Origin of the sequence: Pseudomonas baetica (assembly GCF_051216495.1) — a bacterium.
In the GTDB taxonomy this organism is placed as follows: domain Bacteria; phylum Pseudomonadota; class Gammaproteobacteria; order Pseudomonadales; family Pseudomonadaceae; genus Aquipseudomonas; species Aquipseudomonas baetica_B.
Genome location: NZ_JBPKAM010000007.1, coordinates 1 through 101,221, shown reverse-complemented (window position 1 = coordinate 101,221; position 101,221 = coordinate 1). Strand labels below are relative to the sequence as shown.

94 protein-coding genes and 1 pseudogene are annotated in these 101,221 nt (G+C 56.5%); 44 read left to right on the top strand and 51 right to left on the bottom strand.

All coding sequences use genetic code 11. From position 1 onward, the window contains the following. Window positions 1-156: 156 nt before the first annotated feature. From infA to trxB, 4 genes are all read right to left on the bottom strand, one after another. The gene (infA, locus tag ACSFE6_RS05140; protein WP_002553999.1) at window positions 157-375 is read right to left on the bottom strand and encodes a translation initiation factor IF-1; all 219 of its coding nucleotides are present in this window, start codon (window positions 373-375) and stop codon (window positions 157-159) included. Between the two features lie 111 nt (window positions 376-486). After that, window positions 487-1,194, bottom strand: coding sequence for an arginyltransferase (locus ACSFE6_RS05135; protein WP_435426578.1), 708 nt, complete (start codon window positions 1,192-1,194; stop codon window positions 487-489). A gap of 69 nt (window positions 1,195-1,263) precedes the next feature. After that, window positions 1,264-1,944, bottom strand: a complete 681-nt coding sequence (aat, locus tag ACSFE6_RS05130) for a leucyl/phenylalanyl-tRNA--protein transferase (RefSeq protein WP_435426577.1) — start codon at window positions 1,942-1,944, stop codon at window positions 1,264-1,266. Between the two features lie 63 nt (window positions 1,945-2,007). After that, window positions 2,008-2,967: a thioredoxin-disulfide reductase gene (gene trxB / locus ACSFE6_RS05125; RefSeq protein ID WP_435426576.1), complete on the bottom strand. Its 960-nt coding sequence runs from the start codon at window positions 2,965-2,967 to the stop codon at window positions 2,008-2,010. A gap of 320 nt (window positions 2,968-3,287) precedes the next feature. On the opposite strand from trxB, the gene ACSFE6_RS05120 reads away from it, so the two are divergent. Both ACSFE6_RS05120 and lolA read left to right on the top strand, forming a co-directional pair. Next, window positions 3,288-5,696, top strand: coding sequence for a DNA translocase FtsK (locus ACSFE6_RS05120; protein ID WP_435426575.1), 2,409 nt, complete (start codon window positions 3,288-3,290; stop codon window positions 5,694-5,696). A gap of 66 nt (window positions 5,697-5,762) precedes the next feature. Further along, on the top strand, window positions 5,763-6,386 hold the full coding sequence (gene lolA, locus ACSFE6_RS05115; protein ID WP_435426574.1) for an outer membrane lipoprotein chaperone LolA: 624 nt from the start codon (window positions 5,763-5,765) through the stop codon (window positions 6,384-6,386). A 68-nt stretch (window positions 6,387-6,454) separates the two neighbouring features. On the opposite strand, the gene lpxO is transcribed toward lolA, so the two are convergent. Then, window positions 6,455-7,354: a lipid A hydroxylase LpxO gene (gene lpxO, locus ACSFE6_RS05110; RefSeq protein WP_435426573.1), complete on the bottom strand. Its 900-nt coding sequence runs from the start codon at window positions 7,352-7,354 to the stop codon at window positions 6,455-6,457. Between the two features lie 377 nt (window positions 7,355-7,731). On the opposite strand from lpxO, the gene ACSFE6_RS05105 reads away from it, so the two are divergent. After that, a complete protein-coding gene (locus ACSFE6_RS05105; protein WP_435426572.1) occupies window positions 7,732-9,318 on the top strand; it encodes an ABC-F family ATPase in 1,587 nt (528 codons plus the stop codon). 256 nt (window positions 9,319-9,574) lie between these two features. Then, entirely contained in the window at window positions 9,575-10,762 is a 1,188-nt protein-coding gene (locus tag ACSFE6_RS05100; protein WP_435426571.1) for an MFS transporter, read from the top strand. A 31-nt stretch (window positions 10,763-10,793) separates the two neighbouring features. Here the strand turns inward: ACSFE6_RS05100 and ACSFE6_RS05095 are convergent, their stop codons facing one another. Beyond that, window positions 10,794-11,831, bottom strand: a complete 1,038-nt coding sequence (locus tag ACSFE6_RS05095) for an alpha/beta hydrolase family protein (protein ID WP_435426570.1) — start codon at window positions 11,829-11,831, stop codon at window positions 10,794-10,796. A gap of 179 nt (window positions 11,832-12,010) precedes the next feature. Beyond that, complete coding sequence (locus ACSFE6_RS05090) at window positions 12,011-12,622, bottom strand: FMN-dependent NADH-azoreductase (protein ID WP_435426569.1); 612 nt, start codon at window positions 12,620-12,622, stop codon at window positions 12,011-12,013. Window positions 12,623-12,753: 131 nt separating this feature from the next. On the opposite strand from ACSFE6_RS05090, the gene ACSFE6_RS05085 reads away from it, so the two are divergent. Together ACSFE6_RS05085 and ACSFE6_RS05080 are read left to right on the top strand one after the other, a co-directional pair. Continuing rightward, window positions 12,754-13,662, top strand: coding sequence for a LysR substrate-binding domain-containing protein (locus tag ACSFE6_RS05085; RefSeq protein WP_435426568.1), 909 nt, complete (start codon window positions 12,754-12,756; stop codon window positions 13,660-13,662). Next, window positions 13,659-14,018 carry an MmcQ/YjbR family DNA-binding protein gene (locus ACSFE6_RS05080; protein WP_435426567.1) on the top strand — a complete coding sequence of 120 codons (360 nt, stop codon included), beginning with the start codon at window positions 13,659-13,661 and terminating at the stop codon, window positions 14,016-14,018. The genes ACSFE6_RS05085 and ACSFE6_RS05080 overlap by 4 nt, the downstream gene beginning before the upstream one ends. 138 nt (window positions 14,019-14,156) lie before the next feature. Here ACSFE6_RS05080 and ACSFE6_RS05075 read toward each other — a convergent pair whose 3' ends face one another. Continuing rightward, the gene (locus ACSFE6_RS05075; protein ID WP_435426566.1) at window positions 14,157-14,585 is read right to left on the bottom strand and encodes a DUF1294 domain-containing protein; all 429 of its coding nucleotides are present in this window, start codon (window positions 14,583-14,585) and stop codon (window positions 14,157-14,159) included. Then, window positions 14,582-15,412 (bottom strand): undecaprenyl-diphosphate phosphatase, encoded by an 831-nt coding sequence (locus tag ACSFE6_RS05070; protein WP_435426565.1) that lies wholly within the window; start codon window positions 15,410-15,412, stop codon window positions 14,582-14,584. The genes ACSFE6_RS05075 and ACSFE6_RS05070 overlap by 4 nt, the downstream gene beginning before the upstream one ends. A gap of 259 nt (window positions 15,413-15,671) precedes the next feature. Between ACSFE6_RS05070 and ACSFE6_RS05065 the strand changes: the two genes are divergently transcribed. The 9 genes from ACSFE6_RS05065 (at window position 15,672) to ACSFE6_RS05025 (ending at window position 24,283) form a co-directional block, all read left to right on the top strand. Beyond that, a complete protein-coding gene (locus ACSFE6_RS05065; protein ID WP_435426564.1) occupies window positions 15,672-17,306 on the top strand; it encodes a methyl-accepting chemotaxis protein in 1,635 nt (544 codons plus the stop codon). Between the two features lie 173 nt (window positions 17,307-17,479). Next, window positions 17,480-18,043: a nicotinamide riboside transporter PnuC gene (pnuC, locus tag ACSFE6_RS05060; RefSeq protein WP_435426563.1), complete on the top strand. Its 564-nt coding sequence runs from the start codon at window positions 17,480-17,482 to the stop codon at window positions 18,041-18,043. Then, entirely contained in the window at window positions 18,040-18,564 is a 525-nt protein-coding gene (locus tag ACSFE6_RS05055; RefSeq protein WP_435426562.1) for an AAA family ATPase, read from the top strand. Before pnuC ends, ACSFE6_RS05055 begins: the two co-directional genes overlap by 4 nt. A gap of 329 nt (window positions 18,565-18,893) precedes the next feature. Then, a complete protein-coding gene (locus tag ACSFE6_RS05050) occupies window positions 18,894-19,334 on the top strand; it encodes a hypothetical protein (protein WP_435426561.1) in 441 nt (146 codons plus the stop codon). Window position 19,335: 1 nt separating this feature from the next. After that, on the top strand, window positions 19,336-19,908 hold the full coding sequence (locus tag ACSFE6_RS05045) for an adhesin (RefSeq protein ID WP_435426560.1): 573 nt from the start codon (window positions 19,336-19,338) through the stop codon (window positions 19,906-19,908). A 51-nt stretch (window positions 19,909-19,959) separates the two neighbouring features. Next, window positions 19,960-21,411, top strand: a complete 1,452-nt coding sequence (locus ACSFE6_RS05040) for a heme utilization protein (protein WP_435426559.1) — start codon at window positions 19,960-19,962, stop codon at window positions 21,409-21,411. A 61-nt stretch (window positions 21,412-21,472) separates the two neighbouring features. Continuing rightward, window positions 21,473-22,153: a C39 family peptidase gene (locus ACSFE6_RS05035; RefSeq protein ID WP_435426558.1), complete on the top strand. Its 681-nt coding sequence runs from the start codon at window positions 21,473-21,475 to the stop codon at window positions 22,151-22,153. A 50-nt stretch (window positions 22,154-22,203) separates the two neighbouring features. Further along, window positions 22,204-22,956 (top strand): hypothetical protein, encoded by a 753-nt coding sequence (locus ACSFE6_RS05030; protein WP_435426557.1) that lies wholly within the window; start codon window positions 22,204-22,206, stop codon window positions 22,954-22,956. 46 nt (window positions 22,957-23,002) lie between these two features. Next, the gene (locus tag ACSFE6_RS05025; protein WP_435426556.1) at window positions 23,003-24,283 is read left to right on the top strand and encodes a hypothetical protein; all 1,281 of its coding nucleotides are present in this window, start codon (window positions 23,003-23,005) and stop codon (window positions 24,281-24,283) included. A gap of 164 nt (window positions 24,284-24,447) precedes the next feature. Here ACSFE6_RS05025 and ACSFE6_RS05020 read toward each other — a convergent pair whose 3' ends face one another. Further along, window positions 24,448-25,773: a sigma 54-interacting transcriptional regulator gene (locus tag ACSFE6_RS05020; protein ID WP_435426555.1), complete on the bottom strand. Its 1,326-nt coding sequence runs from the start codon at window positions 25,771-25,773 to the stop codon at window positions 24,448-24,450. Window positions 25,774-26,116: 343 nt separating this feature from the next. On the opposite strand from ACSFE6_RS05020, the gene ACSFE6_RS05015 reads away from it, so the two are divergent. The 3 genes from ACSFE6_RS05015 to nhaB all read left to right on the top strand — a co-directional run bounded on the left by ACSFE6_RS05015 (window position 26,117) and on the right by nhaB (window position 29,541). Further along, window positions 26,117-26,383: a hypothetical protein gene (locus tag ACSFE6_RS05015; protein WP_435426554.1), complete on the top strand. Its 267-nt coding sequence runs from the start codon at window positions 26,117-26,119 to the stop codon at window positions 26,381-26,383. A gap of 287 nt (window positions 26,384-26,670) precedes the next feature. After that, on the top strand, window positions 26,671-27,960 hold the full coding sequence (locus ACSFE6_RS05010; protein ID WP_435426553.1) for a hypothetical protein: 1,290 nt from the start codon (window positions 26,671-26,673) through the stop codon (window positions 27,958-27,960). A gap of 78 nt (window positions 27,961-28,038) precedes the next feature. Beyond that, window positions 28,039-29,541 carry a sodium/proton antiporter NhaB gene (gene nhaB, locus ACSFE6_RS05005; RefSeq protein WP_435426552.1) on the top strand — a complete coding sequence of 501 codons (1,503 nt, stop codon included), beginning with the start codon at window positions 28,039-28,041 and terminating at the stop codon, window positions 29,539-29,541. 45 nt (window positions 29,542-29,586) lie between these two features. Here the strand turns inward: nhaB and ACSFE6_RS05000 are convergent, their stop codons facing one another. From ACSFE6_RS05000 to gnd, 3 genes are read right to left on the bottom strand one after another with little or no spacing between them, the layout of a single operon-like run. Further along, entirely contained in the window at window positions 29,587-30,456 is an 870-nt protein-coding gene (locus ACSFE6_RS05000) for an HAD family hydrolase (protein WP_435426551.1), read from the bottom strand. Then, a complete protein-coding gene (gene zwf, locus ACSFE6_RS04995; protein ID WP_435426550.1) occupies window positions 30,453-31,976 on the bottom strand; it encodes a glucose-6-phosphate dehydrogenase in 1,524 nt (507 codons plus the stop codon). The genes ACSFE6_RS05000 and zwf overlap by 4 nt, the downstream gene beginning before the upstream one ends. Then, window positions 31,973-32,977 carry a phosphogluconate dehydrogenase (NAD(+)-dependent, decarboxylating) gene (gnd, locus tag ACSFE6_RS04990; RefSeq protein ID WP_435426580.1) on the bottom strand — a complete coding sequence of 335 codons (1,005 nt, stop codon included), beginning with the start codon at window positions 32,975-32,977 and terminating at the stop codon, window positions 31,973-31,975. Before gnd ends, zwf begins: the two co-directional genes overlap by 4 nt. Before the next feature lie 247 nt (window positions 32,978-33,224). Here gnd and ACSFE6_RS04985 point away from each other — a divergent pair, with 247 nt between their 5' ends. From ACSFE6_RS04985 to ACSFE6_RS04975, 3 genes are all read left to right on the top strand, one after another. Beyond that, entirely contained in the window at window positions 33,225-33,401 is a 177-nt protein-coding gene (locus ACSFE6_RS04985; RefSeq protein WP_435426549.1) for a DUF6026 family protein, read from the top strand. A gap of 199 nt (window positions 33,402-33,600) precedes the next feature. Next, window positions 33,601-35,346 carry a phosphoethanolamine transferase CptA gene (locus ACSFE6_RS04980; RefSeq protein WP_435426548.1) on the top strand — a complete coding sequence of 582 codons (1,746 nt, stop codon included), beginning with the start codon at window positions 33,601-33,603 and terminating at the stop codon, window positions 35,344-35,346. A gap of 246 nt (window positions 35,347-35,592) precedes the next feature. Beyond that, complete coding sequence (locus ACSFE6_RS04975; RefSeq protein WP_435426547.1) at window positions 35,593-35,808, top strand: hypothetical protein; 216 nt, start codon at window positions 35,593-35,595, stop codon at window positions 35,806-35,808. A gap of 79 nt (window positions 35,809-35,887) precedes the next feature. Here ACSFE6_RS04975 and ACSFE6_RS04970 read toward each other — a convergent pair whose 3' ends face one another. From ACSFE6_RS04970 to zapE, 3 genes are all read right to left on the bottom strand, one after another. Beyond that, the gene (locus ACSFE6_RS04970; protein WP_435426546.1) at window positions 35,888-36,379 is read right to left on the bottom strand and encodes a GNAT family N-acetyltransferase; all 492 of its coding nucleotides are present in this window, start codon (window positions 36,377-36,379) and stop codon (window positions 35,888-35,890) included. A gap of 101 nt (window positions 36,380-36,480) precedes the next feature. Beyond that, window positions 36,481-37,062 carry a DinB family protein gene (locus ACSFE6_RS04965; protein WP_435426545.1) on the bottom strand — a complete coding sequence of 194 codons (582 nt, stop codon included), beginning with the start codon at window positions 37,060-37,062 and terminating at the stop codon, window positions 36,481-36,483. A gap of 18 nt (window positions 37,063-37,080) precedes the next feature. After that, window positions 37,081-38,199: a cell division protein ZapE gene (gene zapE / locus ACSFE6_RS04960; protein ID WP_435426544.1), complete on the bottom strand. Its 1,119-nt coding sequence runs from the start codon at window positions 38,197-38,199 to the stop codon at window positions 37,081-37,083. A gap of 169 nt (window positions 38,200-38,368) precedes the next feature. Here zapE and ACSFE6_RS04955 point away from each other — a divergent pair, with 169 nt between their 5' ends. Beyond that, on the top strand, window positions 38,369-39,421 hold the full coding sequence (locus ACSFE6_RS04955) for an aldo/keto reductase (RefSeq protein ID WP_435426543.1): 1,053 nt from the start codon (window positions 38,369-38,371) through the stop codon (window positions 39,419-39,421). Window positions 39,422-39,623: 202 nt separating this feature from the next. Here ACSFE6_RS04955 and speB read toward each other — a convergent pair whose 3' ends face one another. Continuing rightward, entirely contained in the window at window positions 39,624-40,583 is a 960-nt protein-coding gene (gene speB, locus ACSFE6_RS04950) for an agmatinase (RefSeq protein ID WP_435426542.1), read from the bottom strand. 10 nt (window positions 40,584-40,593) lie between these two features. Beyond that, a complete protein-coding gene (locus ACSFE6_RS04945; protein WP_435426541.1) occupies window positions 40,594-41,688 on the bottom strand; it encodes a polyamine ABC transporter substrate-binding protein in 1,095 nt (364 codons plus the stop codon). Window positions 41,689-41,789: 101 nt separating this feature from the next. Between ACSFE6_RS04945 and ACSFE6_RS04940 the strand changes: the two genes are divergently transcribed. Together ACSFE6_RS04940 and ACSFE6_RS04935 are read left to right on the top strand one after the other, a co-directional pair. Then, window positions 41,790-42,683, top strand: coding sequence for a LysR family transcriptional regulator (locus tag ACSFE6_RS04940; RefSeq protein ID WP_435426540.1), 894 nt, complete (start codon window positions 41,790-41,792; stop codon window positions 42,681-42,683). Between the two features lie 219 nt (window positions 42,684-42,902). Further along, complete coding sequence (locus ACSFE6_RS04935; protein ID WP_435426539.1) at window positions 42,903-44,336, top strand: nucleobase:cation symporter-2 family protein; 1,434 nt, start codon at window positions 42,903-42,905, stop codon at window positions 44,334-44,336. Window positions 44,337-44,454: 118 nt separating this feature from the next. On the opposite strand, the gene ACSFE6_RS04930 is transcribed toward ACSFE6_RS04935, so the two are convergent. Continuing rightward, window positions 44,455-45,378 carry a carbon-nitrogen hydrolase family protein gene (locus ACSFE6_RS04930; RefSeq protein WP_435426538.1) on the bottom strand — a complete coding sequence of 308 codons (924 nt, stop codon included), beginning with the start codon at window positions 45,376-45,378 and terminating at the stop codon, window positions 44,455-44,457. Between the two features lie 237 nt (window positions 45,379-45,615). On the opposite strand from ACSFE6_RS04930, the gene ACSFE6_RS04925 reads away from it, so the two are divergent. Further along, window positions 45,616-46,791, top strand: coding sequence for a GGDEF domain-containing protein (locus tag ACSFE6_RS04925; RefSeq protein ID WP_435426537.1), 1,176 nt, complete (start codon window positions 45,616-45,618; stop codon window positions 46,789-46,791). 1 nt (window position 46,792) lies between these two features. Further along, complete coding sequence (locus ACSFE6_RS04920) at window positions 46,793-47,701, top strand: LysR family transcriptional regulator (protein ID WP_435426536.1); 909 nt, start codon at window positions 46,793-46,795, stop codon at window positions 47,699-47,701. A gap of 3 nt (window positions 47,702-47,704) precedes the next feature. Here ACSFE6_RS04920 and ACSFE6_RS04915 read toward each other — a convergent pair whose 3' ends face one another. After that, on the bottom strand, window positions 47,705-47,959 hold the full coding sequence (locus tag ACSFE6_RS04915) for a hypothetical protein (protein WP_435426535.1): 255 nt from the start codon (window positions 47,957-47,959) through the stop codon (window positions 47,705-47,707). A 163-nt stretch (window positions 47,960-48,122) separates the two neighbouring features. On the opposite strand from ACSFE6_RS04915, the gene ACSFE6_RS04910 reads away from it, so the two are divergent. Next, complete coding sequence (locus ACSFE6_RS04910) at window positions 48,123-48,440, top strand: DUF883 family protein (RefSeq protein WP_435426534.1); 318 nt, start codon at window positions 48,123-48,125, stop codon at window positions 48,438-48,440. A gap of 131 nt (window positions 48,441-48,571) precedes the next feature. Here the strand turns inward: ACSFE6_RS04910 and ACSFE6_RS04905 are convergent, their stop codons facing one another. After that, window positions 48,572-49,615, bottom strand: coding sequence for an Ldh family oxidoreductase (locus tag ACSFE6_RS04905; RefSeq protein WP_435426533.1), 1,044 nt, complete (start codon window positions 49,613-49,615; stop codon window positions 48,572-48,574). A 379-nt stretch (window positions 49,616-49,994) separates the two neighbouring features. On the opposite strand from ACSFE6_RS04905, the gene ACSFE6_RS04900 reads away from it, so the two are divergent. The 3 genes from ACSFE6_RS04900 (at window position 49,995) to ACSFE6_RS04890 (ending at window position 60,669) form a co-directional block, all read left to right on the top strand. Continuing rightward, window positions 49,995-54,641, top strand: a complete 4,647-nt coding sequence (locus tag ACSFE6_RS04900) for a dermonecrotic toxin domain-containing protein (protein WP_435426532.1) — start codon at window positions 49,995-49,997, stop codon at window positions 54,639-54,641. A gap of 167 nt (window positions 54,642-54,808) precedes the next feature. After that, the gene (locus ACSFE6_RS04895) at window positions 54,809-59,569 is read left to right on the top strand and encodes a dermonecrotic toxin domain-containing protein (protein WP_435426531.1); all 4,761 of its coding nucleotides are present in this window, start codon (window positions 54,809-54,811) and stop codon (window positions 59,567-59,569) included. 95 nt (window positions 59,570-59,664) lie between these two features. Continuing rightward, on the top strand, window positions 59,665-60,669 hold the full coding sequence (locus ACSFE6_RS04890; protein WP_435426530.1) for a FecR family protein: 1,005 nt from the start codon (window positions 59,665-59,667) through the stop codon (window positions 60,667-60,669). Window positions 60,670-60,724: 55 nt separating this feature from the next. Here ACSFE6_RS04890 and pvdQ read toward each other — a convergent pair whose 3' ends face one another. Beyond that, a complete protein-coding gene (gene pvdQ, locus ACSFE6_RS04885; RefSeq protein ID WP_435426529.1) occupies window positions 60,725-63,070 on the bottom strand; it encodes a bifunctional acylase PvdQ in 2,346 nt (781 codons plus the stop codon). 248 nt (window positions 63,071-63,318) lie between these two features. Between pvdQ and ACSFE6_RS04880 the strand changes: the two genes are divergently transcribed. Continuing rightward, window positions 63,319-63,687 carry a fe2+ zn2+ uptake regulation protein gene (locus ACSFE6_RS04880; RefSeq protein WP_435426528.1) on the top strand — a complete coding sequence of 123 codons (369 nt, stop codon included), beginning with the start codon at window positions 63,319-63,321 and terminating at the stop codon, window positions 63,685-63,687. A 132-nt stretch (window positions 63,688-63,819) separates the two neighbouring features. On the opposite strand, the gene ACSFE6_RS04875 is transcribed toward ACSFE6_RS04880, so the two are convergent. Continuing rightward, complete coding sequence (locus tag ACSFE6_RS04875) at window positions 63,820-64,008, bottom strand: hypothetical protein (protein WP_435426527.1); 189 nt, start codon at window positions 64,006-64,008, stop codon at window positions 63,820-63,822. Window positions 64,009-64,165: 157 nt separating this feature from the next. On the opposite strand from ACSFE6_RS04875, the gene ACSFE6_RS04870 reads away from it, so the two are divergent. The 4 genes from ACSFE6_RS04870 to ACSFE6_RS04855 all read left to right on the top strand — a co-directional run bounded on the left by ACSFE6_RS04870 (window position 64,166) and on the right by ACSFE6_RS04855 (window position 66,402). After that, a complete protein-coding gene (locus tag ACSFE6_RS04870; RefSeq protein ID WP_435426526.1) occupies window positions 64,166-64,303 on the top strand; it encodes a hypothetical protein in 138 nt (45 codons plus the stop codon). 211 nt (window positions 64,304-64,514) lie between these two features. Beyond that, entirely contained in the window at window positions 64,515-64,961 is a 447-nt protein-coding gene (locus tag ACSFE6_RS04865; protein ID WP_435426525.1) for a DUF411 domain-containing protein, read from the top strand. Then, on the top strand, window positions 64,961-65,395 hold the full coding sequence (locus tag ACSFE6_RS04860; RefSeq protein ID WP_435426579.1) for a YqaA family protein: 435 nt from the start codon (window positions 64,961-64,963) through the stop codon (window positions 65,393-65,395). The genes ACSFE6_RS04865 and ACSFE6_RS04860 overlap by 1 nt, the downstream gene beginning before the upstream one ends. Window positions 65,396-65,478: 83 nt before the next feature. Further along, on the top strand, window positions 65,479-66,402 hold the full coding sequence (locus ACSFE6_RS04855) for an alpha/beta fold hydrolase (RefSeq protein ID WP_435426524.1): 924 nt from the start codon (window positions 65,479-65,481) through the stop codon (window positions 66,400-66,402). Between the two features lie 66 nt (window positions 66,403-66,468). Here ACSFE6_RS04855 and ACSFE6_RS04850 read toward each other — a convergent pair whose 3' ends face one another. After that, the gene (locus ACSFE6_RS04850) at window positions 66,469-67,122 is read right to left on the bottom strand and encodes a hypothetical protein (RefSeq protein WP_435426523.1); all 654 of its coding nucleotides are present in this window, start codon (window positions 67,120-67,122) and stop codon (window positions 66,469-66,471) included. A gap of 46 nt (window positions 67,123-67,168) precedes the next feature. On the opposite strand from ACSFE6_RS04850, the gene ACSFE6_RS04845 reads away from it, so the two are divergent. Continuing rightward, window positions 67,169-67,471 carry a hypothetical protein gene (locus ACSFE6_RS04845; protein WP_435426522.1) on the top strand — a complete coding sequence of 101 codons (303 nt, stop codon included), beginning with the start codon at window positions 67,169-67,171 and terminating at the stop codon, window positions 67,469-67,471. Between the two features lie 275 nt (window positions 67,472-67,746). Here the strand turns inward: ACSFE6_RS04845 and ACSFE6_RS04840 are convergent, their stop codons facing one another. The 18 genes from ACSFE6_RS04840 to ACSFE6_RS04755 form a co-directional block, all read right to left on the bottom strand. Continuing rightward, entirely contained in the window at window positions 67,747-68,193 is a 447-nt protein-coding gene (locus ACSFE6_RS04840) for a hypothetical protein (protein ID WP_435426521.1), read from the bottom strand. A 70-nt stretch (window positions 68,194-68,263) separates the two neighbouring features. Continuing rightward, window positions 68,264-68,974 (bottom strand): hypothetical protein, encoded by a 711-nt coding sequence (locus tag ACSFE6_RS04835; protein WP_435426520.1) that lies wholly within the window; start codon window positions 68,972-68,974, stop codon window positions 68,264-68,266. Between the two features lie 5 nt (window positions 68,975-68,979). Beyond that, window positions 68,980-69,204 carry a hypothetical protein gene (locus tag ACSFE6_RS04830; protein ID WP_435426519.1) on the bottom strand — a complete coding sequence of 75 codons (225 nt, stop codon included), beginning with the start codon at window positions 69,202-69,204 and terminating at the stop codon, window positions 68,980-68,982. A gap of 76 nt (window positions 69,205-69,280) precedes the next feature. Then, window positions 69,281-69,919 carry a hypothetical protein gene (locus tag ACSFE6_RS04825; RefSeq protein WP_435426518.1) on the bottom strand — a complete coding sequence of 213 codons (639 nt, stop codon included), beginning with the start codon at window positions 69,917-69,919 and terminating at the stop codon, window positions 69,281-69,283. 307 nt (window positions 69,920-70,226) lie between these two features. Then, window positions 70,227-70,925, bottom strand: coding sequence for a recombinase family protein (locus tag ACSFE6_RS04820; RefSeq protein WP_435426517.1), 699 nt, complete (start codon window positions 70,923-70,925; stop codon window positions 70,227-70,229). Window positions 70,926-71,899: 974 nt separating this feature from the next. Continuing rightward, window positions 71,900-72,130 (bottom strand): hypothetical protein, encoded by a 231-nt coding sequence (locus ACSFE6_RS04815; protein ID WP_435426516.1) that lies wholly within the window; start codon window positions 72,128-72,130, stop codon window positions 71,900-71,902. Between the two features lie 19 nt (window positions 72,131-72,149). After that, window positions 72,150-72,872: a Gp138 family membrane-puncturing spike protein gene (locus tag ACSFE6_RS04810; protein ID WP_435426515.1), complete on the bottom strand. Its 723-nt coding sequence runs from the start codon at window positions 72,870-72,872 to the stop codon at window positions 72,150-72,152. A 59-nt stretch (window positions 72,873-72,931) separates the two neighbouring features. Next, window positions 72,932-73,243: a hypothetical protein gene (locus ACSFE6_RS04805; protein WP_435426514.1), complete on the bottom strand. Its 312-nt coding sequence runs from the start codon at window positions 73,241-73,243 to the stop codon at window positions 72,932-72,934. Continuing rightward, window positions 73,240-73,587 (bottom strand): hypothetical protein, encoded by a 348-nt coding sequence (locus ACSFE6_RS04800; RefSeq protein WP_435426513.1) that lies wholly within the window; start codon window positions 73,585-73,587, stop codon window positions 73,240-73,242. Before ACSFE6_RS04800 ends, ACSFE6_RS04805 begins: the two co-directional genes overlap by 4 nt. After that, entirely contained in the window at window positions 73,584-75,884 is a 2,301-nt protein-coding gene (locus ACSFE6_RS04795; protein ID WP_435426512.1) for a hypothetical protein, read from the bottom strand. The genes ACSFE6_RS04800 and ACSFE6_RS04795 overlap by 4 nt, the downstream gene beginning before the upstream one ends. Before the next feature lie 29 nt (window positions 75,885-75,913). Then, window positions 75,914-76,390 carry a DUF7375 domain-containing protein gene (locus ACSFE6_RS04790; protein WP_435426511.1) on the bottom strand — a complete coding sequence of 159 codons (477 nt, stop codon included), beginning with the start codon at window positions 76,388-76,390 and terminating at the stop codon, window positions 75,914-75,916. Further along, the gene (locus ACSFE6_RS04785) at window positions 76,390-76,677 is read right to left on the bottom strand and encodes a hypothetical protein (RefSeq protein ID WP_435426510.1); all 288 of its coding nucleotides are present in this window, start codon (window positions 76,675-76,677) and stop codon (window positions 76,390-76,392) included. The genes ACSFE6_RS04790 and ACSFE6_RS04785 overlap by 1 nt, the downstream gene beginning before the upstream one ends. 24 nt (window positions 76,678-76,701) lie before the next feature. Then, window positions 76,702-77,172 (bottom strand): hypothetical protein, encoded by a 471-nt coding sequence (locus ACSFE6_RS04780; protein ID WP_435426509.1) that lies wholly within the window; start codon window positions 77,170-77,172, stop codon window positions 76,702-76,704. 94 nt (window positions 77,173-77,266) lie between these two features. Next, window positions 77,267-77,704, bottom strand: a complete 438-nt coding sequence (locus ACSFE6_RS04775; RefSeq protein ID WP_435426508.1) for a hypothetical protein — start codon at window positions 77,702-77,704, stop codon at window positions 77,267-77,269. A gap of 142 nt (window positions 77,705-77,846) precedes the next feature. Then, window positions 77,847-78,101, bottom strand: a complete 255-nt coding sequence (locus ACSFE6_RS04770) for a hypothetical protein (protein ID WP_435426507.1) — start codon at window positions 78,099-78,101, stop codon at window positions 77,847-77,849. Continuing rightward, window positions 78,098-78,595 (bottom strand): hypothetical protein, encoded by a 498-nt coding sequence (locus ACSFE6_RS04765; protein WP_435426506.1) that lies wholly within the window; start codon window positions 78,593-78,595, stop codon window positions 78,098-78,100. The genes ACSFE6_RS04770 and ACSFE6_RS04765 overlap by 4 nt, the downstream gene beginning before the upstream one ends. Window positions 78,596-78,634: 39 nt before the next feature. Further along, window positions 78,635-78,850 carry a hypothetical protein gene (locus tag ACSFE6_RS04760; protein ID WP_435426505.1) on the bottom strand — a complete coding sequence of 72 codons (216 nt, stop codon included), beginning with the start codon at window positions 78,848-78,850 and terminating at the stop codon, window positions 78,635-78,637. Next, window positions 78,851-79,030 (bottom strand): hypothetical protein, encoded by a 180-nt coding sequence (locus ACSFE6_RS04755; protein WP_435426504.1) that lies wholly within the window; start codon window positions 79,028-79,030, stop codon window positions 78,851-78,853. 1,496 nt (window positions 79,031-80,526) lie between these two features. On the opposite strand from ACSFE6_RS04755, the gene ACSFE6_RS04750 reads away from it, so the two are divergent. Continuing rightward, a complete protein-coding gene (locus ACSFE6_RS04750; RefSeq protein WP_435426503.1) occupies window positions 80,527-81,435 on the top strand; it encodes an abortive infection family protein in 909 nt (302 codons plus the stop codon). Between the two features lie 660 nt (window positions 81,436-82,095). Here the strand turns inward: ACSFE6_RS04750 and ACSFE6_RS04745 are convergent. From ACSFE6_RS04745 to ACSFE6_RS04705, 9 genes are all read right to left on the bottom strand, one after another. Continuing rightward, window positions 82,096-83,289: a hypothetical protein gene (locus ACSFE6_RS04745; RefSeq protein WP_435426502.1), complete on the bottom strand. Its 1,194-nt coding sequence runs from the start codon at window positions 83,287-83,289 to the stop codon at window positions 82,096-82,098. Between the two features lie 454 nt (window positions 83,290-83,743). Beyond that, on the bottom strand, window positions 83,744-84,484 hold the full coding sequence (locus tag ACSFE6_RS04740; RefSeq protein WP_435426501.1) for a phage baseplate protein: 741 nt from the start codon (window positions 84,482-84,484) through the stop codon (window positions 83,744-83,746). A 298-nt stretch (window positions 84,485-84,782) separates the two neighbouring features. Next, window positions 84,783-85,223, bottom strand: coding sequence for a hypothetical protein (locus tag ACSFE6_RS04735; RefSeq protein WP_435426500.1), 441 nt, complete (start codon window positions 85,221-85,223; stop codon window positions 84,783-84,785). Between the two features lie 205 nt (window positions 85,224-85,428). Further along, complete coding sequence (locus tag ACSFE6_RS04730) at window positions 85,429-85,815, bottom strand: hypothetical protein (protein ID WP_435426499.1); 387 nt, start codon at window positions 85,813-85,815, stop codon at window positions 85,429-85,431. Window positions 85,816-85,832: 17 nt separating this feature from the next. Then, window positions 85,833-86,240 (bottom strand): hypothetical protein, encoded by a 408-nt coding sequence (locus ACSFE6_RS04725; protein ID WP_435426498.1) that lies wholly within the window; start codon window positions 86,238-86,240, stop codon window positions 85,833-85,835. A gap of 14 nt (window positions 86,241-86,254) precedes the next feature. Then, window positions 86,255-86,956, bottom strand: a complete 702-nt coding sequence (locus ACSFE6_RS04720) for a hypothetical protein (RefSeq protein WP_435426497.1) — start codon at window positions 86,954-86,956, stop codon at window positions 86,255-86,257. Beyond that, window positions 86,957-87,211, bottom strand: a complete 255-nt coding sequence (locus ACSFE6_RS04715) for a hypothetical protein (protein ID WP_435426496.1) — start codon at window positions 87,209-87,211, stop codon at window positions 86,957-86,959. 12 nt (window positions 87,212-87,223) lie between these two features. Continuing rightward, window positions 87,224-88,117 (bottom strand): hypothetical protein, encoded by an 894-nt coding sequence (locus ACSFE6_RS04710; protein ID WP_435426495.1) that lies wholly within the window; start codon window positions 88,115-88,117, stop codon window positions 87,224-87,226. A 787-nt stretch (window positions 88,118-88,904) separates the two neighbouring features. Continuing rightward, complete coding sequence (locus ACSFE6_RS04705) at window positions 88,905-90,437, bottom strand: recombinase family protein (RefSeq protein ID WP_435426494.1); 1,533 nt, start codon at window positions 90,435-90,437, stop codon at window positions 88,905-88,907. A 70-nt stretch (window positions 90,438-90,507) separates the two neighbouring features. Between ACSFE6_RS04705 and ACSFE6_RS04700 the strand changes: the two are divergent. The 7 genes and pseudogenes from ACSFE6_RS04700 to ACSFE6_RS04670 all read left to right on the top strand — a co-directional run. Further along, window positions 90,508-90,789, top strand: a pseudogene (locus ACSFE6_RS04700) (alpha/beta fold hydrolase); the annotation flags it as partial. 13 nt (window positions 90,790-90,802) lie between these two features. Beyond that, a complete protein-coding gene (locus tag ACSFE6_RS04695) occupies window positions 90,803-91,756 on the top strand; it encodes a D-2-hydroxyacid dehydrogenase family protein (protein ID WP_435426493.1) in 954 nt (317 codons plus the stop codon). Window positions 91,757-92,355: 599 nt separating this feature from the next. Then, entirely contained in the window at window positions 92,356-93,942 is a 1,587-nt protein-coding gene (gene glgA / locus ACSFE6_RS04690; RefSeq protein WP_435426492.1) for a glycogen synthase GlgA, read from the top strand. Between the two features lie 141 nt (window positions 93,943-94,083). Then, complete coding sequence (treZ, locus tag ACSFE6_RS04685) at window positions 94,084-95,880, top strand: malto-oligosyltrehalose trehalohydrolase (RefSeq protein WP_435426491.1); 1,797 nt, start codon at window positions 94,084-94,086, stop codon at window positions 95,878-95,880. Next, the gene (gene malQ, locus ACSFE6_RS04680) at window positions 95,877-97,955 is read left to right on the top strand and encodes a 4-alpha-glucanotransferase (protein ID WP_435426490.1); all 2,079 of its coding nucleotides are present in this window, start codon (window positions 95,877-95,879) and stop codon (window positions 97,953-97,955) included. Before treZ ends, malQ begins: the two co-directional genes overlap by 4 nt. Then, complete coding sequence (locus ACSFE6_RS04675) at window positions 97,952-100,726, top strand: malto-oligosyltrehalose synthase (protein ID WP_435426489.1); 2,775 nt, start codon at window positions 97,952-97,954, stop codon at window positions 100,724-100,726. The genes malQ and ACSFE6_RS04675 overlap by 4 nt, the downstream gene beginning before the upstream one ends. 19 nt (window positions 100,727-100,745) lie before the next feature. After that, the gene (locus ACSFE6_RS04670) at window positions 100,746-101,060 is read left to right on the top strand and encodes a DUF2934 domain-containing protein (RefSeq protein ID WP_435426488.1); all 315 of its coding nucleotides are present in this window, start codon (window positions 100,746-100,748) and stop codon (window positions 101,058-101,060) included. Window positions 101,061-101,221 lie beyond the last annotated feature (161 nt).

Here is a 101,221-nt window from a genome sequence, read left to right as displayed (position 1 = left end):
AAAGCGCGGGGAGGGTGTGGATTGATGCGCAAAAGTAACCCATGCCCCCCCCCCCCCCCCCCCTCCCACAGGGTTATTTGTAGGATTTGAGTCGGGTGGCAAATCCCAGGCAAACAAAAACGCCCGGCATAAGCCGGGCGTTTTGTATTGACCTGATTAGCGAGCGCGGTAAGTGATGCGCCCTTTACTCAAGTCATAGGGCGTCAGCTCGACGCGCACTTTGTCGCCGGTAAGAATACGAATGTAGTTCTTGCGCATCTTGCCGGAGATGTGCGCGGTTACGACGTGCCCATTTTCCAACTCCACGCGAAACATGGTGTTGGGCAGGGTGTCGACGACAGTGCCTTCCATTTCGAAGCTGTCTTCTTTCGACATGCAGTAAAGCCCTCGGTGTCCAGTGAATGGCCCGGTGCAACTGCGCCAGGCAAAAGCGGCGTGCATTGTGCCCGAAAAGTGGGGTTCAAGCCAAGGGGTTTAGGGTGTGCTCTAGTTCAGAACGACCCAGCGCTGGTTGACCAGCAGTTCAATGGGGCGATATTGGGTCTTGTAGCTCATTTTTTTGCAGTTCTTGATCCAGTAGCCCAGGTAGACCGCATCCAGCCCCAGCCGGCGGGCCTCGGCGATTTGCCAGAGAATGGCGTAGCGCCCCAGGCTGCGGCGCTCTTCGTCGGGTTCGTAGAAGGTATAGACCGCCGATAGACCGTTCGGCAGAAGATCGGTGACGGCAATTGCCAGCAGCCGACCGTCGAGACGGAATTCGTAGAATCGTGAAAACGGCAGGTCGCGTACCAGGAACGTCGAAAACTGATCGCGACTGGGTGGATACATGTCGCCATCGGCGTGCCGCTCTTCGATATAGCGCTGATAAAGATCGAAGTACTCTTCGCTGAAACCTGGCTTGGCGGGGCGTACCTGCAGGTCGGCGTTGCGTTTGAAAATGCGTTTCTGTTGGCGATTGGGGGTGAATTGCGCCACAGGGATGCGTGCCGGCACGCAGGCATTGCAGTTCTGGCAGTGGGGGCGATACAGGTGGTCGCCACTGCGACGAAAACCCATTTCCGACAGGTCTGCATAGACATGCACATCCATGGGCTGGCTAGGGTCGAGGAACAGGGTCGTCGCCTGCTCATCAGGCAGATAGCTGCAGGAGTGGGGCTGAGTGGCATAAAACTTCAAACGCGCCAACTCGGTCATGATCAACCCTCGGATTAAGCTTTTGATTAGGGGGCGTCTCTAAGTGTAAGCCACGCGAGCAAAAGTCGCTCAGCAAACCCAGGTTGCCCGGCTGGGTTGATCCAGATACTGCGCCAGGTAGCCAGCAAACGCGCTGCGGGGAATAGACCGTGCGCCCAGGCTGTGCAGATGGTCGGTGGGCATCTGGCAGTCGATCAGCACAAAGCCTGAGTCTTTCAGATGTCGTACCAACGTGGCAAAGCCAAATTTTGAGGCATTATCGGCGCGACTGAACATGGATTCGCCGAAAAACAACCGGCCCATTGCCAAGCCATACAAGCCGCCGACGAGCGTGTCCTGGTCCCAGACTTCCACGGAGTGCGCGTAACCGCGTTTATGCAGTTCCAGATACGCGTCCTGCATCGCCTGGGTGATCCAGGTGCCGTCGGCGTATTCTCGTGGGGCGGCGCAGGCGCGGATGACCGCGGCAAAATCCCGGTCGAAAGTCACTTGATAGCGTTGTTGGCGCAGCAACTTGTTCAGGCTGCGGGAAACATGCAGTTCGTCGGGAAACAACACGGTGCGTGGATCCGGCGACCACCAGAGAATCGGTTGGCCTTCCGAGAACCAGGGAAAGCAGCCGTGGCGGTAGGCCTGAATCAACCGGTCGGCGGACAGGTCGCCGCCAGCGGCCAATAGGCCGTTGGGGTCGCGCATGGCTTTTTCCAGTGGCGGGAAAGTCAGGGAGTTGCGTTGTAACCAAGTCAGCATGGCGTCCGGGCTTGCAGAAGGGGAGGGCGGTGGCGGGCGCAAGGCCCGTCACCCAGTGTGCCGTTAAATGGCGGGAATGTCGTCGAGGTATTTTTCCGCATCCAGTGCGGCCATGCACCCGGCCCCGGCAGAGGTTACCGCCTGGCGATAAACGTGATCAGCCACGTCGCCGGCGGCAAATACGCCGTCGATGGCGGTTGCCGTGGCATTGCCTTCGCTGCCGCCCTTGACCAGCAGGTAACCATCGCGCATTTCCAGTTGGCCAATGAACAGATCGGTATTGGGTTTGTGGCCGATGGCGATGAACACGCCGGCCACCGCAAGCTCATTGATCTCGCCGGTATGGCTGTCGCGCAATCTCGCGCCGGTCACGCCGCTGGCATCACCCAGCACTTCATCCAGATTCTGGTTCCAGTGCAGGCGGATATTGGCATTGGCGGCTTTGTCGAAGAGTTTGTCTTGAAGGATTTTCTCCGAGCGCAGCTTGTCGCGACGGTGAATCAGGTGAACTTCCTTGGCGATATTCGACAGATACAGCGCTTCTTCAACCGCTGTATTGCCGCCTCCGACAACCGCAACGACTTGGTTGCGGTAAAAGAAGCCATCGCAGGTTGCGCAGGCTGAAACCCCTTTTCCGGCAAATGTCTCTTCCGAGGGCAGTCCCAAATATTGTGCCGAGGCGCCGGTGGCGATGATCAATGCATCACAAGTATAAGTGCCGCTATCGCCGGTCAACTCGAACGGGCGTTGCTGCAACTTGGCTGTATGGATGTGGTCGTAAACGATCTGTGTAGCAAAGCGCTCGGCGTGTTTTTGCATGCGTTCCATCAGGACCGGGCCAGTGAGTCCTTCCACGTCCCCTGGCCAGTTGTCGACTTCGACGGTGGTGGTGAGCTGGCCACCTGCCTGTATGCCGGTGATGACAACGGGTTTGAGGTTGGCGCGGGCGGCATACACGGCTGCGCTGTAACCGGCGGGGCCGGAACCCAGGATGATCAGGCGGTGATGCTGCACTTCGCTCATAAAAACACCTCATAAGCCTTTGTCACAAAAGAGAATGCATGCTCAAATTGAGTCGCATGTGATGTGCTTTTGACTATGCTACATCCAAGTGCTTCAAGCATGGCATCGGACGGACAAACCCGTACAATGCCCGGTTGTAACAGTGTTTGTAACAATGATTGTAAAAAGAGCAAGGTTGCGTCTCGGGTTTATAAAAACCTGGGCGCAGTGTTAAAAGTAGACCCGGTTACGCTTGTTAACTTTTTTACCTGCCTGGATTGGGCAGTTTTTTATAGTCAATCAACAGATGGACGCGCCCATGGCGCAGGAATAGAAGCGTTTTGAAGAAATCCACCGAAGCACCCAAGACAGTCGTTCCGCTCTGGCGCCAGCAATTGCACTACCGGCTCAAGGAAGGTGCATTGATCGCCATCGGCGCGTTGTGCCTGTTCCTGATGATGGCCTTGCTGACCTACGGCAAGGACGACCCGGGCTGGAGCCACAACAGCAAGATCGATGACGTACAGAATTTCGGTGGGCCGGCAGGTTCCTACAGCGCCGACATCCTGTTCATGGTGCTGGGCTATTTCGCCTATATCTTCCCGTTGTTGCTGGCGATCAAGGCTTACCAGATTTTCCGGCAACGCCACGAGCCGTGGCAATGGAGCGGCTGGCTGTTTTCCTGGCGCCTGATTGGCCTGGTGTTCCTGGTGCTTTCCGGCGCTGCGCTGGCGCACATTCATTTCCATGCTGCGACTGGCCTGCCGGCCGGCGCGGGTGGCGCGTTGGGCGAAAGCCTGGGCGATCTGGCGAAGAACGCGCTGAACATTCAAGGCAGCACGTTGCTGTTTATCGCCTTGTTCCTGTTTGGCCTGACGGTGTTCACCGACCTGTCGTGGTTCAAGGTGATGGATGTCACCGGCAAGATCACCCTCGACCTGTTCGAGTTGTTCCAGGGCGCAGCCAATCGCTGGTGGGCGGCCCGTACCGAGCGCAAGCAGCTGGTCGCGCAATTGCGTGAGGTTGACGATCGCGTACACGAAGTGGTCGCGCCGACCGTGACTGACAAGCGCGAGCAGGCCAAGGTCAAGGAACGCCTGATCGAACGTGAGCAAGCCTTGAGCAAGCACATGTCCGAGCGCGAGAAGCAGGTACCGCCGGTGATTGCCCCGGCTCCGGTCAAACCCGCAGTGCCGAGCAAGCGCGTGGAAAAAGAGAAACAGGCGCCGTTGTTTGTCGACAGCGCCGTGGAAGGCACCTTGCCGCCGATCTCGATTCTCGACCCGGCGGAAAAGAAACAACTCAATTACTCTCCGGAATCCCTGGCGGCGGTCGGCCATCTGTTGGAAATCAAGCTCAAGGAGTTCGGCGTCGAAGTCGCCGTGGATTCGATCCATCCGGGCCCGGTGATTACCCGTTACGAAATCCAGCCGGCGGCCGGGGTCAAGGTCAGCCGTATCGCCAACCTCGCCAAGGACCTGGCGCGCTCCCTGGCCGTGACCAGTGTGCGCGTCGTGGAAGTGATTCCTGGCAAGACCACGGTCGGTATCGAGATTCCCAACGAAGACCGGCAGATCGTGCGCTTCTCCGAAGTCTTGTCGACCCCCGAGTACGACAACTTCAAGTCGCCGGTCACCCTGGCCCTGGGGCACGACATCGGCGGCAAACCCGTCATTACGGACCTTGCGAAAATGCCTCACCTGCTGGTGGCCGGTACCACCGGTTCCGGTAAGTCGGTGGGTGTGAACGCGATGATCCTGTCGATCCTGTTCAAGTCCGGACCGGATGACGCCAAGCTGATCATGATTGACCCGAAAATGTTGGAACTGTCGATCTACGAAGGCATTCCGCACCTGCTGTGCCCTGTGGTTACCGACATGAAGGACGCCGCCAATGCCTTGCGCTGGAGCGTTGCCGAAATGGAGCGGCGCTACAAACTGATGGCGAAGATGGGCGTACGAAACCTGTCGGGCTTCAACGCCAAGGTCAAGGAAGCCATTGATGCTGGCGAGCCATTGAGCGATCCGCTGTACAAGCGCGAAAGCATCCACGACGAAGCACCGTTGCTGCAGAAACTGCCGACCATCGTCGTGGTCGTCGACGAATTCGCCGACATGATGATGATCGTCGGCAAGAAGGTTGAAGAACTGATCGCCCGTATCGCCCAGAAGGCGCGGGCGGCCGGTATCCACTTGATCCTGGCGACCCAGCGGCCGTCGGTGGATGTCATCACCGGTCTGATCAAGGCCAACATCCCGACCCGCATGGCGTTCCAGGTATCGAGCAAGATCGACTCCCGGACCATCATCGACCAGGGTGGCGCCGAACAATTGCTGGGCCATGGTGACATGCTGTACATGCCGCCGGGCACCAGCCTGCCGATTCGTGTCCACGGTGCCTTCGTCTCCGACGATGAGGTTCACCGGGTGGTGGAAGCCTGGAAACTGCGCGGTGCACCGGAGTATAACGACGACATTCTCAACGGCGTCGAAGAGGCCGGCAGTGGATTTGAAGGCAGCAGCGGTGGCGGCGACGGCGACGATGCCGAAACCGACGCGCTGTACGACGAGGCGGTGCAGTTCGTCCTGGAAAGCCGTCGCGCATCGATTTCCGCGGTTCAGCGCAAGCTGAAAATCGGCTACAACCGCGCCGCACGCATGATCGAAGCCATGGAAATGGCCGGGGTCGTGACGGCCATGAACACTAACGGCTCGCGTGAAGTCCTGGCCCCTGGTCCGGTGCGCGACTGACCTGAAATTGAACGGGCGGCGTCCTCGGGCGCCACCCGCACTCCCATGAATGTTAAGAGGACTCCCATGCGTCTTATCCGCATGTTGCTGCTGCCGGTACTGGCTTTGACCACGCTCTCGGCCCACGCCGATGACAAGGACGTGGCGCGCCTGACTCAACTGCTGGAAAAATCCCAGACCTTGAGTGCACGCTTCTCCCAACTGACCCTTGATGGCTCCGGCACCCAATTGCAGGAAACCGCCGGCCAGATGTCGCTGCAGCGTCCCGGCCTGTTTTACTGGCACACCGATGCACCCCAGGAGCAGTTGGTGGTGTCTGACGGCAGCAAGGTCACCCTGTGGGACCCGGACCTGGAGCAAGCGACCATCAAGAAGCTGGACGTGCGTCTGACCCAGACCCCGGCCCTGTTGTTGTCCGGTGACGTGTCCAAAATCAACCAGAGTTTCGACATCAGCGCCAAGGAAGCCGGTGGCGTGATCGACTTCACCCTCAAGCCGAAAACCAAGGACACCCTGTTCGACAGCCTGCGCCTGTCGTTCCGCAACGGCCTGGTCAATGACATGCAACTGATCGACAGCGTCGGTCAGCGCACCAATATCCTGTTCACCGGCGTGAAAGCCAACGAACCGATCCCTGCGTCCAAGTTCAAGTTCGACATCCCCAAGGGTGCCGATGTGATCCAGGAATAAACCGCAGGCACACAAGAACTGTGGGAGCGAGCCTGCTCGCGAAAACAATATCAGCCTTCCCGCTTGACTCAGATCAGAACGAAGAACGCCAGCAAGCCACCAAAAATTGCCCACTTTTCCAGGTAATAGAGCTTGCGATTGCGCTTCTTCAGCTCCTTGCCGTGCAGGCGGATCTTGTAGATCTTGCCGAACAGACGGTTGATCCCGCCGGTTTTGTCGCCTGCCTCGTTCGGCGCACCGGCAGCCGACATCACCGTGCGGCTGAACCAACCATTGAACGCCGCCGCCCAGCGATATTTCATCGGCCGCTCGACATCGCAGAACAGGATGATGCGGTTTTGCTGGGTGGTGTTTTCGGCGTAATGGATGAAGGTTTCATCGAACATCACCGCCTCGCCGTCGCGCCAGTGGTAGTTCTCACCATCGACGTTGATGTAGCAACCGGCATCGTTGGGCGTTTCCAGGCCCAAGTGATAACGGTAGGAGCCGGCATACGGATCACGGTGACGCACCAGTTTGGAGCCCGGTGGCAACTCGGCGAACATGGCGGCCTTGATCGAGCCGATGCTTTGTACCAGCTCGGTGGTACGCGGGCACAGTTTCATCGCCGACGGGTGGCTGTCGCCGTACCACTTGAGGTAGAAGCGCTTCCAGCCTGTCTTGAAAAACGAATTGAAACCGACATCGTCGTACTGGTTCGAGCGCTTGATCTCACCGGCACGCAACAGATTCTGGCCTTCGGCGCGGATTTCTTCCCAATGGGTCTGCAACGGGCTCAGATCGGGAAAGTCCGCCGGATCGAGGTACGGCTTGTTGGGGATCTTCGAGAACAGATAAAGGAAGCAATTGATCGGCGCGAGAAACGTCGAGTGATCGCTCAGTTGACGGCCCAGTTTATGGCGCACGCGACCGCGCAAGTGCACATACGCGATGGAGACAACGTAGACAGCGGCAATGATGAGTTTCACGGAAATCGTCACACGTCAGAAGTGAACATACTGCGCCCCCTGCCGGCCAGCGGCCTACGGGTCTTGTGCAGCGTCTGAAAACGAAATAGCGGTCCGGGGCCCATCCTTGAGCCGTGCCGTTTACCGGCAACAGATGAAAGATGGCATTTTAGCCACCGCTTGTAACCAATTGTTAGCCTTCAAGTGTGAAAATCTGTCCTTTGATACGGCCAAACCGCCGCTGCGGCCTGATGGCCCTATCGTTTAAAGAGCTAGACCAGTACAATCGCCGCCAAACTTTACGCGCCCCTTTGGTTGATGACGGGAATGTCCCGGCTTCAGCGCACTTCGACTCGGCCGCAACCCTTGCTTCTCTGAATGCTTCTCAGGAAAAACCCTTGATTTCTACAGCTAACATCACGATGCAGTTCGGCGCCAAGCCGCTTTTCGAAAACGTTTCGGTCAAGTTCAACAATGGCAACCGCTATGGTTTGATCGGCGCCAACGGTTGCGGCAAGTCGACCTTCATGAAGATTCTCGGCAGCGATCTCGAGCCATCCTCTGGCCAGGTCATGCTCGAGCCGAACGTGCGCCTGGGTAAATTGCGCCAGGATCAGTTCGCCTACGAAGAATTCACCGTGATCGACACCGTGATCATGGGTCACGAGGAGCTATGGAAGGTCAAGGCCGAGCGCGATCGCATCTATTCGTTGCCGGAAATGAGCGAAGAAGACGGCATGGCCGTGGCCGAGCTGGAAACCGAATTCGCTGAAATGGACGGCTACACCGCAGAATCCCGTGCCGGTGAGCTGCTGCTGGGTCTGGGCATTCCCCTGGAACAGCACTTCGGCCCGATGACCGAAGTTGCGCCAGGCTGGAAACTGCGTGTTCTGTTGGCTCAGGCACTGTTTTCCGATCCTGAAGTGCTGTTGCTCGACGAACCGACCAACCACCTGGACATTAACACCATCCGCTGGCTGGAAACGATTTTGACGGCGCGTAACAGCACCATGATCATCATTTCCCACGACCGTCACTTCCTCAACAGCGTCTGCACCCACATGGCCGACCTGGACTACGGTGAACTGCGTCTGTTCCCGGGCAACTACGACGAGTACATGACCGCGGCGACCCAGTCCCGCGAGCAACTGCTGTCGGACAACGCCAAGAAGAAAGCCCAGATCGCCGAACTGCAGACATTCGTCAGCCGCTTCTCGGCCAACGCCTCGAAAGCCAAGCAGGCCACTTCCCGCGCCAAGCAGATCGACAAGATCCAGTTGGCCGAAGTCAAGCCATCGAGCCGCGTGAGCCCGTTCATCCGCTTCGAGCAAACCAAGAAGCTGCACCGCCAGGCCGTGACCATCGAACAGATGTCCAAGGGCTTCGACGGCAAGACCCTGTTCAAGAACTTCAGCTTCACCGTCGAAGCCGGCGAGCGCGTGGCGATCATCGGCCCGAACGGTATCGGCAAGACCACCCTGCTGCGCACCTTGATGGGTGAACTGACGCCGGACGCCGGTTCCGTGAAATGGACCGAAAGCGCGGAACTGGGCTACTACGCCCAGGACCATGCCCATGACTTCGAAGACGACGTCAGCCTGTTCGACTGGATGGGCCAGTGGACCCAGGGCGAGCAGGTCATTCGCGGCACCCTGGGCCGCATGCTGTTCTCCAACGACGAGATCCTCAAGTCGGTCAAGGTCATTTCCGGGGGTGAGCAAGGTCGCATGCTGTTCGGCAAGCTGATCCTGCAAAAGCCGAACGTGCTGGTGATGGACGAACCGACCAACCACTTGGACATGGAATCCATCGAGGCGCTGAACCTGGCGCTGGAGAACTATCCGGGCACGTTGATCTTCGTCAGCCACGACCGTGAATTCGTATCGTCCCTGGCCACTCGCATCATCGAGTTGAGCCCCAATGGCGTGACCGACTTCAGCGGCACCTATGACGATTACCTGCGTAGCCAGGGTGTGGTGTTCTAAAAGCCTCTCCAATCCTGTAGGAGCGAGCTTGCTCGCGATGGAGTCGAGACCACCGCGTTTTCCAGTGGAAACGCGTTATCGTTGACGACCCTTCGCGAACAGGCTCGCTCCCACAATTGGAATGCCTTCGCCCTGTGGGAGCGAGCCTGCTCGCGAAGACGTCCTCAACGACAACGAATATAGTTAGCCTGCTTCCTTTTATCCCGCCGCCGCGCCATCATGCAGTTCTCCCACCGCCGCCCGCGAATGAGCCCTCATGTCTGCGCAGCAACAGCCACCGCAAAGCTCCATGGCGATCACCCTGCAGATCGTCTCCATCGTCTTCTATACCTTCATTGCCTTCCTCTGCATCGGTCTGCCGATTGCGGTGTTGCCGGGTTACGTTCACGAACAACTCGGGTTCAGTGCGGTCATCGCCGGGCTGACCATCGGCTCACAATACCTCGCCACCCTGCTCAGCCGTCCGATGGCCGGACGCATGTCCGACACCATCGGCACCAAGCGTGCGATCGTTTACGGGCTGTCAGGCATTGTGTTGAGCGGTGTGCTGACGTTGTTTTCGACCTTGCTGCAGGACCTGCCGTTGTTGAGTTTGCTGATCCTGATCGCCGGCCGCTTGTTGCTCGGAATCGCCCAGGGCTTGATCGGGGTGGGCACTATCAGCTGGTGCATGGGCCAGGTGGGCGCCGAACACACGGCGCGTTCGATTTCCTGGAATGGCATCGCGTCCTACGGCGCCATTGCCATCGGTGCGCCACTGGGGGTGGTGATGGTCGATGGACTGGGGTTCGCCAGCCTGGGCATCGCGCTGTCACTGCTGGCCGCGCTGGCGCTGCTGCTGATTCGCAACAAACCCTCGGTACCGGTGGTACGCGGCGAGCGGCTGCCGTTTTGGAACGTGTTCGGGCGAATTGCGCCATTCGGTGCGAGTTTGAGCCTGGCGTCCATTGGCTACGGCACCCTGACTACCTTTATCACCCTGTATTACGTCAACCGTGGCTGGAGCGGCGCGGCGTATTGCCTGACGGTGTTTGGCGTGTGCTTCATTCTGGCGCGCCTGCTGTTCATTTCCAGCATCAGTCGCTTCGGCGGATTCACCTCGGCCATTGCCTGCATGACCATCGAAACCGTGGGCCTGGCATTGCTCTGGCTCGCGCCTTCGACGGGCTATGCCTTGATCGGCGCAGGCCTGACCGGGTTCGGCCTGTCGCTGGTGTACCCGGCACTTGGCGTCGAGGCGATCAAGCAAGTGCCCAACTCCAGCCGCGGCGCGGGGTTGAGCGCTTATGCGGTGTTTTTCGATCTGGCGCTGGCGATTGCCGGGCCATTGATGGGCGCCGTGGCATTGAACCTGGGGTATTCGTGGATCTTCTTTGGTGCGGCGCTGTTGTCGGTGAGCGCGCTGGGGTTGACCTTGCTGCTCAAGCACCGCGCGATGGCATGACGCCCATTCCTTCGGCAGCTCCTACAGGGGGCTATTGATCAGCAGTTTGCATCCCGGCCCGGGTCGCCTTGCCCAAGGTACGAGAGAAAAACCGCCCGGCCTCGGTTATCAGATTACGGTGAATGTCCTCACGATCGACACCATCGGCGTCCGTACACAGTGCCGGCATGATGACGATCTGTTCGTCGTTGCAGGGCGCCATGAACACGAAGTGCCCTGCCCCGGCCAGCAACTTGAAGTCCGGCGCCACCGGCAGTTTGCGAGCCAGTGCGGCGGCGTTCTTGTCGATGGGCACCAGTTTGTCGCCATCGCCGCTATATAACAGCACCGGTACATGCACGTCGGCCAGGGTATGACGACCGAACTTCAGGCTTAGTGGCGCCATTAGCATCAATGCATGGACGCGCGGGTCGGCCACCGGTTGCAAGTCATCACGATCGACGATCAGTTCACCCTGGGTGTTACAGGCATCGCGATCGTCTGGACGTTCCTGGCAGTAACGGCGCAGGCGATCCAGGTCCGGCGTCGCGCCGGACAGTATCAACGCCGTCTCCCCGCCTGCCGAGTAACCAATGACCCCGACCTGATCGGCATTGACGAATGGCGCCAGCATACGATCGCCCAGGGTCGCGGTAATGGCTTCGGAAATCTGGATCGGTCGCCCGTACAGGTTGCTCAGGGTGCCAAGACGGCTGTGGTCCTTGGAGTTATCCCCCGGATGAATCACGGCCACCACCACAAAACCCTTGCGCGCCAGCGACGTGGCCAGGTCATGCAGGGCCAGCGGGGTTCCGGTGTTGCCGTGCGACAGCATCAGCATCGGGAAGCGACCCATGGCGACTTTAGTGTCTTCGCCGGCCTCGACTGTGTAGCCCTCAAGCTTGCTGACGTGCTCTTTTTCGCTGGAGGGGTAGAACGCGATGGCGCGCATCGGTTGCAGATCGAGCGGATCGAGAAAACTCATCTCGTGGTAGCCGACGCTCCAGTGAGGATGCGGCGCAGGGGCGGCGTGCACTGAACTCAGGCTGCTGAACAAGCACATCAGTAAGATTGCACAAAGACGCATCATGGGATGCCCCACCCTGTTACCGGACCGCGGCTGTTTACCCTTGACTGCATATCTCGGGCCACAACTCATTGAAATCATGAAACAGTCGGAAACAAAAAACTCCGCACCTGCCACTTGCGTGATCAGAATACAGAGTTTTTGGGGGATTGCCTGCGCCGTTTGACGCCTTTACGCAAGCCTTACGCGGCGGCGAACAGTTGCTCGCTGATGTGCGTCTGGGCGTCGCTCATGGCTTTGGTGCGCACTTCGTCACCGTAAGCCAGGCCATGGGCGCGGACGAATTCGATGTCGGTGATGCCGATGAAGCCGAACAGCACTTTCAAGTAATCTTCGTGGGCAACGCCAGTTGCCTGACCGGCATGCAGACCACCGGAAGTCGAAACGATCACCACTTTCTTGCCACCGCACAGGCCTTCGGGGCCGGCCTCGGTGTAACGGAAGGTCTGACCGGCAACCGCGATGCGGTCGATCCAGGCCTTCAGTTGAGTCGGGATGGTGAAGTTGTACATCGGCGCTGCAATCACCACGGCATCGGCGGCGAGGAATTCGGCCAGGGTCGACGCACTCAGCTCGGCTTCGTGCTTTTGCGCGGCGTCGCGCAGTTCGGCGGTGGTGCCCGCGGCTACCAGCGTGGTCGAAGAGAAGTGGCTGATGGCGTCGGCGGCGAGGTCACGGTAGGTCACCACGGCGGTTGGCTCGGCGGCTTGCCAGGCTTTGACAACTTCACTGCTCAGCTGACGGGAAGCCGAGTTGTCACCAAGAATGCTCGAATCGATATGCAGCAGTTTCATGTGGGATCTCCAAGTGAGGATCGCCGCCAGGGCGATCTGATGGAAACAATCCTACAGACGAAACCAATAGATGATTAGCGTGCAACAATGCGATAGTTTGTCCCACTGATAGAACGATAGAGACAGCTCCCATGCAAGACCTGAATGACCTCTATTACTTTGCCAAAGTCGTGGAGGCCGGAGGTTTCGCGGCGGCCGGGCGATTACTGGGAATCCCAAAGTCGCGACTGTCCCGTCGCATTGCCGAACTTGAAGAGCGGCTGGGCGCGCGACTGCTGCAACGCACCACTCGCCAGCTCAAGCTGACGGCCGTGGGCGAACGTTACCTGCGCCACTGTCAGGCCATGCTCCTGGAGGCCGAAATGGCTGACGAGGCCGTGGCCAGCATGTCGAGCGAACCTCGGGGGCGGCTGCGTGTGTCCTCCCCCGTCGGCCTGGCCCACGAAATGCTCCCCGGTGTGATCAGCAGCTTCCTGGAAAAATTCCCGCAGGTGCAGCTTGAGGTCATGTTGGTCAATCGCCGCGTCGATCTGGTGACCGAGGGCGTCGACGTCGCTTTGCGCGTGCGCGAACCGGGTGATGAAGACCCGCTGCTGGTAACCCGCCGCCTGCGCCAGGCACAGATGCTGGTGGTGGCCAGCCCGGGCTTTATCCAGGGACATGAGATCAATCATCCGGACGATTTGAAAAACCTGCCGGTACTTGGCGCCCTTGAACCCGATCGCTTGGTGCACATTCGCCTGGTTGATCACCTGGGCAAACCTTATGACCTGGCCCGTGAAGCGCGGTTGGGCGTTGACGATTTCATCGTGCGCAAGACCTGCGCCCTCGCCGGCCAAGGGTTTACCACGCTGCCCATGATGTATTGCGAGCAGGAACTGGCAAACGGCTCGCTGGTGCAGTTGCTCCCGGAGTGGTCGATGCCCGGTGGCTGGTTGCAAGCGGTCTACCCACACCGGCGCGGAGTGATGCCCGCCGTACGTGCGTGGCTCGACCATTTGATTGAAACCTTCAATGCCTGTGGGGACCGATTGATATGAACAGCGCACGCATGAGTGAAGCCGACGTTGCCGCCTTTTGCCTGGCGCTGCCCGGTGCACGGGAAGATTACAAGTGGGGTGGCGTACGGGTATTTTCAGTGGCCGGAAACAAAATGTTCGCCCTGCAGGGCCTGCGCGGTGACTCCCTGGCGTTCAAGGTCGACAAGGATCTGTTTCTCGGTCATTGCGACCGACCGGGCATTCACCCCGCCCCTTATCTGGCGCGGGCCCAGTGGATCATCATGGCTACGCCCTACCCGCTGGGCGCCGACGAATTGCGAGGCTTGCTGCAACGCTCTCATCAACTGGTGGTCAGCAAGCTGCCCAAGCGTGTTCAGGTTGGGTTGCTGATTTAAATCCCGGCCAGCCAGAAAGACAAAAAACTGTGGCGAGGGAGCTTGCTCCCGCTGAGCAGCGAAGCGGCCCTAAAAAGGGGTCTGCTGCGCGGTCCAGCGGGAGCAAGCTCCCTCGCCACAAGGTTCATCGCCCCACTATCAAAACAGTGCAAACAGATGAGCGCCAAGAAACAACACGTCGATCCAGAACACCTGATGCAACAGCACAATGAGCCAGAACACCAGTTGAAAGGAAATCTTGCGCGTCTTGTGCCGAAACACTTGTTGCGCCAGCAAGGCGCCCGGCCAGCCACCGGCGAACTCCAGTGCATGCAGCGCGTTTTCCGGGGTGCGCCAGTGGTCGGCGCGGGCCTTGCGCTTATCGCTCCAGTACAACAGGAACGCCAGCACGCTAACGATGCCGTAGGCCGCCAAAGGAATCAGCGAACCCCCTCGCAGCCACATCGACAGCGAACCGAACAGCGGCAGCGCGCACAGGATCGCGAACACCAGGAGTTTCAGCCGCAGATTGCGGATCTCACCTCCGGACTGACGCCCGGAGTGGTTGCGCGCGCTGGAGTCGTTCATGGCTTGGCCGCGGTCCAGTCGACCCAGCCGAACTGCCAGGTGGCCAGAATGACCAGGCCGAAGGCAATGCGGTACCAGGCAAAGGCGGCATAACTGTGGCTGGCGATGAACTTGAGCAGGCCTCTGACGGCAATCATCGCGAAGATGAACGCGGTGACGAAGCCGATGGCGAAAACCGGGAAGTCGGCCGGTACAAACAGCTTGTGGTACTTGTAGCCCGAGTACACCGCCGCGCCCACCATGGTCGGCATGGCCAGGAAAAACGAGAACTCGGTGGCGGTCTTGCGCGACAGGCCGAACAACAACCCGCCAATGATCGTCGAGCCGGAACGCGATGTGCCCGGAATCATCGCCAGACATTGGGCAAAACCGACTTTCAGTGCATCTTTCCAGGTGATGTCGTCCACGGTTTCGGCATGCACCTCATGTTGGCGTTGTTCAGCCCACAACATGACGATGCCGCCCACGACCAGCGCGGTGGCCACCGTGATCGGGTTGAACAGATAGTGGTGAATCAGATCCGCGAAAATCACCCCCAGCACCACCGCCGGCAGAAAGGCAATCAGCAGGTTGGCGGTAAAGCGACGTGCACCGGGTTGCGTCGGCAGGCCAATGACCACGTCGAAAATCTTGCGGCGAAACTCCCACACCACCGCCAGGATCGCCCCGAGCTGGATAATGATGTTGAAGGCCATGGCCCGTTCGCCACCGAAATCGAGCAAGTCGGCCACAATGATCTGGTGACCGGTACTGGAAATCGGCAAAAACTCTGTCAGCCCTTCTACAACCCCAAGAATCAACGCCTGAAAGGCAGTCCAAAGATCCATCAATCCCCCAAAGGCCATGCGTCAACGCATGCCCCGTCATTATTTTTCAAAGCGTTCAGCGTAGTTGAAAACCCGCGCGCACAAGATACCCGCAGGCCACGGAAAATTCCGTGAAATATCAATTTGCATTCAGGTTTTTCCGCTCAAAGCCGAAATGCTGTCAGGCAAGCCTGATTTTCGTCGGCGCGTTTCGGGCCCGTGATGCCGGGCCACCACAAAAACAAGAACCCCCAAGAATAAGAAACGGGAGCACAGCGTTATGATCAGCTTGCGTAATATGTCTATAAGCCGGCGTTTGTGGCTCATCTTGATCGTGGCCGTCATGATGCTATTGGCCCTGGGCGTCATGATGCTCAAGCAGATTCACGATGATCTTTACCAGGCCAAGGCGCAGAAAACCCAGCATGTGGTGCAAACCGCCAGCGGCATCCTCACCTACTACCACGACCTGGAAACCGCCGGGACCCTCACCCGCGAGGCCGCGCAGAAACAGGCGCTGACAGCCGTGCGCGGGCTGCGCTACGACCAAAACGATTACTTCTGGATCAATGACTTGTCACCGGTAATGGTCATGCACCCGGCCAACCCGAAACTCGATGGCCAGAACCTCTCGGCCATTCGCGACCCGGACGGCTTCGCGGTGTTCAACGAAATGGTGGCCATTGCCAAAGCCAAGGGTGCCGGCATCGTCAATTATCGCTGGCCTAAACCGGGCGCCAGTGCCCCGGTGGAGAAAACCTCCTACGTCAAACTGTTCGAGCCTTGGGGCTGGGTGATCGGCTCTGGCGTGTACATCGATGACATGCAAGCCGAATTCTACGGACAAGTCAGGGACGCCTCGGTGATCGGCCTGGCCATCGCATTGATCATGGCGGCACTGGTGATCGTGATCGCCCGCAGCATAGTCCGCCCGCTTCAAGTCGCCGTGAACGCGATGGCCAACATCGCCAGCGGAGAAAGCGACTTGACCCGCAGCCTCGACACCCACGGCCAGGACGAGGTCACGCAACTGGCGCGACACTTCAATGCGTTCACCAGCAAATTGCGCGGGGTCATCAGTGAGTTGCAGGTGTCCGCAAGCGCTCTGGGCCAATCCTCCAGCGAACTGGGCAACGACGCCACCCAGGCCCAGCAGCGCAGTCAGCAACAGTCGCAACAGATGGAGCTGGTGGCCACGGCTATCAATGAAGTGACTTATGGCGTGCAGGATGTGGCGAAAAACGCCGAACATGCCGCCAGCGAAATGCGCGATGCCCAGGCTCAGGCACAACAGGGCCAGGTCAATATCGATAGCAGCCTGCAGCAGATCGATACCCTGTCTTCCACCATCGATCAGGCGGTGGAAGTGATTCGCACCTTGGCCGCCGAAAGCACTCAAATCGGCAGCGTTCTGGAGGTGATTCGCTCCATCGCCGAGCAAACCAACCTGCTGGCCCTCAACGCCGCCATCGAGGCTGCCCGCGCTGGCGAGCAAGGACGTGGCTTTGCCGTAGTGGCCGACGAAGTACGCCTGTTGGCCCAACGTACGCAGAAGTCCACGGCAGAAATCCAGTCGATGATCGAACGCCTGCAAAACCACTCCGAAGCGGCTGTCAAGGTGATCGGCGACAGCAGCCGGGCATCGCAACTCACCATCGAACAGGCTGGTTTAGCGGGTGCCAGCCTCAACGCCATCGGCCAGGCACTGCGCAGTCTCAATGGCCTGAACGCTTCCATTGCCAGCGCGACATTGCAACAGGCGCATGTGGTCGAGGACATCAACCAGAACGTCACGCAAGCCGCCGGGCTTTCCCACAGCACCGCATTGGCGGCTGAACAATCGAGCGCTGCGAGCGTACGGCTCAAGGGGTTGAGCGAGCAGTTGAACGGGTTGCTTCGGCAGTTTCGCGTCTGATCCTTTGTGGGAGCGAGCTCTGCTCGCGATGGACGTCAACGATTACGCGGGCAGCCTGACGAAACGCGGCGCCCTGACTTTCATCGCGAGCAGGCTCGCTCCTACAGGGTATGGCGTACAGGGTGCCGGAGGGTACAATCCGCCCCCTCTTCGACTTCCCTCAAGGAACCCCCATGTCCGGGCTTGAACTGTTTGCTGCCACCCTCGGCGTCATCGCCGTCTGGTTGACGGTCAGGCAGAACCCCTGGTGCTGGCCGATCGGCCTGGTCATGGTGCTGATCTATAGCTGGATCTTTTTCGAAGTGAAGCTGTATTCGGACATGTTGCTGCAAGTGATCTATGCCGCCTTGCAGATCTACGGTTGGTGGCAATGGACCCGTGCAGGCACTGCCCGACGGGGACGCGAGGTCAGCTGGCTCGATGGCCGATCCGTGGTGCTCGGCCTGGTCATCGGTGGAGTTGGCAGTCTGTTGCTCGGTGCCGCCATGGCGCACTGGACCGACGCCGCCCAACCCTGGCTCGATGCGGCACTCACGGGCTTCAGCCTGGTGGCTCAGCTGTGGATGGCACAGAAGCGCGTTCAATGCTGGCCGTTGTGGATTGTCGTGGATGTGATCTTCGTCGGCTTGTTCGTCTACAAAGCGCTGTACCTGACGGCGGCCTTGTATGCATTGTTCCTGCTGCTGGCTGTGCAGGGCTGGCGCGAATGGCGCGCGGCCCCGGTGTTGCGCACATGAAAGTCCTGGTGCTGGCAGGGCCGGAATCCAGCGGAAAAAGCTGGCTATCCAAGGAGATTTTCGCCAATTTTGGCGGCATATTGGTCAATGAATACGTTCGGCATTTTATCGAAAGCGAAGCACGGGAAACCCGCTATGATGACATTTCATCCATAGCACATGGCCAGTTGGCCTGGGAGGATGAAGGGCGCGTCAGACAACCTTCCCTATTGATTCTTGATACGCACCTCTTGAGCAATATCCTTTGGAGTCGCACCTTGTTTGGCGATTGTCCGGCATGGATCGAGCAAGCGTTGCTGGCGCGGCACTACGACCTTCATTTGCTGTTGAGCCCTGAAGGCGTGGCCTGGCATGACGATGGACAGCGTTGCCAACCACAAATGGCAGAACGCCAGGCGTTTTTCCAGGCCAGCCGCCAATGGCTTGACCTGCATCGCCGTCCCTACCGGGTACTGCAAGGCGATTGGAAACAGCGAAAAGAAGAAGCATTCGAGGCAGTGACTCGCTTGCTGAAGCCCTGACAGGTTCCCCCGTCCTGTCGAAAATGTTCCACTCCTGAAACACCACAAACTCGAAAACCCGCGAGCTAAAGCGCTTTTAGCGATTAGACGTGAAAATGTAAAGCCACTGATACACTCATCCTTCAGAGCCCTTGATGAGCAACGACGCCAGCAAAGACGGGACTTTGGGGCTGCTCTGTCTCAGCGGCGTTACAAAAATTATTGACTACCTCGACAATTAAAACCAACCCACTGTTTTCAATAGGAAAACCAAAAGCGGCACACCTTCTGCTCTGTCCCTCGTAGCGCTGATAAGGGCCAGCGTACGTCTAACAGAAGGAATTGCCGCCGTGGGGAAATTCGATAAGAGCATTTACAGTCTCCTGCTGATCGGATGCGCATTGGGCTCAGGCATCAGCCTGCCTGTACAGGCCGACAACGGCATCATTATTATCACTCGCGATGTCCAGCCGCGAATGGCAACCCGCCCCCCGGTGATCCCTGATCCCAACCCCACCACCGTCAATGCCAATCCATCCCAACAGATCCTGCGGCAAACGAACGAGTTGAGTGACGGCGACTTTGCCGGCGTCACCAGTGGCACGGGCATCTCCGGTCTGGTCAGTCAAGGCGGTACCGGCAACCTGGCCGGCAACATCACCAGCCAGACCCAGCTGACCAACCTCCCCGGTGGACGTTCGGGAAATGGGGGCAGCGGCATCGCCAACATGGTCAATTCAAGCGTCCAGCGCGGCCTGGGTGCTCTGAATATCATGACCGGAGACCGTTGAGATGAATCGTACGCTGCTGATGATCGCCATGTTTTGCAGTGCATCGACCTTCGCCCAGTCCCCCGTCATCAATAACGCCGAAATCGACAATTCCGGCATGCAGTACAACGGTAACCTGACCGTCAACCAGGCAGCGGGCGACCTGCAACAACAGGCCAATGCCCGGGCTCTCGCCACTGGCGCCAATGCCAGTGCCTCCACGCAGATTCGCCAACGGCTGCGTACGATAGTCGACCCCAACATGGAAGCCAGGTCCAGCATTCAAGGCAACTCCTTCAGCCATGGCAGCGGCGCGCTGGGTGTCAACCAGAGCGCGGGCGCCAGCAACCAACAGGCCAATGCACTGAGTATCAGCATCAGTGCCCAGCCGCAAAGTCTCGATGACAGCGTTCTCATGCAACAGAACGTGGCGCTGCTCAACAACTCCGATCCAACTGACTCGTCACCCGGCTATCGCCAGGTCACTACCAGCGACCAGGCTTTCACTGGTAGCCGCGGGGTCATTCAGTTGAATCAGAGCGCCGGGGTGGGAAACCGAATGGCCAACACCCTGAGCGTACGGGTCGTGGATTGACCCATACAGGTAATAACAACACTTAACCTAAAATAAGTACGGAGAATCACCATGAAACCTTCGATGGCATTAAAGCCTCTGGTTTTCGCAATTGCTGCGGTCATGGCTGTTGCTGTACAAGCTGGAAACGATCGTCACCATGGCCATCATAACAATGGCCACAACCACACTCCTCCTCCAACCAAGATCCCTGTGTATGCGACTGCCAATGCTTACGATAGGCAAAGCAACACCAACAATCGCATCTACAACGAAGGGACCCAAAACTCGGCTGAAATGAGCAGCTCGGCCACCGGCACCAGCGGCAACGTCGGCGTCAACGTGGCAGGCGGCAACGGCAACCAGCAAGACAACGCAGCCGCGATTGCCAACGCTGGCGCCGACTCCAGCCTGGATAACAGCTTCGTGTTCGGCAGTGCGTCCGCCACCGCTGACGTCCGGCAATACAGCAACAACAACCGGGTAGACAACTACTCGACCACCAACACCGCCACGATGAGCGCTTCGGGTAATAACGGCAGCGGCAATATGGGGATCAACATTGCCGCCGGCGACCTGAACCAGCAGAAAAACACCATGGCAATTGCCAACTCCAATGCACCGTTGGGCAACGCAACCGCTACCGCGTCCGCCAATCAAAACGGGCCTGGCCTGGTTGTGAACAATGGCGCAGATCGGACCTATCGCCTCGATACGATTACGCTGACCAAGACCGTAAGTGGTAGTTCTTCTTTCGATAAGTCTTTCGAAGCGAGCGGCAGTCAAAGCAACTCTTCGAGTTGGGCCGCAGCCGGATCGAAGAGCTCCGAGTCCAGCGGATCGCTTAGCATTGATGTAAGCGGTTCGAAGAGCAGCGCTGCGAGTGGTTCCAACAACAGCGCCGCGAGCGGTTCGAACAGCAGTTCTGCAAGCGGCTCCAACAGCAGCAGTGCAAGCGGCTCTTCCAGTGCTTCTCTGAACGCTTCGTTGGATGCGACGTTGGACGCTTCTGCGCAGGCTTCCAACTCAGTGACTTACGGCCATCACACCCGCACCAACAGCTCCGACAAGTCGCTTAACGTATCGCTCAACGCATCGGTTGACGCATCGATCGACAAATCGTTCGACAAATCGCACGAATCCTCGTTCGACCGTTCGCGCGACTCTTCGTACGACAGATCGAACAGCTCCTCGTACGACAAATCGCGCGAATCCTCGTTCGAAAAATCGTTCGATGCATCGTTCGAGAAAGCGAACGCGTCTTCGTTCGAAAAATCGGGCAGCAAGTCGTCCGAATCGGAGTACAACAAAGCGAAGAGCTTCAGTGAAAGCAGCTCGTTTGAGCTGAGCAACACTGTTTCCTTCCAAAAGCTGACCCCAACCGGCTGGGCTAACCCTGTGACCAACACCGCAACCCTGAGTGGTTCGGTCAATGGCGGCAGTGGCAACCTGGGTGTCAACGTAGCTGCTGGTGTGGGCAACCAACAAAGCAACTCGCTGGCAATCTCCAACACTTCCTTCTAAGTGCTGTCTCTGGAGGCCCCCTCACGGGGGCCTTTTCAACACAACCAGGGGGCATCCCATCATGCGCATTATCGCCTTGGCGTTTTTGCTTTGCGTGGCCAGTGTGATCGAGGCGGCACAGATGCCGCTTTCCATCCTTCCGGGTGGCGCGGTGGTGTACAAGCCGATCCAGAGCATCCGCGAGCGTAAATTCGCCGACCTGGTGCAACAGAAAACCGATTTCAGTTGTGGCGCAGCCGCGCTGGCAACCATCTTGCGTCAGGCCTATTGGCTGGACGTGAGCGAAGAACAAATCATCGAGGGCATGCTGGCGCACGCCGACCAGGATCTGGTCCGTGTCCAGGGCTTCTCCATGCTCGACATGAAGCGCTACGTGGAAAGCATCGGCATGCGCGCGCGTGGCTATCGGGTGGCAACGGAAACATTGAACGACATCAAGATTCCGGTGGTCGTGCTCATGGATGTCCGCGGCTACAAGCATTTTGTAGTCATGCAAAGGGTGCATAAAGGCTGGGTGTACATCGGAGACCCGGTACTCGGTCATAAACGCTACAAAGTCGAAGACTTCGTCAAAGGCTGGAACGGCATCATCTTCGCCGTGATCGGCCAGGGCTACGACAAAGCCAACGCGTTGCTCGACCCGCCCCTGCCCCTGACAGCCAAGAACCGCATCAACGCCTTCAACCCGGTGCAGGACGCAGAGTTGATGGATTTCGGATTCATCCAAAGTGACTTCTTCTAACTAGCACTTTTTACTAATAACAAGGGAGCACGAAGCTCCGGGAGTATCCAATGAAGACTCCAATCTGGTTGGCCATGGCATGCCTGACCGCCAGCCTGCCGATCCAGGCAGAAATATTCAAACCCATCGAATTGAAGGATCAGGAATTGGCGAACCTGCGGGGCCGCTTTGTCATGCCGGGAAGGATCGTCAGTTTCGGCGTGGTCATGACCAGCACCTGGGAAAATGCCAAGGGCGAAGTCATCGGGGCCAGGTCCTCGATGCAGATTCAGCAGTCGACCATCAAGCCACAGTTCTATGTGTCGATGATCGACGAAAAAGGCACCGGTACAACGCGTGCGCAAGACAACAACCCCGGCACCGGTACCGTGACCGGCGGCAACGGCCTCAATAGCACCGAAGGCGTGACTCAAGTGGTGCGCGCTGCCGGCGACAACAACACGGCTTACAACAATGTTGATATCAACGTCAGCAAGGCCAGCCAGGCCCAGGCAGTGCAACAACAGGGCCAGGCACTGGCGACGGGCGGAACGTTGACCGGTTCCAATGACGCGGGCTCGCTGAGCATTTCTTCGACCGGCACCGGCGTGCAACTCAACATCGTGGCCAACAACAACCAGGGCAGTGCCATGCAACGCCTTGGCCAGGGTGGACTGATGCAAAACACGACCTTGCTCGGCAGCACCAATCAGGTCCGCAACCTCACGTCCTTCAATGTCGTACTGCGCGACAGCACGCAGACGGCCGGGTCGTACAACGGCAATCTTGACCAGCTCAGAGGTCTTCGCACTTCCGGATTCTGATCTACGCTCAGTCTCATCAGATGCATTCAGAAGGGACGGCTAACCCATGCACCGATCGTTTACGTTCAGAGCTATCGTTTGTTTGAGTAGCCTGGCTCCGGGAGCATTGCTACAGGCGGCACCGGATCCCCAGGTCGAAGCACTAAAACAAGAACTCATGGAGTTAAAACAGCGTTACGAAGCACAACAGAACGCGCTGATGGTACTTGAACAGCGCGTTCGCCAGGTCGAAGAAGCACCCGTGGCACCGCCTCCCAAACGCCTGACCAAATCCCCTGCCGAAACGACCAGGAGCGGCCAGACGGTGGCCACCGGTGCGCCCGGAACCACAGGCAGTTCCTATGGGCAGTCGCTCAAGGATGATTCAGAGCCGGCACAAAGCGTTTCCAACCTGTACGACGAAGCCAGCGGGTTCTTCGGCGGCGGCAAGTTCAGCGTCGAAACCGGCCTGACCTATACCCACTACGATACCCGTGCATTGACGCTTAACGGCTTCCTGGCACTGGACTCGATTTTTCTCGGCAATATCAACCTCGACCGTATTAAGGCCGATAACTGGACACTGGACCTGACCGCGCGCTACAACGTGGCGCAGCGTTGGCAATTTGACATCAACGTCCCCGTGATTTATCGCGAATCGACGTATTCCTCCGGAGGCGCCGGTGGCGCAGGACCGGTGACGTCGGACGCCAGCGTCACCCGCGATCCGATCATCGGCGACGTGAACGTCGGCGTTGCCTACAAGTTCCTGGATGAGTCGGAAAGCCTGCCCGACGCGGTCGCCACCTTGCGCATCAAAGCCCCAACCGGCAAGGACCCTTACGGCATCAAACTGGTTGAGGACCCCGGCAACGATAACCTCGCGGTACCTGAGGACTTGCCGAGTGGCAACGGTGTCTGGGCGATCACCCCGGGGATCTCGCTGGTCAAGACGTTCGACCCGGCCGTGCTGTTCGGCAGCCTGTCCTACACCTACAACATTGAAGACTCTTTCAGCGATATCAGCCCTCAGGTCGGCGCCAAAGTGAAAGGCGACGTGAAGCTGGGTGATTCCTGGCAGATCGGCGGCGGTATCGCCTTCGCCTTGAACGAGAAGATGAGTATGTCGTTCTCGGTTACCGATCAGTTCGCCCGCAAGAGCAAGATCAAGCCGGACGGTGGCGATTGGCAATCGATCACCAACAGCGACTACAACTCGGCCAACTTCAACATCGGCATGACCCTGGCCGCCACCGACAACCTGACAATCGTTCCCAACCTGGCCATCGGCCTGACCGAGGACTCGCCGGACTTTTCCTTCAGCCTGAAATTCCCGTATTACTTCTGATCCATCACTCACAAAAAAAACCGCTGCGACTCACATCGCAGCGGGTTTTGACGACTGTAGGAGCGAGCTCGCTCGCGATGGACTTGAGGGCGCCACGGGGTGTCAGGCTTGCCGCGTAATCGTTAACGATCTTCGCGAGCAGGCTCGCTCCCACAAGGGTGTGTTCAACGGATCTGATGCTTGTGCAACAAACGGTAGAAGGTGGGCCTGGAGATCCCCAGCACCTTGGCGGCAATGCTCAAATTATCACTGTGACGATTGAGCACATCGCACAAGGCCTGGCGCTCTGCCCGGTGCTTGTAATCTTCCAGCGTGCCCATTGGCGGGGCGATACCTTGATGACTGATCAATCCCAGGTCGCGCGCTTCGATCTGCCTGCCTTCGGCCAGTACCAGTCCGCGACGCACGCGGTTGGCCAGTTCTCGCACATTGCCCGGCCAGTCATGCTTGCCCATGGCAATCAAAGCGTCATCGCTGAAACTGCGCGGACGGCGGCCGGTTTCATGGCTGTAAAAATGGGAAAAGTGGTTGGCCAGCATCGATAGATCGCCATTGCGCTCACGCAGGGGCGCAGTCACGACCTGCAACACGTTCAGGCGGTAATACAAATCTTCGCGAAAACGTTTCTTTTCGATCGCGGCCTCGAGATCGACATGGGTCGCGGCCAACACCCTTACATCCACCGGAATGGGCTGACTGCCGCCTACTCGTTCAATGTGTTTTTCCTGAAGGAAACGCAACAGGTTCGCTTGCAGCTCCAGGGGCAGGTCACCGATCTCGTCGAGAAACAGTGTGCCGCCGTTAGCCGCCTCCAGCCGTCCAATCTTGCGCTGATGGGCCCCCGTAAAGGCCCCTTTCTCGTGACCGAACAGTTCGGACTGGATCAAGTGCTCGGGAATCGCACCACAATTGATCGCGACAAAAGGTTTACTGTGGCGCAGCGATTGCCGATGCAATGTACGAGCGACCAGTTCTTTGCCTGTCCCGCTTTCGCCGCGAATCAACACGGGCGATTCGGCGGGCGCCAATTTGCTCAACAGCTTACGCAACTCACGTATGGGTTTGCTGTCGCCCAGCAGCTCGTGCTCGGGCTGATCGACGTGTACCGTGCCCTGCCCGCGCAGGCGAGCCATACCGAAGGCCCGTCCCAGTGTGACTTGCACCCGGGATACGTCGAACGGCAAGGTATGGAAGTCAAAAAACCATTCACAGACAAAGTCCCCGACATTTTGCAGGCGCAGGACTTCCTGATTGAGGACCGCAATCCATTCGGTCCCACTGCGACTGATCAGATCCTTGACGGCGTCGGTATGTTCGAGGTGAAAAGGCTGCAGGCGTAACAAGCCCACATCACAGGTACGGTCGGAGGCGTTTTCCAGCGAACAGCTGTCAACATCCCAACCCACGGAACGTAATCCCGGCAATACACGATGGCAGTCGTCGTCGGGATCAACCACTAATAGACGTCGTAAAGCTGGCGCTTCGCTCATGACGGTTCCTTGGCGCCAAATCCGGGGAAATTTTATTAAAAACAGTCATTTGGCGGACCTGGCTGTAACGTTAGCAAGAATTTGACGTGGCCTTGTACCGTTTGACTATAGGGCTGTTGCGTAAAGAGTTATAAGAAACTGCATCGTTAGTTACCTAACGAGTATTACCTTTCATTCAGCTTTCAAAACAAGTGTTTGCGATGGGCATCTGAAAGAAAGTTGAAATTTCTTTTCATTGTGTGTGACCCGAACCCCGGTAGCGGGCATCAGTACAAGTAACCTGCCGAACGGTAAGCCCAACCGTCGGCACATCACTTGATTGGGCATACAGAGAGAAGACCCCATGAACGCCCCGCTCCGTATCAACGAAGCTCTTTTGATTGCCGACCGCGCATTTAAACCTTTCCAATGCGTGGCCTGGGCGCCACAGGACGGCAACGGCGAACTCAGCCTGACCGTCATCGACCGTACCAACAACAGTATAGGCCGCAAGCAGATCCCGAGCAGTGCCTACACCGACCCGGAGCAACTTGAACGCCTTCTGAAACAGGCTCGTGATGAGTTGAGTCAGGAAGGCTATACATTGCAATCGTGGTCGATGCCTCACTAAGCGTTATGCGGATTACTCCCGGAGTAATCCGCACCCTCCCCCCCTTGTCGTTAGTTGCCTGTTAACAGGAATAACTTAACTTGCGACACCTCGTTATTTGAACTAGCGCACGTTTAATCCTTTGCTGGCTTGGCATTGGTTCGAAAAGACACTGTTGTGGCACACAGCGACTCTCCGCCTGTGAACTCTGCCAGTTGTGCACCAGAGCATTCAGGGATTGAATATTCTTCTTATCAAGTCGCCACTTCCAACTTTCGGACCATGACGACTCGCAAGGAGATGCGTGAATGTCAACCCAGTCCGTTTTAGCCTTCCCCACTGCATTCGATCGCGCCGGGCGCCTTGATCCTGCTTTCGCCAGCCACGGCAAGACCCAGGTGTACTTCGCCGGTAGCGTTTCAAGCATGGCCAACGGCGTCGCAATAGATGGCCAGGGTCGCTTGCTGGTGGCGGCAAAGGTCGGCACCCCGGCTGGCAGCCGCTTTGGGCTGGCCCGTTTGCTGGAAGACGGTTCGGCGGATCTCACATTCGGCAACCAAGGCAGTGTGATCGGGCAATACACACCGGGCTTCGAAGCCATGGCCGGCAAGGTTCACGCATTGCCCGACGGAAACATTCTGCTAACCGGCCTGCACTACGAAAACGCCCACCGTACCCTCCCCGCTTTGGCGTTGTTCGACTCGCAAGGTCGTCTCGTCCAGCGGTTTGGCGACAACGGATGCTGTGTCGTGCGTCTGCCGGGCAACCTGGCCCACGGGATTCGCGACGCCTGGCTGCCACCCGGCGTGCCGGGAGCCGAAGCCTGTGATGCCGACGTCCAGGCGGATGGCCGGATCGTGCTGGTGGCCAACCATCACTTTGAACTGGCCGACCACGCTGGTCTGCTCATCCGGCTTGACGCCGATGGCAAGCTCGACCACAGCTTCAATGGCCGCGGATTCGTGATCGTCCGACATTTGTTGATGAACACCTGGCTCAACAGCGTCAGCGTGCAACGCGACGGCCGAATCCTGGTGGGCGGTTCGATCAACTTCCCCGAGGAAGGGTTGCTGGCCCGCTATCACACCGATGGCAGCCTTGACGATCGTTTTGCCGTGGACGGCTTCATGAGCTTCAAGGCCCAGGGACAAAGCGCCCAAGTCAGCCAGATAGTCCAGCAAGACAATGGCGACGTACAGTGTTTTGGCAGCAGCCGTGATCCCATGCGCTGCCTCGCCCTGAAACTACACATCAATGGCCGCCCGGACAGGCATTGCAACGATGGCCAGGCGCAATTGCTGGACATCGGCCGCAGTGGTTGCCAGTGGACTGCCGCTCAAGTGCAAGCGGATGGCTGCGTGGTCGCCGTCGGTGCAACCATTGGTGGTGTCGATGCCGATTATCTTGTGGGGCGTTACCTGGCGGACGGACAACTCGATCCCAATTTTGGCGACGGCGCGGGATGGGTCCGTACCCGACTTGGCCGCAGTCTCGACACAGCCACTTCACTGGCGGTTCAAGCCGATGGAAACATCGTTGTCGGTGGCTATTCACTGGACGGTAACTATCGTGCAGTTGTGGCCCGTTACTTGAGCTGATCCAAGTTGTTTTTCTTGTACTTGATCTTCTGTATCGCTTACGGCAACTTGCGCGCTTCTTATTAAAAGGAGTGGCCGATGTCCGGCTCGATGGCCCAGGCGTTCGCGCATAACTTTCTCGGTAACTCACCCCGCTGGTACAAACTCTGTATCGTCGGCTTTCTCATTCTCAATGCGCTGGTGCTGTGGACCTCAGGTCCGGTGGCAGCGGGTTGGCTGCTGGTATTGGAGTTCATCTTTACCCTGGCCATGGCACTCAAATGCTATCCGTTGATGCCTGGGGGTTTGTTGCTGGTCGAAGCGTTATTGCTGAAGATGACCACGCCTCAAGCCCTTTATGATGAATTGCTGCACAACTTTCCGGTGATCCTGTTGCTGATGTTTATGGTGGCAGGCATCTACTTCATGAAAGACCTGCTGTTGTTTCTATTCTCGCGATTACTGCTTGGGGTGCGCTCCAAGGCATTGCTGTCTTTGATGTTCTGTTTTTTGTCGGCGTTTCTATCGGCGTTTCTCGATGCCTTGACTGTGACCGCCGTGATCATCAGCGCGGCCGTCGGTTTTTACTCGGTGTATCACCGCGTGGCCTCGGGCACCGATCCGCGTCAAGACAGCGAGTTCAGCGATGACCAGCACCTGCCGACGCTTCATCATGACGATCTCGATCAGTTTCGCGCCTTTCTTCGCAGCCTGCTGATGCACGGTGCCGTGGGGACGGCGCTGGGCGGCGTCTGTACGCTGGTGGGTGAGCCGCAGAACCTGTTGATCGGCCATGAAATGGGTTGGCATTTCTCGGAGTTCTTTCTGAAGATCGCACCGGTTTCACTGCCGGTGCTGGTGGCAGGCCTGGTGACGTGTGTCCTGCTGGAAAAGCTGCGCTGGTTCGGCTATGGCACCTTGCTGCCGGACAACGTTCGGATCGTTTTGGCCGATTTCGCCGCCCAGGACAATACCGAAAGGACCCCGCGTCAGCGTGCGGCACTCATCGTGCAAGGGCTGGCGGCCTTGATCCTGATTGTCGGGTTGGCGTTTCATGTCGCTGAAGTTGGCCTGATCGGCTTGATGGTGATTGTGCTGATCACCGCGTTCACCGGCATCACCGACGAGCACCGCCTGGGCACGGCGTTCAAGGACGCGATGCCGTTTACGGCACTGCTGGTGGTGTTTTTCGCCGTGGTGGCGGTGATTCATGACCAGCAATTGTTCACGCCATTGATCCAGTGGGTACTGGCGCTGCCGACCGATCAACAACCTGGCATGTTGTTCATTGCCAACGGCTTGCTCTCGGCCATCAGCGATAACGTATTCGTGGCGACCATCTATATCACTGAAGTGAAACGGGCATTCATTGCCGGGCACATGAGCCCTGAACATTTCGAGGCGCTGGCCATCGCGATCAACACCGGTACCAATCTGCCTAGCGTGGCCACGCCCAATGGCCAGGCGGCATTCCTGTTCCTGCTGACCTCGGCGATCGCACCGCTGGTTCGGTTGTCCTATGGACGGATGGTGTGGATGGCGCTGCCGTATACGGTGGTGATGGGGATTCTTGGCTGGTACGCCGTGAGTTACTGGCTGTAAACCCAATCCTCCTGTAGGAGCGAGCCTGCTCGCGTAGGCGGTGTGTCATTCAACATTGATGTTGCCTGACATGGCCCCTTCGCGAGCAGGCTCGCTCCCACGGAGGATGTATCGTTCGATGGCCCGCGCCGCTCCCTCTTCGGTGTTACCGGCCGTCACCACATCCGCCAGCCGCTTCACCGCTTCTTCCGCCTGCCCCATGGCAATCGACAGCCCGGCACGTTGAAACATCGCCGGGTCGTTACCGCCATCGCCCATTGCAGCCGTTTGCTCCAGCGGTATCCCCAGAAACCCGGCAATCGTCGCCAACGCATCGCCCTTGTTGGCTTGCATTGCAGTCACGTCCAGATACACCGGCTGCGAGCGCGAGACCTGAGCCTGGCCTTCGACCTTCGGCAGTAACTTCGCTTCCAGCTCAACCAACAGTGCGGTGTTATTGCTAGTGGCGACGATCTTGTCGATGCAGGCAAGAAACGGCTCGAAGCTTTCGACCACCACCGGTGGATACCCCAACCCGTGCTGCTCGCGGGGCACCATGGGGCCATTCGGGTCTTTCACCAGCCATTCGCCTCCACTGAACACCCAGACCTCAACGCCCGGTTGATCGGTGAACAACGCCAGCGAGGTCAGCGCTGCCGTGGTTGGCAAGTAGTGGGCGACCAGCAAACTGCCATCGGGATGAATAATCGTGCCGCCGTTGAACGCGGCGGTTGGCAGGTCGACGCCCAACGCTTCGATGGTTTGCAACATCGCCCGGGGTGGACGCCCCGTGGCCAGGCTGAACAATACGCCCGCCTCGCGCAACGAATGTACCGCTTCGATGGTGCACTGGCTGAGACTGTGATCGGGCAGCAGCAAGGTGCCGTCCATATCACTGAGCAAAAAGCGGATGGGATGTGGCGTGGCGTCACTCATCCGAGACCGTGCCAGACGCGGCCGTCGCGAGTCAGCAACTCATCGGCGGCCTGCGGGCCGTTTTCGCCTGCAGCATAGCCCTGCACCGACGCATCCTGCTGCCAGGCATCGAGGAACGGCTGAACCGCGCGCCAGCCGTTCTCGATGTTGTCGGCACGCTGGAACAGGGTCTGATCGCCGGTCAGGCAATCGTAGATCAGGGTTTCGTAGCCGGTGGACGGCTGCATTTCAAAGAAATCCTTGTAGGCAAAGCCCAGTTCGATGTTGTCCATCTTCAGGGCCTGGCCGGGTCGCTTGGCCAGCAGGTCGAACCACATGCCTTCGTTGGGTTGGATCTGGATACGCAGGTAGGTCGGCTGCAGCTCATCGACCTCGGTATCGCGGAACTGCGCATACGGCGCCGGTTTGAAGCAGATGACAATCTCGGTGTCGCGCACGCTCATGCGCTTGCCGGTGCGCAGGTAGAACGGCACGCCGACCCAGCGCCAATTGTCGATCATCACCTTGAGGGCCACATAGGTTTCGGTGTTGCTGTCTGGCGCGACCCTGTCTTCCTGGCGATACCCCGGCAGGGGTTTGCCATCGACCTCACCGGCGGTGTATTGACCGCGCACCGAGTTGGCCCGGGCCTCTTCCACCGACCAGGGGCGGATCGCACCGACCACCTTGGCCTTCTCGCCACGGACCGCGTCGGCACCAAAGGCGGCTGGCGGCTCCATGGCCACCATCGCCAATAACTGGAACAGGTGATTGGGCACCATGTCCCGCAGGGCGCCGGTGTTCTCGTAAAAACTGCCACGGGTTTCCACGCCGACGGTTTCGGCCGCAGTGATCTGCACGTGGTCGATGTAATGATTGTTCCAGAACGCTTCGAACAGGCTGTTGGAAAAGCGGCTGATCAGAATGTTCTGCACCGTCTCCTTACCCAGGTAGTGGTCGATGCGGTAGATCTGCCTTTCCGACATGACCTTGAGCAAACAGGCATTCAAGGCTTCGGCGGTTTGCAGATCGGAACCGAAGGGTTTTTCGATCACCACCCTTCTGAACGCTTCGGGGGTTTCTTCGAGCAAACCGCCTGCACCGAGGCGGCGCACCACTTCACTGAAAAACCGTGGTGCGGTGGCCAGGTAGAACACCGCGTTGCCAGTGCCGCTGTCGGCAATCTTTGCCGCCAGCGCTTGATAAGTGCTGTCGTCCAGGAAATCGCCCTGGACGTAGCTGATGTTGTTGGCGAGCTGGGCCCACAGGCCGGGATCCAGGGACTGATCACCCTTGCCGACCTTGCTGGCCACTTCGCTGCGGATGAAGTCTTCGAGTTTTTTTGCGAAGCCTTCATCGCTGATGGCGTTGTGGTCAACGCCGACGATCCGCAGTCCATCGCCGAGCAAACCGTCACGCTTGAGGTTATACAGCGCCGGCATCAGCAGACGCTTGACCAGATCACCATGGGCGCCGAACAGAAACAGCGTGGTAGGTGGCGCGGGTTCAGCCTTGGATTTCCTGCGGATCGCATGGGTCATTTTTTAGGCGTCTCCACATGGCCGCCGAAGCCGAAGCGCTGGGCCGAAAGAATCTTGTCGCCAAAGGTGCCTTGGCCGCGGGAACGGTATCGGGAGAACAACGCGGTCGTCAGCACGGTTGCCGGTACCGCTTGCTCCATGGCGGCTTCGACGGTCCATTGACCTTCACCGCTGTCCGCTACGGAACCGGAAAAACCGTCGAGATTCGAATCACTGGCCAGCGCATCGGCGGTCAGGTCGAGCAACCAGGACGAGACCACGCTGCCACGACGCCAGACTTCAGCGATGTCGGCAACGTTCAGATCGAAGCGCTGGTCCTCGGGCAGGCGGGTGCTGGACTTGGTCTTGAGGATGTCGAAGCCTTCGGCGAAGGCCTGCATCATGCCGTACTCGATACCGTTGTGGATCATCTTGACGAAGTGCCCGGCACCGGCGGGACCGGCGTGGATGTAACCGCGCTCGGCACGGTCGTCATCGGATTTGCGATCCTTGGTCCGCGGGATGTCACCCATGCCCGGGGCCAGGCTGGCGAACAGCGGATCAAGACGGGTCACGGTCTCGGCATCACCGCCGATCATCATGCAGTAACCGCGCTCCAGGCCCCAGACGCCGCCGGAAGTGCCGACGTCGATGTAGTGCAGGCCTTTTTCCGAGAGGGTCTTGGCCCGGCGGATGTCATCCTTATAGTGGGTGTTGCCGCCGTCGATGATGGTATCGCCGGCTTCGAGCAAGGTGCTCAGGGTGTCGATGGTGTCTTCGGTCGGTGCGCCTGCCGGCAGCATGACCCACACCGCTCGTGGTTTGGCCAGGCCAGCGACCAGGGCTGGCAAATCGGCAACGCCTGTCGCGCCCTCTTCGGTCAATGTCTCGACGAAGGCGGTATTGCGGTCGTACACAACGGTGGAATGGCCGTTGAGCATCAGGCGCCGCGCAATATTGCCGCCCATGCGGCCCAGTCCAATAATCCCGAGTTGCATGTGCTGATGCTCCCTACTACAAATAAATGTGTGTCAAAGGTTATAGCCCAACGCGACTATTGAGGTTAGTCCAGAGCGCTGGCTTGAAGTTTCCGGGCATTGTGCCCGATCCAGACAGATAACGTCGGGAATCGTGCCGAAGACACAACGACATTTAAAAATAAAAAAGTTCCCTTCAGGGGCAAAAGAAATCAAAATTGGCGCCGATAGTAGATCAGCCGCTGATTCGGGGCGGTTCTACAGTTGAGACACGCCATTTGCGAGGTGAGCAATGGGCACAGTACACACCGCACTGCCAGCACAAACCCTTTATGTCACGATCCGTCGCGACGAATTGCGTCAGTTGAAAGACGAGCGCGACCAGTTGAAACAGGAGCTGGCGCAACTGCGCATGCTGATTCAGGGTCAGCAACCCTTGGCTGAGACCCAACGCATCACCAACGCCTGATCCCCCCGCTTGAATCGGAAGCAGCACCGCCCTGCTTCCGATACGCCGTAATCCTTCGCCCATTCTGGCAACTCACGAACTTTTCACATTCGCTTGTTGATACTCCGGCCCCTTGTTGCCGCATGTTTCATGCGCGCACCCCGTCCGTCGACGCCGTTGGTGGTGTGACAGTGGAAGTGAACATTGGCTGGAGTGTTGAATGGCTTTGTTTAAACGCAGCGAGACGTCTGCGAAAGGTTTTGATTGGGCAGGGTTGCTCTGGCTATTCCTGTTTTTCTGGTATTTCTCCGGCATCACCCAACTGCTGATCCAACTGACGGGCACCTCCGGATTTTCCGGTTTCCGCCAGGCGTTCGTGATGAGCGCCATCTGGCTGGCGCCGATGCTGCTGTTCCCCAAACAGACACGTCTAATGGCTGCGCTGATCGGCGTGGTGCTCTGGGCGTGCTCCATGGCCAGCCTGGGTTACTTCTTTATCTATCAGCAGGAGTTTTCCCAAAGCGTCATCTTCATCATGTTCGAGTCGAACGTCGCCGAAGCCGGCGAGTACATGACGCAGTACTTTGCCTGGTGGATGGTGGTCGCCTTCCTCGCCCACAGCGCTTTTGCCTGGTTTCTCTGGACACGCTTGCGTCCGGTGTACATGCCACGCGGTCGGGCCCTGGTCGCTGCAACCGCCATTCTGGTGGCCGTGATCGGTTATCCGTTGATCAAGCAAACGGCGCGCACCGGCAGTTTCGCCAGTGGTTTCGAAAAGTTCGAAACCCGCATCGAACCGGCAGTGCCGTGGCAGATGGCCGTCGCTTATCACCGCTACCTGGACACCCTGGCGGGCATGCAGCAGATGCTGACCAGTGCCAGCCGGATTCCACCGCTGCATAACCTCAAGGACTCGATGGCCAACCAGCCGGCGACCCTGGTGCTGGTGATCGGTGAGTCGACCAACCGCCAACGCATGAGTTTGTACGGCTATGGACGGGAAACCACGCCGGAACTGGACAAGCTCAAGGATCAACTGGCGGTCTTCGACAACGTCATCACCCCGCGCCCCTACACCATCGAAGCGTTGCAGCAGGTGCTGACCTTCGCCGATGAGGACAACCCGGATCTGTATCTGTCGACGCCTTCGCTGGTCAGCATGATGAAACAGGCAGGCTACAAGACCTTCTGGATCACCAACCAGCAGACCATGACCAAGCGCAACACCATGCTCACGACCTTTTCCCAGCAGGCCGACGAACAGGTGTACCTGAACAACAACCGCAACCAGAACGCCGCCCAATACGACGGTGACGTGATCGAACCGTTCAACAAGGCCCTGGCCGATGCGGCGCCCCGCAAGTTGATCGTGGTGCATCTGCTCGGCACGCACATGAGCTACCAGTACCGTTACCCTTCGACTTTCGACAAGTTCAAGGACCGCAATGGCGCCCCGGCCGGTTTGCGCGACGATCAGTTGCCGACGTACAACAGCTACGACAACGCCGTGCTGTACAACGACTTCGTGGTGTCGAGCCTGATCAAGGACTACGCCAAGTCGGATCCGAACGGCTTCCTGCTGTACCTCTCCGACCACGGTGAAGACGTGTTCGACTCCCCGGGCCACGGCACCCTTGGCCGCAACGAGAGCAAGCCGACGGCACCGATGTACACCATTCCGTTCATGGCCTGGGCCTCGCCGAAATGGCGCGAAACCCACGACTGGAGCTTTGCCGGCGACCTGAGCCGGCCGTACAGCAGTTCGCACCTGATCCATACCTGGGCGGATCTGGCCGGCCTGAGTTTCGATGAGCTCGATCGCAGCAAGAGCCTGGTCAGCGACAGTTTCAAGCCACGACCCTTGATGATCGGCAACCCGTACGAACGTCAGCAGCGGCCGTTGATCGACTTCAGTTTGATCAAGCCCAAAGCGAAGCCAGACGTGGCGGAAGTCGTCCAGCAGTAACGGTTACAACACCATCAAAACCTGTGGGAGCGAGCCTGCTCGCGAAAGCTTTGTTTCAGTCAGCATCAATGTTGACTGTTGCATCGCCTTCGCGAGCAGGCTCGCTCCCACAGTGTTTTTCAGGGACTGGAGACTCCAGGCACTATTAATTCCCATTTAACGGAATCGGCGGATAATGAGCCTTCGACTTAGATCTATTGGCTCATGGACGAAAGGCATCCGACATCTGTAAGTGGGAGGCACACCATGAAAAGTACTACGCTGATCCTCGCCGTCCTCATGACGCTGGGCTCCGCCAGCGCCTTTGCCGAGGGAGGGGCTGAACGCATGAGGTACTACTACGAAACCCTGCACTACAACCAGCAAGTGGCGTTGGGCAACATCAAGCCAAGCCAGGCTCAGGAACTGCGGGTTCCGGACGATCAGACCGCACAAGTGACCGAGTCTTATCGGCCGAAATGATCGTTACACCTCTGACTGTTTGCTCTTCAGTCAGAGAAGACCGTTGGGCGTCCAGTTGGACGCCCTTTTTTTGTCCCGATCAAAGCGGTTTGATCCAGAACATCATGCGTCCATGCGCCGGGTCGAACTCACCCGGAGCAAAACCGAACTTGCCATAGGACGCCTGCGCCACCGCATTGCCTTCCAATACTTCCAGAGTGATTTTGCAGCAACCGCGCTGACGGGCGATGTCCTCGACCTTTTGCAGCATCCGCTGGCTTAAGCCCAGGCCGCGAAACTTTGGCACCACTGCTACATCGTGCACGTTGACCAAGGGGCGGCAGGCGAAGGTGGAAAAGCCTTCAAAGCAATTGACCAGCCCGGCGGGCTCACCACCGACAAACGCCAGCACGCTGAATGCATGGGGGCGCTTGGCCAGCTCGCCTGGCAGCTGCTCCAGTACATCGGCGGGCAAGGCGTGACCGCCGCCCATAGGATCCTGGGCGTAACTGTTCAGCACCAGGCCGATCGCCTCGGCATGCACCGGATTGGTGTAACTGGCTTGCAACACAAGTATTTCAGCGAAATCCATTTCCATCCTCGATCACGTTGGTTGCCCCGGTGCGTCGTTCGCTCCGCAAGGCCCGGCGACGATATCGCGAGTGCGGGAGGAAAATCAAAAGATCGCAGACTTTAATGTCCCCAGATCAACGCTTCGGTCCATCCCAGCTCAGCAAAGTCCTCCGCCCGCAAGTGCGACTCACCGACACAGAAAAACTCATCCAGTTGCGGTGGTTTCACCGACGTCCCGCTGAGCATCGCGTGTACCTGCCCCCGGTGATGGATCTGGTGTTCGAACAAGTGCGAGAGCATGCGCAAACGACTTTCGTGTTGCGGCTTGTCCCGGGCGATGGTGACGACCTTGCCCAGATCGCCATCGCGCATTTGCTCGCAGTAGGCAATCAGTCGTCGGTCGACCTGTGACTGCTCGCGCCGCAAGTCCTGAGCCAGGCGGAACGGCTCGTCGTCCTTGAAGAACACATAACAATCGGGATGCGGATCATCGCCGCGCAACTCGCGCTCAAGGGCATCCACGTAAAACCAGTCGCAGGTCAGGATGTGGTTGAGCGTCGCACGCAGGCTTGGGAAGAAACTGACTCGAGGGGCCGCCAATTCCTGCGGATTCAACTGACACCAGGCCTTGGCCAGGCGGTGATTGGCCCAAGCGTTCTGGTAAGCCATGGTCAACAAATGATGGGATAGAGGTTGATTCATGCTGATACCTCCTGGGACTTAAACCTGGGCGAAACGCTCCAGCTGCATTTCCTGCAAGCGACTGAGGGTGCGGCGGAACGGAAACTCCAGGTAGCCCTCGGTGTAGAGCGAATCCATCGGCACCTGCGCTTCCAGGTACAACGGCACCTTGCGGTCGTAACACTCGTCCACCAGGGCAATGAATCGTCGCACACCATCGTCATGCACCGACAACTGTGGCAATTCGCGATCCCCCGCCTCCACCCGAACGGCGCCGTCTTCAGTGCCCCGGGCAATACGGCCGGCCCGTTTTTGCGCGCTCAGGTTGGGCACATCACCCAAGAGAATAACGCTGAAGGTGTCGCACAGGGCCATGAAATCCATCGCGGCGAACGGTTGCTCACAGAGATCGGCATAACGACACCAGAGCACGGTTTTGCTCGCCTGCACCACGTCGAGGGAACGATAACCGACCTTGACCGGTTCGCGGCAAACCGTTTGGCCGACAGTCAACACCTTGAACACATCGTCCAGCGCACTGGGTTGCCCAGGGCCGGCGACCCAATAACGTTGCAGGCCCTGCCCCGGATGCAGGCGATGGTCTTCGCCGCCGTCCACCGCGATCACCTGCATGTGCTGTTTGATCGCGGCGATGGCAGGCACAAAGCGGTCGCGGTTGAAGCCATCGGCGTACAACTGGTCCGGCGGCAGATTGGAGGTGCAAACCACCACCACGCCCTGTTCGAACATCACCTGGAACAGGCGCCCGAGAATGATCGCGTCGCCGATGTCATTGACGAATAACTCGTCAAAGCACAGCACCCGCACTTCTTCGCTCAGCTCACGGGCCAGAGCCTTCAACGGATCGGCCGTGCCCGTGAGCTGAAACGAGCGCTGGTGCACCCAGCCCATGAAATGGTGGAAGTGCTGACGTCGCGCCGGCACTCGCAGGTTCTGGAAAAACTGGTCCATCAACCAGGTTTTGCCCCGCCCGACAGGACCCCAGAGGTACACGCCGGTGATCGCTGTGCGGCCTTCATGCAGTGCCTCATGGCACTTTTGCAAAGCCCAGACAGCATGCTCCTGAGCCTCGTCCTGGACGAAACCCTTTTGTTCGATGGCGTGCTGCCAGGCACTGAGGGGAGAGTCGACATTCATGCGCGGCAGTATGCCAGCAGTCGCCGAGGTCTTCAGTGAAATGTCTTATCAGCCAACCGTTGATCAACGAATGAAAAGGTGACTTGACGCACAAAATTACTGACATCATATTTTATAGATGTTGTTGGTAATTTATAAACGCATCGACCTTACCTACAGGAGTCACTCCATGCACTACAAAGTTTTCGGCCGTAAAACCGGTCTGCGGGTTTCCGAATTGGCATTGGGTGCCGGCAACTTCGGCACCGGCTGGGGCCACGGTGCCGAACGTGACGAAGCCAAACGTATCTTCGACGGTTACCTGGAGGCCGGCGGCAACTTCATCGACACCGCCAACGGCTATCAGGGCGGCCAATCGGAAGCGATGCTCAGCGAGTTCATCGCCGCGGAACGGGATCAGTTGGTCATCGCCAGCAAATACACCCTGGGCACGACACCGGCCGCTGGCATTTCCCACACCGGCAACAACCGCAAGAACATGGTTCGCGCCGTGGAAGAGAGCCTGAAACGACTGAAAACCGACCACCTCGATCTGTTCTGGGCGCACATGAGCGACGGCGTGACGCCGATGGAAGAGATCCTGCGGGGTTTCGACGACCTGGTACGAGCCGGCAAGATCCATTACGCCGGGCTGTCGAATTTCCCGGCTTGGCGCATCGCCCGGGCGGACCTGTTGGCCGAGGTGCGCGGCTTTGCGCCGATTGCCGCGATTCAGGTCGAGTACAGCCTGGCCGAGCGCACCGCGGAGCGCGAGCAATTGCCCATGGCTGAAGCACTGGGCCTGGCTGCGACCCTGTGGTCACCGCTGGGTGGCGGTTTCCTCACTGGAAAATATCGCACCAGCGATGGCGACAACCGTGCCAGTAAACTCGGCATGCTGGTTCACGCCGAGAAAAGCGCCCGTGAAACCGCCCTCCTCGACACCTTGCTGGCCGTTGCCGAGGAACTGTCCACCACGGCGACCCACGTGGCCATCGCCTGGCTGCGCGAACAGGCCAAGCGCTCGGCCACGACGTTGATTCCGATTCTCGGCTCGCGAACCCGTGAACAGTTGGATGCAACGTTGGGAGCACTGAACGTGCACTTGAATGACGAGCAACTGGCGCGACTTGATAGCGTCAGCGAGATGGCAAAAGGCGTGCCGCACGAATCGATTTCCGGCTCCTTTGCACGGTTCAGCGGGGGCGTGACCCTCGACCTGCCAAAAATCCCGGTGGCCTGACGCAGTTACCCCTGTGGGGGGGGGGGGGGGGGGGGGGGGGGGGGGGGGGGGGGGGGGGGGGGGGGGGGGAGAAAAAGATTTCGCAGAAGAGTCATCTCCCCCCCCCCCCCCCCCCCCCCCCCCCCCCCCCCCCCCCCCCCCCCCCCCCCCCCCCCCCCCCCCCCCCCCCCCCCCCCCCCCCTCTCCCACATTGATCGGTGTGTTACTTGTCGACCTTATGTTTGGCCGCGTACAAACACAGCATCTCCATCGCCAGCGTCGCCGCCGCCAGTGAGGTGATGTCCGCGTTGTCATAGGCCGGCGCCACTTCTACCACATCCATACCCACCAGATTGATCCCGCGCAATCCGCCGAGGATCTCCAGCGCCTGCACCGTGCTTAAGCCACCACACACGGGCGTTCCGGTGCCCGGGGCAAAGGCCGGGTCGAGGCAGTCGATGTCGAACGTCAGGTACACCGGATGGTCACCGACCCGCGCCCGGATGGCCTCGACGATCGCATCGACCCCGCGCCGATGCACCTGGCGCGCATCCAGCACCTCAAAGCCCTGATGATCATCGTTGGTGGTGCGCAAACCGATCTGCACGGAACGCGACGGATCGACCAGCCCTTCCTTGGCGGCGTGCCAGAACATGGTGCCGTGGTCGATGCGCTTGCCCTCTTCGTCCGGCCAGGTGTCGCTGTGGGCGTCGAAGTGGATCAGCGACAACGGGCCATGCTTACGGGCGTGGGCCTTGAGCAGCGGGTAGGTGATGAAGTGATCGCCGCCGAAGGTCAGCATCGCGCTGCCCGCATTGAGAATGTGCTCGGCGTGAGCCTCGATGCATTCAGGAGTCGACTGCGGGGAGCCGTAATCGAAGTCGCAATCACCGAAGTCCACGACCGCCAGATGATCGAACGGGTCAAACGTCCATGGCCAATGGCGCTCCCAGGCGATCCCGGTGGATGCCGCGCGAATCCCCCGTGGCCCGAAGCGCGCGCCGGGGCGGTTGCTGGTGGCGGTGTCGAACGGCACACCGCTGACCGCGACGTCGACGCCGCGCAAGTCACGGCTGTAGCGACGACGCATGAAACTGGTGATGCCGGCGTAGGTGCTTTCGGCGGCGGTGCCATACAGACTGTCGCGGGTCATCGCCTGATCGTTTTGCATCGGGACGTCCATCTCGGTTTCCTTATTGTTGGCGGCTACGGAACGTGGTCCACACGCGAGTGCGCTGGCGCATGTCCTTGAGGCTCATGCTGCGGTCGGCATACAACCGCTCACGCACCTCCAGGGGCGGATAAATGTCCGGATCGGTGCGCACCGCTTCATCCACCAGTGGCGTCGCGGCCTGGTTGGCGGTGGCAAAGAACAAGGTGTTGGTCAACGCGGCAACGGATTCGGGACGCAACATGAACTCGATGAACCGACGCGCGGCCTCGGGGTGTGGCGCATCCTTGGGGATCGCCAGGTTGTCTTGCCAGACGAGGGTGCCCTCCTTCGGAATTCGATAAGCGATTTCATAGGGCTTGTTGGCCTTGCGCGCCTGATCGGCGGCCATGCTCGCATCGCCGTTGTACGCCAAGGCCAGGCAGACGCTGCCGTTGGCCAGATCGTTGATCTGCCGTCCGCTGGCGACGTACAGCACCGAAGGCTGCAGCTTGTGGAGCAGGGATTGGGCGGCGTCGAGATCTTCTTTATGGGTGCTGTAGGGATCCTTGCCCAAATAGTGCAACGCCAGACCGATCACTTCCTGGGGCGAGTCGATGATCGCAATGCCGCAGTCCTTGAGCTGGCTGGCGTATTCAGGTTTGAACAATAGATCCAGACTGTTGAGCGGCACGTTCGGCAGGCGCTTGCGCACCGCTTCGACGTTCATCCCAAGCCCCAGGGTGCCCCAGGTATAGGGCACGCCATATTGATTGCCGGGATCGACAGCGGCGAGTTTCTCCAGCAGGTCCGGATCAAGGTTGGCGTAACCCTTCAGGCCCTCGTGGGGAATGGCTTTCAATGCCCCTGCCGCCAGGCCGCGCGCCAGGACGCTGGACGACGGCACCACCACGTCATAGCCACTGCCACCCGTGAGCAACTTGGTTTCCAGCACTTCCGGCGCATCGAAGGTGTCGTAGCGCACATGAATGCCGGTTTCCTGCTCGAAACGCTGCAAGGTTTCGGGGGCGACGTAGTCGGCCCAACTGTAAAGATTGACGACGTTGTCCTCGGCCTGGGCCGCGGCGGCCATGGCAAGGAACAGCGCGGGGAAACACATCTTGAATAGGGAATTCATGACGAACACCTGACCGGAAGAAGTGGTGGCAGGATGCGGCGTCGGATACATTGGTAAAATATAAAGATTATTAACCTGACTTTATCCAGGAGTAATGTTTGATGCTCGGGCAACTCCACGATCTGGACCTGCAACTGTTACGCCTGTTTGTCAGCGTGGTGGAATGCGGCGGTTTCAGTGCGGCCCAGGGCGAGCTGGGTCTGAGCCAGTCAAGCATCAGCCAGCAAATGGCCAAGCTGGAAACCCGGCTCGGCTACCGGTTGTGCAGCCGTGGCAAGGCTGGATTCAAGATCACGCCCAAGGGCGAGCAATTGCTCGTCGCCACTCGCGGGCTGTTCGAGTCCATCGAGGCATTCCGCCATCAATCCAACGGCGTGGCCGGGCGCCTGATCGGCGAAGTGCGCCTGGGCTTGTCCGAAGCGCTGGATCAATCGGTGCTGCAACGGGTGGCCCAGGCAATCCGGCGCTTTCGTGAGCGCGACGAATCAGTGCGCATCGAATTGATAAGCGCCATGCCCGGCGAGATGGAACGTTTGCTGCTGCAACAGCGGCTGGACCTGGCCATCGGCTATTTTTCGCAGATACAAAGCGCCTTTGATTACCGTGAATTATTCATTGAAACCCAGCATTTGTACTGCGCCGCCGGCCATCCGCTGTTCAACGATGACGCGCCGGATGAGCAGGCATTGCTGGCCTGTGATCGTGTCGACCACCCCTACCGGTTCCTGCGCAGCGATGAGCCTTTTCAAGGCAATCTGTGTTCGGCGCGCTCGGAACAGGTCGAAGGCACCCTCGCCTTCATACTGTCAGGCAAACATATCGGCTACCTGCCCGATCACTTTGCCCGTAGCTGGGAAGACAAAGGCCTGCTGCGGGCCGTGCGCCGCGAGGGCATGAGCTTTGACGTGTCGTTTCACCTGGCTCGCCATCGGGCACAGGTGCCGGGGGATGCACAGAAAGCCTTTGAAGAGGATTTGCTGGCGGCGTTTGCCTGATCTCAAAGACAACAATCATCCCTGTGGGAGCGGGCTTGCCCGCGATGAGGCCTTCAAATCCAACATAGATGTCGCCTGAACCACCGATATCGCGGGCAAGCCCGCTCCCACAAGGATAGTGTGTGCTCCGAGAGGCTCATCGCTCGCCACAATATGGTCTTTCTGGCATCCTGCGCCTCCATTTTCTGACCCGGCCCGCCTTCTGGCCCGCACATCACCATGACCGTCTCTGAAAAACCCCCTGCCCTACACCACAATGATCTGATCTACGGCCTCAACGACCGCCCGCATCTGACAGCCACCGTGTTCGCCGCCCTGCAGCACGTGCTTGCCAGTTTTGTCGGCATCATTACCCCGACGCTGATCATGGGCAGCGCCCTGGGCCTGCAAAGCGAGATCCCATACCTGATCAGCATGGCGCTGTTCGTCTCGGGCCTGGGCACCTTCGTGCAGGCGCGGCGTTTCGGCCCGGTCGGTTCCGGCCTGCTGTGCCTTCAAGGCACCAGTTTCTCGTTCATCAGCGTGATCCTCAGTGCCGGTTTCATGGTTAAGGCCCGGGGTGGCGGCACCGATGAAATCCTCTCGACGATCTTCGGCGTGTGCTTCTTCGCCGCGTTCATCGAAGTGGTGTTGAGCCAGTTCATTGGCAAACTGCGGATGCTGATCACCCCGGTGGTGACCGGCACCATCATCACGCTCATGGGCCTGTCGCTGATCAAGGTGGCCATGACCGACATTGCCGGCGGCTTTGGTGCCCCGGACCTCGGTGCGGCCAGCCACCTGGGCCTGGCGGCGCTGGTGCTCGGAACCATCGTGGTGTTGAACCGGGTGGACGTGCCATTCCTGCGCTTGGGGGCGATTGTCATCGGTTTGACCCTGGGCTATGCCGCCGCCTGGCTGCTGGGCCACGTGGATTTCGGCAGCCTGCCTGACGTGCCATTGGTTAGCGTACCCGTACCGTTCAAATACGGATTCTCCTTCGACTGGGTGGCGTTCGTGCCGGTGGCGGTAATCTTCCTGGTGTCGCCGCTGGAAGCGGCCGGTGACCTGACCGCCAACTCGATGATTTCCCGGCAGCCGGTCAAAGGCCCGGTCTACATCCGCCGAATCAAATCCGGGTTACTGGCCGACGGCCTCAATTCGGCCATGGCAGCTGTATTCAACAGCATGCCAATGGTGACGTTCGCGCAAAACAACGGCGTGATTCAGTTGACCGGCGTGGCCAGTCGTTACGTGGCATTCTTCATCGCCGGCCTGCTGGTGCTGCTGGGGCTGTTCCCGATGATCGGCGCGGTGCTGCAATTGATGCCCAAACCGGTGCTCGGTGGCGCTGAGCTGGTGATGTTCGGCACCGTGGCCGTCGCCGGGATCAAGATCCTCGCCGAAGCGGGCCTGCATCGGCGCAACATGCTGATCGTGGCGATATCCATCGGCATGGGCCTGGGCGTGGCGGCGGTACCGGAAGTCTTGCGTGAGTTGCCAAAGGCACTGCACAACATCTTCGAATCGCCGATCACCGTCGGCGCACTGTGCGCTATCGTTCTAAATATCTTCCTGCCAGAAGAATTCATTGAACTGGAAGAAGACGATTTCGATCCGGAGGCCTCGATCCTGCAGGTCATGGAAAACCCGGAAGTCCCGTCCAAGGGCTGAGCCTGGCGATAATCTGTAGGAGCGAGCCTGCTCGCGATGAACCCGAGCGCGATGCGGGGTGTCAGGTTCCCCGCGTGTTCGTTGACGACCATCGCGAGCAGGCTCGCTCCTACAGGGGTTATGCGGTGAATTTCACGCCGGGTTTGGCACGTTCATCCACGCTCAACTCGAACACATCCGGTCGCGCGTAATGCCCGACCACATCGTAGTCATAGCGGGCCCGAACCAGCTCATCGGTGTCGATTTCAGCCGTGAGCAAGCCTGCCTCGCCACGCAACGGTCCGGCCAGGACGTCACCCATGGGCCCGACGATCACACTACCGCCGGCAATCAACGGTCGATCGGCCGGCCAGTTGGCGATTTCCACGCCCAAGGCCTGCGGCGAATCCTGAACCTGACAGGCGCTGACCACGAAGCAGCGCCCCTCGTGGGCGATATGGCGCATGCTGACTTGCCACATGTCCCGCTCGTCCACCGTCGGCGCGCACCACACTTCCACGCCTTTGGCGTACATCGCCGTGCGCAGCAGCGGCATCATGTTTTCCCAGCACACCACCGCGCCAATCCGTCCGACCTGGCTGTCGATCACCGGCAAGGTCGAGCCATCGCCCTTGCCCCAGATCAGACGCTCGGTGCCGGTCGGCATCAATTTGCGGTGTTTTCCCACCAGGCCCGCCTGCGGGTCGAAATACAGCGCGGTGCAGTACAACGTGCTGCCTGCCCGCTCGATGACACCGATCACCAGATTGGCGCCGGTACGCGCCGACAGTCCGGCCAGCGCTTCGGTTTCCGCTCCGGGCACATCGATGGCATTGGCGAAATAGCGGGCAAAAGCCTCGCGCCCCTCCGGTAGCCGATAGCCCAGTTGCGTGCCAAAACCCTCACCTTTCGGGTAACCGCCCAGCAACGCCTCGGGCATCACCACCAGTGCGGCACCGGCTTTGATGATTGCGTTTTCCCAGGACAGAATCTGCTCCAGCGTCTCGGCCTTGCCGCCGGGCAAGGCGCCGATTTGCAGTGCGGCAACAATGGATTTTGGCATTGCGGTAGCTCCGTTGGCATCAGGTGTTGCTCATTCTCAGACACCAAGGGATCATGAAAAAAGCCCCATTCACTGCTGAATGATATGAGCCATATTTATATCGGCAATAATGAAAGACCACCCAGCGTTTGACGTTATCGAGCCAGTCCTGGCGCGGATATGCGCAACGCTGCGAAAAATAGGCGCAAACGCTTACAATCCCGGCTTTTCACCGCATATCAGACAGGCAACAAGGCTATGGCGCTCGACCCTCCCACCCTGCTGGCCATCTCGGTCGCCCTCGCAGCCGCCGCCGCGCTGTACCTGGCGATCGAGTGGCGCAGTATCCGCGAACCCTCGCTGCTGTTCTGGAGCGCCGGCTTCGCCACCATTACCGTGGGTTCGACACTGGCCTTGCTGCGCATGAGCGGACTTTTTTTGATCGGCATCTGGTTCGCCAACGGCTTGCTGGTGGTGGCCCACTGGTGTTTCCTGCTGGGCGTGGCGCGCTTCACCCAAGTGCGTCTGTCTCGTGCCTGGTACCTGATTTTTGTCACCTGGCTGGCACTGCTGTTACTGCCGGACGAGCCGTCGTGGTCGAAGATCATGCTGGTCGCCAACTCGCTGCTGGTCGCCCTGTTGTCGCTCAGGGCCAGTTTCCTGCTGCGCCCCCATGGCAAGTCGTTGAGCGTGGGTGCGGTACAACTGCGCTATGTGCTGCTGGTCCACGGTTTGTTCTACATCGCCAAGGCGCTGACGGCCGTCGTTCCGGGCACCCTGATCGATCTTGCCGCCTTGCGTGGCGAGATCATTCAGATTTCCCTGGTCGAGGGTGTGATGGCGATCATGTTGATCGCGCTCTCGATGACCGGCACCGAGCGCTATCGACGGGAGAAGCAAATTGCACGGCTGGCCGAACGTGATCCCTTGACCGCCCTGTACAACCGTCGTGCCCTCGAACTGCGGGCACCGAACCTGTTGGCCGAGGCGTCCACTGCCCAACCGGGCGCCCTGCTGCTGATCGATATCGACAACTTCAAACTGGTCAACGACCTGTATGGCCATTCGGCCGGTGACCGACTGCTCATGACGCTGAGCGAGATGATTCGATCGGTACTGCCCGAAGGTGCGCTGGCGGCTCGGTTGGGCGGCGACGAATTCGTCATCCTGCTCAGGCAGGCCTCGAGCGAGCGCATCGTGGCGCTCGGCAGCACGCTGCGCGAGCAGTTTCACGACACTGCCGCACAGACCTTCGTCACGCCGCAGGCAGTGACCCTGAGCATCGGCGCCAACCTGTTCGACCAACCGCCTGCCAGCCTGGCGGCACTGCTTGAGCAAGGCGATGCTGCGCTCTACGAGTCCAAGCGTGGCGGACGCAATCGTATCCGCGTGGTCGATCCGACCTTGGCGAAAGCGCCTTTCCCGGCTCAATAATGTGAACCCAATGAACATCGTCGACATCGATCTCAACCTGCTCAAAGTCTTCGAAGCGCTGCACGAGGAATCCAGTGCCAGCCGCGCCGCACTGCGCCTGGGCGTGACGCAGTCAGCGGTCAGTGCGGCGCTTCGGCGCTTGCGCGAGGTGTATGGCGATCAATTGTTCGTACGCACCGGACGTGGCCTGGCGCCCACGCTCAAGGCCAATCAACTCAAGCCTGTGGTCAGCGATGCGTTGAACAAATGCCGCCAAAGCCTGGCGATGATCGCCCCCGATGCCAGCCATTACGACGGACGCTCGGTGGCCGTGGGCATGTCGGACGATTTCGAGATTGCCCACGGCCGGCGATTGATCGAAGAAGTCGCCCGCAGCGCGCCAAAGCTGCGCCTGATCTTCCGTCAGACCCACAGCCAGATCGTGGCTCAGGCCTTGATGGAGCGCAGCATCGACCTGGCGATTACCGCCGGCGGGTTTGCCGAACGCCTGCTCAGTCGCCAAGTGCTGGGTGAAGGCGGATATGCGTGTCTGGTGGATCCCCGAAGCCTGTCTGCGGGCCAGCACAGCATCGGTCTTGATGAGTTCGTCAGCCGTGAACACATTCTGGTGTCGTCGGGGGGGTTTATCGGCATCACCGACGAGGGATTGGCGGCATTGGGTTTGAGTCGACGGGTTTGCGCCTCAACCACACACTTTGCCGCGCTGCCACATCTGCTCAAGGGCAGTCAGGCGGTGGCGACCATTCCCGCCCATGCGGCCCGCAGCATTGCGGCGATGACGGGCCTGGCGTTACTGCCCTGCCCGCTGGATTTGCCGCGCTATCCGATTGAACTCGGCTGGCGCACCAGCGCTCAGCTCGACCCGGTGGTGTTGAAAGTACGTGAAGCGATTATCGCGAGCTTTGCTTAGCCGCTATTTGTTGGCCGCCATCAAGCGATTGACTTCACTGCGCACCATGTTCGAGAACTCCGGCGGCGACATGCCGTCCAGCTCGGCGCGTACCCACTCGGCCCATTTGCCCTTGCGTTTGCCACGTTCGCCGAACAAACGCGCGGCCTCGCCCTTGGCCTTGCCCAGGTTGTTTTGCCAGAGTTCGAACAGGCGGGATTTTTCGTCTTCGATCTCCGCACGCTCGGCAAGGGATTTTTCGGCCAGATTAAAGCTCATGGGAATTTCCTGCTGCGTAAATAGCCGACATCTTACACTGTAGGACGAATCCTCCTGCTCAGGATTTTCTTCAGGATGGGGCCTGCGCGCAAAATCGCTGCAACTTTTTCAATCGCGGCGCACTCCATTGTTCACTGTCCACTTACCTGCAAGGAGTACGTCAATGGCCCGCAAAACCGCCGCCCAAGCCGCTGAGGAACAAATCAAGGATCAGGCCTTCAGCGAGCTTCAGTCCCTGATAGAAGAGTCGGAAAAACTGCTTAAAAGCAGCGCCTCACTGGTGGGTGAGGAAGCGGAAACACTGCGCGGGCAAATCGCCCTGAAACTCCAGCAGGCCCGCGACTCGGTGACCCGCGTTCGCGACCGGACGCTGCCCGCGGTCGAAGCCACCGAAACCTACATCGGCGGTCATCCGTGGCAAACCGTGGCGGTATCGGCCGGTTTTGGCCTGGTGGTCGGGTTGTTGCTGGCAAGGCGTTAAACGCTGCCAGCAATCTGCAATACGATCCCTGTGGGAGCGAGCCTGCTCGCGAAAGCGGTGTGTCAGTCGACATCTATTCTGCCTGACACTCCCTATTCGCGAGCGGGCTCGCTCCCACAGTGGCGAGTGCTTTAATCCTGACCCGCCAACTCCCGCAGGTTCGCCAGTGTCTGTGCATCCAGCGCAATGCCGTTGTCCAGCGATTTGGCACGTTGTTGATGTCGGCGATCACCTGGCAAACGCTTGAGCCCCACACCGTGCATCTGCCGCACCAGCTCCTGGCTGCGCTCGGCAAAGCTTTGCCCGGCGGCTTTGCTCGGGTCGATGACGATCAACAGTTGCCCGGTCCAGGGCGTTTTGGCGCCGGGGTGGTTCTTCCAGTCGAATTCGAACGAAAAATGGCCCCCGGTCAACGCTGCCGCCAACAGTTCGACCATCATCGACAGCGCCGAGCCCTTGTGCCCGCCAAACGGTAACAATGCGCCGCCTTCAAGAATCGCCTTGGGGTCCTGGGTTGGCTGGCCGAGGCCGTCCACGCCCATGCCCGGCGGTAAACGCTCGCCCTTGCGCGCGGCAATCTGCACGTCACCATGGGCAATGGCGCTGGTGGCCAGATCGAAAACAATCGGTTCGCCGTCGGCACGCGGCGCAGCAAACGCAATGGGGTTGGTGCCAAACAATGGGCGATCGGCACCGTGGGGCACCACACAGGTCATGCTGTTGACCACGCTGAGCGCCACCAGTCCTTCATAAGCGAAGGGCTCGACATCCGGCCACAGTGCAGCGAAATGGTGGGAATTGCGGATGGCGAGCACCGCGATGCCTGCACTGCGCGCTTTCTCCACCAGCAAGGCCCGCGCCGCCGCGAGCGCCGGTTGCGCAAAACCGTCGCCGGCATCGACCCGTACAAACCCCGACGCCACATCCTCGACCACCGGAACGGCCTTGCCGTTGACCCAGCCACTCTGCAAGGTCGACACATAACCGGGAATCCGGAATACCCCGTGGCTGTGGGCACCGTCACGTTCGGCGCCGGCACAGTTTTCGGCCAGCACCCGAGCGACATCGGCCGAGGTGCCGTGACGCAGGAATATCTTCTCAAGCAAGGCTGTCAGCTCGGCGAGGGACAGGTTTTGCGAGACAACAGCAGACACATGATCGAGTGGCGCAGACATCTGAAGCTCCAGACTAATTATTGGAGGGGGCAACAGCGTATGTAGACCGCCGATTAACAACGCGTGGCGAGCGACCTGTCAACCCTTCGATGGCGCCTGTTTGCACGAACATTGCGCGACCGTGCATTAACTATCTACCACCTGCGGCCCATCCCCCCTTTTTAGTCTCGACACTCAATCCACTGGCGCCGTATCGCGCCAAGCACGAGACTCGACAATGCCTGCATCCCCCCCTCCACTTTTTTTGCCCGAAGTCCGACATGCACCCGGCCACTGGGCCGAGCTTGGTAAAATCCACGGACTCACGCGCCAGGATTTCGAATGGCTGTGCCACGTGCAATGGGCCACCCATGCGTTGCGCAACCAACAGACCCCACCGATGCTCGCCGAAAGCATCCTGGTTAGCACCGGCAAGCTCCCTGTCCCTCTGGCCGGCTGCTTCGTGTTGAGCGCGACACCGGGTGACAAGGGGCAGATTCTCTACACGCCGTATGCTGGCATCAAAAAATTCCCCAGCCGCACAGCCCTGTCCGAACACATCAAGAACCAGTTGGACAGCGCGGAGGAAGACGATGACCTGCTGGCGTTCATGTCATTGTCTGCGCGCAAGACGCTCGCCGAAGCCACCGATATCACGGTCACGTTCCAGTCCATCGAAGAGGACATATTCCAGAGTCAGCGCAACGTGATCGAAAATAACCTGCGCGACAACGATCAGGCCATGGTCGACGAACTCCTGAAATTACCAACGCTCAACACACTCCTCGATACCGTGCTCGAGGCGTTGCTGCAAACGGATTTCCCAAAGTTGGATCAGCGTCTAACCCTGGTCAATTTCTATACGCAAGCACCTACCGGCCCTACCGAACAGTACAGTTCCGGATCCCGACGCTGGACTCACTCCATGTCCTTGAGTGAGGCGGTGCTTTCCTACTACCGCCACCGGCAATGGCCGGTCGGACAACAAGCCGAATACTCTCATCCGCAACTCCTGCCGACGGAAACCGACCAAAGGCACTGGCAAACAGCGATCAAGCGCGCTGCCGATGGCCTCATCGACCATTTGTCCGCGCAACTGCAACGCTTCTGGAACGAGGCGAGTTCCGATGGGGCCACACGGCGGGCGTTCTTCTCCCGGGCCATCGGCGAAAAGGCGCGTGCGGATCTGTTGCTCAAACGTGAAGCCGAGATCATCACCCCTGAGCAATGCCACGCCCTTCAGGCATTGATCGAGCCTGAGACGAATGTCCCCTCAATACTTACCCTCGAAACAGTGCGTCTCTGGGAATACCCACCCAACTACATTGAGCTCGCTGGCACCTTGATGATCAGTCAGGGCAATTCCTCTGCCTTTCTTTACACGCCAGTCAAAGGATTTGAGGTGCTCAAGGACTATCAAGACCTGAAAGTGACCCTGCAAAAAAAATCCGCGGTGGCCGGTCATGATGACGAGCTTTACGACCTCATGAGCCTGGAAGAACGGCAGCGTTTTATTGGTTTCGATGAACCCCAAGTGTCTGGCGCCGTGATCAGCGGTTCGATCTTCACGGCTCTCTTCGAAGCTATCATTGCCAAACAACTGCAGAACCTGGAATACGCCTTTCAAGTGTTTCGACACAGTGACGGCGTGGTGAATATCCAGGCTTATTTCGACAAGGCGCTGGACATACGTTCCATGATCAGTGCGCAACTGCCGGCACTGGAAACCCAAGAACGCTGGAGCACACGCCCCGTGTTGTCGGGTGAACAACCCTCCATGGTTCTGGGGGATACGGCGGCGGCTTTTGTGAAAACCTTTCACGCTGTCAAATCACCGCTGCGCACGGAGTTTGCGGCACAACCGGTGGACACGCTGGCGAAGCAACGATTTTACCTCGAGGACATGAAACCTCGGTTGGCCCACGCCCTGTCTGTAGGGGTGCGTGGCGAAGCGAGCCTTCGGGAACTGGCTGGAAAACTGCGTAACGCCGATTGGCTCGTCGTTGACACAGTCTTCAATCCGGACCGCCCTGACCGCAGCACCCGTCCTGCGGTCAGGGGGTTTTACCCGGATGCCTTCTCGCTGGTCCTGGACTGTTCCGGTGAGAAGGACATTCAGCCTTTGGCCAACTGTGTCTTGTTGACCACGCGGGGTGGTCTGGATGTACAACATTCCGGGCGCGCAATCCTGTGGACGCCGTCGACCGGACTGGAAGTCTTCGAGACAGTCGACAGTGCCCGACAGCAGTTGAACCTGCGCCTGCTCGATTCCGAAAAGCGCCTGGCGCTGCTGGAGAATCTTTCTCCCGTTCACCGCAAATTTCACCGACGCTACTCGCTCAACTCGCTGCGACTGATCCCGGGCAACGTTTTGCAGCACATCACGCAATCCGCCATTGACCACTTCCTGGAACGCTGCGAGCTGGTACATGCCTGGAAGTTGACCGCCAGCCAACAGGAAAAGGCGCTCAAAACACTGGCGCAATCCGTCATCGACACCAACTTGCGCAGAGCCAGCAGCATTGCCCAAGCGATGGCCCTCCAACAGTCCTTGCCCGCCTGGCTTGGCATGGCGCCCGTCGAGGAGCTACAACTGCATGCCGAACTGCTGGAACAGTTTTATAACAACGTCCCCGACGACAAAGACTACCTGCATGGGATAAAGCCGCTTCAAGACTATGTCCATGAAACGCTGACAACGCTGCTGCGCAGTCGATTTTCCGGGACGGCGCTGAACCCTGACGAAATCGAAATCACCCCCAACCTGTCCCTCGCTGGTTCGGCTCAAACCTTGACCGAGTTTGCCCTGAACCATGTCAATGTGGCCCAGGGCACCGGGTTCAAGGTAGCCTCGAAAACCACCAGACCGTTGCCTGAAAATCTGGATCAAGCCGCGGTCAGACAACTGCTGCTGTCGCTGAACATTCAAGAAAACTACGCAAAACCGGTGAAGGACCGCCTGGTGACCGACAGCACCCAAGCCGTGCCTCGCTGGCAGCGTTTTGTGCGACAAGTGCCGTGGCAACTCCTGCATCACGCCCACGAGTTGAAGCTGCAACAACGGTTGTCCGACGGTGCCTTTGATCTGATTCGACAGGTGCTCGATATGCCCGATGCCGTGGCTCGCGCTACCGTCAGGGGGGGCAACGCCATTGTGCGGCCGCTCCAACTGATCAAAACGACTGGTTCCAGTGCAATCACGGCCCAGGGCTTGTACCTGATCGGCCCGGGGACAGGACAAAAAGGCTCGCAGGTCCTATATGCGCCCTACCACAGTGGCTCGATATTCACCGAGTTCGACAACGACGCCAGCGTTGCCTCGGCATTCAACACACCTGGTTCATTGCAGGATTTACTGCTGCGGCGCCTGCCTGACAATGAGCGCACGAGTTTTGCCAACCTGTTCAAATCCACGGCCAGTCAGGTGAGTGAAATCACTTTCGGGTCCAATATAGTTAGCGGAAATCTGCTGACCCATCTGTTCAATGACAACGCCGCCCTGCTGCCACGGATGCTCGCCAGTCGATCCGAAACCGACGGCTTTGCAGACTGGGAAACGGCCAAGCATTTGTTTAGCAGCGGGATCAGACTGGGTTCAGGCGTTTTGCCCGGAAAACTCGCTTACGGAAAATTTCTGTGGCAAGCCTACGACAAATTCAAGGATTCGGCCGAGGCGCTACAGGATCACCACTGGAAAAAAGCCTTGCGCACCTTCATCGACGGTACGGTGCAAATGATCTCGCTGGGGAAATTGTCGCTGGAGGCCGAAGCCGAAACGCCGATAGCGACACCGTCATCGACACCGGTCACCGCACTCGAATGGTCACAGATAAGGTCGACTTCCCCCCAGCGTACCCGGCTGCAGCATTTTGAAACCTCCTCCGTCCAATTGAAGGACCTGAGAAAAGACAGCTCCAACGGAATGTATCTGGACGCCACTGGCAAAAAACGGTACGCCCCCATTGCAGGCAAGGTGTATCCCGTACAAAAAACCGGTGCGGTATGGCGGATGGTCAAGGGTGAGCAGGAAGGTCCCGTCCTGCTGCCTGCTTCAGACACGCAACTGGTCATTGATCCCGATGCCCACACCGTCCACTTCGGAAAAACCTTGTCGACCATGCACAACCGATTCGCCGCCAGCCATGAAGCCCGCCAGGTATTGAACATTGAAGCGCGAGGCATGGCGGACATTCGGGCCAAGTTCCCGGACAAAGCCAATATGATTGTAAGGGCCGTGGATCTGGCCCGCTATTACGCGTTCAACAGCCTGCATAATCTTTGGGTACGAAAGAACCACCCTTCAGTGACACGATTGGATACCTTTCTTAAAAGATTCTTCGATGTCAGCGCGGTCGACACCGACATTCTGGACAAAATCGGCGAGGTCATCGTGCCCATCTGCAAGGCCTTGGTGGACCCTGACAACGATCTGCTCAATGGTGATCGGCTGGTGGTGGGGTCAAACAAATACCCGGCATCCAATGTGGTCGCCTTCGTCAATGTGCACGATCCAGACAAGCGTGTGCACCTCTCAGAGCATTTTTTCAATCAGGGACTCGAATGGTATGAGTCCTCTATGACCGAACCTTTCGATGTCAAAGCCCACGCCATGGCCGCCGGGCTGATCCACGAAGTGGCTCATCAAGTAAAAAAAGCCGTGGACATTGTTTACGTGGAAGCCAGGCGTCCGTTCAGCGATCTTGTGGAGACGATTACCGGCGAGGGGCAGGCAATGAAACAAACCCAGATCGAGCTTCAGGACGAAGCGCTGTCGTTGCGTACACCGAGGGAAGAATTGTTTGCCAAATGGAACGCCAAGCTGAACGCCTGGCTCAGCTTCGACTCGCTTTCAAGTGCCTATGAAGAGGCCGAAGTGATCAAGGAAATAACCGGAAGCCCAACCATGGAGCTGGCCCGGGATGCCTTCCTGGATGTCAATAATCCCGAACACAGGATCAACATCATACTGCGTAACGCCGACTCGATAGCATTACTGCTCTGCGAGATGGGTCGACAACTGGACCCGATGCCGGTGGCGAACGACTGACAACCGTAACCCTGCGCAGAACCGGCGTTCTGCGCAGCGCCATCCCTGATGTGCAATGAGAGATGGCGATCAAGAAATATGTACCGCACGACCCGTTTCGACCCCCCGTAGTGTCCTCACTCCCACACCTGCGATCACTGGATGATCGCCCACATCGAGGACAAGCCATGACGGCTACCCCACTCCCCTATTTTTTTGACGAGGCAGAACGCAGGTCAAATGCCAGGCAGCTTGGCGAACGCGAAAAAGCGCTGAACCTCACGCTTGATGACCTGAATTGGCTCAACACCGTTTACAAAGCCACCCAACAGGCCCGCAAGACCGACGTAAAACCCATGCATGTCTATCGGCTGCTGCTAAAAACCGAGGGCAAGCCAGACACTCCACTGGCCGGCGCCTTTGCCATGGGCCGACCGAACGACGGCGAGGTCGTGCTCTATACACCCTGCAAAGGCCTGATCAAATTCGCTGACTTGAACGACCTCACGATCAAACTCAAGGAGTGGCTGGAACAGGACGCCGGCAAGCGTGAACTCCTGCGTTTTCTTTCCGTCGAGCAGCGCAGTGCATTTTCCGTCGACTCCACGCCAGAGATTTCCATGTCAGAAATCTCTGGTGCGGTGTTCGAAGACCAGAGGCTCACCCTGGAGGGCAACCGGACGCAAAACATCAGGTCCATAATGGACGAACTGGTCAAGCTGCCAACGTTGCAATCGATGCTCGATGACAGCCTCGGCAATGCCTTGCACAAGACATTCCCTGCACTGGACCAGCGCCAGACCCGCCTGTCCTCACTGTCACTGAGTGAAGTCCTGCTGCATTTCTACCTGACCAACGAGTGGCCAACCGGCATCCCCCTGAGCTTTTCTCATCCCCGGCACCGCGTGAGCAGCGACGAAGATAACAAGGCATGGAAAAGTGCGGTCAAGGAGATCGCACAAAGTTTGACGCCACACTTGCAAAGCCTGATCGAGACGTTTTGGAACACGCCCATGAACAATGGGCTGTCACGCTCGGCGTTTTTTACCGAGTGTTTACACGACGCCTATCACCTGGACCTCCTGTTTAAACGCCAGGGCGGCGTGTTCACCGCGCAGGAATATCTGCGACTGTTGAGTGTCAGCCTCACCTCCGACACGACCGATCCCCTGCGCATCGAACGGGTTCGCATCACTGCGCCCTTCAAGCATTACGCCGACCTGGCCGGGTGCTTGATGATTGGCAGCCACGACATCCTCGGCTATCTCTACACGCAATCCAGGGGTATCGAAGCCGCAAGCAACCTACCCGCGGTCAAGGAGATCGTGCTGCAGATGCTAAAAAGCGAAGGGCACGATGACACCCTGCTGAATTTCATGTCCCTGGACGAGCGCCGCACTGTTCTTGCTATGGAGCCGGATGAACGAGTGATCATCGGCGTCCCGATTGCCGGTTCGGTGTTCGAACAGTTGATGGCGGACATTCTGGACAAACAACGGCAGAACCTTAGCCATGCCTTGAGTCGTTATCGGGAGAGTGAAGGCACGTTGGACCCGCACGCCTTGTTTGACAACGCACTGGATGTACGCGGGCTGATTGATAACCGGCTATTGGCCGCCCCTGCAGGTGGGCGCTGGAGCCCTCAAGTAGACCGACGCTGGAGTGCGCAACCGGCCACCGTGCGTGCCGAAACGGCCAAGGAGCAATTGAAGCAGCTCTCCTCAGTGGAACAGGCGCTCGAACAACGCCTGGAAAAGTTTCCTGCCATCCCCGCTTCGACATCCACCTTCGGCGACGCGCATCGTCTCGTCGGCTCAGCCTTATCGACTCTGCAATCGGACTTCACTCATACCCTGGCAACCGCCTTGCGCAGCGAGCTGCACCTGAGGACCATAGCCCATATGTTGGGACCAACAGAGCAGGCGATGATCAAGGCCGTGCTCGACACTCCCGTACGTTTGCAGCGAGCCGCCTTGAACGGCTTTCTACCGGATGTGTTTTCTCTGCAGTTGAAGGCTGACGACTCCCCGGACCTGTTGATGCTCGCCAGTTGTTTTGTGCTGACCGAACGAGGCGGCCTGGACCCGAACCATTCGGGCAAGGCGATCGCATGGACTCCGGCGCTGGGATTTGAAGCGTTCCCGTCCTTGACGCCCTTGTTGACCGAACTCGAAAAACGCCTGAACGACCATGACGCTCGCTCCAGCCTTCTGGAAAACCTCCGCCTTGACGAGCGCTTGCCTGGGAAAACCTGGGCCCTGGCGCCACTGCAACGCATTGACGAATATTTTCTCGATCACATTCAACGGCCATATCTGCAACTGGACCAAAGGAGCATCACTGACGCATTGGCGTCGAATCTCTCCCATAAGGCGCTGACCGATCTCCTGAACGCAGTAGCGCTACGCCAGCCGAAAACCGGACTGATGCGAGCTACGGACATCGCCCATTCACTGACCACCCAACAAAAACTGCCAGCCTGGCTGGCTAAAGCGCCTGTCAAAGACCTGATGCTGCATGCCGAACTGCTCCAGCAGTACCTCAACAACGTCACCGACGATCAGGACTACCTCTCAGGTGTCCGCTCGCTGGCGCGCACGGCTCACCATGAACTGACGAAACAACTGAAGGCAGACGCGTTCGACCTTGATCCGGACAAGGTTCGGATCAAACCGCGCCGGATGCTGGCGGCGCGCCCGCAAACCCTGACCGACTTTGCATTGATGCACCACAAGGACCTCGATCAGCTGCGATTCGACCTGGAGAGCCTTGATGCAGTCCTCATTCCCCAAGCGATGGACGAAACCTACATCAAGGGTCTGATTCGAAACCTGAATCTGGGACAGCACCATCGATCGACTCTTGAAGCCGCGTTCGCCGAATCCGGTACCCAGGCTGAGGAGCGCAAGCGCCGCTTTTACGCGCAATTGCCTTGGCAATTGATGCACTACGCCCACAGCGAAAAACTTCAGGAGCGCTTGAGCGACACCGGTTTTGACCTGATCTGCCAGGTCATGGACATGCCTGACACCATCGCCCGTGCATCGATCAACGGTGCCGATGCCATCATTCGCCCTCTTGAACTGCGTGGTATCAGGAGCGGGCAGACGATCAAGGTGTCCGGTATCTGGTTAATCGGCAAAAAAGGCAGTGTCTCAGGACCACAGGTACTGATCGCCCCCTGCAGCCCGACCCATGGCTTGAAGGAATATGACGGGGAAAACCTGCTGCTAAGCGAACTGATGACACCGGGCGCTCTGCAAGACTGGGTGCTCAACAGCTTGCCGCCAGCTGACCGGACCCTTTACAAGGCACGGATGACGTCCATGGACAAGGCGTCCGACGGGATCGCGCTGGCGTCCAATCCGATCAGGGGAAACCTGTTCAAGCAGATGTTTCAGGACAATGCTGCATTGCTTGCACGCCTGTTGGGCTGTCAGTCGGACAACGATGCCCAGGGCGAATGGGACAGCATCAAGTATTTATTGGGCGAAGAGCTGGATCAGGCCACCTCATTGTTCATGGCAAAATTGAAGTATCCAATCGCCGTATGGCGCAGCTACCTTGACACCAAGGAGTCGGCCGAAGACCTTCAGTTACACAAATGGGGGGCGGCGATCAGGGCGTTTATCAGCGCGATTGCGCAACTGGCCACCTTGCGCGAATCCATGGACAGTCGCATGCCGCAAACATCGGCACCAGGCGAGGACATCCCGCAAGTGCTGGAAACCGCGATCAGATGGCAAGACATCAAGATCACGGCACCCGATCGCACACGCTTGAAGCGTTACCAAAACACTGACGTCGACTTGGGCTCGTTGAGCCTGAACCCGACACTGGGGCTTTACACCGATCCAACAACAAAACAACACTACGGACCGGTCGAAGGCCGCGTCTACCCGATCGCTAAAATGGGCACGCGCTGGCGCATAACCGACTCTAAAACACAGGGGCCATATCTGCGTCAGAATTCGGCGAAACAGTGGATTCTGGATCGGCAAACCGCGTTACCCCGTTTCGGCATGTTAAACCGTATAGGGACCGCTGTTTCAGCCTGGGCGGGCATGAACGTCGATGCCGTGGGAATGCCCGATATCCGCTTGTTGTTTCCCGTAAAGGCACGCTTGCTCAATGAAGCGCTGGACCTGGCGACCAGCTATGCGTGGAACAGCGTTCGGAATTTGCAATTACTCAAGTCCACCAGCAGTCGTGTCACGCCGGTACACCAACTCATCACGGATTTTTTGGGTGGACCGACCGTATTGCCCGTGCACGTGCAGATGATTGAAAAGGCCATCGGTGACATTTTTGAAGCGTTGCTGGAGCCCTCTCTCAGAAAACCGAAGTCGCAGCGTTTTGCGGTTGGACGAGTGCTCGAGCAGAAAGATCATACGTTCGGGTTTACCGTCCCGGGGGACCAGACACGCAGAATCTATCTGGCGGAAAAGTTCTTTCATCCCAATCTCGACCACTACCGCAACTACCTATCAGACGCCGCCTTTCCAATCAGCGCCCATGCCCGCGCGTCGACGCTGATCCATGAGCTTTCGCACATCGTCAGCAATACCGTTGATATCGCCTACATCGATCCCGGCAGGCCGTTCGTTGATCTGATAGAAACGACCAACCTGCGCGCAGCCGGGCTCAAAAATGAACTGGCCGACATTCAGAGCCGCGCGTTGTCGATCAAGACCCCGCTGTCCGAACTGTTTGCAGTCTATGATCCGGATGCCAATACGTGGGAAGACTTGGGAAGCACGACTTATGAAAACACCAGTGCGATAGCAGCCCATGTTTTGAAGCTGACCGGTAAAACGAACCTCGACGATGCCCGTCAGAGCTTTATGAAAGATCCATTGATCAGATTGGCGGTCCAACTCGCTAATGCCGACAGTGTGACCTGGCTGATCACTCATCTGGGGCGTCAATTACACACGAGCGTCCCTTGATTCAGAAAAATAAACACACTTTGATGTTTAATTGCCATGATCGTGTTCTCGCAAGCGGCCCTCAAGGTTAGAATGGCGCAAATCAGGATGAGTCCATGACCGACCACGCTACCTCCCAAGCCGAATACGACGCCATCACCGATGCCGCTGCGCACTGGTGCATGCGCTTGCACGCCGATGATTGCACGCCACAGGAACGCGTGGCATTCGAACATTGGCTGGATGCGCATCCACTGCACGCTTTCGAATACGAAGCGATGCTGGAGATCTGGGAAGTCGCGGGGGATCTGCCGCGTCCGGAACCGGTTGTCGTGCCGCTGATACAAACCAAACCCCAGACACCCTGGCGCACCTTTGGCATGGCCGCTGCCGTGTGTGCACTCGCGCTGCCTTTGGCGGTTTATAGCGGCTGGAGCCTGGGCTGGGTGCCAAATTCGTACCAGCACTTCGACGCCAGTGACAATGTGCGCCAGGTCACCTTGAAGGATGGCAGCCAGGTCGAACTGAACCTGGGCAGCGAACTGACCTACAGCAACTACAAGGATCGTCGTCAAGTCACCCTGAAAAAAGGTGAAGCCTTCTTCAGCGTCAGCCACGACTCCACCCACCCTTTTGTCGTCAAGGCGGCCGAAGGCAAGATCCGGGTCACCGGGACTAAATTCAATGTCTGGATGTATCAGGATCAGGTGAAGGTAAACCTGATCGAAGGCTCGGTATTGGTCAGTAGCAATGATGACCTGCCAGGGGATGGTCTAAGGTTGGAGCCGTCGATGCAGGCAAGCTATCGCCAGGGCGATTTCATTCCGCGGATCAGCCAAACCTACGACGGCGACAACTCGCTGGCCTGGCGCAGCGGCAAACTGGTCCTCGATAACCTGGCGTTGAACGATGCGTTGCCTCTGATCAATCGCTACCTGGATACCCCGCTTTTGGTGGCCGACAACAGCATCGGTGCAATCCGCATCGGCGGCATCTACAACATCAAGGAACTCAACACTCTGGTGATGACCCTGCCCAAGGTGCTGCCGGTCTACCTCACCCGCAACAAGGACGGCAACCCGGTCCTCAACTCCATTCCGCAACGCGCCCCGAAAAGCTGAAGGCCGCCCCCTTTGCGGGGTGCGGCCTTCGTCGATCGTTTAAACGCCCATCAACTCATTGTTTAGCCACTGTCCCGGCCTTCTCATCCTGTTCGCGGATCGTCTGCGCCTGATACTGCGGATCGGCGGTGATCTGTTGCTCGGTAAACGGCAGCACACTCAGCTGCTTTTTCGAAAAGGCCAGGGTCTGGTCACTGGCGTATTTCGAAGCCGGATCGCTCGAGAGCGAAAACGCCAGCAACCCTCTGGCGTGCGGCCCTTTCTCATCGAAGGTCACGACTTGCAGGTAGCTCGTGCCACTGACGACTTCGCGCTTGCCATCGGTTCTTGGGACGCTCTGAATGGCGTTGTACACGCCTAGCGTTCCCGGTCCGCCGTGAATCGGCGTTTGCCGGCCACCACTGCTAACCACTTGGATATCCCCCCAACGGCTGTCCTGCTTCAGGCCTGAAGCATTGACCTGTTCAACCGACGCCAGCATTGCCTGGCGCAGCGCCTGAGCCACTTCCGGCCGGTCGACCGCCAGGCCACGCGGTGTGTGTTGCGGATCGTTCGGGTCGAATGCCACGCGCCACACGTCCGGGGCCTGCTCCAGAGATTCCATGACATTCTGGAAATGCACGAAGCCCAGGCCACTGTCGAGGTTGGCCTTGCGATCCCACGCCTTGAGGCTGGCACACAGCGGCGCCAGGGCTTTCGCATCGCCCCCCGGATCCGCCGCGCAGAGTTGCAGCAGGTCTGGCATTACTTGCGCAGCCTGATACACCTGATCGTCCATCACCATCTGTTGCAGATCCGCAGCCGTGAGCAGGCTGGTCCTGGCCAGCGTAGCCAGCCGATCCAGGGCGAAACGCGAGCGCAGGCCCAGTGGCTGGCTGTCCTGGCTGATCAGCGGTGAGAAACCGGTCAGCGGCTGCGCCGGGTTGACCATCCACGCCGAATCGTTGGAGTGCTGTACGAAATCCTTGCGCAGCAATTGTGGCAACTTGTCCGAGGCATAGATGCCCTTTTGTGCCGCTTGCGGATCGATGTCCCAAGCGCAGGCGCTGTTGGAGCCATCAAGCACGATCATCTGCAAACCGATGCGTGGATCGCTGCACTGCGCCAGCTTCTCGGCATTGACGTTCGGCACCACCGACAGATTCATATAGAGCGTTTGCCCCTGATCGTCCGCCGCCAGGGTGTTGACCCACGGGATACCCTGGATCCTATGGACGCTGGCCTGGAAATCCTTGAGGTTGTCGGCACGGTTCATGGCGTACCACTGTTGCAGCACCCGGTCGTTCTCCAGATTGGCGTCGCGCAAGCTATAGGCAAACTGATTGTCCCAGTCCAGTTTGCCGGGCCACTGCACGATCGGACCGAACTGCGAACCGTACACCACATGGGAAACCGCTTTCACCGAGCCGTCCGGCTGCTTCACATCAACCGACAACGTCTGTTTCTGCATCGGCAGGGATTGGCCGTCGACCAGATAACGGGTCGAGTCCTTCGGATCCAGTTGCAAACGGTACAGGGTGAAATGCTTGGAGGAGTCCACGGTGTGGGTCCAGGCCAGATGCTGGTTGAAGCCGATGTTGATCATCGGCAGGCCGGGCAACGCCGCGCCCATTACATCGAGCTTGCCGGGAATGGTCAGGTGCATCTGATAAAAACGCATGCCGCCGACCCAAGGAAAATGCGGGTTGGCCAGCAGCATGCCGCGCCCATTGAAGGAACGCTCACCGCCGACTGCCACGGCATTGCTGCCCCGATCCAGGGCGAAACGCTGCATGCGTGAGTCGGCGAGCTGGAACGCGGCCTTCTCGCTGGCATTCGAGGCGACGGCCGCCGGTGGCGTAGCCCCCGCCAACGCTTCGGCAAACTGCCCGACACCGCCTTCAACCAACAGTCGACGGGTCAACTTGACCAGATCCAGGGTGGTGATTTCCCGCACCCAGTCGCCCTGGCATTGCGGTGGTAGCCCCTTGGACCGTCGCTCCGTCAACGAACGGTTGTAGCCGGCCACATAGCCTTCGATCAGCGCCTGCACCTCGGGTGGTTGCGCTTGCCAGAACCCGGCCACCGCCTGGGGCGTGTTCAGCCAGTTAAAAAAAAGGTCGCTGACCAGGTTCTCGCGCTCTTCCAGCGTCAACTGGTCGGGACCGAAAAACCGTGAACGTTGACCGTTTACCGTGACGATCTCATTGGCCAGCAAGCACAGGTTATCCTGAGCATAGGCATAGCCGATGCCATACCCGAGCCCCCGCTCGTTTTCGGCACGAATATGCGGTACGCCGAAGCTGGTGCGGCGGATATCGGCACTTGCCTGCTCTGGCTGGCTGCGCGCATTCGCCGCAAGACTCAGCCCCAGAAACACACCCGCCAGGCTCAACCTGGTTAACTGGCTGGAAATAATCACACTCGCTCCTGATCGAAAAACGATGGTCACAGTTCTGCGTACTGACACGCACTGCGCATCCTGTTAGGGACGAAATAAACGGCAAAAATTTAGGAGAAAGGACCGCAACCTGACGGCGGCTTACAGACCGGTCACGCCACGATGACGAAATTTCTACATTTAAGTCTTCATGATTTGCGTGGCTCATACGTCTTGTTAGGTAAGAGCACCCATTTTTCCTGATCAGGCTCTGAAAAGGAGTTTTTGCAATGTACAACTCGCAACTGCCAACGGACGGTAGCATCGCGCCAAAGAGCACTTCCATTGGGGTCGGTGTTTTCGACCAGCCTACCGAGCGCCACGGCAACGAGCGGATCCGCTTCCTGCTCAAGAGCTTCGGCCTGCGAACCAGTCTGATTCGTCTCAAAGTTATCGACGCGTTGCTGACGGCCGCCGAAAACGACCGCAGCCTGGGTGTTCGTGGCGTGCACACGCATTTGCTGGAGCTGGACATTCCGATCTCCTTCCTGAGCGTGCGCGAAGTGTTGAAACGCTTGTGCAGCGAAGGCGTGATCGTGCTCAACGAGGATAAAAGCTACAGCCTGGATCCACGGGCTGCCGCTGTATTGCAACACTAATGCACGCGAATCTGTCGGAGCGAGCCTGCTCGTGAAGGGGCCGTGTCAGGCAACATTGTGTGAAAGACACACCGCTTTCGCGAGCAGGCTCGCTCCCACAAATAATTAATCGCGATCAACTATAGGGACAGCTCAGGGCTTGACCTTGCGGCGCATCACGCCATTGATGACCACCACGACCACCGCCACGCCAATGGCGATGTACTGGAACACTTTTTCGCTGATCACCCCGATGTTCTGCAAATACGACAGACCAAACATGATTCCCAACACGGCCAGGGCGATCAGAAGGGAATATTTCAAACGTTGCGACTGGGTCATTGGCCTTTCCTGAAACTGATGAATGTATCCGCTTTGTATCCGGATGCATGCCAAGCCCCTACCGTTTTTCGGGGATGGCGCGCTGCAAACGGGGTCTCATGTTACAGCCGATGAAGAGTTTTGGCTTCATAGCGGCGTTAACCATGAGGATTTTCAAATGTTGCGTCGAATCACACTGCTGATTCCCCTGCTGGCCCTGCTGTCCCTGAGCGGCTGTATCGTTTTCCCCCACGGCGGCTGGCACCATGATCACCATTACGACGAACGGGGCGGACCGGGTTATTACCATCGTTAACCGCACTCGCTTATCCAACCCCCTGAGCGCCTCATCCGGCGCTCAGCGGCCAACCTGACACATTTGTAATCCTCCCCTCATCGGTCTGTCAGCTTTGATCTACGATCATGGGACAGCCCCTTTTGTAGTAATTCGAAACACTCCTTGAAGGTCTGGCCGGGAAAACCGGTCAGAATGCGTCTTTTCACCCGCAATCCGAGACACTTCCGACATGCGAACCCACCTGCGTCTGATCGCCTTGAGCGCCCTGTTCATGTCCTCCCTGGCCCAGGCCGCCGACCTGATTCCGATCGAAGTCCATCGCGACGCCAATTGCGGCTGCTGCAAGAAATGGATCAGCCACCTGGAGGCCAACGGTTTCAAGGTCGAGGATCATGTCGAAGCCAACATGAGCGAATTCAAGCAACAACATGGCGTGCCACCGCGCCTGTCGTCCTGTCATACCGGCTTGATCAACGGCAAGTTCGTCGAAGGCCATGTACCGGCCGATCAGGTGTTGGCCCTGAGCAAGCGCGATGACCTGCTGGGCGTGGCCGCTCCCGGCATGCCCATGGGCTCGCCCGGCATGGAAATGGACGGCATGAGCGATGCCTATCAAGTGATCGGCCTGAAAAAGGACGGCACGGACGTGGTCGTGGCGGACTACCCCGCCCATTGATTGTCGGCGCCTATATCGGCTTGTTTCTGGCGGCCTTCGGTGCCGCGACGCTGCTGCCCCTGCAATCGGAGGCCGTGCTGGTCGGCCTCTTGCTCAGCGACAAGTATTGGCTGTGGTCGCTGCTGGCGGTGGCAACCCTAGGCAATGTCCTCGGCTCGCTGGTGAACTGGTGGCTGGGGCGCGCCATCGAGCGCTTTCGTGATCGACGCTGGTTTCCCGTCAGCCCGGCTCATCTGGAAAAAGCCCGGAATCACTATCAACGCTATGGGCACTGGTCGCTGCTGCTCAGTTGGCTGCCGGTGATCGGCGATCCGCTGACCCTGGTCGCCGGCGTGATGCGCGAACCACTGGGGCGTTTCCTGCTGATCGTGACCCTGGCCAAAGGCGCTCGTTATGGCGTGCTGGCCCTGGCCACCCTGGGTTGGATGGATTGAACCAATGGGCGCGACGATTGCCTGTTTAATGTCGCCCTAATCATGCCGATCCAGCATCGGCGGATTGCCATTGGAGTTCACCCATGCCCCTCCCCCTCACCCGCTGGCTGCCCGGCTTGCTGCTGGGCGCTGCACTGCCCGCCATCGCCGCCGAAGGCCCGGCGTACGGACCACAGCTCGAAGGCTTCGAATACCCCTACACCGTCAAGCATTTCGCTTTCCAATCCCAGGGCCAATCCCTGCAAATGGGCTACATGGACGTTGCCGCCCGCGGCAAGGCCAACGGCCGCAGTGTGGTGCTGATGCACGGCAAGAACTTTTGCGGCGCGACCTGGGACAGCTCCATCAAAGCCCTGAGCGATGCCGGTTACCGGGTCATCGCCCCGGACCAGATCGGTTTCTGCACCTCCAGCAAACCGGATCACTATCAATACAGTTTCCAGCAACTGGCCAGCAACACCCAGCAATTGCTCAAGGCCCTCGGCATCCAGAAAGCCACCCTGCTCGGCCACTCCACCGGCGGCATGCTCGCCACCCGCTATGCCCTGCAATACCCCGAGCAAGTCGAACAACTGGCCTTGGTCAATCCCATTGGCCTGGAAGACTGGAAGGCCCTTGGCGTGCCTTATCGCACGGTGGATCAATGGTACGAACGCGAGCTCAAGCTCACTGCCGAAGGCATCCGCACCTACGAACGCAACACCTATTACGGCGGCCGCTGGAAGCCTGAATTCGATCGTTGGGTGGACATGCTTGCGGGCCTGAACAAAGGTCCGGGGCATACGCAAGTCGCGTGGAATTCGGCCCTGATCTACGACATGATCTTCACCCAACATGCGGCGAAGTGGGGATTAGCTTACAAGCAGCCTGATAGGCCGTCAACGCTCGAAATTGTTGAAGCTATAGAGACGGAAAAGCCCGCTTGCGGGGCGGGCTTTCGTTTATCCGTGTGGGATGATTTGAGCATTGCAACGAGTGTTGAGTACGTCGTCCAATCATGGTGCTAACTGCCCCGTGCGCTAGAAACCATACGCTGTTCCTCGTTTAGCGGTTCTTCATCTGGATTCTGTAATTCAGCTCTCTCCGAGGGATTCCAGTTCAAGGAAATGTTCCCGGCCCAACGGAGTTAGCTCAGCATATCGACGCCCATAAGAACCGTTGACAGGACGAATTAGCCCAACCAGTGTGAGGTGCTCTAAGGCGCTCTCCGTTGCGATTCTGGACAGTCCAGAGCTTTCACGCACGTCATCGAACCCAAACTTATAGCCTTGTTGAATCGCATTCCCCACAACAACGAATACACGGTTTTGGTCATCCGTTAAGGGCGAACCGCTATCAGGCTCAACCTTCTCAAACCGGGCATATACCAGCGCCGCAACTGGCAACATAAGCAGCACCATCAATACAACCACGAGCATCACCACCCAGAACGGGAAGGAAACATCTCTCGCCAGCCAACTGCCCACACTCTTTATCCAGCTCCACACCCCATCAATCAGCGGACTCAAGATCGACAGGTTTAGCTGTTCCTCGCCCCATTTCGCAAATGGAGCCAGCACTACCGTACCGACAATCGCCATCAGTCCTCTGACCACCCATTTCAATATGGATTTTTGACCTTGCTGCATTTCTTCACCGATGTCCATTTGATGGGCAGATGCTAGCAAACTATTCGCCTGTACTGGCATAAAGCCCTGTTCCGCCCATCCTCCCGGCTTGAAGAACACACACAATCCCTATACTGTTTGCATATACAGTACTGGTGATGCCACGATGGATGATGATTTGATCGATGATGCAGGGTTTGAACTTGGGACGCCCTCGCACCTTGAGCTTTTGAAGCACCAATGCGATTTGCTGTGTGCGGAGCTGGAAACGACACACCAGAACTTACGGAAAGCCCACAAGGACATCGCTAGATTGATTGTCATGTACCGGGACAGCTCAAAGGAGCTTGCAGGTCTTAAAATCGAAAACGACCGACTACGCTGGACGTTGAGTGACATGTACAGGCACCAAAGCGAGCAGGAAACCGCCCGGATGGGATACCAGTATGGTGACTACAACAAGACATGAAAAAGGCCACGCAAGGTGGCCTGACTCTCAAGCTCAATCTGACTACTTTGCTTTGTAGGTGTGAGCATTCCGATCAGAGATCACCTTTGCAGCATCAGAAGACATGCACGGCCCCAGCACAGGCACTATGTCATCTTTCAAACGAATTGTACGAGCATCGACCATTAGGGCGGCTGTACACGCTTCCATCGTTGGATAGTCGTTCCCTTGTTTAGCCAACTGGAGACACTCCCCAGTGGATGCAACACACATCGCGAACACGTAGGAAAACATCATCAACCCTCTACTACAGGATCGCTCGTCAGCTTGGTAATCTCGTGTTCTACAGCAGCCAGTTTTGCACGTAGAGAAGCTGCTTCCTCTTTCAAAAACTGGATATAGGCCGCTTGTCTTTCAGCTTCGAATTTCCGGTTGAACTCCTGTTCCAGACTGAGGGCTGTACGAGAGTTGGCATTTGACGGCTGAGACGCTGTAGAACCAGTGCTCTCCCCCTTGCCCTTTATCCAAGCCATGCACGTTGGGTAGGAAGGGACAGCAACGCCTGCAAGAGACTGCTGCTTCACCCATGTACGAAGCTCTTTGACACCAGATGCTTCAAAGGCAGCTTTCAGAGCTTCCCGGTTACACTTGGAAGCTTCTGTTTGCACATAACCATGCTGGTTGTTCCAAGACTGGCCTTTCGCCTTGTCAACTACTACGTCTGCGGGTTGCTCATACGACATTTTGTGCTCTCCTGAACGACTCATATAGAATGAGCCATAGCATATGCAATGTGATATGACACGTCAACGATTACACACGAATATGATTTGACAGCCGCGCTTCAATCTCATCATCCGATTGATCATGCATGAAACTCTTCAACCCATGTCGCTCCAGCTCTCGCCAGAACAATACAACTGCATGCACCAGCGAGCGGAGTAGTTCAAATGAAAGCCTCAGATCGGATACAGGGCGATTTCCAAAATGCTCTTCAAGGAGCGGCAAGGACGTAGGCCACAACTCTGGATGACTCTTGCGGAGCTTTCTAGCTGCATCACCTTCACCATGACGGCAGACGTTACCCAAGGTCATGAGCAGTTCGAGCTGGGTGTACGAGGGAAAGCTTTTCAGCTCAAGCCCTCGCGCCTCAAGGAACAAAGCACTGAAACGAGAACCCCAAGGCACTCGTTCAGCTAACTCTATTTTCTCTGCAACCTGATCTTCTGGCATGTGTGGTTTGAAGAATTCACGCATGCAGCCAACCATATATGAGCGAATCTGCTGTTCCCACAGAGACTGGATACCGAGACAGAAGGCCATAGCTGTTTTTTGCTCTAGGCCAAGATGATCCATCATTGCAAACGCTACGACGCATGGGTCTGGATGAAGGGTCAATTCCTCTCGTTTACGCTCTAGGGCTTGAAAAGAAGGTTCCACAACCAATGACAGGAAGTCTTGCACCACGTTGCCATTGTTATTGGCATAAACATCTATAACGGAATGCTTCCACGGGTGCTGCATATAAGTCATCCCTTGGCTTGTTTGACGGCAATATCGCGGATGGTCTGGAGATTGCGGTGGATCGCGGACAGAACAAACCACAAACCAGAGCCAAGACAGCCAAGAGCGAAGCCGATAAGGGCACCAAGGTATTCAAGATTGCCTCTCATGAGGTAATACCCTGTCACCGTTGCAATGATGATCCCTACCCACGAAAAGAAATCCACTACCGTAATCACGATGTCCTTCATTCCCATTACTCCTGTTGTGGTATTCCATGTAGAGACTAGCATCGTGCCATCACAAGGTTAGTGTGTAAATGAAGGACTACCCTTCCTCTTGAGATTTCTGCTCAAGATAGAACGCCCGGCCCTTCGGAGTGAAATCATACATCATGCCATGACTCGTTCCATACTCTTGCACTAGCTTGTGTTGACTCAGTATATCAATGGCCCCATGAACTTCTACTTTGCTGCCTCCTACGGAGGTTTCAATATGCGACAGTAGCGGTTGAATACCCGCATCAGTAAAGATGGCAATAGACGTTAGCACCTTGAATGAAAGAGTTGGAACTTGTAGCTTTTCTTTCTTCGACGCTTCACGGAGTTCATGCAGTTGCTGCTGGAGCAGGGAATTGGATTCTTCGAGTCCATAATTACGTTGATAGCTGGCCTCTAACAGTGACGTAGTTTCGGCAAGGCGGCCATCCACACCTGACGGAGCGCGTGACTGGAATTTGAAAAAGAGTGTGCCTACTGCACCAACGCAAACCAGAATCAGGACGAGCGACCACACTGGAATGGATACATCAGTGGAGAGCCAGCTAGCGAGCCCACCTAACTTTTCGGGCATCCAAGGCGGCAACTGTCCATTCTCTGTGACGTAGCCTATAAACGATTGCCCCACCAGCGCGGCCACAGCAAGCGGCCAGCCAATCACCTTTCCCCACCTGCCCTTCATATCCATGAATGCCCTCCCGTGTAAGGGGCAAATTGTACCAGAGCGGGAGTGGCAGAGTGCCCAACCTAAAGCCAGGCTTACCGACAACTAGAGAATTCTGTGAGATTTTCACCCGCCGATTTTTTGGAGTCGGCACATTTAGCGGAGTTTGAGAATTACAGCCCGAAAATAATGGCTAGCACCTAACGACAACTGGAGATTTCTCCAGAAAATCGCGAGAGGTGTTTAACAAGACGCATAGGGCCACTTGAGAATCTGTCTTAATTCCATAATAAGGTGTGGCACCCCATACATTCTCTCCCCTCAAGCACCATCAGGAGAAAGAAAGGTGAAGAGCCAGCATCAACCGACGTACTGTTGTAGGGTTCCACTCGCCACCACGAGAAGTCTTCTGTCCTTTGCTGTTGAGGCAATCAGCGAGGCTCTGTAGCGTCTTGCAGCCTGTGTATAGACACGCTTGTACATGAGGAAGGATGGCTTCCCGGTGTGCATCAACCTTTGCTGTGATTGCATTAGATGCTGCTGATACATCTTTGTTTGCACGAGCTGCTACAAGCCCCGCTGTGCGACGTTCGATCTTCTGTTGACTCTCAACACAGCCACTGTCTGCACGCTCCTGTAGAGCCTGCAAGGCGTCTTTGATGCGTGACCGAATGAACACCCTCTCCTGCTCTGCCAGAGCTGCGAACAAATGCAATTGGAAGTTATCGGCCTGTGGCATGGTGGCCACTTTGAACTGTACACGCTTCATCAAGCCTGCAATGTGTTCCACATCACGAGAGAGACGGTCTAGCTTGGCTACAACGATGGTCAACCCGCTTGCAAGGGCTTGGGTGAATGCTGGTCTGTCTAGGGGAGCTACAGAGCCTGATAGAGCTTCGGAGAATACAGAGACGACATTCCAACCCTGCTGCTTGGCTGCTGTGGTGATGTAGCTCATTTGAGCTTCTAGGCCGAGTCCGCTTGCTTCCTGTTTGCCTGTACTCACACGGATGTATGCAACAACGTCCATTTCACCACTCCCAATCAAATGACATGCAGCCTCTGTGATTCACATTCTACACAGACACACATTACATATCAAACGCTATGACACCTCTCATACGGAATGACAAATGTCACATTCCATAAAATGCGTTTCAGACTCTAGAGGGGTTGTCAAATCTATTATGCGTTTTGGGCAGTTCGTAGAAAGAGTTCCTATGCAGGTGTGCGTACTATCGCTCCGCTCGCCAGTAGATAGCTCCTATAGAAGTCATCCCCATATATTTTATTTATTGAAAACCTCTATAGAGAGCTGACTCCCTTGGGGCTCCCAAGGAATGTACCCCTTCGGCGTAGCCATGATGGATACCCTCTTGCCTCCGGCTAAAGGGCTATTTGCACCCTCAAAGTGTCACACGCCGGTGAGACTGAAAGCCTTGTATTACGTGGCCTGTAGGCCGATTTATGGACTATGACGACATACAACTATTACACCTACAGCACCCTGTTCGACCGACCTTCCTGCACATCAACAGAAGCCCTTCGCATATCACATGAATTCCAAATGAGAACCATTTCCTGTGTAAAGATTGCTGATATATCTTGACATGTGCAATACACATTGACTTTCACACATTCCGTGCAAGAAAATGAAAATATGTGTTGGCAGGAGCAATTTCAATTTGCCTAACAGACAAAGCACTTCCTTCTGCCCCATCATTTGACACAACCCCTGTAACTGTTGAGGCATGTCAAGTTCCCACAGCATTGCAAATACCATCACCCACCAGAGATACACAAATCAATAAACTAAAAGTGTAATAGTATAACTATGTACGATGGTACACATTGCACAGATGAAAGCATCCAGAAGAAAGACAATCCTTTAGCCGAAGGCAAAATGGGTATACAACTCGTAGAGGTTTACCACAGCAGCGTTGCTGCAACAGAACCAATGAGCAATGCCTAGATACGACAAAGCCCGCACTCTGGCGGGCTCTATCAGTTCGGCAACGGGCTGTATCCCCAAATCGACAGGACTTCCCTGTCTGTCATCCCTTCTGTATAGCCATGGGATACGCACATCTGTACGTGCTGCACCATTGGACTATTTGCCAAGACATCCGGCCCAAACCGATTGGAGAGGTAGACGGCTGTTGCATTGAACGGCATTGGCTCAAAGGCGAAGTGAGGGAATGTTGTCTTCTGTGTTGTTGTAGCTGGATAGTTCATTGATTTGTTCCTTGATTGTTTATGCAACAGGCGTTGCTGTGGTTCCACTTCCCGGCGTGACGCCAGTGTGTTTGTGTGTACTGAAAGGAATCCCGTTGAATGTGGCTTCTCCGGTCATCGCGTAGTTTCCTGTCCATGTTGTGTTCGGGACATTGATTGTCATTGTCTGTGCTTTCAAAGAAAGACTGTTGTCCGCTTCCAGCTCAATATCTTTGGCTTTCACTTTGACAGTGAACGGACTAGCCACTTCGACGTTGCCGTCTGCCTTCAAGACAACCGTGCATTCGTTCCCTGTTCCGATGTTGTGCGTGATGGACACATCATTTGGATCATGAGGGAAAGTGTATTGCGTGTTGTTTGCTCGTTTGCTGTACGGAAATGCAATAGCGTCTTGTGCGTTGAATCGACGATAGTCATTCACTTCTGTTGGCAACATCTGCTGACCATTGGAGATTTTGAAATTGTCGATTGATGAACTACTCACTACGCAGACAACAACATCACCAACTTGCACAGGAAATGTGATAGCGGATGTTGAGCTTGATGGCATAACGAGAGGAACGCCCAACACAGGTACATCGTCTTCTGTGTCTCCGTCGGCGTCATAGCGTAGTGTGAGCATCTGCACATTAACTGTGAGATTGTTCATATCCACACCAGTGACACGAGCCAAGAAGCATTGTTCTGCGGCGTGGTTCTCTGCTCTGATTTGATTGTTGATCATTCCAAGAATGTCAGGCATATCTATTTTCCTTCTATGTTATTGGCGTTCCCTCTTGAGAAATGTCAATCTGATTTATGTCAGTTGGCTATCAAGCTGATGTGTTTTGGAGCATCGTTTGGAACTGTGAATGGGTTGTGCGGAATGTCTGGTGTGGCTACTCTCTTCACCCAGCTATCTCTTGCTCTTTGAGGAGCTACAGGAGCTTCGATAGAGAGTGAGCCTATACGTTGCGTAGTGTCACCACCAAGGCTCCCCACAAGAGCCGCTAGAGCGCTTGCAAGGTCTATGCGTTGAACGCCTGTGATGTGTTTAGCGTGGTAGTTGAGAACATGAAGAATGTCAGCAGATACAACATCTTCTCTGTACGCTTCTCGAATTTCATAATTCATTGTTGTCTCACTTCTCCATGCGCATTGGCACTGTTGCGAATGTTGGTGATGGGAGGGACATAGTTCTTCATTTGCAAAGGAACTTGAATGTCCACATATTGCTTGAGCTGTGTACTGCTGCTATCAATTCGCGCCTTCAATGCCTCGCTCTGTCTATCCAGTGCTTGCACCAACTCTGCACGATAGCGAGACATGTCCTGTTCTCTTTCACTCTGGTATTTGTTGAGAGTTATGTGTGCATCAAATGCCATATAGACACAGAACATCATCACCACAAAACATGCTGCAAGAAGCCAACCCCACACACTGACACTCATTACTCTATCAATGTGGGGAATTGTCATTGTCCGTACCTGTTTGTTTGTTGAGCTGCTGCACTACTGAATGTGTCTTCAAGTTGCTTCTGTGTGATTTGTGCAAACTCAAGACTCATGGCCTTTGCAATCTCTTCAGGAGAGTGCGTGCTACCTTCAATCGTGATGTTTGGAGATTGCACAGTCACAGTGTTTGTCACAGTAGTTGTGTTGGTCACTGCTGCTGGCTGAATTGCAGGAGGGTTGATAGCAGGCGAATACTTCATGAATCCCATCTGTGCCTTTGTTGAAGGAGGAATGAGACTTGGAGTCATTGGAACTACAAGAGGCTGTGCAGGAACTGTGGAGTTTGGTTCTTGCGACTTCTGTGGCACCTGCATAAAGTGTTGAACTGAGGTAGTTGGCCTCTTCTCTCCCGGCTGGATCGGACGAACTCCTGCACCCGGTTCAGTCTTCAAAGGTGTTTGAGGATATGAAACTTCGTATCCAAATTGCTTGGCAACCCACAAGAGAGCATCAACAATCTGATTCAATCCACGAGCGATGAAAGCAAGTTCTGTCAGTGTGCTAGACCAGAAGTTAGCCAACCCATCAAATGCACCTTCACCTTCTTTGGTGCCAGAAATATCACTCCAAATCTTTCCGAGAATATCGCCAAGCTTCCCAAAGTCTTTATCAAACTGTTCAGATGCTTTTGAATAACGCTCTTGAGAATCTTTGCTGACATAGCCTTCTTTTTCTTGCTTGGCCGCATCGTTTGTGCCGTTCATCACATCAATGAATTTGATAAGAGACTTCGTAGCGGACGTTAGACCATTTACAAATTCTGTAGAACCTTTGGCGAAACTATCGAACTGCGGCCCCAGAGATTTGAGCAGTTGACCAATAGACTCATACAGCGGCCCTGTAGCTTCTTTCAAACCACTTGCGCCATATGCGTGCGTCAGGTTTTCTGACATTTGGTTACTGATTCGATTCTTGCGGGATTCTTGGGACTGTCTTGCAACATCCAATGCACCACCATCGTTAGCGTGTTGCCCTAGAATGATTCCGAGTTGCTTCATGAACGAAACTAGAACGTCACCTTTGATCTTTCCATCTTTACGATCTTTCATGAATTGATCAGCAGCGGCTTGACCTGTCAGTTTCCCACCGATTGCCTTCTGATATGCTTCTGCACCGAACTGGTTGGCATTTGCCCCAAGGTGTTCTGCAATCTGTCCTGTCCATTCTTCTGCATACAATTGGTTCTTACCGAGAGCCTGCAACAGACCACGGTTCAAATTCTTCATCTCTTCGCCGGTCATACCTTGAGCTTTGCCATACGACATAATGCCTTCGGCTGTCTTCTCGGACTGATCAACACCCATTCGCTTTGCAAGAGCGCCTGTCAACTTCCCATAATCACGGCCACCTTCGTTTGCATCCAGCCCCAGGAAATTTGAAAGCTCCTGATAACGAGCCTCCATGCGCTTCGCACCCTCTTCACTGCCAGAGGCCGCTTTGAATTGTGCGTTGCGGAGCTGTTTCGCGTTATCTGCCTTCTCTGCTTCTGAAACAAACTTGTATGCAGCAGCAGTCATTGCAGCGATAGCGACAGCAGCCCCTGTTGCAGCCGTAGCTAGACCACCGAAACTTGCACCAGCTCCAATACCAAGGCTGGCACCACCACCAGCGCTGCTAGGACGGCTTGAGGTGCTGTACGAGCGTCTACCACCGAAGCCACCGCTGTTATATGCCATGCGTCCAGCGTGACCAGAGAGGCCACCAGAGAGGCGGGAATACCCACCACGCCCTGTCCCACCGCCACCATGGAAAGGGTTACGGAATCCTGTACGGGCTTGAGGTGTTTTTGCACGTAGAAGACGTTCTGCACGTAGTTGACGGGCTTTGATTCGTTCCTCAAGGTCTGACAGTCGAAGACTCTTCATCTTGTTCTGTAGCAAAGCTCCTTGGGCTCTGATGTTGTCAGCGTCTGCTTTGCGTTTGGCTGTTGCAGCAGCGATTGCAGATGCTTGCTCTGCTTTCTTCAACTTGGCTTGTTCGAGTGCTTGCTTTGTTTGCAGCGTGTTCAACTTGGCTTGTTGCTGTTGTGTTGCAAGAGTGAATTTAGATGCCTGCATCTGTGTTGCAAACTCTGCTTTCTTCTGTTGTGCAAGTTTATTCAAAGCACGCCCATCAGGAGATAGGTTCTTGCTCAATTTGCGTCCAAATGCATCACTGAGACGCATCAACGCACGTAGTTTGTGTTCTAGTCTGTCAATGGGGCGAGTATCAACACGAATATCAATATCGCCCGTGAGCTGTACTACGCTCTCTTCAATCATGTTTGTTTATCCTCGTATGGGAGTTCTCGTTATTCTTTTTCTGTGTGCAGGAGAGCGTGCAGGCGTCCAACTACTGGAGCTTCTTCTTCCACTTCTTTTCCTGATTCCGGTTCTACTGGGGCTTCTGGCTCTGGCGTCATGGAAGCAGCTACGACAGCAGTTGCAAACAGTGCATTGGCTACGTCATTTTGTGTGACTGGAATTGAATCTACAGCTACTGCAAGAGCATCCATCACATTTACAAACTGTTCACTGTTCATGAACTTGTCTACAGCCTTCACATCGGAGTAGCTGACAGTGGATAAAATGGACTCGCCAAGACGCTTGCCGTAGTCTTTGAAGTCTGCTTGTGCAATCAATTCCTCTACAAACTCTGGATCATTCATCCCAGCCAAACTAGAACGTACAGCCTGTTCAGCGAATGCGTGGAAGAATTGAAGCTGTGCACGTGTCATCTTGACCTTGCCATGTTCATCTAGTTGGAGTTGTTCACATTGTTCTGTCATCACTTCGTCCCTTTAACGTATTTGGCTTTGAGAATGTTTACAGTGATGTCAAATGTTGACTTTGTTTCTGGCACTATTTTTTCTACAGAAGCTGTCTGTTCAAGTTGTTCATAGGCTTTCTGAATAACGTCATCTACTTTCGCCTGAAACACCACAGCGTCAAACTCACTAGCTGTCATGCCGATGGATGCTAGGACGATCTTGTTGATTCCATCGTCAGTCGCTGTAATGTCGCTTTTCTGGATAACTGCACGACGGCGTGCAATTTCATTAAATCCGATTGTCATTGTCTTTATCTCTTTTCTTTTTGATTAGTTGGATGTTGGAACACTATCTACAAGCTCAATAGCGAGAGCAGTAGCAATCTCAGCGGAATCTAGAGCATCACTGGCAGCAGAAAGGAGGTAGTGCAGTGATGCAATCTCTGTTTCCATCTGCATAACACGAGTTTGAAAAGCTGCATTCATTTCAGACAGGCAGTGATATTCATACTTCGAAGCTTCAAGTTGTTCTGTCAGTGCCGATGCTTCTGCACGGGCAACAACGAAGTTTCGGGATGCTTGAGCTTGATGCTCAACAGCATCTTTTGTTTCTTCTTGAGCAATCAGGAAAGCTTGCATTGTGTCTTCTTGCAGGGTTGCTGCTTTAGCCAGTTCAACAGAAACATTCTCTGCTGCATCTACTTGGTTGCGTAGAACCAAATCCATGATGATGTGGTGTTGGCCGCTTGGAACGCCATCAATGAGGCGAGTGATTGTTGCTAGTTGGTAGTCATTGCACATGGGTGTATCTCCTGTGATGGATTATCTAGATAGACGGGGATTTATTTGTGTTTGGGAAATTGCTTCGAAGGGAGCATTGCACTCCCCTATTGTTTTAAGCTGACAATCCAACTAGATCGAATGTAATCAACGAACCTTCATCTGTAATTGTGACGGCTTCGGATGCTTCAAGCTGGCGCTTCTGTGTGAAGTCTTCCATTGTGATCTTGGCAATCACCTTTGGAATGATTGAACGCTTTTTGCGTGGCTTCTTGGGAACTGTCGCGAGGAAGATTGCACGTGTGTAGTCTGATGTCTTCGCACGATGAGCAGGAACAGGACCGGGAACTCGTTTTGGTGTTTCGAATTTCACGCCTTCCAATGGAACTAGAGCTTTCATTTCCTCAATGAGCTGTGTCACCACTTCAATGTGTTCATCAGGGAAGTTAGCTTGAATAGCTGCTGACAGATATAGTTCAAGCGATGGTAGAGCTTTACGTGAGCGTCTTGCTGCACGTGTGATAAGGGTGTCGGCTGTTGGTGCATTTGCCATTTATGTGTTTCCTTTATTCATTTGTATTTTGATTCACGGCGGGAGTCCTTCTCTTCGTCTCGCTGCTTGTCTGTATGTCGTTGTTTGCGTCGTTCTGTACGGCGTGTATGTCGGCTGTCTGGTGTATCGTCTTCGTAATAGCTCATGCTGCAATATCTTCAATGCAGAATGGGCTACGGAAGTTCTCAATGTCGTAGCAATATCGCTTCACAGCGACAACAATATCGTTGTCACATGTAGCGTCTTCCATATCCTTCAAGAACTTCAATTTGAAAATCTCTTCACGAGGATCATCAATCACATGAAGAGCCTTTAGGCTCTCCATCAATGTCCAACGCCAGCTACCAATGTGATAGCGGTTTTCAACACATTCGTTTCGCAGTCCATTGATAATCATTTGGCTGCACGCTGTTTGGTTGCTGTTTGCTTCTCACCCAAGATACGTGCACGGATAGCTGCAACACGTTCTGCTTGCTCTGCTGCAAGAGCGGCTTGTACTTCTGCTTCAATTGCTACCTGTTCTTCGGCTGCTTCTTTCTCTGCTGCTTTATGGGCGTTGGCTTCTACTTGTTTGCGGTAGTCAACTTCGGCTTGCACCTTCAAGGCTGCGATATCTGCTTCACGCTCTGCAACTGGTTTAAGCATGTAGAAACGGAAACCTGTCCCAACTTGAGATACAGCGATTGGACTATGTGTGTAGCCTTCTGCAAACAGTTCATCACGGCGAGCAAAAGTTGGTTCCAGTCCAAGAACGAACAACTCAACAGCAGCGGCTGTAGCGCGTATAGACGGAAGAGCGTAGACATCTACAGATGATCCGTTGTAACGAGTGATGCTGTTGGCGATAATGTCGTCTAGGGTGGTTTGGTTGAAACGTGTGTCTGTAGTCATGTTATGTTTTCCTTCTATGTTGTGTGGGATGTTATTGGTTTAGATTGCCAAGTCGGCGTATGGTTTTGTTTGTTTGTCGTCTGGCTCCGTGTTGTGGTACAGGGCCAGAAGTTTTGCTTTCAACTTCACAGCTTGCTCCGCGTTGAAAAAGTCAAAGCAGGTTTGATCTTCTTGCGACAGCTTCGGTAAAGGCTTCGAACCTTTCGTGTAGTCGCTGATTTCTCGTGCACTGGATGGTGTGTATCGAATAGACATTTAAATCACTCCTTCATATGGGCGGACAGAAAAGTATTGGTCAATGTTGTCGTCTTCGTTGTCATCTGGATAACGGTTATTTGCAACGAAGATCATTGTCTGATGTGTTTCATTTCCATCTTCGTCTAGTGTGGCTAGAAAGGCTTTGCACCATTCAGTGTCTGTAAGTGGTTCATTCATTCTGTGCGCCCTCCGAAGATGTAACCGAAGATAAATCCAGCGGACAGGCAACCAACTGCTGTGAGTGCGATAAGTGTGTAAATCATTTGTGTTCTCTCTTTGTGGGAATTACGGGAGGGTTTACAGCGTGTGTTCTACATTTGCTTCGTTGATGGATAGATCAACAAGTTTTCGTTTCTTTGCACGAGCTGCCAACGTTCTGCACGAAGCAGGAGCGGGACAGTAGATTGCTCGTGATGTTTTAGATGGGAACCAAGTTCCACAATGTTTGCATTGACGCATGACAGCGGCCACGATAAAGGCTCCTTCTGGTATCAGGGTATGTTTGAAGTGTTGGGGGGTGTTTGGGGGTTGAGGTGTTGCGGAACAAAATCCGAGTACAAAGAAACCGCCCATATAGGCGGAAGCTTGGGGAGACATTGAAGTCTCTCAACGATGTTCTTTCAGATGTTTGTTTCGAATAGGTCCCGGCTGATCGACTCACAGCGCCGGGGACTGGTATGGAGGGTATCCTGAAACCCTTGAGTCAACATAATGAATGCTCTGATTCACTATGCCTTCATTTGAATATGTGACAATGACGCGGACTAGTTCACCATTGTCGGACAGAGAATGTATTCTCCACCCACGTGCATCTTGCAATCCATTCAGACTAATAAAAGGTTCACTGCAAGAATGCATGTTCGAGAAGTTGTCCGTGTGTGAGCATCTTCACGGAAAGAGTTGGGATCAGGGAAATGGGGTATCACCCGAACAGCTAATTTGACAATCGCAGGGAGGAAAAGAACATATGAAAAGCTCCTCTACCTTCTACTATCATTATAAACCATAACATGTAATACGTCAACAACTATATGTCGTTTTTGTCAACTTTTTCGACATCAATTTCATACACCATGACGCTGATTGCACATAGAACGACATACAGTCGTACGTGTTGATTTTCATGTATGTTTTATGGTCGGACCATTGAAGCTTTATTCATATGTGCGAACGACCTATAAAACTACTCACGCTCTACAACCCCTGCAAACCATGATGTTTGTGAACCCTCTTGAGAGCGCCTGCAAGGCGTTCTGCTTGTGCATCCGCACTCACGTTGGGAGTCTATGAACGTGTGCCCTACAAACGCTTGTGAGCTGCTAGGCGTTCCGCCTGTGAAGCTACCAGTTACAGAGGGTATTCAATAAATAAAAATATATGGTCATACACTCTACAGATTGTTCTATGTCGCCTTCGGCAGAAGGAAGCGTATACCCTCTTGCCTTTGGCTAAAGGGACAACCATCTGCAACCTTGAACAACGGTGTGGGTGTCACACTTTTTGAGGGTGCAATTCCTCTGTAAGCCTTGAACGACGTGGGCTGTAGCCACGCATGGATACTATGACAACATACAACTTCTACACCTAGTTAGGCGTTCTCGGTCATCTGCTCTGTCGAGATTTTCGGTGAGCTGCTGTAAAAAGTCGGCTTTGATTAACGGACGAGAGAAATCATGGCGAACAACGATGGGTTATCACGACTGGCGTCCCTAACCACGAAACTAAAAAATGAACGTCGGTTGCTACTCGAAAAGCTCGAAGCCCTTGAGAAGAAACTAGTGGACTCAATGGGAGAGCTGGGCTGCTACGGCACGAGCAACAGCGTGATGTTGGAAAGCTGGTTCTATGAAGAAAGTGACAGAGCTGGCACTACGACTGGTTGGTTAGCGTTCGACGGATCGAAACTGATAGTGAGAACCGAAAAATACGAGGACGGATGGCCGGAGCCAGATTGGAACGAATATTCCCTTAAAGAAATTAGTCCCGAATGGCAGGTTTTGTTGAGTAGACCGGTGGTTCTGGAATCGCTCATAGACAATATTTCAAGCCAGCTAGAAGCAGAACACGACACCATCACCAACACGAACGAGCGGCTAACCGAATACGTGGCTGCGGAAAAAGCGGCGATTGACGCGGACCTTGAACAACATTTTGAGCAGCACCCTACTTTGCTTGAGTCTTGGCAGAAGGCGCAGAAGGCTGTAGAGGTCGATCCAGAGGATTCAATCGCTCGCAGTTGCTCACATGCGGAAACAGTCATGAAAACCTGTCTCAAGCAGCTCGGGGACACCGGGTATGAAGGCGATGCGGTGCAGGGGCTCACTTCCCGCGTTGTGAAGAAGCTTCGTGGGGCGGGCTGTCTAGATGAAGGGTCTTTACAATCCTTGAAAGGTATCAGCACGATCTTCCACGGAATCGGCACTCTCAGGAACTCTAGCAGCACCGCTCATGGCAAAAACGCTGGATACACCCCGCCTACCCCAGTGCTAGCGCAGCTCGTTAATCATCTTTCCGGGGCTGGTTCAGCGTTCGTACTAAAACAGACTGAAAAGGTCGTACAGGGTGAGCAGAAACCCGAATAGTGGTGGCCCAGGGCGAAGGTGTGATGGTTTTCTTGGAGTGCCTTTGCTTGGAGCTGGATTCCCCGCTGGGGAGTCCCTTTATATAATGCGACCCTAATACCGGATTCGATATACAAACCTGTATACCGTGCACGATATATCCCCGTAGCCATTGGGGTGGACTGGTGTAATGTGCCTTCCAAGGGAACGAAAGAAGCCCGCTCAAGGCGGGCTGTGTGGAGTCTCTGCGAGACGATCAGGTTAGGCTGTAGTGTGGGCGCTTCTGCACGTATGGCTCTGCATCTGGATCGCGTTGCACCAATAGCTCCTGTAGCTGCTCCACAAGCACACCAGCGCCTGTGAGAGAGTCAAGGGCACGTAGTGTGTTCGGTAGGTCTAGATCAAGCTCAGACGCAATGTGAGAGGCGCTGTACCCTGTCTCTGGTACATCGTCCGCCAATAGCAGCTTGACGATATTCTTTTTGTTGGTTGACCAGCGGAAAGGAACGGGCTGTGGGTCAAAGTAGATTGTTCTATGTTTGTTGCCTTGAAGTGTGAATGTCATTTATCTATCTCCTGATAGTTGGTGGTGCATTGAGAATGTCCCATGCACGAGAATGCACACAGGACGAGTTGGAATTGTTTCGCATGTGGGATTTGAAACGGGAATGTGCGTAGCGATTAGAACGGTGGGTTGAGGTATGAAAGATCGCTTGGGTCCTTTTTCAATGCTCTGCACGAAGGATAAACAGGAGCATCAACATATGTTCCCATCAGCCAAGCATCGAAGTCTTCGTCATTTGTAAAGACTGGAGCGTGGTATTCAACCACAGGATTTGTAGCAGCTTTGTGTGCAACTTGACGTTCTTGACCATGCAGGGTGTAGATCAACTCACCTACGGCGGCTTCCATTACACCAGCGTCCAGACCTTGCAGGAGGTCGAAGAGGCATTGAACATCATCATCACCCAGAGTTACAGCGAGGCGGCTACTATCGTGCTTGTAGACGGCTACAGCGATATGTGGGAGCAGGAATTGAAGCTCTTCACGGAATTCAGCATGACGCACAAACTCAGCAACAAGCATATTTGCTTCTGATACACGAGAGAAGGAAGGCTTGAAAGGAATCCTGCCAGAAAGCTCAATGAGCGCATTTGAAAGGTCTTGAGTTGTTGCACGCTTGTTGAGCAGCAGAACAACATACTTGTTGTGTTCTGGATTATCGACTTCAACAAGAGCTTCTAGCTTGGCTAGAGTGGTGACACGCACGGAGTCTTTCAACTTCACTTTCTTCACGAAAGTTTTGAATGTTGCTTCTCCAATATAGGCAATGATTCTGTCGAGCGTGATTGAACGTCCAGCATCACCGGCAACATCGTTCAATGGGTTCAAGGAAGCTTTTGCAATGAATGTCCCGCTTCCTGTCGCTGTCAGCGCTGCGGCCTTGTTCTTCTCAGACGATCCAACAAAGATATTTGTAGCGTCGAATGTCCCAAGGCGTGTTGGGTGTGCTACAGGGGCGACATGGCAAACATGGTAGCTGTTCACGCCAGCGACGATATTGGCTCTCATACGAGCCGTGACGACCTTGTATGTGTCTTCAAGGGCTTTGGCGTTGCCTTTCAGATGGGTGAACACTTCAAGGGAGCCAGCACGGATAGCTTCATCGATCAGAGTTTGGCAGAAGTGGTTTGAGCGAGGGATTGTTGTTTCTGTGGTGGCGCGGCGGCGTACATTGTGAGCTTTCAGTTTGCAGGATGAGCAGTATTTGTCTGTTTTGCGTGTTTGGCGGAATCTGCCTTTGCAACCTTCGGCTTTCAGGGAGCAACGGATTTGGGTAGCAGCGGTTTTAGTCTTTTGTACGGTCTGTGTCATGGCTTTTGGCTCCTGAATGGATAGCGGATTGGATTGGGGATGTTGCAGATGTTGTTGCTTCGGCTTCTGCCTGTAGGCGAGCCAGATAGATGTCTTTGCAAACGCGGGAACATGTGGCCGTCACTTTCTTAAAGGAACGAACAGAACCACAAACTTTGCAGACACACGTTTTGTTAGGCGACATGAATGAATCTCCTGATTGGCTGGTGTGGTGTCGTATGGGATGTTTGATTTGTGTTGCTTATGTCACCGGGGATGGCGACTGCTTTCAGAGGGTGAAAGCGTGTAGAAAACTGTTTCAGTTCCTACATAAATATGGTACTACACAATCTCTAGCTGTCAATAGGCAAGCAGATAAATATGTGAAATACTTTGCTGTTTTCTACAGGCGAATAAAAAGGGAGCAACCATGTAGGCTCTCCCTCTTTCACATCACCAATCACACATGTGTGCATCATCGCGATTGATAGGCGTATGGGTTAACATCTGCTGCGCTCTTTGTTGCATTAGATGTCTTCTCTTTTCCTGCATTATCGCCGGGCTTTGTGCCCTTCTTCGTGGTGACTCCGTTCTGGCGTCCTTTGTTGTTTCGCACTGCGATAGAGATAGCTAGCTGATCTGTGTAAACCACTTGTTCCATCTGCATGTTTGGAAACAAGCCCTCCCCTGTATCTGCATCTTCTGTGAAAAAAAGATTTGTCATCACAACACTATCCCATGTACGGGACACCAGATTGGTGTTGTATTCAACGAGAGTAAATGATTCACGGCTCTCTAGGAGATAGATCAAGTCCAACCGAACAGCGTGGGCTGTTTTCACTTTGGTTTGGGGAGTTACAGTAACTGTTGGGATTGCGTTGGCTGTGAACTGCGATACAACTTCTGGCAAGAAGCTACGCCACTTGGCACCACCAGTTGTGACAACCACAGGCTTTGTTGTCTGTGTATCGTTTGTGAACTGCTTCTCTGTAACGCTTCGCCATCCTTCGTCATCTGGACGATTGAGGTTGAAGTCAGCGTCAGACAGTACAGCTCTGATACTGAATTTCTTGTTGTCCACTGTGGTGTGGTCGCTCACATAGCTTCCACGCGATAGCGGGTGTTTGGAGACTGTAGCGGTGTACTCTTCTGTAATTTCCGTGATGGCGTCAAACCATAGAACGTCTCCGTTCTCTCTACGAATTGCATATGTCATTCTTATGTGTCCTGTAATGGGAATATGGGAAAGCCTCCACAACGTGACACGCGGGCTCCTGTGGGGCCGTATTAGCCACATGGAGTGTTTTGGTGATACAAAGGGAGACTTTATGGTGTAGATCGCCTCACAGCGGCTTGTAGAGCCTCACAGCTATTCTGTAATGGCGTATGCACTGGAAGACGTTGTGTTGCGGGGATGTTTCAGAGTGAAGCGATTGTGTAGCTGTGCGCCCTTGAGAAAATCACTCGTCAGTGATTCGCCCATGATGTGTTCTACCGCGTCCGGCTTTGCACGATCAGGCTATTTGGAACTTCACAGACTCAATCATTTTTCCCGTGTCATACAACGGGTCATTGAATCCTTTGCGAAGGATTGTTGCAGCACTTTTGCTACCCGGATAAGCGTCAATAGTGGCTTGCATGATTTCTACAAGACGTTCCCCGAGCTGGCGTAGCTTGTGCTGCATTGCTTGCCCTTTGATCGCAGCCTTGAAAACTTCCGTCAAGCCATGCTTGATTGCTGTCTTTGCGTAGCTAGATTCAAAGGTGTCATTCATGAAGGGTCTTGCAGGACTCCGATATGTACCAAATTCGTTGAACATGGCTACTTCAGCTACAGGAATACCCGTATCATCATATCTATCTTCTGCAAAGAACCCCACTTGAAGTTTTGTGCCATCTAAAGATTTCAATCGTCTTTTGACAGCCTTGAGTTTGTTCATGTTGAGTTTGAGCATGTGTGTATCTCGGTTTGTTGCGTACTACGTCACACGGGTTTGGCGCTCTACCAACTTTGGATTTTTAGGGCGTTGTTTCCAGTCATCGTGACGGCCTAGACACGCATAGGAGCAATAGCCCATAAGGTGTGATATTTGCACTAGTTGCCTACAGCATGGGCAGTTCATTTTGTGTTTCCTTATGTTGGTGCATTAGAAAGTTTTATCAGCGAGTCTGTAGCGTCGTAGAAGGCGTATTCACCACGCTAGATGTGCTAGATGATGTGTTGCCATTGCTAGTAGCTCGTGTAGACGTTGACGATGGTTCAATTAGCCTCTCGCCAATCAATTGAGTGACCTGCGACACAAGATCGTTTGTGCGAGCCTGTTCAGCTCGTAGAGCGTCGATAGAAACATTGATTCTCTTCTCAACACGATCTAGCAGAATGTCTTGTTGCTGCTGCACGTATACTTTTGTCGAATCTTGAACTGCAATAGTAGCGTCTTGCACTTGACTCTTCGTATTGAAGTGAGCAAATGCAATAGCAACGAAGAACAACAGAGCGGCTATAAACGCATACATCCCGTGATAATTGTTGTGTTGTGTTGGCATGTGGGTGATTCCTTGTTTCATTTCCCCGCGTTGTGGTGCGTGCCTCCAAAGGATCGGATGTTAGCAATCGGGGTGTACTGTGTGAGACGTTCATCAAGAAGCGCCATGAAAGCCCTTTTGCTACGTCCGCTGTAGTCGAGTGTTGCACTCCCAACAATTCCAAGCTTTATAGCTTTGGTCATGAACTGGTCTACAGCTTCAAGCAAAAAGGAGTTTCCAGCATAACTAATGACCACACCCTCTTCTGTTTTGAACCAGAAGAAGTGATGTCCAGTGATGCCGGGGTGTTTGCGTTGGATGAACATATTGAATGAACGGCACAGACGGGGCATGTCGATTCGCCCTGCCAGTGTGTACATAACTGTTGCTAGTCCAGCGTTGTGCAACCCATCAATGTGGGCGGCGAATGATTTATGGATCGACATATTGTCTCCTGTGATTATCGTTTCTGTTCGGCTTCCTTCTGTGCTTGCTTCTGATATTCGTTTTGCTCGAAGCTATCTCTGCAAACATTCTCATATAGGTCGTAGATTTCCTCTGTATTGAAGAATGTTTGAAGTTCGTAATATGACGCAGCCTTTGCTTGCAAGACCGTGTATACAAGAGCGGATTGTGAATACGTCACTTCTTGACGCTCTACGCTCAAAGGCTTCGTAACTCCGCTATCGTAATTCTCTGGTATTTGGAATCGCTTCTTCGTGTAGACAGCCAAGAAGTTATGGATGAACACATACACCAACAGAGAAGCTAGAACATCATGCTTGCCTTCGAAGTGCTCGCACATGTTCACTTGTTTACCGTCAACGGTCACACCTTCCAAGAAGCTGTTGATTGTTGTTTCAATCAAATCATTCTCTGCACTGGCGTATTCATCAACTGATAGCTTTGGTGCACCCTTCGCATACAAAGGAGCTGTGATAGCGTCGATGAGCTTTCCAAAGTGCATGAACCAGCCAGCAAGCATAATCTGGCGTTTTCTTTGATTCCATTTAAACTCCAATACAGAGTTCTCAAACCCTACGGTGTATGCACAGATAGCTTCTTGCAAATTCTGTAGTATCGTGCTGCCTGTCACAGAGTCCATATGATAGATTGAATATGTTGTATCACGAAGTGTGATAATTTTTGTCTTGCGTGGCATTTATTCTTCCCCCATCATTTCATCAGGGGAATACTTCAAACGTTCTTGAGTCTCTGCAATGAGACGCTTCACTTCTTGTAGGCTGTATTCCAGCGATGTCACCATCTGGTTTGCAATGTCATCAAAGACGCAGTGCATCCCCAAATAGCCTACATCGTTGAAATAGCGAGAGAGTGAGCGTTCCGTAGTGGTGACGACACTCAACAACTCGCCAACAGCAGCAGATGCAACTAGGCATCGATTGTTGATAGTCATTTAAATTTCCTTTTATTTTACTGTGACGGTTGCAACATCAATTTCTGATGCTGTGCATTCAACTGTCCAATCATTGCCACGGAAGTCACCAGCAAAGCGAGCGGCATTCACACGAAAGAAACCTGTGATTGTTTCTGACTCTAGTTTGACGATTGCACCGGGAACAATCAGAGGGTTTAGCAAGGCTTTGAATTGAATCCCTCTACGGCGTTGCTTGTCCTTCTTGCTCAATTGAGCATCTTGCAACCTGCGGAAAGGAGTTTCTAGAAGTCCTGTGGCTTCGTTCAACACGGGGCAATTCACAACATCTTTCGTGAATGAGCCGTTAACGTCTGTGGTGTTCAATACGTTGCCTGTGATGCTGTATTCAAGTTTGTTGGCTTCACAAATCTTCTTGAGGGCTTCTCTAGGCGTTCCAGAGAGGCGCCAGCCACTGACAACAGGGTTATTCAGGTTTGTTCCTGTAATGGCCCCACGGGCTACGCTAGGCATCTCCTTGCGGATAGCTTCAATCACATCAGCGACTGTACTACCGGGAGACACTACACTCTTGAGCTTTCTGTGATTCAAGTCCGTATAGCCTTCGCCCAATGTCAATTGGGTGATGTAGTCATCTCCTTCTTTACGGGTGACAGCTTCTGTGACGTTGCCAGTGACTAGAACACGAGTTCCAATATCACGGTAGCCGACAGATAGGGTTGCTTCGATATACTGTTTATCTTCCAACAATGCACGCTGTGTTGCATTCAGGTTGTAGATTTCAATGGATGCACTGTTGCCGCCACTATTCTTGATATCGGATGTCTTTGAAATATCGAATGTCATTTGAAGACTGTCAATCGATAGGCCGTTGCCTGTGCTGTAGTCTCCGACAACTAGAGTGTAGATTCTCTCTCTTTGACGCATGTGTATATTCCTTGTGGTGTGGGAAGTATTGGATTGGGAATGTGTTGCATGTATTCGGCCTTCACTCGGATTGGCTGGAATGTTTGTTTCTTTCTGCTGTAGGCTGCACGACATGCACCAGAGCAATGGATACGGGTAGCTCTCTTGGCTACGGACGAGCGTCCGCAATGGCATACGATGATGGACATCGTTGTTTCCTCTTTCATGGGGGGTTATCAGGGGTGGCGTGTACCAGAAGGGTTTGTGTCAATTGTGCGTGCGTTAAAATGATGCAGACAAAGAAATGGCTCCCGAAGGAGCCATATTCCTGTTTCCCATCTGATCAATCCCACACTGACAGATTTGTTTGAAAAGCATGTCGTTGCAACATACTCTTGAATTTATGACAATCTCAGAGAACGCATACTCTCTGTCCACTACACGGATTGTCTAACGCTGTCTCAAGTAATGAATCAAGGACACAAGTCAGGAAAAGGAATAACCTACTACCATCCTCTGGCCAATTATATCATCATACCACATACATGTCTATCACTATTCTGTCAGGTGACACATAAATTTGATGTGAAATAACTGACACAGACGAATGAGGATCGACGGTAAATGAATGTGGCATGCGGCAACTGTATCAACTATCTATTTCCACTAGACAAAGGGAAGCAACGCCACCCAGAAAGACAGCGGGGCTTCCCCCTTCAACAATGCACCAACATTGCTACACACCTCCCAACTCCCGTGTTGGTGTTCTTCTATACACATCCTTGTGCCAGTGTGCACGATGATCATATCACGACTTGTTCATACGTAACGCTTTCAACATTCCAACTGGCGCCACTTGCACAGGAGGCTCCTTACCATCACGGTATATCGGCAATGTCACCAACACACCGTTGGGCTGAATGACTTTATGTACGTCTGCTGCCCTACCCCACCCCTCGTACTTGAATGTTCCTTCCTCTGTCACCACAGAACCATCGGGATAACACAGCATCTTGTACCCGACACTCTGTAACATCGCATTGGCTTTCACTGGGTCATAGTTGAAGGTTGTCAAGTCATGAAGTCTGTCCACGAACGTCACACTATCATCTGACAAGCCATCTTTTTCTAACCGAAGCACCCTCCGTTCTGCTTGAAGACTACTAAACATGTCTGTCAACTCTTTGCTGTCGTCCTCATCCCCAATTACAGCGATAGCACCAACTATTTTACTGATACGCTTCGTCAACTCGCCTATTTTTCCATCAAGCTCAATCGAACGCTTCTGTGAAGCTGATAAGACTTGCCCCTCCAAGGCTCTGGCAGCGTACGCAGGACTCGATACGTTATAAACAAAGGCTATCACAGGCTCTGGTATAGATCGTGCGTTAGAACAGCCTACAGAGCCCCTACGGGCACGACTCGAACACTCCATGGAAGTGATACCGGTGGCTCTGTAATGCTTCGTATTGAAGTTCTTTCCACATTCACCACACACAACAAGGCCCGTGTAACGATGTTTTGTAGGGGCGCTCCTAGGAGAGAACTTCTCTTCCATACGCTTCTGTACACGGTAAAACAACTCTGGAGTCACAACAGGCGGATACACACCTGCTATCCCGTTCCATTCGCCTATTGCGGTTCTGTTTGTCATCCAACGTTTCACAGTAGACGGTGCCATACGTGCAAGGAGTGGATTTGTATTCCCTTCAAAGATGCGTTCAAAGATACGACGTTCCCCCAACCCGCTGGCGTAGTCTTCAAATGCTTGTCTCACCAACGGCTCTATCTCTTTAATCAGCTTGCCATCGGATGTGAGCCAAACAGGTGTATTGCGTTTTGGCGGGATACCTTCCACAGCAGCTTTCCTTCGGCTGGCGTAGCTGGCCTTCATGCGACGGCTCAACGTGTCGGAATACTGGTGAGCCTGTTGCACCTTCGCCACAAGAAGGAACAAGTGATTGCTGTTTGCTGATTCCCTGTCGTACCTGATGCCATCATCTAAGGTCACGATGTCTACGCCAGCCTTCACGATCTTGGACAGGATCGGCAACATGTCCATAGGCTCAAGACGTCCTACACGGTCCATCGCTTCAACGAGTATCACGTCACCCGCCTGGATGTTTCCATTGTCGATAGCTTCTAGGAGTTTGCCAAAGCCTCCTTTAAGGTGGCTACCATCAGAGCCAGAGATACCCAAGTCCTTGAAACTTTCGCTGCTCAAGGTGAAATCTGGATTGTCCAAGAACCAACGGTCAAGCATCGCTTGTTGGCGCTCGTGGCTGCTGCCCTTGGCTTGCTTGCCTGTAGAGAATCGAATGTAGGAAATTGCCTTGGGCACTGGACACCTCTGGAAGCCACGGAACATAGGAATTCTAACGGGTTTTTATCTTCTACACATTGCAGAAAGCTTCACCCAGCCGGTGTACTACGAATTCCAGAACCTGAAGATGCCAACCCTGTTGCTGATCGGGACGTCCGATACCACGGCCATCGGCAGCGACATCGCCGCCCCCGAGGTCAAGGCGAAAATCGGCCACTACGACGAGCTGGGCAAACAAGTGGCCAAACGGATTCCCCAATCGACCCTGGTCGAATTCCCCGGCATGGGCCACGCGCCGCAGATGGAAGAACCGGCGCAATTTCACCAGGCATTGCTTGGCTGGCTGAACAAAACCAACCCCGTGCGTTAATGAGGTAAGGCTGATGGCGGTGCAGATTGCAGTGATTGATGATTGGCAGGATGTGGCCCGGAATGTGGTCGACTGGTCGCGGCTGGACGACATGGGTCAGGTAAGTTTTATCCACGACTATCCCGCCGACAACGAGACATTGGCGGCACGCCTGGGCGAATTCGAAGTGATCTGCGTGATGCGCGAGCGTACCCGCTTCGATGAAGACTTGTTGCGCCGCCTGCCAAAACTCAAGTTGCTGGTGACCGGGGGCATGCGCAACTTTGCCCTCGACCTGAACGCCGCCAAGGCCTTGGGTATTCAGGTATGTGGCAGCGACAGCTACAAACACGCCGCCCCGGAGCTGACCTGGGCGCTGATCATGGCCGCGACCCGCAATCTGGTGGCCGAGGCCAACGCCTTGCGCGCCGGCCAGTGGCAGCAAGGCCTGGGTGGCGATCTGCATGGCAAGACCTTGGCCATCCTCGGTTTGGGCAGCATTGGCCAGCGTGTCGCCCAATTCGGTCAGGTGTTCGGCATGCGCGTGATCGCCTGGAGTGAAAACCTCACCCCGGAGCGAGCGGCGCAAGTGGGCGTCACCCATGTCAGTAAACAGGAACTTTTCGAGCAAGCCGACGTGCTTTCGGTGCATCTGGTCCTCAGCGACCGCTCGCGTGGGCTGGTGGACGCCGAGGCCCTGGGCTGGATGAAGCCCACTGCCCTATTGGTCAATACCGCACGCGGGCCGATTGTCGATGAAGCCGCTTTGATCAAGGCCCTGCAGAAGCGGCGTCTGGCGGGTGCGGCGCTGGATGTGTTCGAGGTCGAGCCGTTACCGCCCCATCATCCGTTCAGGACCCTGGAGAATGTGTTGGCCACGCCGCATGTGGGCTATGTCAGTCAGCAAAACTATCATCTGTTTTTCTCGCAGATGATTGAAGACATTCAGGCGTGGTCCTCGGGCGAGTCCATTCGGTTGCTGAATTGATACCGAGTCATCGTTCATCGCTGGCAAGCCAGCTCCCACAGTGATCTCGGCGGGTCGCAAATCTGCGTCCAACAATGAACCCTGTGGGAGCTGGCTTGCCAGCGATTAGGCCCGCTCAAACACCACAACGCTTAAAATCATGCACCGCAATGGTGCAACCCAACTGTTCACCCACGCACACCGATGTGACAGTTGTGCTTCTTTTTCTGCCAATTTCACAAAAAAAACTGCCCTTCGTCGGTGCGTTTGCCCCGCAATCCGGCACGTCCGTACCGCTTAAAACCGATTGTCGAACAATTTTGCCATTCGAGCTTTACCGCTCTAAGTTCTGGTCTAGGCTGATTTTCGCGGGGTTAGACCGACCGGTCACAAAGCGGAAAAATTATCGAAACTTTTGCCGTTCGTGGTCGGTCGACTGAAAGGTAGGTGCGTTGCGACTGGTGCATTCCTTGCAATGGCTACTCCACCCATTCTGCTTGTGCGCATTGGGCAGCGCCTGCCCGGCAATGTGCAGCGCTTTTGCGCCCGGCCTCGGGAATGGGCCAATGAAACACCGTTTGCCAGAGCTAAGAATTAGATCAACAACACGGGAGATTCATATGATAAGTACGGCTTTGGATGTACAGGGAGAACGTGCTCATCAGCATGTCGGTGAATCGGGCACCGTGAGTGCCGCAACTGCCCAGTCCATCAGCGTTCCCGGCACCCGGGCGCTGACTCCGGCGGCCCGCCAGAATCCCAACCGGAAAAAAGTGTTGTTCGTCACCTCCGAGATTGCCGACCTGGTGAAAACCGGCGGCTTGGGTGACGTTTCCGCTGCCCTGCCACGGGCCATGACCCATCTGCACGATGTAAGGGTGTTGATCCCCGGTTACCCGCAGGTGATGCACAGTGAAAACCCGATTCATATCATCGGTGAGCTGGGTGGGCATGCCGCGCTACCACCTTGCAAGATCGGGCGCATGGACATGCCCGATGGCCTGGTCATTTACGTGTTGATCTGCCCTGAACTCTACGAACGCGAAGGTTCGCCTTACGGCGCCAACAACGGCCGCGACTGGCCGGACAACCATATTCGCTTCGCCCGCCTGGGGCTGGCGGCCGCCGATATCGCCGCCAACCTGGCACAAATTCACTGGTGCCCGGACCTGGTGCACGCCCATGACTGGCCTGCTGGCCTGGCGCCGGCCTACATGCACTGGCGCGGGCAGCGCACGCCGACCCTGTTCACCATCCATAACCTGGCCTATCAAGGCGTGACCAGCCTGGGTTCGTGCCCCGAACTGGGTATCCCCCATCACGCCCTGCAACAGGAAGGCATGGAGTTCTACGGCAAGATGTCGTTCCTCAAGGCCGGCATGGCCTATTCGAGCCACATCACCACGGTCAGCGCGACCTATGCCCAGGAAATCACCACGCCGGCGTTCGGCTGCGGTCTCGACGGTTTCCTGGCCGCCAAGACCCAGCAAGGTCTGCTCAGCGGCATTCCCAATGGCATCGACGAAAGCTGGGACGCCGCCACCGATACGCACCTGTTCCGCCCGTTCAGCATCGGCGATTGGGAAGGTAAAGCGGTCAACGCCGCCCACGTGCGTCAACTGTTTGGCCTGGAAGACTCCGAAGGCCCGCTGTTTGCCGTGGTCTCGCGGCTGGTTTATCAGAAAGGTCTGGACCTGACGGAAGCGGTCTCCGAGTACATCGTCAAATCCGGCGGCCAGATTGCAATCATCGGTCGTGGCGAGCCTGAAGAAGAACAGGCGATGCGCGAACTGGCCCTGCGCTTCCCCGGCCAGATCGGTGTGCGTATCGGCTTCAACGAAACCGACGCCCGCCGCATGTTTGCCGGCAGTGATTTCCTGCTGATGCCTTCGCGTTATGAACCGTGCGGTTTGAGCCAGATGTACGCCCAGCGCTTCGGCTCGCTGCCGGTGGCGCGCAATACCGGCGGCCTGGCCGACACCATTGAAAATGGCGTAACCGGGTTCCTGTTCGACGAGTCCACGGTGGAGAGTTACCAGCAGGCCTTGAGCCGTGCGTTCAAGGTCTTCGCCTTCCCCGAGCTGCTCAACGCCATGCGTTGCCGGGCCATGGCGGCGCCTTTCAATTGGTGCAAGGCGGTGGAACCCTACGCCGAACTCTATGAACAGCTTGTAGCGAAAGCACTGGGGAAATCGCACATTCAGTAAGTAATGCTGTTTGCAAGAGCGAGCTCGCTCGCGATGGTCGTTAACGATGACGCGTGTTGACTGGTACATCGCGGTGTTCTTGAGTCCATCGCGAGCAAGCTCGCTCCTACACAGCCTTACATTAAGTAAGAGGCTTTCAGGATGCCGTTACGGACCCTTGAGACCTGGCCCCACGGCGCAATCATGCTGGACGCTGAGCACACGCAATTCGCGTTGTGGGCGCCAGATGCGTTTTACGTCAGTGTCGAACTGGAAAATGGACAGTCCTTGCCGTTGCTGCCTCAGGCTGACGGCTGGTTCGTGATCAATACCCGCTGCTCGGCGGGCACCGGTTACCGGTACAACATCGATGGCGAACTGGACGTACCCGACCCGGCCTCCCGCGCCCAGGCCGGGGGCATCGACCAGCGCAGCCTGGTGGTCGATCCCCACGCCTACCGATGGCAGCACAGCACCTGGTTGGGGCGACCGTGGAACGAGGCGGTGATTTACGAGGTGCATGTCGGGGCGCTCGGTGGTTTCCAGGCCGTCGAGCAGCACCTGGCGCAACTCGTCGAACTGGGAATCACCGCCATTGAACTGATGCCTGTGGCGCAGTTCCCCGGCGAGCGCAATTGGGGCTACGACGGGGTCCTGCCCTACGCGCCCCAGGCGTCCTACGGTACGCCCGAACAGCTCAAGCACCTGATCGACACCGCCCATGGTCATGGCCTGGCGGTGATTCTCGACGTGGTCTACAACCACTTCGGTCCGGACGGCAATTACCTGCATCGCTACGCCAAGGGTTTCTTCGACGAGGACAAGCACACGCCTTGGGGGGTGGCCATCGACTTCCAACGGCGCGAGGTGCGCGACTTCTTCATCGACAATGCGCTGATGTGGCTGCTCGAGTACCGCTTCGACGGTTTGCGCTTCGACGCCGTGCACGCCATCGACAGTCCGGACTTTCTTCAGGAAATGGCGCAACGCATCCGCCAGCAGACCGATCCGGCGCGTCACGTCTGGCTGATGCTGGAAAATGAACACAACCAGGCCAGCCTGCTGGAACACGGATATGACGCGCAGTGGAACGACGACGGCCATAACGCACTGCACGTGCTATTAACCGGTGAAACCGATGCGTACTACGCCGATTATGCGCAAAACCCCACCGAGCAACTGGCCCGCTGCTTGAGCCAGGGCTTCGTCTTCCAAGGCCACATCAATCGCCATGGCAAGCCCCGTGGCGAGCCCAGCGGGCACTTGCCGCCCAGCGCCTTCATCCTGTTTTTGCAGAACCACGATCAGATCGGCAATCGAGCCTTTGGCGAGCGCCTGCATCAGCTTGCCGAGCGGGAAGCCTTGAAAGCGGCGACAGCACTGTTATTGCTGTCACCGATGATCCCGCTGCTATTCATGGGCGACGAATGGGCTGCCTTGCAACCCTTTCTGTTTTTCACCAGTCATCAGGGCGAGTTGGCGCGTCTGGTGCGCGAGGGACGGCGCAGCGAATTCGCTGCGTTCAGCGCCTTTGCCGATCCGCATCGACGCGAGCAGATTCCCGATCCGAACGCACCGCAGACCTTCGAGGCATCCCGGCCTATGCTTAAAGCCACCGGGCCTTCGGCCATATACGAGCTGTACCGGCAACTGCTGCAGATCCGCCATCGGCACATCATCCCGCGCCTGCCCGGCACCCAGGCACTCGATGCCGAGGTACTGGCCGAGGGCGCGGTGTCGGCACGCTGGCTGATGGGCGATGGCAGCTTGCTGCGCATTGACCTGAACCTGCGCGACAGGCCAGTGATCCACTTCCCACAGGCCGATGCAGTGGTGTTGTTCGAGTCCCCGGCACACGCCATCGGCCTGTTGAACCAGGGCACGCTGGCCCCCTATTGCGCGCTTGTCACCCTCAAGGCCGCGCCCCCTTTGCTTCACCCGGATGGAGAGCGTCAATGAGCGATGCGCAGCTGGAAATACTTGCGAGCCGGGCAGGTCTGGCGGTCGACTGGATCGATGCCAACGGCCGTGCGCAAAAAGTTGCGCCCTCGGTCTTGCGCAATGTCCTCACCGGCCTCGGCCACCCGGCCGGCAGCGCGCAGGAAATCGACGCCAGCCTGCTCGAATTGCAACAGGCGCAACAGACCCGACATCTGCCGCCGCTGATCACGGCCGACGAGGGTGTCGGCCTGCCCCTGGCCCATTACTTCGAGGCGCACACGCCGTGTGAGATCCATCTAGAAGACGGTTCGCGGCTCAGCCTTAAACTGGATGCCGAGGCGACGCTGCCGGGGTTGATTCCGGTCGGCTACCAGCATGTCAGCATCGCAGGACAAACCTTCACCCTGGCGGTGGCGCCCGAGCGCTGTTACAGCGTGGGCGACGCCGTTGAGCACCCGACGCCCCGAGCCTGGGGATTGAGCGTTCAACTGTATGCCTTGCGCCGAAATGGCGATGGCGGGTTTGGTGATACCCAGGCCCTGGAAGATCTGGCCCGGGTGGCAGGCGAACGCGGTGCCGAAGCGCTGGCCATCAGTCCGCTGCATGCGATGTTCGCCAGCGACACTCGGCGCTACAGCCCTTATTCACCGTCCAGTCGACTGTTTCTCAACAGCCTGTATTGCGCACCCGGAGCAATCCTCGGCGAACGTGCACTGCGCGCCGCCATCGCCGCCACCGGCCTGGCTGACGAACTCAGGCATCTGGAGAATCTGCCGCTGATCGACTGGCCCGCCGCCGCCGACACCAAACTTCGACTGTTGCAGGCGTTGTATGAAGGCTTCGTACAGAGCGAACACCCGCTGCACGCCGACTTCAGCAGCTTCCGCCACGCGGGCGGTGAGGCACTGGAGAACCATTGCCGCTTCGAAGCCCTGCAAGAGACGCGCGCTGCCCGCGGTGAACCCCTGGACTGGCGGCAATGGCCCGAACAATGGCGTAACCCGCGCAGTGCCGCGTTGGTCGAATTCGCCGAAGAAAATGCCGGGCGTATCGGCTTCCATGCGTTCTGCCAGTGGCTGATCAGCCGTTGCCTGGAACGCGCCCACGCCGCCGCCCGCAGCAGCGGCATGAGCATTGGCCTGATTGCCGACCTGGCCGTGGGTGCCGATGGCGGCGGCAGTCAGGCCTGGAGTCGCCAGGATGAATTGCTCGCCTCCCTCACCGTGGGTGCGCCACCGGACATTCTCAATCGTGCCGGCCAGGGCTGGGGGATTTCCGCGTTTTCTCCCGAAGGCCTGGTGCGCAACGGCTACCGCGCCTTCATCGAAATGCTGCGCGCCAACTTTGCCCACGCCGGCGGTCTGCGCATTGACCACGTGATGGGCCTGCAACGCCTGTGGGTGATCCCCAACGGTTCGCCGCCCGCCGATGGTGCCTACCTGTATTACCCGGTGGACGACCTGCTGCGCCTGCTGACCCTCGAATCCCACCGGCATCAGGCCATCGTCCTCGGCGAAGACCTGGGCACCGTGCCGGACGGTCTGCGGGAAAAGCTCATCGCCCGTTCGATGTTGGGCATGCGCGTATTGCTGTTCGAACAGGACAACACCCACTTCAAACCGATCCTCGACTGGCCGGACAACGCCCTGGCGACTACCAGCACCCACGACCTGCCGACCCTCAATGGCTGGTGGCATGGCCGTGATATCGACTGGAACGCTCGATTGGGCCTGATCGACGCCAACGCCGAGATCGAGTGGCGCCATTATCGTGAACGGGAGCGCGAAGGCCTGCGTCGGGCGTTGAGCCAGGACCCGCAGAACTTCCGTGAGGAATCCCACGAAACCGACCAGGTGCTCGACGCCAGCGTGCGCTTCCTCGGCCACACCCGCGCACCGCTGGTGTTGCTGCCAGCGGAAGATGCCTTGGGCATCGAACAACAGGCCAACTTGCCCGGCACCATCGATACCCACCCCAACTGGTCGAGGCGCTTGCCGGGTTATAGCGAAGCCTTGCTCGATGACCCCGATGCTGCCCGACGCCTGGAATTGCTCGCCGTCGCGCGGCTTCAGGCGGCCGAGCGTGATCAATGACCCTGGTGCATGCTCCGCCGCTGCGGGCCACCCTGCGCCTGCAATTTCACAAAGGCTTCACTCTTGATGATGCCGTGCCACTGGTGCCGTACTTCGCCGAACTGGGCATCAGCCACGTCTATGCCTCGCCGCTGCTGAGCGCCCGCGCCGGCTCCATGCATGGCTACGACGTGGTGGACCCGACCACGGTCAACCCGCAGCTGGGTGGCGAAGCAGCGTTGCGTCGACTGGTCGGCGCATTACGCAGTCAGCACATGGGCCTGATCCTCGATATCGTCTCCAACCACATGGCCGTCGGCGGCAGTGACAACCCCTGGTGGCTGGACCTGCTCGAATGGGGCCGACTGAGCCCGTACAGCGAGTTCTTCGATATTCAATGGCACTCGCCCGATCCGATGATGGAGGGCCAACTGCTGTTGCCGTTCCTGGGCAGCGACTACGGTATTGCCTTGCAGGACGGCACCCTGCCCCTGCGCTTCGATGCCCGGCGGGGCGCGTTCCATGTCGAGCATTACGAGCATCACTTTCCGATTTGCCCCAGCCATTACGGCGAGCTGCTCATGGCGGATGCCGAGCCACTCAAATCGCTGGCGGAGCGCTTCAGCACGTTGAGCTATCAAACGGATGCGCACAGCCTGGCGATGCCATTGAAAGACGAGTTGCGCGAACTGGCGTGCGACCCGGTCATGCGCCAGGTCATCGAAGACAACCTGAAGCGCTACGACAGCCTTGCGCCAGAAGGTTTCCAGCGCCTGCATCATTTGCTGGAGCGCCAAAGTTATCGACTGGCCAGCTGGCGCACGGCGGCGGATGACATCAACTGGCGACGCTTTTTTGATATCAACGAACTGGGAGGGCTGCGCGTCGAACGCCCGGCCGTGTTCGAAGCCACCCACTCGAAAATATTCCAACTGGTGGCGGACGGATTGATCGACGGCCTGCGCATCGACCACATCGACGGCCTTGCTGATCCTCGGGCCTACTGCCGCAAACTGCGACGTCGCGTCGACAGCCTGGCACCCGGCCGGCACCTGCCGATCCATGTCGAGAAGATCCTCGGTGAAGGTGAAACCCTGCACCGCGACTGGTCGGTGGATGGCACCACCGGCTACGAATTCATGAACCAGTTGTCACTGCTGCTGCACGATCCCCAGGGTGAATGGACCTTGGGCCAGCTCTGGCACCGGCACAGCGAACGCCCGAGCGATTTCAATGAGGAAGCGCGGCTGGCGCGCCAACAGATCCTCAACGGTTCCCTGGCCGGGGATTTTGAAAGTGTCGCCCAGGCCCTGCTGCAAGTGGCGCGGGATGACCTGATGACCCGGGACCTGACCCTCGGTGCGATCCGTCGGGCGTTGCAGGAACTGATCGTGCACTTCCCGGTGTATCGCACTTACATCAGCCCGCTGGGGCGTTCAGCGCAGGATGAGGTGTTTTTCCAGCAGGCCATGGCGGGCGCCCGGCAAACCCTCGGCGAAGCCGACTGGCCGGTGCTCGATCATCTGGCCCGCTGGCTGGGTGGCGAACCTTGGCGCAAACGTCCCGCGGGACGGGTACGCAAGCGCCTCAAGCATGCCTGCGTGCGCTTTCAACAACTGACCTCACCGACGGCGGCGAAGGCCGTGGAAGACACGGCGTTTTATCGTTCGGCGGTGCTGCTGTCGCGCAATGACGTCGGCTTCAGCACCGGGCAGTTCAGTGCGCCGGTAACTGACTTTCATGCCGCGTGCAGCCAACGCTTGACCGAGTTCCCCGACAACTTGCTGGCCACCGCAACCCACGACCACAAGCGCGGCGAAGACACCCGCGCGCGCTTGGCGGTGTTGAGCGAACGCAGCCAGTGGTACGCCGAACAGACCGGACTCTGGCGCACCCTCGCCCGAGCACTGCGCAACGACGACCAGGCGCCGTCTGCCGGCGATGAACTGATTTTGTTTCAGGCGCTGCTGGGCAGTTGGCCTCTGGATGCGCGCAGCGATGATCAGCCGGCCCTGCAGGCTTACGCCGAACGCGTCTGCCAGTGGCAAAGAAAGGCCCTGCGCGAAGCCAAACTGCAAAGCAGTTGGAGTGCGCTAAACGAGGCCTACGAACAAGCCTGTGAGGCATTTGTCCAGGGCCTGCTGCTGGCGCCCGAGGGCGAACTGCTGCGTTCGGCACTGGGCAAAGCCGCCCAGGTCATCTCCGTTCCCGGTGCTCTCAACGGATTGGCGCAAACCTTGCTGCGCATGACAGTGCCCGGCGTACCGGATCTGTATCAGGGCAATGACTTCTGGGACTTCACCCTGGTCGATCCGGACAACCGCCGGCCGGTGGATTACGCCAGTCGCCAGCAGGCCTTGCAGCAATCTGCCGACCTGGCGGAACTGTTGGCGAACTGGCGTGACGGGCGCATCAAGCAACGCTTGATTGCCAGGACGTTGAACCTGCGTGCCGAGCATCCGGCGTTGTTTCGACAAGGGACGTACCAGCCCCTCGACATCGTCGGCAGCCAGGCACACCGGGTGCTGGGATTTGTTCGGGAACATGAGGGTAAACGGGCCATTGTGATCGTACCGATTCGTTGTGCGCATTTGCTGGAAAACAGTGCCGAGCCACAGGTGGGCGCGCCGCAGTGGGGCGATACGCGGGTCCGGTTACCGTTTGCGACCGCCGAGGAAAATCTCGAGGGACTTTTTTCGAGCATCGCAGTCACAAAAAACAAGGAGCTGTATATCAGCGCCGCGCTGGGGGACTTCCCGGTCAATCTCTTTATCCAAACTACCGACACTTGAGTTGTTCAGGAGCATTGCGATGAGTACCGACGATAAACGCATCCGCGAGTTTGCCTATCAGATCTGGGAGTCAGAGGGAAAACCCGAGGGCCAGGAAGGACGCCACTGGGAGATGGCACGCAAACTGGCCGAAGCCGAAGCCCTGGCGCCGAAGAAGGCAACGAAGGCGGCCGGCAGCAAGGCAACAGCCAGTAAAACAGCCCTCAATGGCAAGGCCAGCGAACCCAAACCCAAAGCCCGCGCCAAGCCTGCCGCGGCGTCCAAGGTGATTCCGCCGGGCGAGAAACCTGCGGAGAAAAAGCCTCGCGCAGCGCGAAAGCCGCCAGCGGTCTGACGCTTTACACGATTAACTCGAATCGCCACATGGCGAGTCATCTTGCCACCACCAGCGCGCTCGCCTGGCACAGATCCTCTGTGGGAGGGGGGGGGGGGGGGGGGAGGGGGGGGGGGGGGGGGGGGGGGGGGGGGGGGGGGGGGGGGGGGGGGGGGGGGGGG

Coding starts and splice junctions, on each gene's coding strand:
- treZ (WP_435426491.1), top strand. CDS start 94,084: ATGCCGTTACGGACCCTTGAGACCTGGCCCCACGGCGCAATCATGCTG.
- ACSFE6_RS04875 (WP_435426527.1), bottom strand. CDS start 64,008: ATGACCCAGTCGCAACGTTTGAAATATTCCCTTCTGATCGCCCTGGCC.
- ACSFE6_RS04905 (WP_435426533.1), bottom strand. CDS start 49,615: ATGTCTGCGCCACTCGATCATGTGTCTGCTGTTGTCTCGCAAAACCTG.
- ACSFE6_RS04780 (WP_435426509.1), bottom strand. CDS start 77,172: ATGTGCAATGACTACCAACTAGCAACAATCACTCGCCTCATTGATGGC.
- ACSFE6_RS04940 (WP_435426540.1), top strand. CDS start 41,790: ATGCTCGGGCAACTCCACGATCTGGACCTGCAACTGTTACGCCTGTTT.
- ACSFE6_RS04735 (WP_435426500.1), bottom strand. CDS start 85,223: ATGCTCAAACTCAACATGAACAAACTCAAGGCTGTCAAAAGACGATTG.
- ACSFE6_RS04890 (WP_435426530.1), top strand. CDS start 59,665: ATGACCGACCACGCTACCTCCCAAGCCGAATACGACGCCATCACCGAT.
- ACSFE6_RS04770 (WP_435426507.1), bottom strand. CDS start 78,101: ATGATTATCAATGGACTGCGAAACGAATGTGTTGAAAACCGCTATCAC.
- ACSFE6_RS04970 (WP_435426546.1), bottom strand. CDS start 36,379: ATGGATTTCGCTGAAATACTTGTGTTGCAAGCCAGTTACACCAATCCG.
- ACSFE6_RS04915 (WP_435426535.1), bottom strand. CDS start 47,959: ATGAGCTTTAATCTGGCCGAAAAATCCCTTGCCGAGCGTGCGGAGATC.
- ACSFE6_RS05085 (WP_435426568.1), top strand. CDS start 12,754: ATGCAAGACCTGAATGACCTCTATTACTTTGCCAAAGTCGTGGAGGCC.
- ACSFE6_RS04900 (WP_435426532.1), top strand. CDS start 49,995: ATGCTCGCCGAAAGCATCCTGGTTAGCACCGGCAAGCTCCCTGTCCCT.
- ACSFE6_RS05090 (WP_435426569.1), bottom strand. CDS start 12,622: ATGAAACTGCTGCATATCGATTCGAGCATTCTTGGTGACAACTCGGCT.
- ACSFE6_RS04775 (WP_435426508.1), bottom strand. CDS start 77,704: ATGGCAAATGCACCAACAGCCGACACCCTTATCACACGTGCAGCAAGA.
- ACSFE6_RS04670 (WP_435426488.1), top strand. CDS start 100,746: ATGAGTACCGACGATAAACGCATCCGCGAGTTTGCCTATCAGATCTGG.
- ACSFE6_RS04800 (WP_435426513.1), bottom strand. CDS start 73,587: ATGACAATTCCCCACATTGATAGAGTAATGAGTGTCAGTGTGTGGGGT.
- ACSFE6_RS04730 (WP_435426499.1), bottom strand. CDS start 85,815: ATGCCAACACAACACAACAATTATCACGGGATGTATGCGTTTATAGCC.
- ACSFE6_RS04750 (WP_435426503.1), top strand. CDS start 80,527: ATGGCGAACAACGATGGGTTATCACGACTGGCGTCCCTAACCACGAAA.
- ACSFE6_RS04765 (WP_435426506.1), bottom strand. CDS start 78,595: ATGACTACAGACACACGTTTCAACCAAACCACCCTAGACGACATTATC.
- ACSFE6_RS05135 (WP_435426578.1), bottom strand. CDS start 1,194: ATGACCGAGTTGGCGCGTTTGAAGTTTTATGCCACTCAGCCCCACTCC.
- ACSFE6_RS04870 (WP_435426526.1), top strand. CDS start 64,166: ATGTTGCGTCGAATCACACTGCTGATTCCCCTGCTGGCCCTGCTGTCC.
- ACSFE6_RS05045 (WP_435426560.1), top strand. CDS start 19,336: ATGAATCGTACGCTGCTGATGATCGCCATGTTTTGCAGTGCATCGACC.
- ACSFE6_RS04785 (WP_435426510.1), bottom strand. CDS start 76,677: ATGACAATCGGATTTAATGAAATTGCACGCCGTCGTGCAGTTATCCAG.
- ACSFE6_RS04825 (WP_435426518.1), bottom strand. CDS start 69,919: ATGGATATGAAGGGCAGGTGGGGAAAGGTGATTGGCTGGCCGCTTGCT.
- ACSFE6_RS04815 (WP_435426516.1), bottom strand. CDS start 72,130: ATGAACTATCCAGCTACAACAACACAGAAGACAACATTCCCTCACTTC.
- ACSFE6_RS04845 (WP_435426522.1), top strand. CDS start 67,169: ATGGATGATGATTTGATCGATGATGCAGGGTTTGAACTTGGGACGCCC.
- ACSFE6_RS04930 (WP_435426538.1), bottom strand. CDS start 45,378: ATGCCAAAATCCATTGTTGCCGCACTGCAAATCGGCGCCTTGCCCGGC.
- ACSFE6_RS04795 (WP_435426512.1), bottom strand. CDS start 75,884: ATGATTGAAGAGAGCGTAGTACAGCTCACGGGCGATATTGATATTCGT.
- trxB (WP_435426576.1), bottom strand. CDS start 2,967: ATGAGCGAAGTGCAGCATCACCGCCTGATCATCCTGGGTTCCGGCCCC.
- ACSFE6_RS05015 (WP_435426554.1), top strand. CDS start 26,117: ATGAACGCCCCGCTCCGTATCAACGAAGCTCTTTTGATTGCCGACCGC.
- ACSFE6_RS05020 (WP_435426555.1), bottom strand. CDS start 25,773: ATGAGCGAAGCGCCAGCTTTACGACGTCTATTAGTGGTTGATCCCGAC.
- ACSFE6_RS04745 (WP_435426502.1), bottom strand. CDS start 83,289: ATGACACAGACCGTACAAAAGACTAAAACCGCTGCTACCCAAATCCGT.
- ACSFE6_RS04675 (WP_435426489.1), top strand. CDS start 97,952: ATGACCCTGGTGCATGCTCCGCCGCTGCGGGCCACCCTGCGCCTGCAA.
- ACSFE6_RS04760 (WP_435426505.1), bottom strand. CDS start 78,850: ATGTCTATTCGATACACACCATCCAGTGCACGAGAAATCAGCGACTAC.
- ACSFE6_RS04740 (WP_435426501.1), bottom strand. CDS start 84,484: ATGACATATGCAATTCGTAGAGAGAACGGAGACGTTCTATGGTTTGAC.
- ACSFE6_RS04975 (WP_435426547.1), top strand. CDS start 35,593: ATGAAAAGTACTACGCTGATCCTCGCCGTCCTCATGACGCTGGGCTCC.
- ACSFE6_RS04895 (WP_435426531.1), top strand. CDS start 54,809: ATGACGGCTACCCCACTCCCCTATTTTTTTGACGAGGCAGAACGCAGG.
- pnuC (WP_435426563.1), top strand. CDS start 17,480: ATGTCCGGGCTTGAACTGTTTGCTGCCACCCTCGGCGTCATCGCCGTC.
- ACSFE6_RS05010 (WP_435426553.1), top strand. CDS start 26,671: ATGTCAACCCAGTCCGTTTTAGCCTTCCCCACTGCATTCGATCGCGCC.
- ACSFE6_RS04820 (WP_435426517.1), bottom strand. CDS start 70,925: ATGGACGTTGTTGCATACATCCGTGTGAGTACAGGCAAACAGGAAGCA.
- ACSFE6_RS04855 (WP_435426524.1), top strand. CDS start 65,479: ATGCCCCTCCCCCTCACCCGCTGGCTGCCCGGCTTGCTGCTGGGCGCT.
- ACSFE6_RS05070 (WP_435426565.1), bottom strand. CDS start 15,412: ATGGATCTTTGGACTGCCTTTCAGGCGTTGATTCTTGGGGTTGTAGAA.
- ACSFE6_RS04695 (WP_435426493.1), top strand. CDS start 90,803: ATGGCGGTGCAGATTGCAGTGATTGATGATTGGCAGGATGTGGCCCGG.
- ACSFE6_RS04710 (WP_435426495.1), bottom strand. CDS start 88,117: ATGCGTCAAAGAGAGAGAATCTACACTCTAGTTGTCGGAGACTACAGC.
- ACSFE6_RS04925 (WP_435426537.1), top strand. CDS start 45,616: ATGGCGCTCGACCCTCCCACCCTGCTGGCCATCTCGGTCGCCCTCGCA.
- ACSFE6_RS05095 (WP_435426570.1), bottom strand. CDS start 11,831: ATGATGCGTCTTTGTGCAATCTTACTGATGTGCTTGTTCAGCAGCCTG.
- ACSFE6_RS04980 (WP_435426548.1), top strand. CDS start 33,601: ATGGCTTTGTTTAAACGCAGCGAGACGTCTGCGAAAGGTTTTGATTGG.
- ACSFE6_RS05055 (WP_435426562.1), top strand. CDS start 18,040: ATGAAAGTCCTGGTGCTGGCAGGGCCGGAATCCAGCGGAAAAAGCTGG.
- ACSFE6_RS05000 (WP_435426551.1), bottom strand. CDS start 30,456: ATGAGTGACGCCACGCCACATCCCATCCGCTTTTTGCTCAGTGATATG.
- ACSFE6_RS04805 (WP_435426514.1), bottom strand. CDS start 73,243: ATGAATTATGAAATTCGAGAAGCGTACAGAGAAGATGTTGTATCTGCT.
- ACSFE6_RS04865 (WP_435426525.1), top strand. CDS start 64,515: ATGCGAACCCACCTGCGTCTGATCGCCTTGAGCGCCCTGTTCATGTCC.
- aat (WP_435426577.1), bottom strand. CDS start 1,944: ATGCTGACTTGGTTACAACGCAACTCCCTGACTTTCCCGCCACTGGAA.
- infA (WP_002553999.1), bottom strand. CDS start 375: ATGTCGAAAGAAGACAGCTTCGAAATGGAAGGCACTGTCGTCGACACC.
- glgA (WP_435426492.1), top strand. CDS start 92,356: ATGATAAGTACGGCTTTGGATGTACAGGGAGAACGTGCTCATCAGCAT.
- ACSFE6_RS05030 (WP_435426557.1), top strand. CDS start 22,204: ATGAAGACTCCAATCTGGTTGGCCATGGCATGCCTGACCGCCAGCCTG.
- ACSFE6_RS04965 (WP_435426545.1), bottom strand. CDS start 37,062: ATGAATCAACCTCTATCCCATCATTTGTTGACCATGGCTTACCAGAAC.
- ACSFE6_RS05040 (WP_435426559.1), top strand. CDS start 19,960: ATGAAACCTTCGATGGCATTAAAGCCTCTGGTTTTCGCAATTGCTGCG.
- ACSFE6_RS04830 (WP_435426519.1), bottom strand. CDS start 69,204: ATGAAGGACATCGTGATTACGGTAGTGGATTTCTTTTCGTGGGTAGGG.
- ACSFE6_RS04935 (WP_435426539.1), top strand. CDS start 42,903: ATGACCGTCTCTGAAAAACCCCCTGCCCTACACCACAATGATCTGATC.
- ACSFE6_RS04955 (WP_435426543.1), top strand. CDS start 38,369: ATGCACTACAAAGTTTTCGGCCGTAAAACCGGTCTGCGGGTTTCCGAA.
- ACSFE6_RS04755 (WP_435426504.1), bottom strand. CDS start 79,030: ATGAATGAACCACTTACAGACACTGAATGGTGCAAAGCCTTTCTAGCC.
- ACSFE6_RS04725 (WP_435426498.1), bottom strand. CDS start 86,240: ATGTCGATCCATAAATCATTCGCCGCCCACATTGATGGGTTGCACAAC.
- lolA (WP_435426574.1), top strand. CDS start 5,763: ATGCGTCTTATCCGCATGTTGCTGCTGCCGGTACTGGCTTTGACCACG.
- ACSFE6_RS04810 (WP_435426515.1), bottom strand. CDS start 72,872: ATGCCTGACATTCTTGGAATGATCAACAATCAAATCAGAGCAGAGAAC.
- speB (WP_435426542.1), bottom strand. CDS start 40,583: ATGGACGTCCCGATGCAAAACGATCAGGCGATGACCCGCGACAGTCTG.
- ACSFE6_RS05080 (WP_435426567.1), top strand. CDS start 13,659: ATGAACAGCGCACGCATGAGTGAAGCCGACGTTGCCGCCTTTTGCCTG.
- ACSFE6_RS05025 (WP_435426556.1), top strand. CDS start 23,003: ATGCACCGATCGTTTACGTTCAGAGCTATCGTTTGTTTGAGTAGCCTG.
- ACSFE6_RS05065 (WP_435426564.1), top strand. CDS start 15,672: ATGATCAGCTTGCGTAATATGTCTATAAGCCGGCGTTTGTGGCTCATC.
- ACSFE6_RS05100 (WP_435426571.1), top strand. CDS start 9,575: ATGTCTGCGCAGCAACAGCCACCGCAAAGCTCCATGGCGATCACCCTG.
- nhaB (WP_435426552.1), top strand. CDS start 28,039: ATGTCCGGCTCGATGGCCCAGGCGTTCGCGCATAACTTTCTCGGTAAC.
- ACSFE6_RS04715 (WP_435426496.1), bottom strand. CDS start 87,211: ATGACTATCAACAATCGATGCCTAGTTGCATCTGCTGCTGTTGGCGAG.
- ACSFE6_RS04985 (WP_435426549.1), top strand. CDS start 33,225: ATGGGCACAGTACACACCGCACTGCCAGCACAAACCCTTTATGTCACG.
- ACSFE6_RS04840 (WP_435426521.1), bottom strand. CDS start 68,193: ATGTCGTATGAGCAACCCGCAGACGTAGTAGTTGACAAGGCGAAAGGC.
- ACSFE6_RS04720 (WP_435426497.1), bottom strand. CDS start 86,956: ATGCCACGCAAGACAAAAATTATCACACTTCGTGATACAACATATTCA.
- zwf (WP_435426550.1), bottom strand. CDS start 31,976: ATGACCCATGCGATCCGCAGGAAATCCAAGGCTGAACCCGCGCCACCT.
- ACSFE6_RS04835 (WP_435426520.1), bottom strand. CDS start 68,974: ATGCAGCACCCGTGGAAGCATTCCGTTATAGATGTTTATGCCAATAAC.
- ACSFE6_RS04910 (WP_435426534.1), top strand. CDS start 48,123: ATGGCCCGCAAAACCGCCGCCCAAGCCGCTGAGGAACAAATCAAGGAT.
- ACSFE6_RS04790 (WP_435426511.1), bottom strand. CDS start 76,390: ATGACAGAACAATGTGAACAACTCCAACTAGATGAACATGGCAAGGTC.
- malQ (WP_435426490.1), top strand. CDS start 95,877: ATGAGCGATGCGCAGCTGGAAATACTTGCGAGCCGGGCAGGTCTGGCG.
- ACSFE6_RS05035 (WP_435426558.1), top strand. CDS start 21,473: ATGCGCATTATCGCCTTGGCGTTTTTGCTTTGCGTGGCCAGTGTGATC.
- ACSFE6_RS04945 (WP_435426541.1), bottom strand. CDS start 41,688: ATGAATTCCCTATTCAAGATGTGTTTCCCCGCGCTGTTCCTTGCCATG.
- zapE (WP_435426544.1), bottom strand. CDS start 38,199: ATGAATGTCGACTCTCCCCTCAGTGCCTGGCAGCACGCCATCGAACAA.
- ACSFE6_RS05075 (WP_435426566.1), bottom strand. CDS start 14,585: ATGAACGACTCCAGCGCGCGCAACCACTCCGGGCGTCAGTCCGGAGGT.
- ACSFE6_RS04880 (WP_435426528.1), top strand. CDS start 63,319: ATGTACAACTCGCAACTGCCAACGGACGGTAGCATCGCGCCAAAGAGC.